At 59.4% G+C, this 114,231-nt stretch carries 106 protein-coding genes, 3 pseudogenes and 1 other annotated feature (2 of these 110 only partly in view); of the genes and pseudogenes, 57 read left to right on the top strand and 52 right to left on the bottom strand.

The annotated features are described in order from the left end of the window. A protein-coding gene (locus GQR96_RS10520; protein ID WP_069734198.1) for a LysR family transcriptional regulator crosses the window boundary here: on the top strand, positions 1–735 show its 3' portion. The gene continues 189 nt to the left of window position 1, outside the view; only the last 735 of its 924 coding nucleotides appear in the window; its start codon lies off the left edge, out of view; the stop codon is at positions 733–735. Between the two features lie 21 nt (positions 736–756). Here GQR96_RS10520 and GQR96_RS10515 read toward each other — a convergent pair whose 3' ends face one another. Then, the gene (locus tag GQR96_RS10515; protein ID WP_065904052.1) at positions 757–1,662 is read right to left on the bottom strand and encodes a LysR family transcriptional regulator; all 906 of its coding nucleotides are present in this window, start codon (positions 1,660–1,662) and stop codon (positions 757–759) included. Positions 1,663–1,800: 138 nt separating this feature from the next. Here GQR96_RS10515 and GQR96_RS10510 point away from each other — a divergent pair, with 138 nt between their 5' ends. Both GQR96_RS10510 and GQR96_RS10505 read left to right on the top strand, forming a co-directional pair. Beyond that, positions 1,801–2,730: an aromatic alcohol reductase gene (locus tag GQR96_RS10510; RefSeq protein ID WP_017898764.1), complete on the top strand. Its 930-nt coding sequence runs from the start codon at positions 1,801–1,803 to the stop codon at positions 2,728–2,730. 25 nt (positions 2,731–2,755) lie between these two features. Further along, positions 2,756–2,962 carry a YdgH/BhsA/McbA family protein gene (locus GQR96_RS10505; RefSeq protein ID WP_017898765.1) on the top strand — a complete coding sequence of 69 codons (207 nt, stop codon included), beginning with the start codon at positions 2,756–2,758 and terminating at the stop codon, positions 2,960–2,962. 50 nt (positions 2,963–3,012) lie between these two features. Here GQR96_RS10505 and GQR96_RS10500 read toward each other — a convergent pair whose 3' ends face one another. Further along, positions 3,013–3,891, bottom strand: coding sequence for an AraC family transcriptional regulator (locus GQR96_RS10500; RefSeq protein ID WP_065904048.1), 879 nt, complete (start codon positions 3,889–3,891; stop codon positions 3,013–3,015). Between the two features lie 158 nt (positions 3,892–4,049). Here GQR96_RS10500 and GQR96_RS10495 point away from each other — a divergent pair, with 158 nt between their 5' ends. Then, positions 4,050–4,805, top strand: a complete 756-nt coding sequence (locus tag GQR96_RS10495) for an SDR family NAD(P)-dependent oxidoreductase (protein WP_065904045.1) — start codon at positions 4,050–4,052, stop codon at positions 4,803–4,805. Positions 4,806–4,809: 4 nt separating this feature from the next. Here GQR96_RS10495 and GQR96_RS10490 read toward each other — a convergent pair whose 3' ends face one another. Continuing rightward, positions 4,810–5,403, bottom strand: coding sequence for a TetR/AcrR family transcriptional regulator (locus tag GQR96_RS10490; RefSeq protein ID WP_049002878.1), 594 nt, complete (start codon positions 5,401–5,403; stop codon positions 4,810–4,812). 73 nt (positions 5,404–5,476) lie between these two features. On the opposite strand from GQR96_RS10490, the gene bdcA reads away from it, so the two are divergent. Then, positions 5,477–6,190 (top strand): SDR family oxidoreductase, encoded by a 714-nt coding sequence (gene bdcA, locus GQR96_RS10485; protein ID WP_004203956.1) that lies wholly within the window; start codon positions 5,477–5,479, stop codon positions 6,188–6,190. 491 nt (positions 6,191–6,681) lie between these two features. Beyond that, positions 6,682–7,248, top strand: coding sequence for a DJ-1/PfpI family protein (locus GQR96_RS10480; RefSeq protein WP_065904041.1), 567 nt, complete (start codon positions 6,682–6,684; stop codon positions 7,246–7,248). Between the two features lie 141 nt (positions 7,249–7,389). Here GQR96_RS10480 and GQR96_RS10475 read toward each other — a convergent pair whose 3' ends face one another. Continuing rightward, positions 7,390–8,151 (bottom strand): SDR family NAD(P)-dependent oxidoreductase, encoded by a 762-nt coding sequence (locus tag GQR96_RS10475; RefSeq protein ID WP_069135673.1) that lies wholly within the window; start codon positions 8,149–8,151, stop codon positions 7,390–7,392. Between the two features lie 109 nt (positions 8,152–8,260). Between GQR96_RS10475 and GQR96_RS10470 the strand changes: the two genes are divergently transcribed. Then, the gene (locus tag GQR96_RS10470; protein ID WP_069135674.1) at positions 8,261–9,175 is read left to right on the top strand and encodes a LysR family transcriptional regulator; all 915 of its coding nucleotides are present in this window, start codon (positions 8,261–8,263) and stop codon (positions 9,173–9,175) included. A 302-nt stretch (positions 9,176–9,477) separates the two neighbouring features. Further along, positions 9,478–9,666, top strand: a complete 189-nt coding sequence (locus GQR96_RS10465) for a cold shock small protein YmcF (protein ID WP_004183775.1) — start codon at positions 9,478–9,480, stop codon at positions 9,664–9,666. A 71-nt stretch (positions 9,667–9,737) separates the two neighbouring features. Here the strand turns inward: GQR96_RS10465 and GQR96_RS10460 are convergent, their stop codons facing one another. Genes GQR96_RS10460 through opgC form a run of 5 tightly spaced genes read right to left on the bottom strand, consistent with a single transcriptional unit; the run spans position 9,738 to position 13,879 of the window. Beyond that, positions 9,738–10,181, bottom strand: a complete 444-nt coding sequence (locus tag GQR96_RS10460) for an ATP-binding protein (protein ID WP_071845755.1) — start codon at positions 10,179–10,181, stop codon at positions 9,738–9,740. A gap of 19 nt (positions 10,182–10,200) precedes the next feature. Continuing rightward, entirely contained in the window at positions 10,201–10,539 is a 339-nt protein-coding gene (locus GQR96_RS10455; protein ID WP_004183770.1) for an STAS domain-containing protein, read from the bottom strand. After that, entirely contained in the window at positions 10,529–11,743 is a 1,215-nt protein-coding gene (locus tag GQR96_RS10450; RefSeq protein WP_069135675.1) for a PP2C family protein-serine/threonine phosphatase, read from the bottom strand. The genes GQR96_RS10455 and GQR96_RS10450 overlap by 11 nt, the downstream gene beginning before the upstream one ends. Positions 11,744–11,751: 8 nt before the next feature. After that, positions 11,752–12,651: a hypothetical protein gene (locus tag GQR96_RS10445; protein ID WP_004203934.1), complete on the bottom strand. Its 900-nt coding sequence runs from the start codon at positions 12,649–12,651 to the stop codon at positions 11,752–11,754. A gap of 10 nt (positions 12,652–12,661) precedes the next feature. Further along, on the bottom strand, positions 12,662–13,879 hold the full coding sequence (gene opgC / locus GQR96_RS10440; protein WP_065904036.1) for an OpgC domain-containing protein: 1,218 nt from the start codon (positions 13,877–13,879) through the stop codon (positions 12,662–12,664). Positions 13,880–14,155: 276 nt separating this feature from the next. Here opgC and GQR96_RS10435 point away from each other — a divergent pair, with 276 nt between their 5' ends. Genes GQR96_RS10435 through GQR96_RS10405 form a run of 7 tightly spaced genes read left to right on the top strand, consistent with a single transcriptional unit; the run spans position 14,156 to position 25,539 of the window. Then, complete coding sequence (locus GQR96_RS10435) at positions 14,156–15,973, top strand: glycosyltransferase family 2 protein (protein WP_023318062.1); 1,818 nt, start codon at positions 14,156–14,158, stop codon at positions 15,971–15,973. After that, positions 15,970–17,301 carry a DUF3131 domain-containing protein gene (locus GQR96_RS10430; protein WP_040146309.1) on the top strand — a complete coding sequence of 444 codons (1,332 nt, stop codon included), beginning with the start codon at positions 15,970–15,972 and terminating at the stop codon, positions 17,299–17,301. Before GQR96_RS10435 ends, GQR96_RS10430 begins: the two co-directional genes overlap by 4 nt. After that, complete coding sequence (locus GQR96_RS10425) at positions 17,298–18,845, top strand: DUF3131 domain-containing protein (RefSeq protein WP_065904031.1); 1,548 nt, start codon at positions 17,298–17,300, stop codon at positions 18,843–18,845. The genes GQR96_RS10430 and GQR96_RS10425 overlap by 4 nt, the downstream gene beginning before the upstream one ends. Beyond that, positions 18,830–20,224, top strand: coding sequence for a DUF3131 domain-containing protein (locus tag GQR96_RS10420; protein WP_049002892.1), 1,395 nt, complete (start codon positions 18,830–18,832; stop codon positions 20,222–20,224). Before GQR96_RS10425 ends, GQR96_RS10420 begins: the two co-directional genes overlap by 16 nt. Further along, positions 20,221–20,655, top strand: a complete 435-nt coding sequence (locus GQR96_RS10415; protein ID WP_004179506.1) for a globin — start codon at positions 20,221–20,223, stop codon at positions 20,653–20,655. Before GQR96_RS10420 ends, GQR96_RS10415 begins: the two co-directional genes overlap by 4 nt. Before the next feature lie 2 nt (positions 20,656–20,657). After that, the gene (locus GQR96_RS10410) at positions 20,658–23,351 is read left to right on the top strand and encodes a hybrid sensor histidine kinase/response regulator (RefSeq protein WP_065904024.1); all 2,694 of its coding nucleotides are present in this window, start codon (positions 20,658–20,660) and stop codon (positions 23,349–23,351) included. Then, positions 23,341–25,539 (top strand): glycoside hydrolase family 2 protein, encoded by a 2,199-nt coding sequence (locus tag GQR96_RS10405; RefSeq protein WP_065904021.1) that lies wholly within the window; start codon positions 23,341–23,343, stop codon positions 25,537–25,539. Before GQR96_RS10410 ends, GQR96_RS10405 begins: the two co-directional genes overlap by 11 nt. A 24-nt stretch (positions 25,540–25,563) precedes the next feature. Here GQR96_RS10405 and GQR96_RS10400 read toward each other — a convergent pair whose 3' ends face one another. The 3 genes from GQR96_RS10400 to GQR96_RS10390 all read right to left on the bottom strand — a co-directional run bounded on the left by GQR96_RS10400 (position 25,564) and on the right by GQR96_RS10390 (position 28,916). After that, positions 25,564–26,433 carry an aldo/keto reductase gene (locus tag GQR96_RS10400; RefSeq protein WP_017898781.1) on the bottom strand — a complete coding sequence of 290 codons (870 nt, stop codon included), beginning with the start codon at positions 26,431–26,433 and terminating at the stop codon, positions 25,564–25,566. 78 nt (positions 26,434–26,511) lie between these two features. After that, positions 26,512–27,714 carry an MFS transporter gene (locus GQR96_RS10395; protein WP_065904018.1) on the bottom strand — a complete coding sequence of 401 codons (1,203 nt, stop codon included), beginning with the start codon at positions 27,712–27,714 and terminating at the stop codon, positions 26,512–26,514. Between the two features lie 68 nt (positions 27,715–27,782). Continuing rightward, positions 27,783–28,916, bottom strand: coding sequence for an alpha/beta hydrolase (locus tag GQR96_RS10390; protein ID WP_043521183.1), 1,134 nt, complete (start codon positions 28,914–28,916; stop codon positions 27,783–27,785). A 169-nt stretch (positions 28,917–29,085) separates the two neighbouring features. On the opposite strand from GQR96_RS10390, the gene GQR96_RS10385 reads away from it, so the two are divergent. Continuing rightward, positions 29,086–29,970, top strand: a complete 885-nt coding sequence (locus tag GQR96_RS10385) for a LysR family transcriptional regulator (RefSeq protein ID WP_004203922.1) — start codon at positions 29,086–29,088, stop codon at positions 29,968–29,970. 303 nt (positions 29,971–30,273) lie between these two features. Here GQR96_RS10385 and GQR96_RS10380 read toward each other — a convergent pair whose 3' ends face one another. Together GQR96_RS10380 and GQR96_RS10375 are read right to left on the bottom strand one after the other, a co-directional pair. Beyond that, a complete protein-coding gene (locus tag GQR96_RS10380) occupies positions 30,274–31,890 on the bottom strand; it encodes a peptide ABC transporter substrate-binding protein (RefSeq protein ID WP_065904153.1) in 1,617 nt (538 codons plus the stop codon). Positions 31,891–31,911: 21 nt separating this feature from the next. Then, a pseudogene (locus tag GQR96_RS10375) lies at positions 31,912–32,004 on the bottom strand (hypothetical protein); the annotation flags it as partial. A 72-nt stretch (positions 32,005–32,076) separates the two neighbouring features. On the opposite strand from GQR96_RS10375, the gene mpaA reads away from it, so the two are divergent. Then, a complete protein-coding gene (mpaA, locus tag GQR96_RS10370; RefSeq protein WP_023318054.1) occupies positions 32,077–32,784 on the top strand; it encodes a murein tripeptide amidase MpaA in 708 nt (235 codons plus the stop codon). A gap of 2 nt (positions 32,785–32,786) precedes the next feature. On the opposite strand, the gene ycjG is transcribed toward mpaA, so the two are convergent. Continuing rightward, complete coding sequence (ycjG, locus tag GQR96_RS10365) at positions 32,787–33,752, bottom strand: L-Ala-D/L-Glu epimerase (protein WP_043521190.1); 966 nt, start codon at positions 33,750–33,752, stop codon at positions 32,787–32,789. Positions 33,753–33,854: 102 nt separating this feature from the next. On the opposite strand from ycjG, the gene tpx reads away from it, so the two are divergent. Beyond that, positions 33,855–34,361, top strand: a complete 507-nt coding sequence (gene tpx / locus GQR96_RS10360; RefSeq protein WP_004203917.1) for a thiol peroxidase — start codon at positions 33,855–33,857, stop codon at positions 34,359–34,361. A gap of 70 nt (positions 34,362–34,431) precedes the next feature. Here the strand turns inward: tpx and GQR96_RS10355 are convergent, their stop codons facing one another. The 8 genes from GQR96_RS10355 to pspA form a co-directional block, all read right to left on the bottom strand. After that, positions 34,432–35,484 (bottom strand): AbrB family transcriptional regulator, encoded by a 1,053-nt coding sequence (locus GQR96_RS10355; protein WP_004203916.1) that lies wholly within the window; start codon positions 35,482–35,484, stop codon positions 34,432–34,434. Between the two features lie 100 nt (positions 35,485–35,584). Then, entirely contained in the window at positions 35,585–37,126 is a 1,542-nt protein-coding gene (tyrR, locus tag GQR96_RS10350; RefSeq protein WP_004203915.1) for a transcriptional regulator TyrR, read from the bottom strand. Positions 37,127–37,354: 228 nt separating this feature from the next. Next, positions 37,355–38,416, bottom strand: a complete 1,062-nt coding sequence (locus GQR96_RS10345) for a YcjF family protein (protein WP_065904016.1) — start codon at positions 38,414–38,416, stop codon at positions 37,355–37,357. Beyond that, positions 38,413–39,810, bottom strand: a complete 1,398-nt coding sequence (locus tag GQR96_RS10340) for a YcjX family GTP-binding protein (RefSeq protein ID WP_017900791.1) — start codon at positions 39,808–39,810, stop codon at positions 38,413–38,415. The genes GQR96_RS10345 and GQR96_RS10340 overlap by 4 nt, the downstream gene beginning before the upstream one ends. 102 nt (positions 39,811–39,912) lie before the next feature. Then, positions 39,913–40,125 carry a phage shock protein PspD gene (gene pspD / locus GQR96_RS10335; RefSeq protein WP_069734200.1) on the bottom strand — a complete coding sequence of 71 codons (213 nt, stop codon included), beginning with the start codon at positions 40,123–40,125 and terminating at the stop codon, positions 39,913–39,915. A 28-nt stretch (positions 40,126–40,153) separates the two neighbouring features. Beyond that, positions 40,154–40,513 carry an envelope stress response membrane protein PspC gene (gene pspC, locus GQR96_RS10330; RefSeq protein WP_004203911.1) on the bottom strand — a complete coding sequence of 120 codons (360 nt, stop codon included), beginning with the start codon at positions 40,511–40,513 and terminating at the stop codon, positions 40,154–40,156. Then, complete coding sequence (pspB, locus tag GQR96_RS10325) at positions 40,513–40,737, bottom strand: envelope stress response membrane protein PspB (RefSeq protein ID WP_002901911.1); 225 nt, start codon at positions 40,735–40,737, stop codon at positions 40,513–40,515. The genes pspC and pspB overlap by 1 nt, the downstream gene beginning before the upstream one ends. A gap of 55 nt (positions 40,738–40,792) precedes the next feature. Further along, a complete protein-coding gene (gene pspA / locus GQR96_RS10320; protein WP_004203910.1) occupies positions 40,793–41,461 on the bottom strand; it encodes a phage shock protein PspA in 669 nt (222 codons plus the stop codon). Between the two features lie 152 nt (positions 41,462–41,613). Between pspA and pspF the strand changes: the two genes are divergently transcribed. After that, complete coding sequence (gene pspF / locus GQR96_RS10315; RefSeq protein ID WP_074195238.1) at positions 41,614–42,603, top strand: phage shock protein operon transcriptional activator; 990 nt, start codon at positions 41,614–41,616, stop codon at positions 42,601–42,603. On the opposite strand, the gene GQR96_RS10310 is transcribed toward pspF, so the two are convergent. Next, positions 42,594–43,985 carry an MFS transporter gene (locus GQR96_RS10310; protein ID WP_064177923.1) on the bottom strand — a complete coding sequence of 464 codons (1,392 nt, stop codon included), beginning with the start codon at positions 43,983–43,985 and terminating at the stop codon, positions 42,594–42,596. The two genes, pspF and GQR96_RS10310, sit on opposite strands and share 10 nt — an antisense overlap. A gap of 25 nt (positions 43,986–44,010) precedes the next feature. Next, positions 44,011–45,180, bottom strand: coding sequence for a M20 aminoacylase family protein (locus GQR96_RS10305; RefSeq protein WP_060656242.1), 1,170 nt, complete (start codon positions 45,178–45,180; stop codon positions 44,011–44,013). 171 nt (positions 45,181–45,351) lie between these two features. On the opposite strand from GQR96_RS10305, the gene GQR96_RS10300 reads away from it, so the two are divergent. Beyond that, a complete protein-coding gene (locus GQR96_RS10300; protein WP_065904013.1) occupies positions 45,352–47,673 on the top strand; it encodes a helix-turn-helix domain-containing protein in 2,322 nt (773 codons plus the stop codon). On the opposite strand, the gene GQR96_RS10295 is transcribed toward GQR96_RS10300, so the two are convergent. Continuing rightward, the gene (locus GQR96_RS10295; RefSeq protein ID WP_064187333.1) at positions 47,640–48,482 is read right to left on the bottom strand and encodes a helix-turn-helix transcriptional regulator; all 843 of its coding nucleotides are present in this window, start codon (positions 48,480–48,482) and stop codon (positions 47,640–47,642) included. The genes GQR96_RS10300 and GQR96_RS10295 overlap by 34 nt on opposite strands. Positions 48,483–48,589: 107 nt before the next feature. Here GQR96_RS10295 and GQR96_RS10290 point away from each other — a divergent pair, with 107 nt between their 5' ends. The 6 genes from GQR96_RS10290 to sapF all read left to right on the top strand — a co-directional run bounded on the left by GQR96_RS10290 (position 48,590) and on the right by sapF (position 55,118). Further along, positions 48,590–49,498: an SDR family oxidoreductase gene (locus tag GQR96_RS10290; RefSeq protein ID WP_074384446.1), complete on the top strand. Its 909-nt coding sequence runs from the start codon at positions 48,590–48,592 to the stop codon at positions 49,496–49,498. A gap of 334 nt (positions 49,499–49,832) precedes the next feature. Continuing rightward, positions 49,833–51,476: an ABC transporter substrate-binding protein SapA gene (gene sapA / locus GQR96_RS10285; protein WP_032455881.1), complete on the top strand. Its 1,644-nt coding sequence runs from the start codon at positions 49,833–49,835 to the stop codon at positions 51,474–51,476. Beyond that, positions 51,473–52,438: a putrescine export ABC transporter permease SapB gene (gene sapB / locus GQR96_RS10280; protein ID WP_069734201.1), complete on the top strand. Its 966-nt coding sequence runs from the start codon at positions 51,473–51,475 to the stop codon at positions 52,436–52,438. The genes sapA and sapB overlap by 4 nt, the downstream gene beginning before the upstream one ends. Then, positions 52,425–53,315 carry a putrescine export ABC transporter permease SapC gene (sapC, locus tag GQR96_RS10275; protein WP_004151901.1) on the top strand — a complete coding sequence of 297 codons (891 nt, stop codon included), beginning with the start codon at positions 52,425–52,427 and terminating at the stop codon, positions 53,313–53,315. Before sapB ends, sapC begins: the two co-directional genes overlap by 14 nt. Then, positions 53,315–54,307, top strand: a complete 993-nt coding sequence (sapD, locus tag GQR96_RS10270; protein WP_004203899.1) for a putrescine export ABC transporter ATP-binding protein SapD — start codon at positions 53,315–53,317, stop codon at positions 54,305–54,307. The genes sapC and sapD overlap by 1 nt, the downstream gene beginning before the upstream one ends. A 1-nt stretch (position 54,308) precedes the next feature. Further along, the gene (sapF, locus tag GQR96_RS10265; RefSeq protein WP_004203898.1) at positions 54,309–55,118 is read left to right on the top strand and encodes a putrescine export ABC transporter ATP-binding protein SapF; all 810 of its coding nucleotides are present in this window, start codon (positions 54,309–54,311) and stop codon (positions 55,116–55,118) included. 29 nt (positions 55,119–55,147) lie between these two features. Here sapF and hutH read toward each other — a convergent pair whose 3' ends face one another. The 5 genes from hutH to GQR96_RS10240 are packed head-to-tail and all read right to left on the bottom strand — an operon-like array spanning position 55,148 to position 59,757. Beyond that, complete coding sequence (gene hutH / locus GQR96_RS10260) at positions 55,148–56,647, bottom strand: HAL/PAL/TAL family ammonia-lyase (RefSeq protein WP_023318042.1); 1,500 nt, start codon at positions 56,645–56,647, stop codon at positions 55,148–55,150. Further along, a complete protein-coding gene (locus tag GQR96_RS10255) occupies positions 56,644–57,438 on the bottom strand; it encodes an ABC transporter ATP-binding protein (RefSeq protein WP_017900863.1) in 795 nt (264 codons plus the stop codon). The genes hutH and GQR96_RS10255 overlap by 4 nt, the downstream gene beginning before the upstream one ends. A gap of 1 nt (position 57,439) precedes the next feature. Beyond that, entirely contained in the window at positions 57,440–58,171 is a 732-nt protein-coding gene (locus GQR96_RS10250; protein ID WP_004203893.1) for an ABC transporter permease, read from the bottom strand. A gap of 9 nt (positions 58,172–58,180) precedes the next feature. Then, complete coding sequence (locus tag GQR96_RS10245; RefSeq protein WP_004203892.1) at positions 58,181–58,900, bottom strand: ABC transporter permease; 720 nt, start codon at positions 58,898–58,900, stop codon at positions 58,181–58,183. Between the two features lie 11 nt (positions 58,901–58,911). Continuing rightward, positions 58,912–59,757, bottom strand: coding sequence for a transporter substrate-binding domain-containing protein (locus GQR96_RS10240; RefSeq protein ID WP_004203890.1), 846 nt, complete (start codon positions 59,755–59,757; stop codon positions 58,912–58,914). 209 nt (positions 59,758–59,966) lie between these two features. Between GQR96_RS10240 and GQR96_RS10235 the strand changes: the two genes are divergently transcribed. The 7 genes from GQR96_RS10235 (at position 59,967) to osmB (ending at position 66,513) form a co-directional block, all read left to right on the top strand. After that, complete coding sequence (locus GQR96_RS10235) at positions 59,967–60,509, top strand: HutD/Ves family protein (RefSeq protein WP_060657070.1); 543 nt, start codon at positions 59,967–59,969, stop codon at positions 60,507–60,509. 198 nt (positions 60,510–60,707) lie between these two features. Then, the gene (fabI, locus tag GQR96_RS10230; RefSeq protein ID WP_004203888.1) at positions 60,708–61,496 is read left to right on the top strand and encodes an enoyl-ACP reductase FabI; all 789 of its coding nucleotides are present in this window, start codon (positions 60,708–60,710) and stop codon (positions 61,494–61,496) included. Between the two features lie 188 nt (positions 61,497–61,684). Then, a complete protein-coding gene (locus GQR96_RS10225) occupies positions 61,685–62,842 on the top strand; it encodes a CMD domain-containing protein (RefSeq protein WP_004203887.1) in 1,158 nt (385 codons plus the stop codon). An 81-nt stretch (positions 62,843–62,923) separates the two neighbouring features. After that, positions 62,924–64,858, top strand: coding sequence for an exoribonuclease II (locus tag GQR96_RS10220; protein WP_069135679.1), 1,935 nt, complete (start codon positions 62,924–62,926; stop codon positions 64,856–64,858). A gap of 158 nt (positions 64,859–65,016) precedes the next feature. After that, positions 65,017–65,196 (top strand): protein YciZ/DeoL, encoded by a 180-nt coding sequence (locus GQR96_RS10215; protein WP_004203883.1) that lies wholly within the window; start codon positions 65,017–65,019, stop codon positions 65,194–65,196. A gap of 73 nt (positions 65,197–65,269) precedes the next feature. Next, positions 65,270–66,019: a DNA-binding transcriptional regulator YciT gene (locus tag GQR96_RS10210; RefSeq protein ID WP_004203882.1), complete on the top strand. Its 750-nt coding sequence runs from the start codon at positions 65,270–65,272 to the stop codon at positions 66,017–66,019. A 275-nt stretch (positions 66,020–66,294) separates the two neighbouring features. After that, entirely contained in the window at positions 66,295–66,513 is a 219-nt protein-coding gene (osmB, locus tag GQR96_RS10205; RefSeq protein ID WP_002901783.1) for an osmotically-inducible lipoprotein OsmB, read from the top strand. Positions 66,514–66,642: 129 nt separating this feature from the next. Here the strand turns inward: osmB and yciH are convergent, their stop codons facing one another. The 5 genes from yciH to pgpB form a co-directional block, all read right to left on the bottom strand. Beyond that, the gene (yciH, locus tag GQR96_RS10200) at positions 66,643–66,969 is read right to left on the bottom strand and encodes a stress response translation initiation inhibitor YciH (protein WP_004203881.1); all 327 of its coding nucleotides are present in this window, start codon (positions 66,967–66,969) and stop codon (positions 66,643–66,645) included. After that, the gene (gene pyrF, locus GQR96_RS10195) at positions 66,969–67,706 is read right to left on the bottom strand and encodes an orotidine-5'-phosphate decarboxylase (RefSeq protein WP_069135680.1); all 738 of its coding nucleotides are present in this window, start codon (positions 67,704–67,706) and stop codon (positions 66,969–66,971) included. The genes yciH and pyrF overlap by 1 nt, the downstream gene beginning before the upstream one ends. A 190-nt stretch (positions 67,707–67,896) precedes the next feature. Continuing rightward, positions 67,897–69,066 (bottom strand): lipopolysaccharide assembly protein LapB, encoded by a 1,170-nt coding sequence (lapB, locus tag GQR96_RS10190; protein ID WP_048323909.1) that lies wholly within the window; start codon positions 69,064–69,066, stop codon positions 67,897–67,899. A 6-nt stretch (positions 69,067–69,072) separates the two neighbouring features. After that, positions 69,073–69,381: a LapA family protein gene (locus GQR96_RS10185; protein WP_002901780.1), complete on the bottom strand. Its 309-nt coding sequence runs from the start codon at positions 69,379–69,381 to the stop codon at positions 69,073–69,075. A 135-nt stretch (positions 69,382–69,516) separates the two neighbouring features. Then, a complete protein-coding gene (gene pgpB / locus GQR96_RS10180) occupies positions 69,517–70,284 on the bottom strand; it encodes a phosphatidylglycerophosphatase B (RefSeq protein ID WP_004203878.1) in 768 nt (255 codons plus the stop codon). 163 nt (positions 70,285–70,447) lie between these two features. On the opposite strand from pgpB, the gene ribA reads away from it, so the two are divergent. Beyond that, positions 70,448–71,050 (top strand): GTP cyclohydrolase II, encoded by a 603-nt coding sequence (gene ribA / locus GQR96_RS10175; RefSeq protein WP_004203877.1) that lies wholly within the window; start codon positions 70,448–70,450, stop codon positions 71,048–71,050. Between the two features lie 47 nt (positions 71,051–71,097). Here the strand turns inward: ribA and acnA are convergent, their stop codons facing one another. The 4 genes from acnA to topA form a co-directional block, all read right to left on the bottom strand. After that, positions 71,098–73,770: an aconitate hydratase AcnA gene (gene acnA, locus GQR96_RS10170; RefSeq protein ID WP_069135681.1), complete on the bottom strand. Its 2,673-nt coding sequence runs from the start codon at positions 73,768–73,770 to the stop codon at positions 71,098–71,100. Between the two features lie 389 nt (positions 73,771–74,159). Then, positions 74,160–74,327, bottom strand: a complete 168-nt coding sequence (locus GQR96_RS10165; RefSeq protein WP_017898677.1) for a YmiA family putative membrane protein — start codon at positions 74,325–74,327, stop codon at positions 74,160–74,162. Between the two features lie 245 nt (positions 74,328–74,572). Next, positions 74,573–75,547 (bottom strand): HTH-type transcriptional regulator CysB, encoded by a 975-nt coding sequence (gene cysB, locus GQR96_RS10160; protein ID WP_004203875.1) that lies wholly within the window; start codon positions 75,545–75,547, stop codon positions 74,573–74,575. Positions 75,548–75,890: 343 nt separating this feature from the next. Then, a complete protein-coding gene (topA, locus tag GQR96_RS10155; RefSeq protein ID WP_004203874.1) occupies positions 75,891–78,488 on the bottom strand; it encodes a type I DNA topoisomerase in 2,598 nt (865 codons plus the stop codon). 406 nt (positions 78,489–78,894) lie between these two features. On the opposite strand from topA, the gene GQR96_RS10150 reads away from it, so the two are divergent. After that, positions 78,895–79,146: a YciN family protein gene (locus tag GQR96_RS10150; RefSeq protein ID WP_002901761.1), complete on the top strand. Its 252-nt coding sequence runs from the start codon at positions 78,895–78,897 to the stop codon at positions 79,144–79,146. A 62-nt stretch (positions 79,147–79,208) separates the two neighbouring features. Here GQR96_RS10150 and sohB read toward each other — a convergent pair whose 3' ends face one another. Further along, positions 79,209–80,255 (bottom strand): protease SohB, encoded by a 1,047-nt coding sequence (gene sohB, locus GQR96_RS10145; RefSeq protein ID WP_004203873.1) that lies wholly within the window; start codon positions 80,253–80,255, stop codon positions 79,209–79,211. Between the two features lie 254 nt (positions 80,256–80,509). Here sohB and GQR96_RS10140 point away from each other — a divergent pair, with 254 nt between their 5' ends. Next, positions 80,510–81,271 carry a YciK family oxidoreductase gene (locus tag GQR96_RS10140; protein ID WP_004203872.1) on the top strand — a complete coding sequence of 254 codons (762 nt, stop codon included), beginning with the start codon at positions 80,510–80,512 and terminating at the stop codon, positions 81,269–81,271. Then, positions 81,268–81,858, top strand: a complete 591-nt coding sequence (gene cobO, locus GQR96_RS10135) for a cob(I)yrinic acid a,c-diamide adenosyltransferase (RefSeq protein WP_004203871.1) — start codon at positions 81,268–81,270, stop codon at positions 81,856–81,858. Before GQR96_RS10140 ends, cobO begins: the two co-directional genes overlap by 4 nt. Positions 81,859–81,918: 60 nt before the next feature. Here the strand turns inward: cobO and rluB are convergent, their stop codons facing one another. Together rluB and gcvA are read right to left on the bottom strand one after the other, a co-directional pair. Then, on the bottom strand, positions 81,919–82,821 hold the full coding sequence (rluB, locus tag GQR96_RS10130; protein ID WP_004203870.1) for a 23S rRNA pseudouridine(2605) synthase RluB: 903 nt from the start codon (positions 82,819–82,821) through the stop codon (positions 81,919–81,921). A 287-nt stretch (positions 82,822–83,108) separates the two neighbouring features. Next, the gene (gcvA, locus tag GQR96_RS10125) at positions 83,109–84,005 is read right to left on the bottom strand and encodes a transcriptional regulator GcvA (protein ID WP_069135682.1); all 897 of its coding nucleotides are present in this window, start codon (positions 84,003–84,005) and stop codon (positions 83,109–83,111) included. Positions 84,006–84,116: 111 nt separating this feature from the next. Here gcvA and GQR96_RS10120 point away from each other — a divergent pair, with 111 nt between their 5' ends. Continuing rightward, positions 84,117–85,025, top strand: coding sequence for a DMT family transporter (locus tag GQR96_RS10120; RefSeq protein WP_053810527.1), 909 nt, complete (start codon positions 84,117–84,119; stop codon positions 85,023–85,025). A gap of 21 nt (positions 85,026–85,046) precedes the next feature. Here GQR96_RS10120 and GQR96_RS10115 read toward each other — a convergent pair whose 3' ends face one another. Both GQR96_RS10115 and rnm read right to left on the bottom strand, forming a co-directional pair. Then, positions 85,047–85,667 carry an L-threonylcarbamoyladenylate synthase gene (locus tag GQR96_RS10115; protein WP_002901738.1) on the bottom strand — a complete coding sequence of 207 codons (621 nt, stop codon included), beginning with the start codon at positions 85,665–85,667 and terminating at the stop codon, positions 85,047–85,049. 16 nt (positions 85,668–85,683) lie between these two features. Continuing rightward, entirely contained in the window at positions 85,684–86,547 is an 864-nt protein-coding gene (rnm, locus tag GQR96_RS10110; RefSeq protein WP_004203866.1) for an RNase RNM, read from the bottom strand. A gap of 159 nt (positions 86,548–86,706) precedes the next feature. Further along, positions 86,707–86,802: a sequence feature (Trp leader region), on the top strand. 33 nt (positions 86,803–86,835) lie between these two features. Here rnm and GQR96_RS10105 point away from each other — a divergent pair. The 5 genes from GQR96_RS10105 to trpA are packed head-to-tail and all read left to right on the top strand — an operon-like array spanning position 86,836 to position 93,367. Beyond that, the gene (locus GQR96_RS10105) at positions 86,836–88,398 is read left to right on the top strand and encodes an anthranilate synthase component 1 (protein WP_023289326.1); all 1,563 of its coding nucleotides are present in this window, start codon (positions 86,836–86,838) and stop codon (positions 88,396–88,398) included. Then, entirely contained in the window at positions 88,398–89,993 is a 1,596-nt protein-coding gene (gene trpD, locus GQR96_RS10100; RefSeq protein WP_004203863.1) for a bifunctional anthranilate synthase glutamate amidotransferase component TrpG/anthranilate phosphoribosyltransferase TrpD, read from the top strand. Before GQR96_RS10105 ends, trpD begins: the two co-directional genes overlap by 1 nt. 3 nt (positions 89,994–89,996) lie before the next feature. Then, entirely contained in the window at positions 89,997–91,355 is a 1,359-nt protein-coding gene (gene trpCF, locus GQR96_RS10095; RefSeq protein WP_004203862.1) for a bifunctional indole-3-glycerol-phosphate synthase TrpC/phosphoribosylanthranilate isomerase TrpF, read from the top strand. Positions 91,356–91,364: 9 nt separating this feature from the next. After that, positions 91,365–92,558, top strand: coding sequence for a tryptophan synthase subunit beta (trpB, locus tag GQR96_RS10090; RefSeq protein ID WP_069135683.1), 1,194 nt, complete (start codon positions 91,365–91,367; stop codon positions 92,556–92,558). Beyond that, entirely contained in the window at positions 92,558–93,367 is an 810-nt protein-coding gene (gene trpA, locus GQR96_RS10085) for a tryptophan synthase subunit alpha (protein WP_004203859.1), read from the top strand. The genes trpB and trpA overlap by 1 nt, the downstream gene beginning before the upstream one ends. Before the next feature lie 216 nt (positions 93,368–93,583). On the opposite strand, the gene GQR96_RS10080 is transcribed toward trpA, so the two are convergent. From GQR96_RS10080 to GQR96_RS10070, 3 genes are read right to left on the bottom strand one after another with little or no spacing between them, the layout of a single operon-like run. Next, positions 93,584–94,843, bottom strand: a complete 1,260-nt coding sequence (locus GQR96_RS10080) for a glycerate kinase type-2 family protein (RefSeq protein ID WP_032455868.1) — start codon at positions 94,841–94,843, stop codon at positions 93,584–93,586. Between the two features lie 2 nt (positions 94,844–94,845). Continuing rightward, complete coding sequence (locus GQR96_RS10075; RefSeq protein ID WP_069135684.1) at positions 94,846–95,934, bottom strand: tartrate dehydrogenase; 1,089 nt, start codon at positions 95,932–95,934, stop codon at positions 94,846–94,848. Positions 95,935–95,948: 14 nt separating this feature from the next. Next, the gene (locus GQR96_RS10070) at positions 95,949–97,259 is read right to left on the bottom strand and encodes an MFS transporter (RefSeq protein ID WP_004203856.1); all 1,311 of its coding nucleotides are present in this window, start codon (positions 97,257–97,259) and stop codon (positions 95,949–95,951) included. A 127-nt stretch (positions 97,260–97,386) separates the two neighbouring features. Between GQR96_RS10070 and GQR96_RS10065 the strand changes: the two genes are divergently transcribed. Next, positions 97,387–98,295, top strand: a complete 909-nt coding sequence (locus tag GQR96_RS10065) for a LysR family transcriptional regulator (protein ID WP_004203855.1) — start codon at positions 97,387–97,389, stop codon at positions 98,293–98,295. 47 nt (positions 98,296–98,342) lie between these two features. On the opposite strand, the pseudogene GQR96_RS10060 reads toward GQR96_RS10065, so the two are convergent. Continuing rightward, positions 98,343–98,606 (bottom strand): annotated as a pseudogene (locus GQR96_RS10060) (helix-turn-helix domain-containing protein); the annotation flags it as partial. A gap of 178 nt (positions 98,607–98,784) precedes the next feature. Here GQR96_RS10060 and GQR96_RS10055 point away from each other — a divergent pair. The 3 genes and pseudogenes from GQR96_RS10055 to ybiX form a co-directional block, all read left to right on the top strand. Next, positions 98,785–99,107: pseudogene (locus GQR96_RS10055) on the top strand (short-chain dehydrogenase); the annotation flags it as partial. Positions 99,108–99,430: 323 nt separating this feature from the next. Beyond that, a complete protein-coding gene (locus GQR96_RS10050; RefSeq protein ID WP_069135685.1) occupies positions 99,431–101,716 on the top strand; it encodes a catecholate siderophore receptor Fiu in 2,286 nt (761 codons plus the stop codon). A 48-nt stretch (positions 101,717–101,764) separates the two neighbouring features. Then, positions 101,765–102,442 (top strand): PKHD-type hydroxylase YbiX, encoded by a 678-nt coding sequence (ybiX, locus tag GQR96_RS10045; RefSeq protein WP_069135686.1) that lies wholly within the window; start codon positions 101,765–101,767, stop codon positions 102,440–102,442. Between the two features lie 78 nt (positions 102,443–102,520). Here ybiX and ompW read toward each other — a convergent pair whose 3' ends face one another. Beyond that, positions 102,521–103,159: an outer membrane protein OmpW gene (ompW, locus tag GQR96_RS10040; RefSeq protein ID WP_004203849.1), complete on the bottom strand. Its 639-nt coding sequence runs from the start codon at positions 103,157–103,159 to the stop codon at positions 102,521–102,523. A 270-nt stretch (positions 103,160–103,429) separates the two neighbouring features. Between ompW and GQR96_RS10035 the strand changes: the two genes are divergently transcribed. From GQR96_RS10035 to yciA, 5 genes are all read left to right on the top strand, one after another. After that, positions 103,430–103,843, top strand: a complete 414-nt coding sequence (locus tag GQR96_RS10035; RefSeq protein ID WP_004203847.1) for a YkgJ family cysteine cluster protein — start codon at positions 103,430–103,432, stop codon at positions 103,841–103,843. Between the two features lie 25 nt (positions 103,844–103,868). Then, the gene (locus GQR96_RS10030; RefSeq protein WP_004203845.1) at positions 103,869–104,612 is read left to right on the top strand and encodes a YciC family protein; all 744 of its coding nucleotides are present in this window, start codon (positions 103,869–103,871) and stop codon (positions 104,610–104,612) included. A gap of 54 nt (positions 104,613–104,666) precedes the next feature. After that, complete coding sequence (locus tag GQR96_RS10025) at positions 104,667–105,206, top strand: septation protein A (RefSeq protein WP_004203842.1); 540 nt, start codon at positions 104,667–104,669, stop codon at positions 105,204–105,206. 267 nt (positions 105,207–105,473) lie between these two features. After that, positions 105,474–107,657: a TonB-dependent siderophore receptor gene (locus tag GQR96_RS10020; RefSeq protein ID WP_064183128.1), complete on the top strand. Its 2,184-nt coding sequence runs from the start codon at positions 105,474–105,476 to the stop codon at positions 107,655–107,657. 98 nt (positions 107,658–107,755) lie between these two features. Continuing rightward, a complete protein-coding gene (gene yciA / locus GQR96_RS10015; RefSeq protein ID WP_002901629.1) occupies positions 107,756–108,154 on the top strand; it encodes an acyl-CoA thioester hydrolase YciA in 399 nt (132 codons plus the stop codon). 29 nt (positions 108,155–108,183) lie between these two features. Here yciA and GQR96_RS10010 read toward each other — a convergent pair whose 3' ends face one another. Continuing rightward, complete coding sequence (locus GQR96_RS10010) at positions 108,184–108,720, bottom strand: YniB family protein (protein WP_004203839.1); 537 nt, start codon at positions 108,718–108,720, stop codon at positions 108,184–108,186. A 188-nt stretch (positions 108,721–108,908) separates the two neighbouring features. On the opposite strand from GQR96_RS10010, the gene hxpB reads away from it, so the two are divergent. The 4 genes from hxpB (at position 108,909) to GQR96_RS09990 (ending at position 112,697) form a co-directional block, all read left to right on the top strand. Next, positions 108,909–109,577, top strand: coding sequence for a hexitol phosphatase HxpB (gene hxpB, locus GQR96_RS10005; protein WP_017898668.1), 669 nt, complete (start codon positions 108,909–108,911; stop codon positions 109,575–109,577). A 149-nt stretch (positions 109,578–109,726) separates the two neighbouring features. Beyond that, positions 109,727–110,488, top strand: coding sequence for a 2-dehydro-3-deoxy-D-gluconate 5-dehydrogenase KduD (kduD, locus tag GQR96_RS10000; protein WP_032455866.1), 762 nt, complete (start codon positions 109,727–109,729; stop codon positions 110,486–110,488). Between the two features lie 91 nt (positions 110,489–110,579). Next, positions 110,580–111,170 carry a metal-dependent hydrolase gene (locus GQR96_RS09995; protein WP_032455865.1) on the top strand — a complete coding sequence of 197 codons (591 nt, stop codon included), beginning with the start codon at positions 110,580–110,582 and terminating at the stop codon, positions 111,168–111,170. A 135-nt stretch (positions 111,171–111,305) separates the two neighbouring features. Next, positions 111,306–112,697 (top strand): L-cystine transporter, encoded by a 1,392-nt coding sequence (locus tag GQR96_RS09990; RefSeq protein ID WP_017898666.1) that lies wholly within the window; start codon positions 111,306–111,308, stop codon positions 112,695–112,697. Positions 112,698–112,754: 57 nt separating this feature from the next. Here GQR96_RS09990 and cedA read toward each other — a convergent pair whose 3' ends face one another. After that, a complete protein-coding gene (cedA, locus tag GQR96_RS09985; RefSeq protein ID WP_008807754.1) occupies positions 112,755–113,009 on the bottom strand; it encodes a cell division activator CedA in 255 nt (84 codons plus the stop codon). A gap of 190 nt (positions 113,010–113,199) precedes the next feature. Between cedA and katE the strand changes: the two genes are divergently transcribed. Beyond that, positions 113,200–114,231: the 5' end (the start) of a catalase HPII gene (gene katE / locus GQR96_RS09980; RefSeq protein ID WP_049002938.1), read on the top strand. 1,227 nt of this gene lie beyond the right edge of the window; only the first 1,032 of its 2,259 coding nucleotides appear in the window; it begins with the start codon at positions 113,200–113,202; its stop codon lies beyond the right edge, outside the window.

Genomic DNA, 114,231 nt, shown 5'->3' with positions numbered 1-114,231 from the left:
AGAGGCATGCTGCCGACGCCGCGGGCGCAAGCGCTGATGACCGAGCTGCAGCCGCTGATGGAACACCTGCATTCGGCAATGTTTGGCGCCGGGGAGTTTTCCCCCGCCAGCGCCCAGCAGCTTTTCCGCGTCGGCCTCAGCGACTGGAGCGAACACTGGCTGATGCCCCAGCTGTTACCCGGACTGATGCAGGAGGCGCCCGGGGTGTCGCTCCAGACACTAGCCGCCGACCCCTTCCAGGTACGCCAGCTGTTGGAGGAGGATCGCATTGATGTCGCGCTATCCCTCAACAAACAGAGCCGCGGGGAGATCGTCAGTGAACCGGTGATGAGCATGGGGGTGACCACTCTCTGGTCGCCACAGCAGATCCCCTGCCGCGGGCCGTTGTCGGTGAGCGACTTTGTCGCCTGGGAACATGTGATGGTGGCCTATCGCGAAACCGGCCACGGGGAAATAGACCGCCAGCTCGCCAGTCAGGGACTCGCGCGGCGCGTGCGCTTTGCTACGCAGAATTTCTCCACCTTTCCCATGCTGCTGACCACCCTGCCGCTCTTCGCCACCGTCCCCCAGGGGCTGGCGCAGCGCTGGCAGGAGCAGTATGCCCTGCGCGGGGACGCCCCGCCGGTGGCCTACCCGGAATTTACCCTGTGTATACTGCGTCACAAACGCCGGGCGCAGGATCCGGCGCTGAACTGGCTGATAGCGAGGATAAAACAGGCCATGCGCGGACCATAGCGGGAGCGAATGCCACCGACATCAGGCCTCGCTGAGCGGGGGTTGCAGAACGCGTCTGCCCCAGTCATAAAACGCGCGTACCGCCGGCGGCAGATAGCGGTTTTGCGGATAGACCAGCGACAGGGGAAGATCAGAAGCGGCCTGCTCCAGACAGGCGACCAGCGCGCCGCTCTGCAGATAAGGTTGCGCCAGATAGCTGGCGATGCGGATCAGGCCCAGCCCCTGAACGCCGGCCTGGATATAGGCATCGGTATCGTCGACCACCAGCGTCTCCTGCATGCGGATCGCGCAATCGCGGTCATCGAGGGAGAAAAGCCAGTCGATGGTCCGCCCGGTACGGTGGTTCAGGTAGCCCACCGCCCGGTGCTGGTGCAGTTCGTCGATGCTCTGCGGCCGGCCGTGGGCCGCGAGCCAGGCCGGCGAGGCGAGGACCATCCAGCGGTAGCGGGCCAGAGGACGCGCCACCAGGGTGGTGGAATCTTCGATTTGTCCGCTACGGATCACGCAGTCGAATCCCTCCTGGATAATATCTTCCACGTTGTCGCTTGAGCAGAGGATCAACTCCAGGTCAGGATACTGCTGCAGAAACTCGCCGATCCTTGGCAATACGCAGTGCCGGGCAAGAGATTGCGGCATCCCCACCTTGAACCGCCCGGCGGGCTGGGCCGAGCGGCCGGGAAAGGAGGCTTCCATCGCCGCCATCTCGGCCAGCAGCCGTTTACACTCCGCGTAATACCGGCGTCCCTCGGCCGTCACGCTGAGCTTGCGGGTGGTGCGCTGAAGAAGCTGCGCCCCCAGCCAGGCTTCCAGCTCCTTCACTACCCGCGACACCGTTGAGCGCGGCTGCCCCAGCACCTCCGCCGCCCGGGCGAAGCTGTGGGCATCCACAACCGCAACATACAACTGCATGGCATCCAGTCTGTCCATTTCGTTCTCCACTGGCGGTTATTATCCCATTAAGACGAACAGTCTAACCCGAAATCCTGTTCTTATCGAATGATGCCCACCCCCCTACACTGAGCCTGTAGCCAGTCAATACAAGGCTTAACTGAGTAAGGAGTTAAAATGAAATCTGATAATCTTAACCACGAGGAAAAGGCATTGGTGCTGGGAGCGGGACAACTGGGCGCCGCCGTACTGGATGCGCTGGTACCTGCGGTGATCCAGCGCCATGGCGCGGTCTCGGTTATCGTCTCGCCGGCGGCCTGGGATGAAGCCGGCCAGCTGCGGTCGGCAAACCACCGGGCGCTGGCCGACGCCGGGGCCACCTTTCTCGCCGTCGACATTGCCGGTAGCGACATGGAGACGCTGGCTGGTCAGTTTAGCGGATTCACCACCGTGATTAACTGCATGGGGTTTGTCGCCGGTCCGGGGACGCAGCTAAAAATTACCCGCGCGGTGCTGGCCGCCGGAGTGCCCCGCTATTTTCCCTGGCAGTTTGGCGTCAATTACGATGTGGTCGGCAAAGGCAGCGGCCAGCCGGTGTGGGACGAGCAGTATGATGTCCGGACCCTGCTGCGCGCGCAGCAGGCCACGGAGTGGGTCATTGTCTCCACCGGCATGTTTACCAGCTTTCTCTTCGAGCCAGACTTCGATGTGGTGAATTTATCCACCCGAACCCTTCACGCCCTTGGCGGCTGGGACACCCAGGTGACCGTCACCTCGCCGGCGGATATCGGCCGCCTGACCACCGCGATTTATCTGCATCAGCCGCGGATCGTCAACGAGGTGGTGTTTGTTGCCGGCGAAACGACCTCTTACCGCCAGCTGGCGGAAACTGTGGAACGCGTGACGCAGCAGACGTTCAGCAAAGCCGTTCACACCCTGCCCACCCTGCTGGACCAGCTGCGGACGGACCCGGATAACGCCATGCTGCGCTATCGCGCTGCCTTCGCCCGGGGGGATGGCGTGTGGTGGCCGATGGGCGACACCTGGAATGCCCGCCACGCGCTACCGACCCAGGACATTGCCGGCTGGCTGCAGGCCGCGCGCTGATTTTCTCTCACAGGACAGAATGACGATGAACAAGTTGCTTCCACTGATCGTATTGAGTTGTCTGCTGCCGCTGGCGGTCAACGCCAGAACCATCACCGCCACCGGCGATACCCTGGACAACGCGGAGAGCAAAATTCGCCAGCAGGCCGCCCGCGAGGGCGCAACCGCCTATCGGATCATTGAGGCGCGAATGGGCAACAAAGTGCATATTACGGCGACACTCGACAACTGAACCACCGCTACCCGGCTCAGGGAGGAGCCGCCGCCATCCCGCGCGCCAGGTCAGGCGCTCATTTTTTCCCGTCGGCGATCGCGGCCCGGCGGCGCACCGTACAGGCGAGCATATTCCCGGGTGAACTGGGACACGCTGATATAGCCCACCTCGCCGGCCGCCTGGGCAATGCTCATCCCTTCCGCCAGCATCAGGCGGCGGGCGTGGATCAGGCGCAACTGCTTCTGAAACTGCAGGGGCGACAAGGTGGTCATGGCGCGGAAATGACGGTGAAAGACAGAGACGCTCATCCCGGCGGCGTCGGCCAGCGCGTCGACGCTGACTGGCTGCATAAAATCCCGGCGCAGCATCGCCACCGCCCGGCGGATCCGCGCCGAATGGCTGTCTACAGCGCCCAGCGCCCGGATGGCTGGCCCGTGAACACTCTGCAACAGCCAGTAATGCAGCTCCCGCCGCAGCCCTTCGCCTAACACCGCCAGCGCCCCCGGTTGATCAAACAGCCTTGCCAGCCGATAAGCGGCGTCCGTCACGTCAGCATTCATCGGTTCGATACCGACGCGGGGCGCCTCATCCGGACCAGATGGGCCGGCGTCCTGCAGCTCGCGCAGGATAGCCAGGTCCAGCTCCAGCACCAGCGCGTAATAGGGAAAGCGCTGACTGGCCTCGGTGATCTGGCTGGTGGTGGGAACATCGGCGGCGATCACCATCGCCTCCCCCGGACCGTAGTCAAAGCTTGCCAGGCCGGTGGTCACGCTTTTGCGCCCCTGCAGCAGCATGGCCACCAGTGGCCTGGCGATGGCCGCCTGCAGATCGCCGGGGTGCAGGGCCCGCACCAGGGTGATGCCGGGAACCGGGGTGACCGCCACCCCGCTGCTATCGACATGAGCATCGGCATACCGGCGGCAGAGAGCGAAGAGTTCGTCGCGCATAAGATCCTTTCAGGCAAGTTTTAAAGCCTGAGTATGCGCTATTTCCCGCCAGAGGGGAGTGTATGGAGAGGAATGGGCAAAAAATAACAAGGATTGGGCAACCCGGTCTGGTAGGCCCCCCCTATTGTAAGGACTCCACATACCAGAGAGGATCGAACATGACTAAGATTGCACTTATCACCGGCGCCAACCGCGGCCTTGGCCGTCAGACCGCACTGGATATCGCCCGCCAGGGCGGGGACGTCATCGTCACCTACCGCGGCAATATTGAACAGGCGGAAGCGGTGGTGGCCGACATTCACGCTCTCGGCCGCAAGGCCATCGCCCTGCCGCTGGATATGGCGCAGACCACCCGCTTTCCGACTTTCGCCGACAGCCTGAGCGCTGCGCTGGCCAGCGTCTGGGGACGGGACACCTTCGATCATCTGATCAATAACGCGGGACACGGCGAATTTGCCCCGCTGGCCGAAACGCGCGAGGCCCAGTTCGACGGGCTGTTTAACGTCCATGTCAAGGGGGTGTTTTTCCTCGTTCAAACCCTGCTACCGCTGCTGGCTGACGGTGGACGGATCGTTAACTTCTCTTCCGGACTGACTCGCGTCTCATATCCTGGCTTCTCCGCCTACGCTGCGGCCAAAGCGGCCGTGGAGATGCTGAGCGTGTACATGGCCCGCGAGCTGGGCGGGCGCGGCATCACCGTCAATACCATCGCCCCCGGGGCTATCGCCACTGATTTTGGCGGCGGGCTGGTGCGGGACGACGCGAGTGTTAACGCGCAGTTTGCCGCGATGACGGCGCTGGGACGGGTGGGCGTTCCCGAGGATATTGGGCCGATGATCGCCAGCCTGCTGCGTGACGATAACCGCTGGGTAACCGCCCAGCGGATCGAAGTCTCGGGAGGACAGACTATCTGACCACTCAGGCCGGCAGGATACGCTCCAGCGCCACGCCTGCCAGCCGCACGGTCTCCAGAAGACGCGGGAGGCTATCCCCCTCCCGCGCTTTCGCCGACAGACCAAGCATCAGCGTATCCATATAGTCAGTCACCCGCAGCGCATCCTGCGGGTGATGGCGGGCGATATACTGATGGATTTTGGCCCTCGCCGCAGCATGCCATTCGCCTGCCGCCACCCGAGCGTCGGCATCCTGACAATGTCCCCCCTCCAGCACCAGGCAGCCGGCGGCGGCCGGATCGGCTACATAGCGGCGAGCCGCCTCCTGCAGCACGGCGATGAGCGACGCCGCCACCGGCTGGTCGTCCTGCAACAGCGTCTCTATGGGGATGGCCCCGGTCTGGCTGTAGCGCTGCAGGACGCGGGTATACAGGCCGAGCTTGCTGCCGAAAGCGGCATAAAAGCTTGGGGGGTTGATGCCGAAAGCCTGGGTCAGATCGGCCACGCTCACCGCGTCGTAGCCTCGCGCGTGAAAGAGGCGCTGAGCCGTTTCAATAGCCTGTTCCGCATTGAACTGACGGGGGCGCCCCGGGGTACGCCCTTGTTTTGTAGTGGTCACTATATTAATCCTTGACTGCCTGTTTTGCCGCAGCATATTGTAATCATCACTACAATATCATGAGGTGCGGGATATGACAGCGTTTCACAACAAATCAGTGCTGGTTTTAGGTGGAAGTCGGGGAATTGGCGCGGCGATCGTCAGGCGCTTTGTCGCCGACGGCGCGTCGGTCAGGTTCAGCTATTCCGGTTCGCCGGAGGCGGCCGAGCGGCTGGCGGCGGAGACCGGCAGCACGGCGGTGCAGGCGGACAGCGCCGATCGCGATGCGGTGATAAGCCTGGTCCGAGACAGCGGCCCGCTGGACGTGTTAGTGGTCAATGCCGGGATCGCCATTTTTGGCGATGCCCTGGAGCAGGACAGCGATGCCATCGATCGCCTGTTCCGCATCAATATTCATGCCCCCTACCATGCCTCCGTGGAAGCAGCGCGCCGGATGCCGGAAGGCGGGCGCATTATTGTCATCGGTTCGGTCAATGGCGATCGCATGCCGGTGCCGGGAATGGCGGCCTATGCGCTCAGCAAGTCAGCCCTGCAGGGGCTGGCGCGCGGTCTGGCACGGGATTTTGGCCCGCGCGGCATCACGGTCAACGTCGTCCAGCCCGGCCCAATTGATACCGATGCCAACCCGGAGAACGGCCCGATGAAAGAGCTGATGCACAGCTTTATGGCCATTAAGCGCCATGGCCGACCGGAAGAGGTGGCGGGCATGGTAGCCTGGCTGGCCGGTCCGGAGGCGTCGTTTGTCACAGGCGCCATGCACACCATCGACGGAGCGTTTGGCGCCTGATGATCCTCGGCGGCGGCGCGCGCTTTGCCACGCCGCTGTCCTGACGTCATGGCCACTGGATTCATCAGGCCAGGCTGTCGATCGCCATAAAAATACGATCTTCGGTGAGGATCAGTCTCGCCTCAGGGGACTGGTGCGCTTTGCGGATCCGTCCCCGGCGCCAGACTTAGATAACAAACCTCTCGCGCCACCGCGCCGCCGGGTGCCTCAAGGCTCAGAATTAAAACCCCTTTTCCATGCCATCCCACAGCTGCTGCGGCACGATATTGCCGCTGCGCTCGCCGTTTTTACTGCAGCGCGGTGTGCCCCTGAACAGGACGCTTTTCTGTGGTAACAGACATTAGCATTGGCGAAAAAGTTGCCGTTACCAAAAAAACATGAACCCGGTTACAAGATGCGCATGCCACCGTCTTCAGCATCCTGAGGAGGTCGCATTCTGCGGATCGCCAGGCTATATCTATGACACCTTTCTCCCACAACGAGTAAAAATAATGAGCAAGAAGATCCTGATGCTGGTCGGCGATTACGCCGAAGATTACGAAACGATGGTCCCTTTTCAGGCTCTGCAGATGATTGGCCACCAGGTCGATGCGGTCTGCCCGGATAAAGCCACCGGCGACTATGTGATGACGGCGATCCATGATTTTGACGGAGCCCAAACCTACAGCGAAAAGCCGGGGCACCGCTTCACCCTGAACGCCGATTTTGCCGCGGTGAAGGCCGAGGATTACGACGCGCTAGTGATCCCCGGCGGCCGGGCGCCGGAGTATCTGCGTCTGAACGAGCAAGTGATTAAACTGGTACAGGCGTTCGACGCCGCGCGTAAACCTATCGCCGCCGTCTGCCACGGGCCACAGCTGCTGGCCGCCGCCGGTATTCTGCAGGGGCGGATCTGCAGCGCCTATCCGGCCTGCGCCCCGGAGGTGCGTCTGAGCGGCGGGCATTATGCCGATATCGGTATCGATCAGGCGCATGTTGACGGCAATCTGGTCACTGCTCCCGCCTGGCCGGCCCACCCGCAGTGGCTGGCGAAATTCGCCGCCCTGCTGGCGGAGTAACGCATTTTCTCTGACCAGACAAATGGACTATCGCCGCGCTGGTGCTCTCTTGCTTACCGGCCGGCGGTTTTCGAGCTGCCGTTTCCGCTACAGTCAAACCTGACCAGCTCAGCGATACGCTGGCCGGGTTATCTCCTCGACTCAGATGCGCATTCCCCCGGAAACTTCAATGCGCTGAGCATTAACCCAGCGATGATCATCGGATAACAGCGAGGCGATCATCGGCCCGATATCTTCTGGCACCCCCGGTCGGCCAAGCGCCGTCATGTTCGCCACCGCCTGAGCGACCTGCGGGTTATCCCGCACCACCCCGCCGCTGAAATCCGTGGCGATGGCGCCCGGCGCTACGCAGTTTACCGTGATCCCGCGGCCGCCCAGCTCAAACGCCATATAACGGGTCAGGGTTTCCACCGCAGATTTCATGATCGCATAGGGCGCCCGGTTCGCCATCACGATACGGGTCAGTCCGGACGAGATATTCACAATTCGCCCGCCATCCGCCAGCAGCGGCAATAATTTTTGGCTGAGGAAAAAAACCCCCTTCACATGGATGCGATAAAGCGCATCGAACTCCGCTTCGGTAGCGTTCAGAAACCCCATGCCGCTGGCATTGCCGGCATTATTAACCAGGTAATGAAACCGATCGGCCCCCAGCTCCGTCAGCGCCTCCTGAAAGGCGCTGACAAACCCGTCAAAGGTGTCGGTTTCGCCGGCGCTGAAGGGCAGCGCGATCGCCCGCGAGCCCTGAGCTTTAACCCGCGCGACCACATCGTTCGCCTCGGCAAAATGCGCGTTGTAGGTCAATACCACGTTCACGCCGCGCTGAGCCAGCGCTTCAACGGTTGCGCGCCCCAGGCCGCGGCTGCCGCCTGTCACCAGGGCGATTTTTGCGCTATTGTTCATGTTTCCCCCCTTTTATCTCTGCTGAAAACATGAGCGATTATAGGCCTCTGAATGCCGACGATAAGACCGCATGGCGCGACAGGATTGTTTTGCCAGCTGGAACAATGCCATGGATAAACTGGATACCCTGACCCTGTTCGTGCGCATCGTCGAACGGGGTTCGTTCAGCGCCGCCGCCGCGGATCTGGGTTTTTCCCGGCCGGTGGCGACTGCAGCCATTAAGGCGCTGGAGGCTAGCCTTGGGGCGCGCCTGCTGCAGCGCACCACCCGGCACGTGCAGCCGACGGCGGAGGGCTCGCTGTATTATCAGCGCTGCGTGTCCATCCTGGCGGCCCTGGAGGAGGCCAACCGCAGCGCCGGGGGGAGCGTCTCCGGCACCATCCGGGTGGACGTGGCGGGCAATCTGGCGCGAACCCTGCTGCTGCCCGCGCTGCCGCAGTTTCTCGCCCGCTATCCGGCCATTACGTTACAGATAGGCGAAAGCGAGCGCGACGTCGATCTGGTCCGCGAAGGGGTGGATTGCGTCATTCGCGGCGGCCATCTTCCCGATAGCGAGATGATTTGCCGGCCGCTCGCCATGCTGCAGGAGATCACCTGCGCCAGCCCGGCCTACCTCGCCCGGTACGGCACCCCGCATACGATTGACGGGCTGGCGGGACACGTGGCGATCGGTTTTGTTTCAGCGCGCACGCAGCGTACCTTGCCGCTGACTTTTACCCTGGATGGTCGCCAGACCGAGGTCAGTTTGCCCTGTCGGCTGCTGACCTCCGATGCCGACGTCGGCGCCGAAGCGGCAAGGCTTGGCTTTGGCCTGTATCAGGCACCCTTATCCCGCCTTGAGGCCGATCTGGCATCCGGTGTATTAACGGAGGTGCTGGCTGATTTTCGCCCTGCGCCGCTGCCGCTCTCCCTGCTCTACCCCAGCAGCCGGCAGCTCTCTGCCCGGGTACAGGTATTTATCGACTGGGTGACGGCGCTGATGAAGGCGCTCCTGGCGCAGCAGGCATCCGGAAGGCTAAAATAATGTTTGCTATTATTTGCGGCTCGTGCGTTAATCGTTAAGTTGATTTACCAGACGAAAAGTTATTATCTAAGTACGTGTTCTCATCTCCAGGCGTTATCCCTGATACCACCTTCCTTTGAGCAGTCCCGTTAGTATTTTGCTTTTTCTGTAAACAGGCCCTGTCAGCCCCCTGTTGGCTCGTTAAACAAGCCCTCCGACTGACCCAATACCCGGCTTACTCCTAACAAAAATCAGCCGCGTTAATTTCCCTGAAAACGACCATTGTCTTTTCAACAGAACATTACCCATACAAGGTTTACATTATGATTGAACATATCCATTTTAGATGCCCATGCTGCCATGGCTCCCAGTACAGAACGTCCCAGTTTGACGTGACGGAAAAAAATCCCTTTGGTGCGAAATGCATTTTCTGCAAATCGGCCATGATGACGTTAGATACTCTTCGCCCTTATCACCTGGGCGCGCTGTCCACCGCTCAGGCCCAGCCATAAGACGGATGAAGCCGGTGAACGCGGGCGGGAAAATTCCCCCGGGGATTCACCTGGGGGCAAGCTCTGTTCCTTCACCTGACGCGATCGTCGGTGGAATGGCGAAGAACGGCATCCGGCAACGCTTTTATCAGGGTCGTCACATTCTCCCCGGCGCGGGTTTCCACATTAAAATAGTCCACCGTGCGCAGAATAAGCCGCAAACCTCTGCCGCTTTCCGCTAACGGATCGACATCGAAGCGCTCATCGCCACGCGCCAGCGCCAGGCGCTCGGCCGGAAAGACCTCTCCCGCATCAATAAAGCGCAGCGTCACCCGGTCTTCCGTTGCGATAAATTCGACACGAAAAACACGTTGCCGATCCTCATGCAACGCATAGCGAATGATATTGGTGGCCGTCTCACAGACGGCAAGATCGAGCGCGAAGCGCCACTCCTCCCCGACGGACAGCGGCGCCATTTGTTGAGCCAGCCACGCCGCCAGCGGTGATAGCGAGCTGAGTTGGGCAGGAAAATTCATGACGTTATTCACGGGCGCGTCACGGATTGAACTGCGCAAGGGCTGAAGTGCGATCCTCGCAAATACGAAAAATACGATCCATCCTGGTCAGGGTAAACATATTGCGGATGCCGGGGTTCAGCGCGCACAGTGTCATTTCTCCTTTACCGTTCATCATTTTCATCAGGGAAACCAGCGTTCCCAAACCGCTGCTGTCGATAAAATCGATTTTACTGAAATCAACAATCAGATCGGTGCTATCTTCGCCTATCTCCTGGGCGATTGCCGCCTTAAAGGCTACCGCGACGGAAGCATCCAGCCGACGCACCGCCGGCGTCAGGATCGTCACCGAGGCCTGCCGTTCAGTTTCAATTTTCATCACTGTCCCCTGTACGTTCAATAATCAAGAGTGAAACATCATCGGCCATCGCCTGGGTCTCCTGCGCGTCGCCACTGCGCCAGCGGATCAGGTGCCGGGCAAAACGCGGCAGCAGCGCGGGCAGCGGCTGCGTCACGCTGTCCTGCAGCCACGCTTGCAAGCGCGCCTCGCCAAACTGTTCACCGCTCCGGTTTTCACATTCGGTGATACCGTCGCTGAACAGGCACAGCCGCTCTCCCGGCGCCAGCGAAAAACTGACATCTGCCCACGAGAGATGGTCTATCAACCCCACCGGCGCCCCGCCGCTGCCGACCGGGCGGACGGTAGCGTCCGGGCTAACGATAAAAGGCGTGGGATGCCCGGCCTGACAGAGTTTGCCCGCACCGGTCTTCAGGTCGATGACGCCATAGATCAACGTGAAATAGCTGACGATCTCTGTTTCGTCACTGCAAAAACGACCATTGAGGATCGTCACCACCTCGGCAGGCGACGCCGGCTGGTTGTCTGCCGTAAAAAGAAAGCGCTCAACGGCCCTGCCATGCAAAAACTGGCGGGCGACGGCGAGCGACATCATCGCCGCCCCCACGCCGTGTCCGGAGACATCCACGCAGTAAAATCCGAGACGATCGCCCAGCGGGAAGACGTTAAAAATATCCCCCGACACCCAGGCCGAGGGCAGGAAAATCCAGTCGGAGAAAAATCCCTGATGGCGCAGCTGATGAGCCGGGAGAACCGACTGTTGAATGCGCGCCGCCAGCTCCAGATCCTGTTCAATCTGTCGCAGCGCTTCGCTCAGCCGCGCATTGCGCGCGGCGAGGTCAGCCTCGAGGGAGAGGATCCGCGCCCCGGCGTGCAGCCGCGCCCGCAGCTCGCTCTGCTCTACCGGTTTGCTGAGAAAATCATCGGCCCCGGCCTCAAACCCCTGCGTTAGATCGCCAGGATCTTCGCGGGCGGTGAGCAATATCAGATAAACGTAGTGACCAAACTGGCGACGGCGAATTTCCCGGCACAGCGTCAGGCCATTCATCTCCGGCATTTCCCAGTCGCTTATCACCAGGCTGACAGGCTGGTTTTCGAGGATCGCCAGCGCGTCGACGCCGTTTTCCGCCTCACTGACGATATAGCCCCACTGCGTCAACATCCGACTTAGCAGCCGACGATAAACCAGCGAATCTTCAACAATCAGGACGTGCTGTGCCGACATCGCGCCTCCTAAATCGGCAAGAACCAGATAAGGCTGATCGTGCCTTCACGAAACTTGCCGCTGCCGCTGTCATGCCCCGGGTAGCGGGTACCGGCATAGTTGGCATACTGCACAGAGAACGATCCCGGCGTATAGCCCGCGTAGCCAAAACTGTAACTATAATCGCCATTCCACGGCTGCTGCTGACTACTGTCCGGATACCAGAAGGCGGTGGCGCGCACAAAAAAATGTTGTTTAAAGGTATATCCACACCCCCCAAGCAGCACATTTTTGTTTTTGCGGATATCGTTACTCTCCAGATCGTAATAACGCGGCACCCAGCTGTAGCCTGCCTGGCAGATAATGGCGTCGCCTTTGTTAATCAACAGCGCATGCTCCATGGGCTTCGGCAGCGAAAACTTATACGCCAGGGTAATCGCCCCCTGCTCAAAATAGGTGTGACGCTTGCTGCCCGAGGTCCAGAAGTGGTTATCGCCATAGTTACTGTAAACCAGGCTGAAGGTGTTGGCATGCCAGTCGTCGTAGCCAAAACTATAGCGAAAATCGGCGGTATAGCGGCTGGTGTCAGTCACCGGTAAACGGGATGTCACGTTGGCGAACCAGAAGCTGTAGGGCGAGTATTGCAGGCTGAGGTTCAGCGTCTGATTATATTTTTTCTTCTGTTCTGCGCTGTCTGAGCTGTTGGGGACGGTCATCCACTGCTCTTTTAAACCCGAACTAAAGCTCAGCGCTCCCGAGAATACCTTGTCATTCCCGGAAAAAAGCCGTCCCCAGCGGCTGGTAAACACGCCGGCCTGCACCGGTTCACCATTTTTATCACGCAGCGGTTGTGCGTCGTTCTTCTCTGCGCCTTCCGCACCTGCGATGGCGCACCATAGCGCGCAGGCCAGCATATATTTCTCCCGCATTTGCCCTTCCTTAGTTAGGTATCCAGCGTGCGGCGACGCGGTATTTGGCCATCAGCCACAGAACGCCCAGCGCAGCGGCATGGATCAAGGTGTTCACTATCCACGCCTGGCGCCACAGATCGAAGGTGACCAGCTGGCTTACGGCGAGCACGATGTAAACATGCAAAATAAAGGTGTAGAGCGAACGCTGCCCGAGCGGGATCAGGAACCAGCCTGCCAGCCGGTTAAGGGGGCGCCAGCACCAGGTCAATAGCAGATAAATGGTGACCATCAGACTGATATCATTGAGGATCCGTACCGGACCGAGGCCGTTTTTCGCCGCCCAGGTATGGTAAAAGGCGTTAAAATCCGCCGGCGGGATTACGTGCATCAGCAGCGCGGGCGGCATAAAAGGATTGGTATGATTCTGGGCGACAAACGCAAGGATAAGCGCGATGAACACCAGCGCCGCCAAGGCGACTTTGCCGGGCGGCGTGCGGGCGAAAGAGATCAGTTCCGCTTTGTACCAGCCGCAGCACATGCCCAGCACAAAGATAAATTGCCAGGCCAGCAAGGGAAAGGCGAATTCAAATTCGCAGGGCGTGACCCGTATCGGCCAGCGTTGCCAGCAGCCGTATATCAGCAGCGAGGCGCCCAGTAAGGGGTAGACGTGACCCTTTTGCAGCATTCCCAGAAACAGCGGGCTGAGCAATAACAAAAAAATATAGAGTCCGAGGATCTGCGTCTGATGCGGGCCAATCTGCAGATAGAGGATAATGTTAAACCACGTCTCTTTTATTTGCGGGGTGAGCGGATAGAGCGACCAACTGGTCCCGGAAAAGCGGTCGGTAAAATGAGTGACTTCATAGACATTAATATAAGGCAAATATCTCAGCAAAAGAAAAGAGACAATAATAATAATATTAACCTGATATATTTTCCATGCGCGAAGATAAAGCCCCCAGCTCACCGTCAGTAATACTGCCTTTTGTAATCTGACACGATTTAGCATCCCTAACATGAAGCCGGACAGGATCACAAAGCCCTCGGCACCGGTGGTCAAACCAAATCGTTCCCAGCTGAAAATATTAAATATTGACATCACTTCGGTATGCGCCACCACCATCATCACAAGAGCAATACCGCGCATAAAGTCGATACGCAGGTCGCGATCCCCGGTCAGAGAGTAACGCCAGGGCATTGATTTATGAGTTTCTTTTTGCGAAATCGCTGAAGCAACCTGGCTCATTAGGGATCCTGCTGTCTACCCTGCAACATTTATTACAAATTATTTAGATAGTGTAGAATGGGCTATCTTGCAATGTTCGTTTTATAAATTCCGCCGGCGTGCATCACACTATGTTAAGTCATCCCGGTGACTATCAGTTCGCGCTGTTGAAATTTTTGCGCCACCATCTACACTCACTTTACTGTTATTTATAAGCCCCTGTGCGTTCTGCAGAACGCCCCCAATCGATAACAGACCTGTCATTCAAACCCAGCGCGGAATCAGGATATCCTTGCTATGGATTTTTATTTTTCCCGTTTTGAACATCGCCGACCGCCTGAACCGCTCAGCACCCCGCGCTGGGTGAGAATGATTTGGCAGGTATTAGCTGTGGCCGCCCTGGTGCTTGGCGCTAATTATATTTACTGGCGCTGGACCGCCTCCTTAAACACTGACGCACTGTGGTATGCGATCCCTCTGGTGCTGGCGGAAACCCTGGCGTGGATTGGCACAGTTCTGTTCACCATTAATTTATGGCAGGAAAAAGATCCTCCGCCAGGGGTCCCCCCGACGGAGATCAACGACTGTCTGCGCGCGGATGAAGCGGTGGAGTCGAGGCCGATTAAAGTCGATCTGTTTATCGCCACCTACTCCGAAGACGTGGAGCTGGTCAGGCTATCGATTCGTGACGCCATGCGGATGACCTATCCTGGTCCGCTCGATTATAAGGTGCATGTCCTTGACGACGGGCGTCGCCCGGAGATGAAGGCGGTCTGCGAGCAGGAGGGGGCGAACTATATCACCCGTCAGAGCAATATCGGCTATAAGGCCGGTAACCTGCGCAACGGGCTGGAACATACCGATGGCGACTTTCTGATCATCTGTGATGCCGATACCCGCGTTTTCCCGACCCTGCTGAGCCACACGCTCGGCTATTTTCGCGATCCGGACGTCGCCTGGGTGCAGACCCCACAATGGTTTTTCGATCTCCCGGAGGGGGAGGATCTGGCGCGCTGGCTGCGGCGTAAAGCAGGCGGCGCAGGCTATGGCGTGGGCTGGCTGGCGCAGAAAATCGTCGGTCCGGTGACCATTGGTCGCGATCCTTTTTTCAACGATCCGCGCATGTTTTACGACGTGATTTTACGGCGCCGCAACTGGGCTAACGCCGCGTTCTGCTGTGGCGCCGCCTCCGTTCACCGACGGGAAGCGGTGATGCAGGCGGCGCTGCGCAGCTACGTCTGGAGCGTTGACGCCGAAATCGCGCGTCATACGCGGGATATTCGCGACCCGGCAACGCGGGAAGCGTTGCAGGACGCCATGCGCCCCCACGTTGCCTTCGATACTGAACTGACGCCCTATAAGTTCCACGTCTCGGAAGATATTTATACCTCCATCCTGCTGCACGGCGACGCTGCCCGCCGCTGGCGCTCGGTAATGCACCCGCGGATCGAGTCGAAAATGCTCTCTCCGCAGGATATGCTGACGTGGATGATCCAGCGCTTTAAGTACGCCGCCGGATCGCTGGATATCCTGTTCCATGACAACATCTTCAACCGACGCCGCTTTAAACTCTCGCTGCCGCAAACGCTGATGTACGCGACCACCTTCTGGTCGTATCTGGCCTGCGTGTGGAACACCGTGTTCTTGATCTCGCCTGTTATCTATCTCTTCACCGGCATTCCGCCGGTGTCGGCGTGGTCTACCCCTTTCTATCTGCACTTTTTACCCTTTTTTATTGTCTCCGAACTGGCCTTTATGTTCGGCACCTGGGGCATTTCTGCCTGGGACGGCCGGGCCTCTTACCTCTCCTTTTTCTCGATGAATCTGCGGGCGCTGGACACCGTTTTGCGCGGGGAGCAGATCAAATTTCACGTTACGCCGAAAGAGCGACAGACGGGCCGTTTTCTCTATCTCGTCAAGCCGCAAATTGCCATCGTTTTGCTCACCCTGACGGGGCTGATATGGGGCGGTATTCAGGTGGCGCGCGGTCAGGTTGACGACCCCTCCGGGTACGTCATCAACATTTTCTGGGGCGCGGTGAATATTGCCGCCATGCTGCCACTGATCTTCGCCGCCATGTGGACGCCCCCCGAAGAGCAGGAGGCGAGCCGATGAGGATCCGCGACGCCCTGCTATCCGCGCGCAGCTATCTCACTATCCTCATTGGCTTCCTGCTGGGTTTTGCGATTGTCGTGTGGGTGGAAAAACAAATGCCCGCGCGCGTCGAGAGCAGCGGCGGGATGACGTTGAGCCAGGATTTTCCGCCGCTCCCTCCCCCGCGCGAGCTGACCTTTGACGAGGCGATCTGGGCGCGGGTGGCCTGGCAGTATTATGTCAACAATACCCAGCCAAACGGCCTGGCCAACGCGCACGATGGCGAACCCTGGCTCAGCCTGTGGAGCGTCGGCAGCTATCTTTTCGCCGTGGTCGCCGCAGAGCAGCTGCATATTGTGACCGCCGCCGAAGGTGATGAGCGCATTGCCGCCGCCCTGTTTACCCTCGGTCAACTGCCCCTCAACGCCCAGGGATTGCCCGCCGCTCAGTACCATGCCGACACGCTGCAGATCCTCGGCAACCCGGACTCCTCCGCCATCGGTATGGGACGCCTGCTCACCGCCCTGCAAACCCTGCTCTGGCGCTATCCTCAGCACGCCGCCGCGGTGCGGGATCTGTTTAATCAGTGGCGGGTCGGCGCGCTCATCAGCAACAGCCCCGCCAGCCAGGCCGCGGCGCCGCTGCACCACTGGGCGCTGGCGGCGGATGAACCGCGGGACAGCTTTGGCTACCGGCTGTACGCCAGCCATACGCTGCGGTTGATCGACAGCGCGGCGGGGCTGGCGGTGACCAACCCGCCGCAGGGGCAGCAGATGATCGATATCGACGGCATCATGGTGCCCGATGAGGGGCTGCGCACGCCCTGGGGTCGGCAGCCTTCGCTGATCAGCCTGCCGTACCTGCTCACCGGACTTGAGCTGGGCTTTGACGCGCAGAGTGCGGAGATCGCCTGGCGCATCATGCAAATCCAGCAGCGCCGTCATAGCCTGAGGGTCAGCAAGCCGCCGATCAGCACTGACTACGCCGAGCCCGCGCCGGATTATGCCAGCGCGCTGGCGGACCGGCAGCCGCAGAGCGCCTTCGCCCCACGCAGCGCCGCCCCGGAGCAAACGGCGATCACCTCCACCCGCACCGCCTTTGCCTGGTACGCCCTGTTCCGTAATAGCTGGAGCGAGGCGCTGCGCCAGCAGGTGCAGACGCTGCAGGTCCCGGGCAAGGGCTGGCAGCGAGGGTTAAATCTCAACCGCAGCGTCAACGACGTTATTGACGGCGATACCAACGCGATCGTGCTGGAAAGCCTGGCCTACATTTCCCGGGGGCAGATGCTGTGTCTGGCCTGCCTGAGCCCTGCCCCTCTACCCTCTTCCTCAGCAGGAGCAACGCCATGAAGCTGACCTATTTTTCCCGTTTTCCCCTGCTGGCCGGACTCATGGCGCTGTGGCTCTCGCTCTCCGGCGCGCAGGCCGCGACCGGTCTGCCGGCTGCGGAATACGCCCCGCGCAGCGGGGAGCTGACGCCGAGGGAGATGACTATCGCCAGAAACGCCTGGCAATACTTCGTCGCCAACTTTCAGCCCACCACCGGGCTGGTGAATGCGGTAAACAAATACCCCTCCACCACCATGTGGGACAGCGCCTCCTATCTGGCCGCGATGACCGCAGCCCGTGAGTTGGGGATTATTGATAAGGCGGAGTTTGACCGTCGGATGCTGAAGTTTCTCGCCACGTTGAATAAGCTCGATTTATTCCGTAACGAACTACCCAACAAAGCCTATAACACGATAAGCGGACAAAAGGTTAACTACCAGAACAAGCCGGGTGAAATCGGCTTTTCGGCGCTGGATATCGGCAGAATGCTGATCTGGCTGAAGGTGATCAAGGAGCGCTATCCGGAATACAGCAACAGCATCGATAATGTGGTGCTGGGGTGGGATTTTAGCCATGTGGTCGATCCCTGCGGCACGCTGTACGGGGCGTATCTGGAAAACGGCCAGCCCAAATACGTTCAGGAAGGCCGTCTGGGATACGAGGAGTACGGCGCGGCGGGCTTTCAGCTGTGGGGATTTAACACCTGTCAGGCCAGCCGGCCGCAGCCCTACGAGCTGGCGGAGATTTACTGCGTGCTGGTCCCCTATGATTCGCGCGACCCACGGCAAACCAGCCAGCATAACTATGTGGTCAGTGAATCCTACGTGCTGTATGGCATGGAGTTTGGCTTTAATAACCCTGGTGACCGGAACAACAGCCCGCGCGAGTACTCCCATCCCTGGATGAAAAACTTCGCTGACCGGGTCTACCAGGCCCAGGAGAATCGCTACGCCATCACCGGGATCCTCACCGCCCGCTCCGAGCATCAGCTCGATAAATCCCCGTACTTTGTCTATGACACCGTGTTCAGCGACGGGTTTAACTGGAACACCATAACCGACAAAGGCCAGTTCGTACCGAATAGCGCCGCCGTGTCGCTCAAAGCGGCGATGGGGATGTGGGTGCTGTGGAACTCGCCCTATACCGATCGTCTGCTGGACGCCATTGAAAACGCGAACGAAGCGGGAAAAGGCTATTACGAGGGGTTGTATGAGAACGGCGACGGGCCAATCAATGAGTTTACCGCCAACAACAACGGCATCATGCTGGAAGCACTGCTATTTAAAAAGGAGGGAAAACTGCTGCAGTTTTCCAGCGACAATCCGAAAAACCGCGATTTCGCCCCGTCGCTGTGGGACAAGAAGCTGGTGGATCTCTTTGAACCCAATAACGGCCCGCGCAATCGCCCGTTCCTGAGCAACACCCCCGCCGTCAAAACATGGTGCGAGCAGACCGGGACCACCCAGCGCACCAAACCCGCCTGCCAGGCCTGCCAGTGTGCCGCCTGCAAGGCTGACGAGCCCGTTAAACTTCCGCCGGTGACCGCGCAATGCTTAAAACCATAGCCCGCTGGCTGGCCATCGCCGTCGTCCTTTTTCTTATCGCCCTGGCGCTGTTTGGTCGCGAAGGCGCGGGGTGGCGCTGGCTGACCAAAGGCGGCTGGCACACCACTGCCCGTATCAGCAGCCTGACGCCGCAGGAGCGAACGTGGGCGCAGATCGCCTGGCGGTACGTCGAGAACAATACCCAGCCGCAAACCGGCCTGGTCAACGGCAGCGACAAACAGCCCCGCGCAACGCTATGGCAGATGGGCGACACCCTTATCGCCCTGCTCGCCGCCAGAGAGCTGGGGTTGGTAAAGGAAGCGGAATTCGACGCCCGCCTGACGCCCCTGCTCGGCACCCTCAATCGCCTGACGCTGACCGGCGGCGGTTCGCCGGGCAGGCTATACTCCACTCAGACCGCGACCCCTGTCGACTTCAGCGGCAAACCGGCGGCCAGCGGCTGGTCAGCAAAAGATATGGCCCGACTGATGCTCGCCCTGCGGCTCACCGCCGAACGCGCACCGCAGTATGGTGAATACATTGATAAAATTGTCCTGCGCTGGAACTTCTGTCCGGTTATCGATAAAGACGGGGAGCTGTGGTCCGCCTCACTGCAGAACGGTCAGCGGACGATCCGCGAGGAGCTCCGGCTGGGAGACAGTGAATACGCCGCCAGCGCGTTTCGCCTGTGGGGATTTCCGGCCGGCAAGGCCCTCTCCCCCCCGACGCGCCATGTGATTATTTATCAGCGCCGCCTCGCCGTTGACGACCGCGACCCGCGAACCACCTGGCAACCCGTGGTGCTCTCTACACTGCCCGCCATGCTGCCTGGACTGGAGTTCGGCTGGCAGCCGCCCGGCGTGCCGGAGATGGCGCAAAAAGCCATGCGCGAGCGGGCGGAAGGGATATGGCTCAGCCAGAAAACGCGCTGGACGCAGGATAAGGTGCTTACCGCCCGGGCCGATTTTTCGCTTACCCAGGCGCCCTGGCACGTGGAAGACACCGTCTGGGGGAATGGCTACGCCTGGAATACGCTCGGGGACGACGGGAAGTACTACCCCCGGCTGGCGCAGGTGACCACCAAAGCGGTCTTTGTCCTGTGGACGCTGTGGGAAACCGAGTATACCGATGCGCTGATGGCGGTCACTACCCATCTTAACGACCCGCAGCGCGGCTGGTTTGAAGGACGGGTCGAGGCCACCGGCGACGTCAACGCCACCCTCACCCTCTCCACCAACGCCATGGTGCTGGAGGCGCTGTTTTACAAACACAACGCCGGGCCGTTGTTCAAAAACGGCCTCGCGGATGACAACAGCTACTTTGCCCACCGCGCGACGGACGAATTTAACCCGCCCCGCCGCTGCCTGCCGGGCGAACGGGTCATGAGGAGCGCACCATGAAGTTTTATCGCGATCTCTTTGAAGCCAGCCTGAATCGCGTCGTACCAGAGCACGACAAACAGCGCTTCTTCCAGGCCTTCTACAGCACCTTTATCCATATGTCACCGGAAACCGAGCAGCACTTCTCCCAACGCTCCGGTGAGGAAGGCCAGCAGATGATCTTTAAGAGCTTTTTCGCCATGCTGGCGGTCAACGGCGACCTCTTTGTACCCGATTTTCTGGAACGGCTGGCGCGAGCGCAGAGCGAGGAAGGCCTGCGTCTACCGCCGCGGTTTTTTGCCCTCTGGCGGGAAGCGATGCTCAAAACCGTCCGCGCCTGCGATCCGCTGTGCGATGAGGAGATCCTCACCGCATGGGCAATGGCCATCGCCCCTGGGCTCGAGTATCTGCGCCGCCAGGCGGAGCTCCACTATCAAACTGTTGGCCAGTAATCATGCATGCCGCTAACCGTAACGACCTTAACCTCCTGCCCTCGGCGGTGATGATCTACGATGAGCGCGAACGACTGCAGGCCTGGAATGATAAGGTGGCGCTGTTTTATCCAACGATCGCGCCCTGGCTCGCCGTCGGCGCCTCTCTTGAGAGCCTGGCGGAGAAGTTTATCGATGCCGGATATAACATCGACCCAGGCCGGCAACAGACGCTGCGCGAGGCGATTATCCGCAACTGCCGCCAGACGAACCACTGCGAGGTCCGCCAGTCGGGCAACCGCCGGATTTACGTTCAGCATCAGCGGCTGGCGGATGGCGGGATTGTCAGCCTGCATACCGACATCACCGAGCTTGACGAGGCCCGGCGTTCGCGTCATCAACTGCATGATGACTTTTTATTCACCGCGGAGTCGATCCAGATCGGCATCTGGGACTGGCAGGTCTCCGGCGACAGCCTGCAGGTGAATGACACCCTGCTGGCGATGGTCGGCCAGTCGCGGGCGCAGTGGCGCTTTCCGCTGCGCTTTATGCTCAACCTGGTCCACGAGGACGATCGCGCCACTCTGCAGCAGGCGATGATCGCCTCGCAAAACGAGCACATGCCGGTTTTTGAATGTGAGCTTCGCGTCCAGCACCCGACGCAGGGCTGGCGCTGGATGCTGCTCTCGGGGCAGATCGTCACCCTCAACATGCAGCAGCAGGCAGAGCGGGTGATCGGCACCTTGCAGGATATTACCCGGCGCAAAGCCGCAGAGCTGCTGGCCATTGAGGCGGCGAAGGAGGCCCGTGAGGCGAACGAAGCGAAAAGCGCTTTCCTCGCCAATATGAGCCACGAAATCCGCACCCCGATGAACGGCATTCTCGGCATGACGCAGCTCTGCCTCGACACGCCGCTGACCGCGGAGCAGCGGGAGTACCTTTCGCTGGTGATGAGCTCAGCCCAGTCGCTGCTGCACATTATCAATGACATTCTTGATTTTTCACGCATTGAGTCGGGCAAGATGCAGGTGGACGTAGAGCCGCTGGAGATCCGCCCTTTTGTTCAGTCGCTGATCCGCCCGCATATGCCTGCCGCCAGCGAAAAGGGCATTGAGCTGCTGGTGGATATCTCCCCTGCGGTGCCTGAGGTGCTGATCGTCGATGGCCCCCGGCTGCGGCAAATCCTGACCAACCTGCTGGGTAATGCCCTGAAGTTCACTCATCAGGGGGAGGTCCTGCTGGCGATAGCGCCGGCCGAGGACGAAAACCGCTGGTGCTTTCGCATTCGCGATACCGGCATCGGCATTGCCCCGGAGAAGCAAAAGGCGATCTTCGAGGCCTTCAGCCAGGCCGATAGCTCTACCACCCGTCGCTACGGCGGCACCGGACTGGGGTTAACCATTTCGGCCCGCCTGGTCAGCCTGATGGGCGGTGAGCTGACGGTGGAGAGCCAGCCTGGGGCAGGCAGCGAATTTGCCTTCACCCTGCCGCTGGAAGGCCTGAACGCCGCGGCCTCCGGTAGCGCCCCGCTGAGCCGCTTCAATCACCAGCGGGTGCTGGTGGTTGACGACAACAGCACCAACCTGCGCCTGCTTGACGCCATGCTTCGCCAGATGGGACTGATGCCAACCTGCGTGAACAACGCTGGCGAGGCGCTACGCCGGGCCGCCGAAGGCCCGCCATGGCCGCTGATCCTGCTGGACGCGCAGATGCCGGATATGGACGGCGTATCCCTGGCGCTGGAGCTCTCCGCTTTGCCTGAAGCCAGGCAAAGCCAGATTATTATGCTCAGCTCCATGAGCCGTCATTTTGACGCCAATATGCTTAAGCGCATCGGCATTGCCCACTATCTGCATAAACCGGTGGCACAGCGCGAACTGCATCAGGTTATCGCCGGCATTCTGGTGCCCACGCCGGTGGTGACGACAACGCCTGCCCCCGTTGCGCAACCGGTCAGGGACCAGACCGGGCTAAATATCCTGCTCGCCGAGGACAACCTGGTAAACCAGAAGGTCGCCAGACGGCTGCTGGAGCAGTTGGGTCACCGCTGCGAGGTAGTGAACAACGGTCGGGAAGCGCTGGAGCGCTGGCGCGCAGCCTGCTGGGATCTTCTGCTGATCGATCTGCAAATGCCGGAGATGGACGGTGAAACCGCCATCCGCCTGCTGCGGGAAGAGACCCAGGCGCTGGGCAGGCAACATCAGCCCGCGATTGCCATGACCGCCCACGCTATGCAGGGCGATAGAGAACGCTGTCTGGCGATGGGTTTTGACGGCTATATCGCCAAGCCGGTGAGCCAGGAGGCGCTACGGGAAGCCATCGCCCGCGTCGGCGCGGCGGAAGATAGCGCGCCGGAGGAAGAGGAAGGCCTGCCGGACGAAGCCCGCCTGCTGAAACAGTGCGCCGACGATCCTGAGCTTGTCGAGGAGTTGCTGGGACTCTTCGCTGCAGGACTTAATGCTGCGGCCGCCGCCCTCAACCACGCCATTGACGCCAATGACCGGGAGACATGGCGCCGCGCCGCCCACAAGCTGCGCGGCGAGGCGGCCACCCTAGGTTTTCAACGCCTTGCCAGTGTGCTCCAGCGGCTGGAGAGCCAGGCGGCCTCGCCAGACCAAAGCGTGCCGGGCGACCTGCGCGACGCGCTGACCGAGGCGATCGCGGGCTGCCACCTGTGGCTGCGCCGCAGAACGCAGGAGGTTCCCCGTGATCGCTAGACGTCTTCTGCTGCTGGTCATTTGCCTGCCGCTGGCGCACGCCGGTTCTGCGCCGGTGACCTGGTCACTGGCCGGACAATGGCGGGTGCATGACGCCAACGACAGCGCCTTCGCCGGCGCGCAGGCTTCGGACGGCGACTGGCGCACGCTGCGGGTACCGGCAAACTGGTACAGCGCCGGATACGATCATCAGGGCGCCCTGTGGTATCGCCATCAATTTACCCTGCATGGCCTGACGCCGGACGCCATGGCTACGCTGGTGTTTGACGGCGTCGATTACTTTGCCGAGGTAGCGCTCAACGGCAAGACGCTGACCCGGCACGAAGGCTATTTTCAGCGCTTCCCGGTGGACATCACCGGGGCCGTTCGCCGCCATAATCAGCTCGCCGTGCGGGTCGACAGCCCCTATGAAGACCCGCAAAAAATCTGGCCGCTGCACAAGACGCTGATGAAAGGGATCCTCAATCAGCACGATACCCGTCCGGGCGGCGCCTGGTCGGTTCAGGGGCAGGATGCCAACTCCGGGGGGATCTGGGCGCCGGTGAAGCTCCATCTGAGCCGCGGCGTCACTATCGACGAGGTGATCCTGCGCCCGGACTGGCGACAGGGGCTGGAGAAGCCCATGCTGCGTGCCGAAATCCGCTATCGGGCCGTGACGCCCGGCCCCGTCACGCTGCGCCTGACGGCCACCCCGGACAATTTTTCTGGCCCGCCTTTTCAGCAGGCCTTTGCGGTCACCCTGGAGAATACCGCAGGCATTCTGCGCGTCTCGCTGCCCATGCCCTCGGCAAAGCTCTGGTGGCCGGTGGGCACAGGTAAACCGAACCTGTACCGCGTGCGCGCCACCCTCGTGGATAAGCGGGGGATCATGGATACCGCCGTCACCCGCACCGGATTACGTAAGGTGGAAGCGCTGGCGGATAATCAGGGCTGGCGCATCAATGACAGACGGCTGTTCATCAAGGGCAGCAACTATATTGGCTCGCCGTGGCTGAGCACCATGACGCGGAAAAAGTATCTCCGGGATTTCAGACTGGTCACGGCGATGAACGCCAACGCCATCCGCGTTCATGGCCACGTGGCGGGCCGCGCGCTGTATGAGGTGGCCGATGAGATGGGACTCATAATTTGGCAGGATGTCCCGCTGCAGTGGGGTTATGATGACAGCGCCGCCTTCGCCGATAACGCCGTGCGCCAGACCCGGGCGATGATGGACCAGTTCGGCAATTCGCCGGCGATTATTGTCTGGGGCGGTCACAACGAGCCGCCGTGGAACTCGCCGTGGATGGAGAAACGCTTCCCCGACTGGCGTAAAACCTTAAACCAGACCCTGACGCAGCGGGTGGGCGATGCGCTGGCGGAAGACACCTCCCGCATCGTGCATCGCTTTTCCGCTGTCGAAGAGCACTACTGGGCAGGGTGGTATTTCGGCACCCTGCGCGACCTGCTCGCCCCGGCGAAAACCGGGATTATTACCGAGTTTGGCGCCCAGGCGCTGCCCCGCCTCTCCACCCTGAAGACCATTATCCCGGCCCGTCTGCTGTGGCCGAAAACCACCGCCGCCGACGATCCCGGCTGGGTGCGATGGAAGTACCATAATTTTCAGCCTTTCCAGACCTTTAAATTCGCCGGGATTCCGCGAGGCAACAATATTCAGGAGATGATTGAAAACACCCAGGCGTATCAGGCCAGGCTGGTGGCCCTGGCGGCGGAGAGCTATCGTCGCCAGCGTTATCAGCCGGTGACCGCCTTGTTCCAGTTTATGTTTGTCGAGACATGGCCCTCCATCAACTGGGGGGTGGTGGATTATCTGCGCCAGCCAAAGGCGGGTTACTATGCCCTGCAGCGCGCCTATCAGCCGATCCTGCCGTCCATCGAGCCGGTGACCGCCAGCTGGCGTCAGGGTAGCCCGGCGACGGTGCGCCTGTGGGCGATTAACGATACCTGGACAGCCTGCGAGGATTGTCGCCTGACCTGGCAGGTCAGGCAAAATGGTCGGATACTGACTCAGGGGGAAACCACGCGGACCCTGCCGCCCGACGCCGGCCAGATGGTCAGGGAGCTGACCGTCACCCCCGCCGGCCAGCAGCCCGTGACGATCGTCTACCGCATCGACAACCGTCGCGGCAAACGCGTGGGGGCTAACCAGCATAGCGAACCCGTCGCCGCGGCCCAGGCAGCGAAATGAAGGAGGCTTCCCGCTGAGCCGCGATCAGTCGTGGATTTTCACCCCCAGACAACCGCGAACGAATTGAGGGTTAAAGTGTTTTACCGCTTCGCCGACATAGCCTAAATCCAGAGCGCTGATTTGCGCCATTTCGCGCGCGGTGAGCGAGAAATCCCAGATGGCAAAGTTCTCTTCAATACGCTCCTGGCGGGTGGATTTTGGAATTACCGTGACGCCACGCTGCACGTTCCAGCGCAGGATAACCTGCGCAATGGTTTTATGATGGGCATCGGCAATCTCCTGCAGCGTTGCCTCTTCATACGGGTTATGTCTGCCGCCGCCTAACGGCGCCCAGGCTTCCGGCTGAACGTGATAGTGCTTCATGGTTTCCAGCGCCGCGGGCTGGGCGAAATAAGGATGCAGTTCGACCTGGTTCACCATCGGCTTAATTCTGACGGTTTCGCAGAAGTTCGCTAACACATGGGCGTAGAAATTGGACACGCCAATCGCTTTCAGGATACCGGCCTCATAAGCCTCCTCCAGCGCGCGCCAGGCGCTGAAATAATCGCCCATCGCCTGATGCAACAGATAAAGATCGAAGTATTCCAGCCCGGATTTTTTTAAGGACGCGGCGATACCGGCTTTCGCCATCCCGGCGTTGGCCATGTCCTGAACCCACAGTTTGGAGGTGATAAATAGCGCCTCGCGGGTACACAGACCTTCGGCGATGGCTTCGCGAACGGCCTCCCCCACCGCATCTTCATTATCGTAGACGGCAGCGGTATCGATAAGGCGATAGCCGGTACGAATAGCGTTCAGCACCGCCCGCTTACACTCTGCTTTATCGGTCACCTTAAAAACGCCAAAACCCAGCATCGGCATTTTACGGTTGTTACTTAATACACAATATTCCACGGTGCAGTCTCAGTTTGTTAAAAATTTCATGATAGACCAGAAACATCGCCGCGATTACCCCGTCATTTGTGATTTGACTTATGCATCCAGCTCATTAATCGCAGTGCGCTGATATCTCCTGTGTTTGACAGAAAGCAGGAAGCTCCCCCCTGCCGCGCCCAAAAGTAACAGACCGCTCAGAGCAAAAGTGCTGCGCCATCCCAGACTATCAAACACCAGGCCTCCTGCCGTTGACCCGAGGGCAATCGATAGTTGGATCACGGCGACCATCAGACCACCGCCCGCCTCCGCATCCTCGGGCAGCGTCCGCGCAATCCATGTCCACCAGCCGGTGGGCGCTGCCGTCGCCAGCAGGCCCCACAGGCTTAACAGTACGGCGACTGAACCTGTGTGGTGCCCGGCCAGCAGAAGCGTTCCGGCAATCGCGGCCATTAACAAAGGGATAGCCACCAGTGTCGGATAAAACCGGGCGTTCAGAACGGTCGTAATAAGCAGCGTGCCGACAAAACCGGCGGCGCCAATCGCCAGTAATATCAGGGAGAGGCCAGAAGGCTTGACTCGAGTCACTATCTCCAGAAACGGTCGCACATAGGTAAATAAGGTAAACTGCCCAATAAAGAACAGCCCGCAGGCCAACAATCCAAGGGATACCGTCGAGCGACGGAACAGACGCAGCACGGTTCCCTGCCGCTCTGGTGCGCGCTGACTTTTCATCGATGGCAGGCTAACGCATTGCCAGATGAAGGCTACCATCGCCAGCGGGACGAGACATAAAAAGGCGCCGCGCCAGCCGACGGTGGCCCCCAGGTAGCTGCCCAGCGGGGCCGCGACGACCGTGGCCAATGCGTTACCACCGTTAAAAATGGCCAGCGCGCGGGGAACCTGGCGTTGCGGCACCAGCCGAATGGCCGTTGCTGCCGACAATGACCAGAATCCGCCAATGACGATCCCGATGAGCGCCCTGCCCAGCATATAAACCGGAAAACTGGACGCCTGGGCAATCATCAATCCTGAGGCCGCCATCAGCGCCGTGAGCCCCAGCAGCAGCCATTTACGGTCCAGCGACCCGGTAAGACGGGAAATCGTCAGGCTGGTCAGTACCGCCAGCGCGCCAGAAAGCGCGATCCCCTGGCCTGCTAATCCCTCGGTAATGTGTAAATCACCCGCGATGGGTGTCAACAGACTGACCGGCATAAACTCTGAGGCAATGAGCACAAATACGCAGAGCGTCATCGCCAGGACGCCGCTCCAGTATGCGCGGGTGTTATGTAATCCAGACATTATTTATCTCCGACAAAACAAAGCCGCCAGCAGGCGGCTTTGGGGATGTCTCCGGCACAGGAGAGCGATTACAGGTTGGTTTCGAAAAACTGCGCGAACGTAGCAAAGGGAATTTTGCCCGCGGCGTTGTCATAGAGGTCGACATGGTTTGCCCCAGGGACAATCACCAGCGCTTTCTCTTTGCTGCCGATCGCCTTGAAAGCATCTTCGGCAAAATAGCGTGAATGGGCTTGTTCGCCGGTCACAATAAGCGTCGGAATAGTCACTTCGCTGGCGTAACTCAGCAGCGGCATATTCATAAACGACAGCGGCATCGTCGCATTCCATGCCCCGGTTGAATTAACCGAACGCGCATGGAAACCTCGCGGCATACGGTAATAATCGAAGAACTCTTTCAGCACCGGGTTGGGGTTGGCGGGCAAGGTTTCCGGCAAAATACGAGCGGCAGCGCTGACGTTGCCTTTATCATCAACATATATGTCATGCCCACCTGGGGCGAAAGTGCCGTTTGCCGCATCCTTCCAGCGCTGCGCGTTCAAGTACTGCAGTACCGCTCGGCGGTCGGCTGTCGTGTAGCGGTCTTTGCCATCGCCTACCCCATGACCCATCGCGCGGCTCATGTCATACATGACGCTGGTCGCCACCGCTTTGACGCGTGTATCCATCGCCGCGTCGTTTAGGGCCATACCACCCCAGCCGCAAATGCCGAGCAAACCGATACGGTTGCGATCCACCTCTTTTTGCAGGCCCAGAAAGTCCACCGCGGCACTGAAATCCTCGGTATTGATATCCGGTGAGGCCACGTTGCGTGGGTAGCCACCGCTTTCGCCCGTATAGGATGGGTCAAACGCCAGGGTGACAAACCCCTGTTCGGCCAGCGTCTGGGCATACAGGCCGCTGGACTGCTCTTTTACCGCGCCGAAGGGACCGCTCACAGCAATAGCTGCCAGTTTGCGTTCACCGCGATCCTTCGGCAGGTAGAGATCTCCAACTAAGGTAATCCCGTAGCGGTTCTGAAAGGTCACCTTACGGTGATCCACTTTTGCGCTCTCCGGGAATGTTTTATCCCATTGTTCAATCAATGAAACAGGTGCGTTCGGGTTAGTTGTATCAGCATAACTCATCGTTGTGGCTCCACTTAATAAGGCGCAAAGCAGCATGGCGGGTATCGTGGCTGTCATTTTTTTGCTGAAAACCGTCATTAAATCCCCCTAAATAAACGTGTGAAAACCAGTCTCCAGAGGACAACGCTGCTGGGCTTTGTTGTCATGCGCTTATTGTAGCTAGCAATAAAAATGCTTATTAGAGGCTAAAAAATGCTAAGATTAATACCATTTAGTTCTAAATAGCGCGATTGTTACGAGGCGGAAGATGGCGAAACGGGAAAACTATAATGACCTCTACCTGTTTATGCAGGTGGTGCGGGAAGGCAGTTTTACCGCCGCAGCGCAACGACTGGGTCTGGCGCAGTCCGGGATCAGCCGTGCGGTTCGCGAACTCGAAGAGCGGCTGGGCGTTCAGCTTCTGGTGCGCACCACCCGCCGGTTGTCGCTCACTCAGGCGGGTGAGCAGCTCTATCACAATGTCGAATCCGGTTTCGACGCCTTAGATATGGGACTCGCCACGCTGGCCCATTATCGGCAAACACCGTCCGGTACGGTTCGCATCAATGCCAGCCAGCACGCTATTGATAAAGTTCTGCTGCCTAAGCTGGCGATATTTAAACAACGCTATCCCGATATCCGCCTGGAACTGATCACCGAAAGCCGGTTCGTCGATATTATTGCGGAGCGTTTCGATGCGGGCGTGCGTCTGGGCCCGGAAGTGGGGAGTGGCATGATTGCGGTACGTATTTCGCCCGATATGGAGATGGCGGTTGTCGGAACCCCGGAGCATTTTCGTCGCTACGGCTTTCCGCAAACCCCTGCCGATTTAACCGGTCATCCCTGCATCGCCTATCAGTTCGGCGACGGCAGCCTGTACGCCTGGGAACTTAACGTGGAAGGCAAAAAAATTACCCACCCGCCTCAGGGACAGTGGGCTTTCGCCGACAGCTATATGGAGGCCAAAGCGGCGCGGCTGGGGCTGGGACTGGCTTATGTCCCGGAGGAGCTGGTCACAGATGATCTGCAACGCGGTACGCTTATCCGGGTGCTCCAGCGCTATAGCCAGCGTCTGGAAGGTTCATTTCTCTATTACCCGCACCGAAATGTGTCGCCCGCGCTGAGAGCGGTCATTGATACATTGCGAATGTAGTAGAGGTCGCCTTCAGGCTTACAGAAAACTGGTATTTTCACTTAAGTCGATCTTCGGTGCGACCAGTTACTGAATATATAATATGAAAAGGACAGCCTTTTTATATATTTCGAACATAAAATGTTATTTAGTTATGGTTCATCATTATAGGAATGACGATATTAATTTTTAAGATCTGGCAAAGCTTAAAGCACCAAATTCTCAATTGGCTGATTTACTTATTAATAAATAACTGGCGCCGCAATCCGCGCCAGCTCTGGGTTCAGCAATGGCTACCTGCCCTGAGCAGGAGGCCAGTACGCATCAGTGTTTAACGATATACATGGTACGGCTGTAGGCCACATCTTCCGGGTTGGTGATCGGGTAGCCTTTCAGCCACGGCTTAATCAGCCGACCGTTGGTGTACTGGTAGATCGGCGCAATTGGCGCTTTGGCCATAATGATCTTCTCCGCCGCGTTGTAATCGTCGTTACGCGCTTTGGCCGAATTCTCCACCGCCGCCTGGGCGAGGATTTTGTCGTACGCCGGATCGTTAAAACGGGAAATATTTCCGCTGTGGGTGGAAGTCAGTAGCGACAGGAAAGTGGACGGCTCGTTGTAATCCCCTACCCAGGAGGCGCGGATCACATCGAAATTGCCGGTGTTGCGGCTGTCGATATAGGTTTTCCACTCCTGATTCTGCAGTTTCACATCCACGCCGAGGTTCTTCTTCCACATCGACGCCACCGCGATGGCAATCTTCTGATGGTTCTCAGAGGTATTATACAGCAGCGTCAGCTTCAGCGGGCGATTCGGGCCATAGCCGGCGGCGGCCAACAGGGCTTTCGCCTGGGCGTTAAGCTCGGCCTGACTCATACTCTCAAACTGCGAGGGCTGCGGCGTGAAGCCCGCCGTTACGTCCGGTGTGAAACGCCAGGCCGGTTTTTCGCCGGTCCCTAGCACTTTCTCCGCCATCACCCGGCGATCGATGGTCATACTCAGCGCCAGTCGCACCCGCTCGTCCGCTGTCGGCCCTTTTTGGGTATTAAAGGCGTAATAGTAGGTGCCCAGCTGCGGCGGGGTATACACCTGTCCAGGAATATCCTTCACCAGCTTCTGGTACATATTTTTCGGGAAAGATTCGGTGATATCGATATCGCCGGCCAGATAGCGCTTGGTGGCGGCGGACTCCTGGTTGATCGGCACAAAGGTGACCTGCTGGATCACCGTTTTGGCGTTATCCCAGTAGTGGTTGTTCGGCACCAGCACCAGCTTTTCATTCACGACGCGATCTTTGAGAACATAGGCGCCGTTGCCCACCAGGCTGCCGGGCCGCGTCCAGTTCGCGCCGCTGTCGACATTGGCTTTTTGCACCGGATAGAAGGCAAAGCTGGCGGTCAGGTTGCTGAACCATGGCAGCGGCTTATCCAGCTGCACCCGCAGGGTGTGGGCGTCGACGGCGGTGACCCCCAGGGTCTCCGGCGCGGCTTTGCCGTCGATGATGTTCTGCGCGTTGGCGATCCCCGCCAGCGCCGCGAACCAGGCGAACGGCGAAGTGGTTTTCGGATCCACCAGACGCTGCCAGCTATAGACGAAATCCTCGGCGGTGACCGGCGTACCGTCGGACCAGCGGGCGTTATCGCGCAGGGTAAAGGTCCAGACGCGGTTATCATTGCTCTGCCAGCGGGTCGCCACCCCCGGCACCAGGTTGCCTTTCGCATCCTGATTGACTAAACCTTCAAACAGATCGCGGATCACCTGGATTTCCGGCAGGCCCACCGCTTTGGCGGGATCTAACGAGGCGGGTTCATCTTTGATATGGCGCACCAACTGCTGTTTTTCCGCCAGTACCGTGCCCGGCGGTACGTCCGCCGCCCAGGCCAGAGAAGATACGCTGGCTAACCACAGCGCGCCGCATGTCAAAGCGACAGGATACTTCATAAGATCCCCTTTAAAATGAGAAAAAACACCGCCAACAGAGCGATAATTATTTGTTTCATCACCTGAAATTGCAAACAACATATGATAGAAAATTGATGTGCCGTCGGATTTCACGCCTCCGGGAATGGGTTTGATTCCAACACGCTTTTCGCCAACACTGAATAATAACGACACACAGGAAGCCCTATGTCTATTTCACGTCCTCGCCCGCAGCGCGGCGACTTTCCGCCGGGAACCCGGCAGTACGGCAGCTCGGAACTGGGCGCGCCGCTGCTGTGGTTTCCTGCGCCGATGGCCGACAGCCGCAGCGGCCTGATTATTGCCGGCACCCACGGCGATGAGAATTCGTCGATTGTGACCCTCTCCTGCGCCCTGCGCACCCTGAAGCCGGAGCTGCGCCGCCACCACGTGGTCCTGACGGTCAATCCTGACGGCTGTCAGCTCGGGCTACGCGCTAACGCCCGCGGCGTGGACCTCAACCGTAACTTTCCGGCCGCTAACTGGAGACAAGGGGAAACGGTGTACCGCTGGAACAGCGCGGCGGCGGAACGAGACGTGGTGCTGTTGACCGGCGAGCAGCCTGGTTCGGAGCGGGAGACCCAGGCCCTGTGTCAGTTGATCCATCAGATCCATCCGGCGTGGGTGGTCTCCTTTCACGATCCGCTGGCCTGCATCGAAGACCCGGGACACAGCCCGCTGGGACACTGGCTGGCGGACGCCTTCTCACTGCCGCTGGTGGGCAGCGTGGGCTACGACACCCCAGGTTCCTTTGGCAGCTGGTGCGCCGATATCGGGCTCCCCTGCATCACCGCCGAGTTTCCGCCGGTCTCCGCCGACGAGGCAACGGAGCGTTACCTGCCGGCGATGACCGACCTGCTGCGCTGGCAGGCTTAAACTTAAAGATGAAGCACGCCGGTGCTGAACCGCAGCGCCGGCTCAACGTCCACCGCCAGCCATGTCGGGCCGTCGAGGTCGGCGAAGCGCGCCAGCGGCGCCAGGGGGAGCGCGGCGGCGATCCCGCGCGAGGTGCAGAGCATACAGCCCAGCATCCGTTCAAAGCCCTGCCGTTCCGCCTCCCCGGCCAGGGCCAGCGCTTCGGTCAGGCCGCCGGTTTTGTCCAGTTTGATATTGATCATCTCATAGCGCCCGCGCAGCCTCGGCAGGCTCTCCCGGGTATGGCAGCTCTCGTCGGCGCAAATCGGTAACGGATGAACGAAGTTTTCCAGCGCCGCATCGGCGTCGGCGGGGAGCGGCTGCTCAAGCATCGCCACGCCGAGGTCCGCCAGCAGCTGGCAGCGCGCCGCCAGCCCCTCGCTGTGCCAGGATTCATTGGCATCGACAATCAACGTGGCCTGCGGCGCCGCCTGGCGAATAGCGATTAACCGCTCGCTGATAAGCCGGTCGTCGAGCTTCACCTTCAACAGTTGAGCACCCTTCTGCCACAGCGCCGCGGCGCTGGCCGCCATCTGATCCGCCGTGCCAATGACCACCGTCTGGGCGGTGATCACCCGCTCGGGCAACGTCACTCCCAGCAGCTGGGGCAAGGTTTTGCCTTCGCGCCGCGCCTGCAGATCCCACAGGGCGCAGTCAATGGCATTGCGCGCGGCGCCTGCGGGCAGCAGCCGCTGCAGCTGTTCGCGGGTAAGTCCCGCCTCCAGCTGCTCGCCGATAGCCATCACCTGGGCCATGACCGACGCGATGCTTTCGCCATAGCGTGGATAAGGCGTGCATTCGCCCACGCCTTTCACACCGTCCTCTTCCAGTTCCACCACCACCACTTTTGCTTCGCTGCGGCTGCCGCGGGCGATCACAAAGGGGGTGTGGAGCGGCCAGGCTTCCTCATACACTCGCACATTACGCATTCCCTTGTCCTCTCTGGTCAATGTTAAATAGGGTTTGCCGTGTAGCTGGCGGATGTCATACACTACTCGCGACGTTAACTATATGTAAACAGGAAGATAACCATGTCACAAACCGTGCATTTCCAGGGCAACCCCGTTTCTGTTCAGGGCACCATTCCGCAGGCAGGCGCTAAAGCGCAGCCGTTTACGCTGGTCGCCAAAGATCTCTCTGACGTCGCGCTGAGCCAGTACGCCGGCAAACGTAAAGTACTGAATATTTTCCCGAGCATTGATACCGGCGTGTGCGCCGCATCAGTGCGTAAATTCAACCAGCTGGCCGCTGAACTGGACAACACCGTGGTGCTGTGCATTTCCGCTGACCTGCCGTTCGCCCAGTCTCGCTTCTGCGGCGCCGAAGGCCTGAGCAACGTGGTGACCCTTTCCACGCTGCGCGGCGCATCGTTCCTCGCTGACTACGGCGTCGCTATCTCTGCCGGTCCGCTGGCTGGCCTGGCCGCTCGCGCCGTGGTCGTTATCGATGAAAACGATCAGGTCGTCTACAGCCAGCTGGTGAACGAAATCACCGAAGAGCCAGACTACGACGCCGCGCTGGCCGCCCTGAAAGCCTGATAACAGACTGCCCTGGCGCATCGCGCCTGCGGACATTCGCTTTGCTCAGCCCCCGCTCTGCGGGGGCTTTTTATTGCCGCGGCGCATAGCGGGAAATCGTCCGCGCCATCGCCGGACCGGTCAGCAAAATGGTAAACAGCCGCAGCGTCTGCAGCGCCATGATGAACGACATATCCGCCCGGGTACCAGCGGCGATAATCGCCACGGTGTCCAGCCCGCCGGGGCTGGTGGCCAGATAGGCGGTCATAAAGTCCATCGGCAAAATATGAGTCAGGGCAAGGGCCATCAGGGCGCACATCAGGATCAGCCCGAGGATGGAGGCGATAATCTGCGGCAGCGTCTTCAGGGCCAGTAGAAAAACCGCTTTGTTAAACTGCAGGCCCACCGTCCAGCCCAGCACCGCGTAGGCCATCGCCAGCAACCACTCCGGCAGCTCCAGCATCACCCAGCCGCCGCCCTGGACCAGCGCGCCGAACAGCATCGGCAGCAGCATGGCTCCGGAAGGGATACGCAGCCGGACGCCCAGCCAACAGGCCGCCGCCGTCAGCAACAGCGTGATAGGAAAATTGAGGGTCAACGGCGCAAACCAGACGATGGCCTGGCTCATTGCCTGCGCCTCGTTGCCCAGGGCATAGCGCACCACCAGCGCCGCCGCGCCGACGACAAACAGCACCCGTAGATACTGCATCAGCGCCACCAGCCGCACATCTGCCCCGTACTCCTGGGCCATCACTACCATTGCCGACGCCCCGCCGGGAGAGCTTCCCCAGGCGCCGGTGGCGCCCGGCAGCGCGCTATAGCGAACCAACAGCCAGCCGGTGAGGCCGCTGATCGCCAGGGTGGTCAACAGGATCGCCAGCACCAGCGCCCAGTTAGCGAACAGTACGCCAAAAACAGAGGGATTAATCGCCCTGGCGATCATGCAGCCAACAATGGCCTGCGCCGCCAGATAACAGGGGCGAGGGATGCTCAGCTTCACCCCGCGCAGGCTCAAAATGAGACCGGCGATCAGCGGCCCCAGCAGCAGCGCTGCCGGCAAATGAAGGCGTAACAGCAGCGAGGAAAAGAGAACGGAGAGCAGCAGCAATATCAGCCACTGCCCGATCGCGCGACGCGACGCCAAGATGCACCACCCCGGAAAAAGAATTAAAAAACCAGTATATACAGGTTTGGCCCGCTTTGCAGGCCGAATGCCGGCGACATAGGTCGCCGGCCTGGCGGGATTATTCGTCGCCCTTTTTCTGACTCAGGCCATATTCACGCAGCTTATTAGCGATGGCGGTATGCGACACCCCCAGCCGCTTCGCCAGCTTACGGGTGCTGGGGTAGCTGCGATAGAGCTGGGTTAGCACCGAGCGCTCAAAACGGCGGGTAATGTCGTCCAGCGACCCTTCCATGGCCTCCTCGCCCACCGGCAGCGAGGCGACGTCGTGGTCCGGCAGCAGAATGTCCTGCGGACGCAGTTCGAATCCTTCCAGCTGGGTTAGCGCACGATAGACAGCATTCTTCAGCTGACGAACGTTGCCGGGCCAGCTGTATCGGGTAAGCACCGTACTCAGGTCGGCGGAGAGCTTCGGCCGCGGGATCCCCTGCTCATCAGCAAAGCGGGCAACAAACAGCTCCGTCAGCGGCATAATGTCCTGCGGGCAGTCGCGCAGCGGCGGCAGATACAGGGTCAGGACGTTGAGGCGATAGTAGAGATCTTCGCGGAACAGCCCTTTCTGCACCAGCTCGACCAGGTTTTTCTGCGTCGCGCAGATCACCCGCACATCGACGTGTACTTCATGATCCTCGCCGACGCGGCGGAAGGTGCCGTCGTTGAGAAAGCGCAGCAGCTTGGTCTGCATTCGCGGCGACATCTCGCCAATTTCATCCAGCAGCACCGAACCGCCATTGGCCTGCTCGAAGAAGCCTTTTTTGCCCTGCAGGGCGTCGCCGAACAGTTCGCTCTCGACCGCGTCCTCGGGAATGGAGCCACAGTTAAGCGCCAGATAGGGTTTGCCCGCCCGCGGGCTGGCCAGATGGCAGGCATGCGCCAGCAGATCTTTGCCGGTGCCCGTATCGCCGACAATCAACAGCGGCGCGCTGAGCATCGCCAGCTTGCGCGCTTGCTCCACCACGTGGCGCATTTTCGGCCCCACCGCGAGGATCTGACTGAAGGCGCTGGTGTCCTGGCTGGTCATGGTCTGCAGCTGCCGTCCCATGCGCACGGTTGAGCGCAGCATCGCCACGGCGCCGGTCAGCACTCGCTCGTTATGCTCCCCTTCCAGATAGACCGGGGTCACTTCCAGCAGGTAGTTCTGCCCGTTCACCACCACATGCTCCGCATGCGTCTCCTGCGGGCTACTTTCCAGCCAGCGCTGGACGTTGAAATCGGCGATCAGCTGGGCCACCGGATGGTTGCGCAGCTTCGCCTGGCTTTGGCCAAACAGCAGGCAGCTGGCGGGGTTGGCCAGTTCGACCCTGCCTTTGGTATCCAGCGACAGCACCGGCTCCGGCATCGCCACCAGCAGCGCGCTGAGCGCAAGATGTTCACGCTCAGATGGCATCCACGGCACGGTGCGCACGTCTGTCACGCCGGCGATACGGCGGATCTCCGCCATCAGGCTGCTGAAGGTGGCAAACTCCAGTTCGGCAAAATTGAGGTAGATACGGCCAATAGGGTCAATATCGATACCACGCAGATCAATGCCGCGCAGCACCAGCAAATCGAGCAATTCACGAGTCAGACCGAGGCGGTCTTCACAAAAGACTTCAAGACGCATGGGAGTGTTCACCCTAAAAGTGCCAATGACCGGAGAATAATAGGCCAGGAATGGACTTTCGGGAAGCTAACTGTCAACAATTATTGACAGCATGGCGGAAAAATGGGCGTTGCGCCGTAAAGTCAGGCGGTCAGTGGTGAAATTGACGCCAGGGCGAGCCGGGATTCTACATAACCTCGCAGGCCGGGCAAGGCGAAACCGCCGCCCGGCGATGTCTCTGAGCGGAGGTTACTTCTCCGGACTGGTTTTGCTTTTCTGCAGGGTCTCTTTCAGCTGGCCAATCAGCTCGCGACGAAAATCGCCGAGCCGCGGTTTATCATCGGCGAGCCACGGCAGTGGGCGGCACAGCTCCATCGCCTTGATCCCGAGGCGGGCGGTGAGCAGGCCGGCGCCGATGCCCTGCGCGGCGCGCGCCGACAACCGGGCCGCCAGATCCTGCGACATCCAGTCCATGCCCACCTCGCGCACCAGTTCGCTGGCGCCGGCGAAAGCGATATTCAGCAGCACCAGGCGAAACAGGCGCAGGCGGCTGTAATACCCGAGCTCAATGCCGTACAGGGTGGCAATCCGGTTGATCAACCGCAGATTGCGCCAGGCGATAAACGCCATATCCACCAGCGCCAGCGGGCTGACGGCGATCATCAGCGTCGACTCCGCCGCCGAACGGCTGATTTCCCGCCGCGCCTGAGCATCAAGCACCGGCTGCACCAGTTGGGCATAGAGGCTGACCACTTCCCGGTCGCTTTGCGTTTCGTGGATGGCGGCATACCAGCGCTGCAGCGCCGGATGCGACTGATCCAGCCCGGCCTGCTGCGCCAGCTTCTCACAAAAGGCTTTCCCTTTACCGACCGCGTGACTGTGCAGCATATCGCGGGCTTCATCGCGTTCGTGGGCGCGTTGGCGCAGTCGCCACAGGCGGCGCCACTCGGTGGCCACCGATCCGACGCCGGCGCCGACGATCAGCGCCCCGGCGACGCAGCCGCCCAGCGCAATCCAGTCCTGGGTCTGCCAGGCGTTGGCGGTCCAATGCACCCCTTGCGCCACGACGCTGACGCCGAAGATCGCCAGGCCAGCGCTGACCATCCGCCGCCACAGACTGCGTTTCGGCCGCAGCACTGACTCCACCACCGCCTCTGCCGCCCCCTCTTCCTCTTCGCCGGTCACCAGACGCGCCGGCGCGAAGTTATCGGCTTCCAGTCGGTCGAAGGCGCGAGCGCTTTTCAGCGGCGGCGTTTTTTCCGCCTGCAGCGGGCCATCAAAATCAATCCGCGGTTTTAACGGTTCGCTCATCGCAGTTTATCTCCAATCAAAAATTCCAGCGCCGCGTCGAGGCGAATGTGCGGCAAGGGCCGATCGACATCCATGACCTGCGGACGAAAGTTTTCAAACTGAAAGCCCTGCTGCTGCCAGAAGGCCTGGCCCGGCAGGCGCGCCGGCACCTCGCCGGGATAGATGGTCAACGGCTGGCCGTCGCTCAGCCGATTGCCGCGCAGGGCGGGAATTTTCTCGCCGTTCAGCTCAATCAGCCCACTCTGGGTCGCCTGAATGGACGCCAGCCCCAGGCAATCCATACTGATCCCCTCGAAGGCGGCATTCTGCCATGCATCCTGGATCAACTGCTGCAGGAGCGACACCATATTGCTGTGCTGATCCACCGTGACGTGGTCGGCTTTGGTGGCGGCGAACAGCAGCTTGTCGATGACCGGCGAAAACAGCCGGCGAAATAAGGTGCGCTGCCCGTAATGGAAACTTTGCATCAGCTGGGTCAGCGCCAGGCGCATATCGTTAAACGCCTGCGGCCCGCTGTTGAGCGGCTGCAGGCAGTCCACCAGCACAATCTGCCGGTCGAAGCGCAGGAAGTGCTCTTTGTAGAACCCCTTCACTACCTTTTCGCAGTAGTACTTATAGCGTTCGCGCAGCATGCCGGCGTTGCTGTGTTTATCAGCTTGCGCCAGCTTGGCTTCGCCGACGGCGTCGACGTCTGGCCATGGGAAGAACTGTAGCGCCGGCGCGCCGGCCATTTCGCCGGGCAGGACAAAGCGCCCGGGCTGGATAAAGTGCAGCCCTTCACGCTTACAGGCGTGCAGATAGTCCGTCCAGGCGGCGGCGATGTCGGCCAGACGGGCCTCGTCGGCAGGAGCCAGCGGATCCAGCCCGGCGCAGAGCTGCCGCCAGCGGGCCGACCACTCTGCACGCTGTCCCTGCAGGAGTCCGGTCATCTGCCGCGACCAGCTCAGATAATCCTGCGCCAGCATCGGCAAATCGAGCAGCCACTCCCCCGGATAGTCGACAATCTCCAGATACAGCGTGGAGGTGTCTTTAAAGTGGCGCAGCAGGGAGTCATTGGAACGGTAGCGCAGCGCGAGACGGATCTCGCTCACGCCGCGCGTCGGGGTTGGCCACATGGGCGGCTGGCCGTACAGCTGGGCCAGCCCTTCATCGTAAGTGAATCGCGGAATGCCGAAGTCCCGCTGCGGCACGCGCTTGACCCCAAGCAGTCGCTCTTCGCGCGCGGCGCTCAGCAGCGGCAGGCGGGCGCCGGTGTGAATATTTAACAGTTGGTTGACCAGCGCGGTGATAAACGCCGTTTTGCCGCTGCGGCTCAGGCCGGTCACCGCCAGGCGTAAATGCCGGTCAACCCCGCGGTTGACCAGCGCATTCAGTTCAGTTTTCAGTCGCTTCATCGCCAGTCCGTTATGCCCTGAAGGTGTGTCTCGTCATCATAAGCTATCCGCCGGGAATAAGCAGGACAACGTTAATCCTTTTGCGCCTTCCCCACGGCGGCGTTATTTCATCCCGCGCGTGACGCGGTTGGCCAGCCGGCTGAGCAGCGGCGCCACCGCCAGCAGCATTTTCAGCGGCCGCCGCGCGACCGATTTGACCGCCCAGCCGGCAACGCCCGCCGGGCCATAACGCAGCGCGGTCAGCAGCGCCAGCTTACCGACGATTTTCAGACCGGGCTTCACCTGCTGCCCGGCGCGTTGCCATTTGCTATTCATGCGTTGCCTCACTCGTTAACAACAGGGTTTACAGCTGACGAAAGCGGCTGCGCAGCGTAAAGGTGTCGGAGGTGACGTACCGTTCCATCTCACGCAGACGCTGTTCGCCGGAGGCCAGTTCGGCATCCACGGCGGCCAACAGATCGCCATTGCTCGGCGCTTTATGGCCGTACAGCTCACTGTCCGGCATCGGGTCCAGGGCGAAGGTCAGAATGATGTAGGCCACCAGGACGAAGAAAAAGAGGCCAAAAATCATCGCCAGCACGGTAATCAGGCGCACCAGCTTCACCGGGACGTCAAGATGCTGAGCAATGCCCGCGCAGACGCCCTTCACCATTCCGCGCTGCGGAATACGCCACAGTTTTTTATTCAGATCCAGTCCAGCCATTATTTGTCTCTCCAGTTCGGATGTTCGGCATCCAGGATCGCTTCCAGCGCCTGAATGCGCTCGCGCATCCGCTTCGCGTCATCGGTCAACTGCAGCAGCCGTTGCTGCTCATTTTGCGTCAGACTGCCGTTGGCGCCGCGATTGTTGTAGTGCAGCCATAGCCAGACCGGCAGAACAAACAGCACAAACAGCGTCAGCGGAATGGCGAGAAAAAGCATGCTCATGTGTACTCCTTACAGGGGGTGAGCCGCGGCGCAACGCCGCGCCGCGCAATCATACTTACTGGTTGGACTGATTCATTTTGGCTTTCAACGCCGCCAACTGCTCGCTGATTTCATCGTCCGCTTTCAGTTCGGCAAACTGCTGATCCAGCGTCTGCTGCTTGCCAAAGCGGTGGCTCTCCGCTTCCGCTTCCATCTGATCGATGCGACGCTCAAAGGATTCAAAGCGCGCCATCGCCTCATCCAGTTTACCGCTGTCCAGCTGGCGACGCACATCGCGCGACGAACTCGCCGCCTGATGACGCAGCGCCAGCGCCTGCTGACGAGCGCGGGTTTCGCTGAGTTTGTTCTCCAGCTCGCCAATCTCTTTCTTCATCCGCGCCAGCGTTTCATCCACCAGCTGCACTTCGTGGTCCAGCTGAGCAATAAGGTCGGTCAGCTTCTGTTTTTCGATCAGCGCCGCCCGGGCCAGATCCTCTTTCTCTTTGCGCAGGGCCAGCTCGGCCTTTTCCTGCCATTCCGCCTGCTGGGCGACCGCCTGCTCAATACGACGGGTCAGCTGTTTCTTTTCGGCCAACGCGCGGGCCGACGTGGAACGTACCTCAACCAGCGTGTCTTCCATCTCCTGGATCATCAGACGCACCAGCTTTTGCGGGTCCTCCGCTTTCTCCAGCAGGGAGTTGATGTTGGCGTTCACGATGTCGGCAAAACGAGAAAAAATACCCATAATTTCAGTCCTCATAGTTCTGGTTGCAGGCATTCACCTGTGGGTTAGCTAATACAAATGGCGTGCCAACTTTTTATCTTATTGATTTTAAACAGAGTGGTTGCGAATTGCGCAGGGCATTGCTACAGTCACCTGGTTAATCCCACTATTTAATGGCGAAATTCATCATGGCGCAGTACAAGGATAATCTGCTGGGCGAGGCCAACAGCTTTCTCGAGGTGCTGGAACAGGTTTCCCGACTGGCTCCGCTGGATAAGCCGGTGCTGGTCATCGGCGAGCGCGGTACCGGGAAAGAGCTTATCGCCAACCGTCTGCACTACCTCTCCGCCCGCTGGCAGGGGCCGTTTATCTCGCTGAACTGCGCGGCGCTGAACGACAATCTGCTCGATTCGGAACTATTCGGCCACGAAGCCGGGGCCTTCACCGGCGCCAGCAAGCGCCATCCCGGGCGCTTCGAGCGCGCCGACGGCGGGACGCTGTTTCTCGATGAGCTGGCGACAGCCCCAATGCTGGTGCAGGAGAAGCTGTTAAGAGTGATTGAATATGGCGAGCTGGAGCGCGTGGGCGGCAGCCAGCCGCTGCAGGTTAACGTCCGGCTGGTGTGCGCCACCAACGCTGACCTGCCGCGCATGGTGGAGGAAGGCCACTTTCGCGCCGACCTGCTCGACCGTCTGGCCTTCGACGTGGTGCAGCTCCCGCCGCTGCGCGAACGGCAGAGCGATATCATGCTGCTCGCCAACCAGTTTGCCATTCAGATGTGCCGTGAGCTCGGCCTGCCGCTGTTTCCCGGATTCAGCGAACGTGCCACCGCCACGCTGCTCGGCTACCGCTGGCCGGGGAATATTCGTGAACTGAAGAACGTCGTCGAGCGCTCGGTCTATCGCCACGGAGACAGCGAGCACGAGCTGGACGCCATTATCCTCAACCCTTTCCGTCAGACCGCCGCCTCCGAGCCGGAGACCGTGTCCGGGGACGAGCTGCCCGCCCTGCCGCTGGATCTGCGCGATTTTCAGCTACAGCAGGAAAAACGCCTGCTGCAGCGGAGTCTGCAGCAGGCGAAGTATCATCAGAAGCAGGCGGCGGAGCTGCTGGGGTTAACCTATCACCAGCTCCGCGCGCTGCTGAAAAAGCATCAGCTGTGAGAAGTGCGCGGCAGCAGCAGCGCGCTCACCGCCATCGCCCCCAGGCATAAGGCGGCGTTGAACCACAGGGCATACTGGGCGGCATGGGCCATGCCCAGCGGCAAAAACAGCGCGAAAAGTGACGCCGTCACGGCAATGCCCATCGCCCCGCCCAGCGAGCTGCCCATCTTGTAGATCCCCGAGGCGACGCCAATTTTGTTCTCCGGCGCGTTGGCCACCGCCGTATCCGTTGACGGCGTGGCGTAGCAGCCCAGGCCGAGGCCGAACAGCACGTTGCTGGCGAATACCACGCCGATATACAGCGCCTTATCGAGGAAGGTGCAGGATATCAGGCCGATGGCGATGGCGGTCAGCACCGGGCCGGCCATCATCGGCAGCCGGGCGCCATAGCGCTGCAGCAGCTTCTCGCCGACCCGAATCATCGCCAGGACGGTGACCAGATAGCCGAGGGTCATCATTCCGCTCTCCAGCGGCGTCAGGTGGTGCCCTTGCTGTAGCCAGATGCTGGCGATCATCATGGTGCCAATCGCCCCGTTGAGCAGAAAGTTCGACAGCACCGCCGCACCGTAGGCCCGGTTGCGAAACAGCGCAAAATCGATCAGCGCCGCCTCGCCTTTGCGCAGCCCGCTGCGAATAAACACCGCGCCAGCGATCAGCGCCCCCGCCAGCATGCTCAACGACAGCGGACTGGCCCAACCCCAGCCGTGGCCTTTGCTGATAAACAGGTTCACCAGCACCAGCCCGACGATCAGGCTCAGCAGGCCACCAACGTCCAGCTTATGCTGGCTGGCGCTGGCGCTGCGGCTCTCCGGCGTGCCGCGCAGCAAAAACAGCGCCAGCAGAGCGACGGCAATGGAGAAGACGAAGATCCAGCGCCAGCCCAGGCCGGTGGCGATAGCTCCGCCAACGAAAGAGCACAGGCCGCTGCCGCCCCACGAGCCGATGACCCAGAAGCTGACCGCCCGCTGACGCGCGCGTCCCTGGTACCAGGTTTTAATCAGCGCCAGCGTCGCCGGCATAATGCACGCCGCCGACAGTCCCTGCAGCACCCGGCCGGCGAGGAACAGCCCCGGCCCCTGGGCCAGTACCAGCATGGCGCTGCCGATGATGCTCAGCCCCAGTCCGAGGGTGGTCATCCGCATGCGGCCAAACTTGTCCGCCAGACCGCCGCTGGCCACCACGAAACAGCCGCTGAACAGCGCGCTGAGGCTGACAGCCAGGGTTAGGGTCTCAAGGGAAATATCAAGACTGCTTTTCATCGCCGGCACGACGTTAATCACCGACTGGGCAAACAGCCAGAAGGTTAAAACGCTCAGCACAATCCCTACCAGCAGACGATCGCTGCCGACAAAGGGGGTGTCGCTTACGGTGACAGTGCTCATTGCATGGCCCTCCCGTTTCCGGTGATTAACGCAGATAGTGTTCCGTCAGGCCGCACCACAGCGCCGCGCCGGTCAGCAACAGCGCGTCGTTGAAGTCATAGCCCGGGTTATGCACCATGCAGCGATCCGGCTCGTCGCCAGCGCCGATAGTGAAATAACTGCCGTGGGGGTGCTGCTCCAGCATGAAAGCGAAATCTTCACTGCCCATAAACGGCTTCACCTCGCCCACCTGCTCTGCGCCAAACAGCGCTGTCGCCACCTCCCGCACCATAGCGTTTGCCGCCGGATCGTTACGCAATACCGGGCTGCCGTTGACGTGGGTCAGCGTGGCCGTGGCGTTGAAGCTCTCCGCCTGGGCCACGGCAATGTCATGGATCCGCTGCAGCACGGTTTCACGTACCTGCTCATTGAGGGTGCGCACCGTGAGCTTCATCAGCACGTGATCGTTAATGATATTGGGCGCATGTCCGGCCTGGATGCTGCCGACGGTCACCACCGCCGGCTCAAACGGGGTGATATTGCGCGAGACGATGGACTGCAGCGCGAGGGTAATATGGCAGGCCACCAGCGTGGCATCCACCGTATGCTCCGGCACCGCGCCGTGGCCGCCAACGCCCTTCACTTCAATATGCAGCGTATCGGAGGAGGCCATCATCGCCCCGTCGCGCAGGCCGATTTTACCCAGCGGCTGACCCGGCATATTGTGCAGGCCGAAGATGGCGTCGCAGGGAAACTGGTCAAACAGACCGTCCTCGACCATTACCCGCCCACCGTACAGTAACTCTTCCGCAGGCTGGAAAATCAGCTGCAGCGTCCCGTTAAACTGGCGTGTGCGCGCCAGATATTCAGCCGCGTAGAGCAGCGTAGTGGTGTGCCCGTCATGGCCGCAGCCGTGAAAGCGCCCTTCGACCTGGCTTGCCCACGGCTTCCCGCTCCGCTCCTGCATCGGCAGCGCATCCATATCGGCCCGCAGGCCGAGGCGTTTTTTTCCGTGGCCGACGCGCAGCGTGCCCACCACTCCGGTGCCCGCCAGGCCGCGGTGAACCTCGTATCCCCACTCGCCAAGCAGTCGGGCGACCTCGCTGCTGGTCTGATGCTCTTCAAAGCCGATCTCCGGCTGCTGGTGGAACCGGCGACGTAAGGCAATAAATTGCGCCTCGTTGACCTGCAAGGCTTCAAGCAACGGATGTGTCATTTTTTTTATTCCTGTGTTGTGTTTGCACGACACTTTCGAGTTTATGCGGGTGAAACAGCTTTCAGGCGCGGTTTTTTGTTTTATATTGACGAGAAATCAATGAGTGTTTTTCATACATATCGGTTATGACAAAAAACAACCGGTTGCTTTTTGTCGACAGAGGAGAGCCATGTGGAGCAGCATTCAGGCGACTTTAGCGTCACCGTGCGCGATGTGCGTCAGCTGAGCCACCCGGAAAGCGATCTGCTGACGCTGCTGTGGGTGCTGGAAGGGAGCGTAAATCTAACGGAGGCGGAAGGTGCGCCGCAGCAGCTTGCCGTCGACGAGCTGGCGATCGTTAACCGCAACCGTCGCTGGAGCCTGCGCAGCGCCGGGGGCAACGCGGTGATGATCCTGACCCTCGCCGCCAGCTGGCTGGCCCGCCTCGACACCACTTTTTTTGCCGTCGACTACCAGATATCGCCGCGCACCCGGGATGCCGATGACGGCCTGCGCCGCCTGATGCGCCAGCTGCTGGTGAGCGGTCTGGTCAATCATCCCGGCCATTACCGGCTGGAGGCCAACCGCTGGTTGAGCGAGATAGCGCTGCTGCTGGCCACGCGCTTCAGCCAGCCCATCGTCTCCACGCCGCGGCGCGATTCAGAAAAATGGAGCCGGAGGATAGCCAGCGTGGTGGCGCGGATCGACGCCAACTATCAGCGCCGTCTCTCTTTACAGGAGGTGGCGGCCGCAGAGTTTGTCTCCGAGGCCTGGCTGTCACGCCTGTTTCACAAGGAGGTTGGGGTCAGTTTTGTTCAGTACCTCACCGCGCTGCGCCTGCGCCACGCCGCCGACCAGCTGTTAACCACCCGCAAACCCGTTCAGCAAATTGCCCGCGAACAGGGGTTCGCCAGCACGCGAATGATGAGCGATCTGTTTAAGCGCCACCATGGCGTGACGCCGCGCCAGTATCGCGAGCAGTCCCCCCGGGAGCCTGGCCGACCACGCCCGCCGCAGGGAGATCGCTGGCAGCCGGTGGCCGTGGACCGGCTCTACGCCCGCCTTAATGAGCCCGAACCACCCGACAGGGAGAGCCAGGCGCTGCTGATCAATCCGCCGCAAACCCGGGAGATCAACCTGCACCAGCGACCGGCACGCGCCGCAGTGCTGCGCCATACCCGGATGGTGGTGACCGTGCGCGAGCTGGACGATCTGCTGCGGGAGGACGTGCGCCGCGAGCTGGAGCAGTTGCACCGCGTCCTGCCTGTGTATGCCATCGATATCAACGACGCCTTTCTCAGCAGCCGCCTGTTCGGCACCGGCTGGGACGATCCGCAGATGGCTGGCTACGCCTGCTGGTACAACCTGCAGCAGATCTTCAGCTGGCTGGCGGTGATGGGCTGGCAGGTGATCCTGCATACCGGGGTCACCACTCGCAGCGACCTGCTGCAGCGCTTCCTGCAACTCGCTGCCAACCATTTTCCGCCGGCGACGCTCAGCAGCTGGCGCTTTGTCTGGCACTGGTCGCCGCAGGCGAGCGAAGCGGCCCGCCAGGCCGCCTGGCGGCAGCAGCGCGAGGTTCTTCACCGTCTTCTGCCGCAGCCGCAGCTGGGGATCTGGCACCGCTTTGCCGCCAGCGCGCCGGGGGACGATTCCCTGTTCCACTCGCCGCTGCTGGCGGAAGCCGATTTTCTCGCCAGCCAGGCGGATGCCAACGAACAGCTCGATCTGGCCCAGGCGGACAGCAGCAGTCTGGCCTCCAGCGAGCACTATCCGGCGCATAAGCTGCGGCAGATCCACAGCGCCCTGCGTCAACGGCAGCTCAACCTGCCGCTATGGCTGCTCTCGTGGAATACGCTGACCGGCGATACGCGGGACACTAACGGGCGCTTTTTTCGCGGCGCGCTGTTGATGGATAATCTGCTGGGGGTCGCTGACCAGGTCTGGCTGGCGGGCTTCTGGTTAAATTCCGGCCTTCAGGGCGAAGCCCGCGCCAACGGCAAGCTGGATACCTCAAGCCTGGCGCTGCACTATCTGCACGGGCTGCCGCGCCCGGTTTACTGGGTGCTGTGGCTCTGGCGACGGCTGCGCGGCGAGATCCTGTTCCACGACAAAAACCTGCTGCTGCTCCATCATCAGGGGCACTACCAGCTACTGCTGCGCAATACGGTGGTCTACAACCCATGGCTCTCCAGCGAAGCGGCTTTTATTCAACGCTTCAGCCAGCCGTACAGTGTGCGGCTGCAGGGGCTCAAGGGCCGCTGGCGCGTCAAACAGCACCTGTTCGATCAGCACCACGGCGCGCTGTTCCCGCTGGTGGACGCCTTTCGCAGCCGCAGCGGCCCCGACGCCGAAGATTATCAGTGGCTGATGCATCAGGCTCGTCCGGCGCTCAGCGTGGAGGAGGCCCGGCTCAATGGCCACTGGCTGCGGGTCGACTCGCTGGAGAGTAACGCCCTGGCGCTGTACGAATTTACCCCTCAGCTCTCCCCCGGCGAGGATCCTGACGCCTGAAGCAAACCGTGAATTTTGCGCTGGCTCTCCGTCGTCGCCGGGTTGAAAACCAGCAGCGACAGATCGGGGCGGCCTTCCACGGCAAAAGAGGTGAACTCCAGATCGAGCGGGCCCATCTGCGGGTGGTTAATGCGCTTATAGCCTTCGCCGTGGCCGGCGACGTCATGGCTTTGCCAGAAACGGGCGAACTCGACGCTTTGCTGGCTGAGCTCCGCGATCAACTGGTCAGTTTCTTTCGTGGCGCCCATTCGCGTGACGTCGGCGCGAAAGGCGTTAACGATAAGCTGCCCAACCGTCTGCCAGTCCTCCAGGGTGCAGCGGGCCTCAGGCCGGGTAAACAGGCGGCGCAGCACGTTGCGCTCCGCCAGCGGCAGCTGGCCGTAGTCGGTCAGCACCCTGGCCGCCGCCGTGTTCCAGGCGATCACGTCCCAGCTGGCGGTACGGATAATCGCCGGAATGGTGAAGGCGTCAAGCACCCGCTGCAGCCGCGGCGTCATATCATCCGTGACCGTCAAACGGGTCTGCGGCGGATGGCCGAAGGCGAGAATAAACAGATGTTCGCGCTCCGGGGTGGTCAGCCGCAGACCGCGGGCGATCCGCTCCAGCACCTCGCGGGAAGGCGCCCCGCCGCGGCCCTGTTCAAGCCAGGTATACCAGGTCGGGCTGATGCTGGCCAGCTGGGCGACCTCTTCACGACGCAGGCCCGGCGTGCGCCGGCGTCCCGCCGGGAAGCCAAACGTCGCCGGGTCGAGACGCTGACGCCTGGCGCGGAGAAAATCACCTAAAGCATGATTGTCAAAAGTGTTCATCATCTGCCTGTGAGTCTTCCTGTTAGAATTTATACCCCGATAATGTCTCTACTTTTATAGTATGACATCGTGGGTAGGATACGCCTGAAAACCCGTTCAGGAGGTTCATGATGCGTATATTTCTTACCGGCGCGAGCGGATTTATCGGCTCGCGTATTCTTCCGGCGCTGCAGGCGTCGGGTCATCAGGTTATCGGCCTCGCGCGCAGCGACGCTACGGCGCAGGCCCTGGAAGCGGCAGGCGTCGAGGTGCATCGCGGCACGCTGGATGCCCCCGATTCGCTGCTGGCGGGCGTCGAGCGCGCCGACGCGGTGATCCATACCGCTTTCGACCACGACTTCAGCCGCTTTGCCGCCAACTGCGAGAAAGACCGCCAGGCGATCCTGACCATGGGCCAGGCGCTGCGCGGCAGCGAGCGGCCGCTGGTCATCACCTCCGGCACGCTGATGGGCGACGACGGGAGCGGCGCCCCGGCCCGCGAGTCGTGCTTTAACGCAGCGCACCCCAGCCCGCGCACCGCTTCAGAGCTCGCCGGCCAGCAGCTGCTGGAGGCGGGAGTGGACGTCCGGGTGGTTCGCCTGCCGCAGGTGCATGACACCGTGCGCCAGGGGCTGCTGACCTGCTATATCGAGCGCGCGGTCACCAGCGGCGCGGTGGCCTTGCGCGGCGAGGGGAACAACCGCTGGTCCGCCGCCCATGTCGATGACGTCGCGCGCCTGTACGTCAGCGCCCTGCTGCAGGGCGCTGCGGGCGAACGCTACCATGCGGTGGCTGAAGAGGGGATCGCGTTACGAGAGATCGCCGCAGTCATCGCCCGGGGTTTAAATCTGCCGCTGACCCAGTTGGATGAGACGCAGGCCGACGCCTGGTTCGGCTGGTTTGCCCCCTTTACCGCCCTTGAGCTGCGCGCCAGCTCGGCATGGACCCGCGAGCGATTGCAGTGGCAGCCGGTCGGCCCCGGGCTGCTGGAGGACTTACGGAATATGGATTACCAAAAAGTGACGTTGTCACAATAAGCAAAGACGTTCCGCCCCTTTATTACACCCGACGGGTAGGGTTAGCCGCCCGTCGGACCATCTGCTTTCTCCCCGCTATACTGAATTTATCCTCGGCGTTAGCGTCGCTTCCACCGTCCGGTCAATCGCGGCCAAACAGAGCTGACTGGCGATATCGGCGATAAAAAGTTACCATGTTTCATTATACAGACTCGGTTCCGCGACTATTTTAATCAATTGACTGAATACTATACGCCCCCGGTAACCGCATTATCCCTCAGGCTTGTTGAAGGCGGTGGTGAATGTCTATGAATCTTAATAAGATAGAGTTCAACTCTATAATCAAACAGAAAATATGCGCCTGAAATTGTCATCTCTCCTGGCAGCGGTTTCCCTGCTGTGTGGGCAGGCTTTTGCCGCCCCTGCGCTCCCCGACCGCGCCGATATTCGCGACAGCGGTTTCGTCTATTGCGTCAGCGGCCAGGTGAATACCTTTAATCCGCAGAAAGTGAGCAGCGGACTGATCGTCGATACGCTGGCTGCGCAGATCTACGATCGCCTGCTTGACGTCGACCCTTATACCTATCGGCTGGTCCCCGAGCTGGCTGAGAGCTGGGAAGTCCTTGATAACGGCGCCACCTACCGTTTTCACCTGCGCCGCCACGTCCCGTTTCAACGCACGGCATGGTTCTCCCCGACGCGGGATTTCAACGCCGATGACGTGATCTTTACCTTTGGCCGCATCTTTAACCGCGATCACCCTTGGCACAACGTCAACGGCAGCAGCTTCCCCTACTTCGACAGCCTGCAGTTTGCCGACAGCGTGGAAAGCGTCCGCAAGCTCGATAATCAGACCGTGGAATTTCGCCTCAAGCGGCCGGATGCCTCATTCCTCTGGCATCTTGCCACCCACTATGCGTCGATTACCTCCGCCGAATATGCCGCCCGCTTAACGCAGGACGATCGTCAGGAACAGCTCGATCGCCAGCCGGTGGGCACCGGCCCGTTCCAGTTGTCAGAGTACCGCTCCGGACAGTATGTTCGCCTTCAGCGCCACCCCGGGTACTGGCGCGGCAAACCGTTGATGCCGCAGGTGGTGGTCGACCTCGGCTCCGGCGGTACCGGCCGCCTGTCAAAACTGCTGACCGGCGAATGCGACGTGCTGGCCTGGCCGGCCGCCAGCCAGTTGACGATCCTGCGTGACGACCCGCGCCTGCGCCTGACGCTGCGTCCGGGGATGAACATTGCCTGGCTGGCCTTCAACACCGCCAAGCCGCCGCTGGACAACCCGGAGGTACGCCACGCGTTGGCGCTAGCTATCAACAACCAGCGCCTGATGCAGTCCATCTACTACGGCACCGCGGAGACGGCGGCGTCGATGCTGCCGCGCGCCTCCTGGGCCTACGATAACGACGCTAAGATTACCGAATATAATCCCCAGGAGGCTCGTGCTCGTCTGAAGGCGCTGGGGCTGGAAAATCTCACCCTCAAGCTGTGGGTTCCCACCAGCTCGCAGGCGTGGAACCCCAGCCCGTTGAAAACAGCCGAGCTGATCCAGGCGGATATGGCGCAGATTGGCGTCAAAGTAATCATCATGCCGGTGGAGGGGCGCTTCCAGGAGGCGCGGCTGATGGACATGAACCATGACCTGACCCTCTCCGGCTGGGCGACGGACAGTAACGATCCGGACAGTTTTTTCCGGCCGCTGCTGAGCTGCGCGGCGATCGCCTCGCAAACCAACTTTGCCCACTGGTGTAACCGGGAATTTGATGACGTGCTGCAAAAAGCGCTGCTCTCGCAACAGCTCTCCTCGCGGATGGACGCTTACAAAGAGGCCCAGCGCATCCTCGCCCGTGAACTGCCGGTCCTGCCGCTGGCCTCGTCGCTGCGGTTGCAGGCCTATCGCTATGATATGAAAGGTCTGGTGCTTAGCCCCTTCGGTAACGCTTCCTTCGCTGGCGTATCGCGGGAGAAAACCGAAGAGGTGAAAAAACCATGATTATTTTTACCCTGCGCCGTCTGCTGCTGCTGTTGGTCACCCTCTTTTTTCTGACCTTTGTCGGCTTCAGCCTGAGCTACTTCACCCCCCATGCCCCGCTGCAGGGCGCGACCCTGTGGAATGCGTGGCTGTTCTGGTTTGAAGGGGTACTACACTGGGATTTTGGCGTCTCCAGCATCAACGGCCAGCTGATTTCCGATCAGTTGCGCGAGGTGTTCCCGGCGACCATGGAGCTGTGCATCCTCGCCTTCGGCTTTGCCCTACTGATTGGCATTCCGGTGGGGATGATCGCCGGCGTGATGCGCAACAAATGGCCCGATACCCTGATCAGCGCCGTTGCGCTGGTCGGTTTTTCGATCCCGGTCTTCTGGCTCGCGCTGCTCCTGACCCTCTTCTTCTCCCTGACCCTCGGCTGGCTTCCGGTCTCCGGCCGCTTCGACCTGCTGTATGAGGTGAAAAACGTCACCGGTTTCGCGCTGATCGACGCCTGGCTTTCGGACTCACCGTGGCGCCATGAGATGATCGTCAGCGCCGCCCGGCATATGGTGCTGCCGGTGCTGACCCTGGCGGTAGCCCCTACTACCGAAGTGATCCGCCTGATGCGCATTAGCACCAGCGAGGTCTATGACACCAACTACGTCAAGGCGGCCGCCACCCGCGGCGTGTCGCGACGCAAAATTCTACTGCGCCACGTGCTGCACAACGCCCTGCCGCCGGTGATCCCGCGCCTCGGCCTGCAGTTTTCCACCATGCTCACCCTGGCGATGATCACCGAGATGGTGTTCAGCTGGCCCGGACTGGGCCGCTGGCTGATCAACGCCATTCGTCAGCAGGACTACGCGGCGATCTCCGCCGGAGTAATGGTGATTGGCGCGCTGGTGATTATTGTCAACGTGATTTCCGATATTCTCGGTGCCATGGCTAACCCACTGAAACATAAGGAATGTTATGCCCTACGATAGCGTTTATCTGGAAAAGCGTCCGCCCGGCGCGCTGCGCACCGTATGGCGTAAATTCTATGGCGACACCACGGCGATGATCGGCCTGTACGGCTGCGCGGGGCTGCTGCTGCTCTGCGTCTTCGGCGGCTGGTTCGCCCCCTACGGCATCGACCAGCAGTTCCTCGGCTACCAGCTACTGCCGCCATCGTGGTCGCGCTATGGCGAAGTCTCTTTCTTCCTCGGGACCGATGACCTGGGGCGCGATGTGCTCAGCCGGCTGCTGAGCGGCGCGGCGCCGACCGTCGGCGGCGCTTTTGTCGTCACCCTCGGCGCCACGCTGTTTGGCCTGGTGCTGGGCGTCATTGCCGGGTCGACCCACGGCCTGCGCTCGGCGGTGATGAACCATATCCTCGATACCCTACTCTCCATCCCCTCGCTACTGCTGGCCATCATCGTCGTCGCCTTTGCCGGGCCGCACCTCAGCCATGCGATGTTTGCCGTCTGGCTGGCGCTGCTGCCGCGGATGGTGCGTTCCGTCTACAGCATGGTCCACGATGAGCTGGAGAAAGAGTACATCATCGCCGCCCGCCTCGACGGGGCGTCGACGCTGAATATTCTGTTGTTCGCCATTCTGCCCAATATCGCCTCAGGCCTGGTGACCGAGATCACCCGCGCCCTGTCGATGGCTATTCTGGATATCGCCGCGCTGGGCTTTCTTGACCTCGGCGCTCAGCTGCCTTCGCCGGAATGGGGAGCGATGCTGGGCGATGCGCTGGAGCTTATCTATGTTGCGCCGTGGACCGTGATGCTGCCCGGGGCCGCGATTATGCTCAGCGTACTGCTGGTCAACCTGCTGGGCGACGGTATTCGCCGGGCGATCATTGCCGGGGTAGAATAATGCCGTTACTCGATATTCGTCACTTAACCATCGAATTTAAAACCAACGAAGGCTGGGTGAAAGCCGTCGATCGTGTCAGCCTGACCCTGACCGAAGGCGAAATCCGTGGCCTGGTCGGGGAATCCGGCTCCGGGAAGAGCCTGATCGCCAAAGCTATCTGCGGCGTGACAAAGGACAACTGGCGGGTCACGGCCGACCGCATGCGCTTCGACGACATCGACCTGCTGCGGCTGTCGAACCGCGAGCGCCGAAAACTGATCGGCCACAACGTGTCGATGATATTCCAGGAGCCGCAGTCGTGCCTCGATCCCTCTGAGCGCATCGGCCAGCAGCTGATCCAGAGTATTCCCGGCTGGACTTACAAAGGGCGCTGGTGGCAGCGACTTGGCTGGCGCAAGCGGCGGGCCATCGAGCTGTTGCACCGCGTCGGGATTAAAGATCACAAAGACGCCATGCGCAGCTTCCCCTATCAGCTGACCGAAGGCGAGTGCCAGAAGGTGATGATTGCCATCGCCCTGGCCAACCAGCCACGCCTGCTGATCGCCGATGAGCCGACCAACGCCATGGAGCCAACGACTCAGGCGCAGATTATCCGCCTGCTGACGCGGCTCAACCAGAACAACAACACCACCATTTTGCTGATCAGCCACGACCTGCAGATGCTCAGCAAATGGGCGGATAAAATCAACGTCATGTACTGCGGGCAGACGGTGGAGAGCGGGCCCAGCGAAGAGCTGATCACCCTGCCGCATCACCCCTACACCCAGGCGTTAATCCGCGCTATCCCGGATTTTGGCAGCGCCATGCCGCATAAAAGCCGCCTCAACACCCTGCCGGGGGCGATCCCGCTGCTGGAGCAGCTGCCCATCGGCTGCCGGCTGGGGCCCCGCTGCCCGTACGCCCAGCGCGAGTGTATTGAAACGCCGCGTCTTACCGGGGTGCGCAATCACCTGTACGCCTGTCATTTCCCGCTGAACATGGAGAAAGAGTGAAATGGTCGAAACATTGCTGGAAGTGCGCCAACTCAGTAAGACCTTTCGCTACCGCACCGGCTGGTTTCACCGCCAGACGGTGGAGGCGGTTAAGCCGCTGAGTTTTACCCTGCGCGAACGGCAGACGCTGGCGATTATCGGCGAGAATGGCTCCGGAAAATCCACCCTCGCGAAGATGCTGGCGGGTATGGTGGAGCCCACCAGCGGCGAGGTGCTGATCGACGACCATCCGTTGACCTTCGGGGATTACTCCTACCGCAGCCAGAAAATTCGCATGATCTTTCAGGATCCGTCGACGTCGTTAAACCCGCGCCAGCGCATCTCGCAGATCCTCGATTTTCCGCTGCGGCTGAATACCGATCTCGACGCCGAAGCGCGACAGAAGCAGATCATCGACACCCTGCGCATGGTCGGCCTGCTGCCGGACCACGTCAGCTACTATCCCCATATGCTGGCACCGGGTCAGAAGCAGCGTCTTGGCCTCGCCCGGGCGCTGATCCTGCGCCCGAAGGTCATCGTCTGCGATGAGGCGCTGGCCTCGCTGGATATGTCGATGCGCTCCCAGCTCATCAACCTGATGCTGGAGCTGCAGGAGAAACAGGGCATCTCCTACATCTATGTCACCCAGCACCTGGGCATGATGAAGCACATCAGCGATCAGGTGCTGGTGATGCATAACGGGGAAGTGGTTGAGCGCGGCAGCACCGCCGATGTGCTGGCCTCACCGCTGCACGACCTGACCCGACGTCTGATTGCCGGCCACTTTGGTGAGGCTCTCACCGCCGACGCCTGGCGCAAAGACGGCAAATAGCGTCGTCTCATTCACCTCGCCCGCTGACCTCACGCCGGCGCGTGGCCAGCGGTTCGCTTAAGGATGGCCACCGCGCTGGCAATGTCCGGCGCCAGCCAACGATCGTCCTCCCAGCCAGGCACGCTTTCGCGCAGCAGGTCTCGCGCCCGGCGTGTGCCCGCGGCCAGCTTCTGCGGCTCGTGAAAATCGAGCCCCTGGGCAGCGAGTAAATATTCGATGCCGAGGATCTGATAGAGGTTGCCCAGCAGGCGCTGCAGTTTCAGCGCAGCGCTGGTGCCCAGACTTAAATGATCCTCCTGCAACGCCGAGGTAACAAAATTATCCAGCACCGCTGGCTGCGCCAGCTGCTTGTTTTCCGCGCACAACGACGCGGCGACGTACTGGGCAATCATCATCCCTGAATTCACGCCCGGTCGGGCGACCAGGAACGCCGGCAGCCCGCTCACCAGAGGATTCACCAGCCGGTCAAGGCGTCGTTCAGCGATAGCGCCCAGCTCTGCCATGGCAATGGCCAGCAAATCGCAGGCCATTGCCACTGATTCGCCGTGCGGATGCGCCTGGGAGACCACCCGCCACTGCTCAACGGTCCCCAGGATCAGCGGATTATCGGTACAGGCGTTGAGTTCGATATTTATCTGCGTCTGCGCGTGGCTAAACTGATCGCGGCAAGCGCCATGCACCTGAGGCATCGAGCGAAGGCTTAGCGCATCCTGGGTGCGAAGTCCTTGACTTTCGGCCAGCAGAGGGCTGTCCGCCAGCAGCTCACGCAGCCGCTGGCCGCTGGTCTGGATACCGGGGCTGGCTTTCAGCGCCAGGATCTCGGCATCGAATGCCACAAGCTGGCCGCGCAGCGCTTCAAAGCTCATCGCGCCGGTTACATCGGCCCAGTCCATTAAGCGCTCGGCGTCGTCTAACGCCAGACAGGCCAGACCGGTCATGCACGGCGTACCGTTGACCAGACTCAGCCCCTCTTTCGCTCCCGGCGCGATGGGCTGCAGATTCAGCTGCGACAGGACCTCTGCCGCAGGCCACGTTCGCCCCTGCCACAGCACATCGCCAACCCCCATCAGGGCCAGGCCAATATGCGCCATATGCGTTAAATAGCCAACTGACCCCTGGGAGGGCACCTGAGGGGTGACGCCATGCTGCAAAAACGCCAACAGCTGCTGCACTATCCCGGCGGAGATCCCGGATTTACCGTGGCTGAAATTGGCCACCGCGGCGCACATAATTGCCCGGGTTGGGGCGACCTCCAGCAACGGTCCCACCCCGCAGGCATGGCTGAGCAACGTATTGCGCGACAGCTGGTGCAGCTGTGCTTCCGGCAGCGTAATATTGCACAGCGCCCCCAGCCCGGTATTGATCCCATAGGCTACCTGGCCGGCTTTAACGATATGCTGGACGATCGCCCGTCCTTGCGCGATACGCGCCCAGGCGCTGTCGCTGAGGCTCAAGGTCGCCTCGCCCCGGGCGACGCAAGCCACCTCCTGCCAGCGTATCGGCGCATCGCCCCACTGGATCATTTTCATACGACCTGTCCTGGCTGTTGATGGCTGGAGATAAATTGCTTAAAGCGCGCGGATCCCTGGCTGCCAAACAGCGCCTCAGGCGCGCCGTCGCAGTCAATCGTCCCCTGGTGCATAAAGACCACCCGGTTGGAGACATGGCGGGCGAATCCCAGCTCGTGGGTGACCACCAGCATCGTCCGTCCCTCCTCCGCCAGGCTGCGCATCACCTTTAGCACCTCGCCGACCAGTTCAGGATCCAGCGCTGAGGTGGGTTCATCAAAGAGCATGACGTCCGGCTCCATCGCCAGCGCGCGGGCTATCGCCACGCGCTGCTGCTGGCCGCCGGAGAGCTGCGCCGGATAAAAATCCTTTCGGTTCAACATCCCCACCCGCTCCAGCAGCTGCTCGGCCTGTTCAATGCAGGTCCGTTTATCGCGTTTGAGCACATAATGCGGCCCCTCAATGACATTCTGCAGGACCGTCATATGCGACCACAGGTTAAAACTTTGGAAGACCATCCCCAGCCGCGAGCGCAGGCGCTCTATCTGCCGGGGATTCGCCGCCAGCCGATGCCCGCGAGCGTGGTGTTTCATTTCAATCGTCTCCCCGCCGACGCTGACCACTCCGGCATCGGGCGTTTCCAGCAGGTTAATGCAGCGCAGCAGCGTACTTTTACCGGAGCCGCTGGCGCCAAGGATCGAAATCACATCGCCCTGCTGCGCCTGGATGGTGATCCCCTTCAGGACATCCAGGGAGCCAAAGGACTTATGAATATCGCTGACCGATAAGGTCACCGGACGTGAATCGAGCATCTTACTCTCCTTTGGTTATCGGCTTGAGCGACACGGTCGCCGGATTTGGCCTGGTATGCGGGGTTAAACGCCGTTCAAGCAGGGCGTATAATTGCACAATGATGAAATTGAGCAGCAGGTAGATGGCCGCCGCGCAGAGAAATACCTCCATCGTCCGGTAGGTACGCTGAATAATCTGTTGGGCCACCCCCGTGACGTCCCAGACGGTCACCAGGCTTGCCAGCGCCGTCGACTTGACCAACAAAATGGCCTCCGTGGAGTAGGCTGGTAGCGCATAGCGCAGCATCACCGGGGCAATGATCCGCCGCAGCAGCAGCCAGCGCGACATACCGCAAGCCTGGCCGGCTTCAATCTGGCCCGGCGGTATCGCCAGCAACCCGCCGCGCAGAATTTCCGCGGTATAGGCCGCCGTACAGAGCGCCAGCGCCAGAACGGCGCAGATGAAGGGTTCGCGCAGCAGCGGCCACAGGAAACTGTGGCGGATCACCCCAAACTGACCCAGCCCGTAATAAATGAGAAACAACTGGATCAGCAATGGCGAGCCGCGAAAGATGAGGATATAGCCTTTGGCGAAGCCGCTTGCCAGTGGCCAGCGGCTCATTCGCAGCGCCAGAACGCCAAGGGCCAGCACGCCGCCAAGCATAAAAGAGCAGATAAAGAGCCCCAGCGTCACCGGCAGCGCCGCGCCGAGCTTCAACAACGTCTCACCGAGGAAGGCAAAATCGATAATCATACAGGCTCCTTACGCCTGCGCGGCGCTGCGACGCAGCCAGGCGCGGTTCAGATGGCTCTCCGCCCGGGTAAACGCGCGGTTAGAGAGCAGCGTCAGGATCAAATAGCAACCGCCGCCGATGAGATAGAACAGGAAATAATCGCGGGTAGAGCCAGCGGCAATCTGGCTGGCGCGCATCAATTCAACCATCCCGGTCACTGATACCAGCGCCGAATCTTTGAGGCTCATCTGCCAGACGTTGGACAACCCCGGCAGCGAATAACGGACAATCTGCGGCAGCAGGATGCGCTGCAGGATCCGCCAGCGCGGCATGCCAATGGCGGTAGCTGCCTCCACTTCACCGGGCATCAACGCCAGGCGAGCAGCACGGTAGACTTCCGCCTGATACGAGGAGGAGATCAAACCAATCGCCAGGGCGCCAATCAGAAATGGCGGCACCTCAATAAAGCCGTCTGCGCCAAACAGGCGGCCCAGCCATGAAATCATCCCTGAGCCGCCAAAATAGAACAGATAGATCACCAGTAATTCAGGGATACCGCGGAATACCACCGACCAGGCGGCGCCGAACCAGCGCGCTGGCGCGTGCCGGGACAATTTTGCGGCGGCGATGACGCCGCCCACGCCCGCACCGACGGCCAGCGCTGCAAGCGACAGCAGCAACGTGGTCAGCGTTGCGCTGAGGATCAGCGTCCCCCACCCGTTTTCACCCAAACTCAGAAGATTTAACATGGTTGCCTCGCTCAGGGAGTCACGTCGCTTTTAAACCATTTCTCACTCAGTTTTTTTACCGTCCCATCGGCCAGCGCCGCCTGAATGGCGCTATCCAGTTTCGCTTTGAGATCGGTATCGGTAAGGCGCACACCCATCGCCTCACCGCCTCCCCAGATTGGGCCGCTCATCAGCGGACCGCTCAATGCCAGATTGCTATTCTCCGGACGCGACAGGGTGGTGTTGGCAAAGGTAATATCATCAAACACCGCATCGATGCGCTCAGCCTGCAGGTCGAGGATCGCATCCGCTGAGTTGTTATATTCCCGGACGTCAGCGATATCCTTGAAATACTTATCAATAAACGGGGTGTAGACGGTGCCGGAAGCGATGCCGATGGTTTTCCCTTTCAACGCCGCGCGCAGAGGCGCAATCGCCGCCTGAATCTCTTTCTCATCATCATGAAGTTTGACCGCCGGGGACGGCGGTAGCAGCGACCCTTTTACCGCAATGAAAGAGGCCGGCGTGGCAGCGTATGCCTGGGTAAACGCCACTACCTTCGAACGCTCTGGGGTGACGACGATAGCATCCATGATCACGTCATATTTTCCGGCGTTAAGTCCGGCAATCATGCCATCCCAGTTCTGCACCACCAGTTTGCATTCGATCTGCATTCGCTGGCATAAATTCGCCATTAGCTCGGGCTCGAAGCCGCTGAGTTTCCCTCCGGGAAGCGTCAGATTCCAGGGCTCATAGCCGCCTTCCGTAGCGATGGTGATCGATTTCCACTCTTTAGCGTATGTTGAGCCACCAGACAGCAGTAGCCCCGAAAACAGGGTGACCAGGCAGGCCTGGCGGAAAGTAATACGCTGTTGCATTTTCATTCTCCCGATCGCGTTTTGTCATGATGGCTCTGGTCACGGCGATAAGATAATTCGCAGATGACTGCTCATGTATATACAAGCATTGACAAACACGCACACGCGCTCAATGATGGATTTGTGAGCCCTGTTGTAAATAATTTGTAAGCACATTGAGACAAGCGTGTAACAAATACTATCCACTCCAGATTTCCGCCGAGCAAACTATGATCACGTATTTTGATTACGCTACTTTACCCGTCACGCCGTGGAAGAACGGTGCCGGCGCCACGCGGGAAATTATCGCCGTTCCTTCCGTAGATGCCCCTTTTCTCTGGCGCGCGAGCATTGCCACCCTGCAGGCCGATGGCCCTTTCTCCCCCTTTCCCGGGGTCGACCGGACGATCGTCCTGCTGGCGGGGCAACCGCTACGGCTGCGCGGGGAGGAGATCGACCATCCGCTGGCGCTCTGGCAGCCGTGGGCATTCCCCGGCGAATGGGAGCTGTCCAGCGTCGGGATCGTTGAGCCTGGACTGGACTTCAATGTCATGACCCAGCGGGGTCGAGCCTCAGCGAAGGTTGAAGTGGTGAGCGACCGGCAGCGAGCGGCCACCGAAGGCGTCGCTTATGTGCTGCAGGGGGAGTGGGATCTGGCCGGGCGGCGCTGCGCCGCCGGCAGCGGTCTCTGCTGGCGCGGCAACGCCCCGGGCGAGCTGCGGCCTCTCGGTGCCGATGGGCGCCTCCTGCTGGCAACGATTGCGCTCAAATAATCAGCTGAGAAAAGGGTATACTTGAGCCATCACGATCGGCTTTTGCCCCGCGCGGCGCGGGCCGGCTGAAAAATATCGTGACACAAGGGGTCGTCAGTGGGATATAATTCCTGGCTAAATTTGAGTTATTTTGAAATAACAATGTTAACGTTATGATTGTTAAAGTAAAAATAAGCAATAACGATAAGGATTAAAGCTATGGGTTTTCTTTCCGGTAAGCGCATTTTGATCACTGGCGTCGCCAGCAAACTGTCCATCGCCTACGGTATTGCGCAGGCAATGCACCGCGAAGGCGCGGAACTGGCATTCACCTATCAGAATGAAAAACTGAAAGGTCGCGTTGAAGAGTTTGCTGCCGCGCTGGGTTCTGACATTGTGCTGCCGTGCGACGTTGCTGAAGACGAGAGCATCACCGCGCTGTTCACCGAGCTGGAAAAAGTCTGGCCAAAATTCGATGGTTTCGTCCACTCTATCGGTTATGCCCCGGCTGACCAGTTAGACGGCGACTACGTCAACGCGGTCACCCGCGAAGGTTTCAAAATCGCGCACGACATCAGCGCCTACAGCTTCGTGGCGATGGCCAAAGCCTGCCGCACAATGCTGAACCCGGGCTCTGCTCTGCTGACGCTCTCCTACCTGGGCGCCGAGCGCGCGATCCCGAACTACAACGTCATGGGTCTGGCGAAAGCCTCTCTGGAAGCTAACGTGCGCTATATGGCGAACGCGATGGGTCCGGAAGGCGTTCGCGTCAACGCTATCTCCGCCGGTCCGATCCGTACCCTGGCCGCGTCCGGTATCAAAGATTTCCGTAAAATGCTGGCGCACTGCGAAGCGGTCACCCCGATCCGTCGCACCGTCACCATTGAAGACGTGGGTAACAGCGCAGCCTTCCTGTGCTCCAACCTGTCTGCGGGTATCTCCGGTGAAGTCGTTCACGTTGATGGCGGGTTCAGCATCGCCGCCATGAACGAGCTGGAACTGAAATAAGTTCCTTACCCTCCTCGCCCCGGTGAGGAGGGCTCTCCCTTCCCAGGCCTTGTGCCCCCCCTGTTATTCCAATCGGCTATTTGTTAGCACGTATCAATATTTTCTCCTGCTTCCGGGTTACGCCAGGATAGTTCTGCATAAACGATCCGCGGAACGGCGGTTCGCCACATACCGAACAAGGAAAGCCCATGGAGCCACGCCGCGTGAATGGCAAAAACCACTGGTATCACGAAACCCAGTCAACAATCTGCCCGGTGGATGTCCTGCCGCTCGTCCCTGAAGCCGCCCATGTTGAAGACCGCTTTTTGCTGGACCTGACGCTGCCGGACGCCTGGCTACACGCCCACGCAGGCTGGCTACGCCCCGCGCGCCAGCTGGCCGAGCGGCTGTTTCCCGACCAGGTGGCGGTGAGCCGCCTGCAAACCTTTACCGCCTACGATCGCCTGAGCACTGCGCTCACCGTCGCCCAGGTCTACGGCGTCCAGCGGCTGTGTAACCACTATGCCGCCCGCCTGGCGCCCCTGCCGGGGCCCGACTCTTCGCGCGAGAGCAACCGTCGTCTGGCGCAGATCACCCAATACGCTCGTCAGCTCGCCGGTTCACCCTCCGTCATTAACGCCCTTTCCCGCAGCCAGCTGGACGAAGTGGGCCTGACCAGTCGGGATATTATCCTGATCAACCAGATTATCGGTTTCGTCGGCTTCCAGGCGCGGGCGATTGCCGTGCTGCAGGCGGCCCAGGGCTTCCCGGTGCGCTGGATCCCCGGTATGCCGCAGCAAGAGGAGGCGCCCGCCGACCTGTTCGTCAACCCACCAGGAGAGTGGGTAACCGACATTGAGGATCCCGATCTGCAGTATGCCGATGACGAGCGCCAGCGGCGTATCGCCAGCTGGCAGTCACTGCCCGGCCTGGGCCCGCTGGCTCCGTTGCTGGCCTGCGACCCGCAGCTGATGGCGCCTCTGGAGACGCTGTTACGCCAGCTCAGCGGCAACGGTACCTTTGGCCCGCAGGTCGCCTTACTCACCGCGCGCACCAATGGCAGCGCCACCTGTTTTGACGCCTGGCTCTCCCACTGGCACGGTGAAGAAGCGTTCGGCAGCCATTTGCGCGAGGGCGATCAGGCTCTCCATCGCTGGCTTGGGCAGCATCCGCGGTCGCGCGCGCTCGTTACCGCGGTACAGTTGTTAACCCGCTCCCCGGACCGGTTTAGCGCCGCCCAGTTAACACCCCTCGGCGAATATGGACTCTCAGCGGAACAGGCGATCGATCTGTTAACCTGGAGCGGACTATGCGGCTGGATGAATCGTCTGAAAATCGCCCTCGGCTATGTGCGTCAGCAGACGTAAATTGCTGAAACAGCGCTTGCTGCGACAGGCATAATCGCGTAAAAATGTCAGCCGCTCTTTTAGCCACGAAAATACCTAATTATGTTTCAGGATAACCCGCTGCTAGCGCAGCTTAAACAGCAACTGCATTCCCAGACGCCGCGTGCGGAAGGGGTCGTTAAGGGCACGGAAAAGGGCTTTGGCTTCCTCGAAGTGGACGCTCAGAAGAGCTACTTCATTCCGCCGCCGCAGATGAAAAAAGTGATGCATGGCGACCGTATCGTTGCGGTGATCCATTCTGAAAAAGAACGCGAAAGCGCCGAACCGGAATCGCTGGTTGAGCCCTTCCTGACCCGTTTCGTCGGTAAAGTCCAGAAGAAAGACGATCGCCTCGCTATCGTTCCTGACCATCCGCTGCTGAAAGACGCCATTCCCTGCCGCGCCGCCCGTGGCGTTGAGCATGATTTCAAACAGGGTGACTGGGCCGTCGCAGAAATGCGCCGTCATCCATTAAAAGGCGACCGCGGATTTTACGCGGAGCTGACCCAGTTCATCACCTTCAGCGACGATCACTTCGTCCCGTGGTGGGTGACGCTGGCGCGCCATAATCTTGAGAAAGAGGCACCGGACGGCGTCGCCACCGAGATGCTTGACGAAGGGCTGACTCGCCGCGATTTGACCGCCCTCGACTTCGTCACCATTGACAGCGCCAGTACCGAAGATATGGACGATGCGCTCTATGTCGAATCTGGCGCCGACGGCAAACTGTTGCTGACGGTGGCGATCGCTGACCCGACCGCGTGGATTGCCGAAGGCAGCAAGCTGGATAACGCCGCAAAAGTACGCGCCTTTACCAACTATCTGCCGGGCTTCAACATCCCGATGCTGCCGCGCGAACTGTCAGACGACCTGTGTTCCCTGCGTGCCAATGAAGTGCGCCCGGTGTTGGCCTGCCGGATGACCCTGGCGGCCGATGGCACCATCGAAGACAATATCGAGTTCTTTGCCGCTACCATCGAATCAAAAGCCAAGCTGGCCTATGACGATGTCTCTGACTGGCTGGAAGGCCGCGGCAGCTGGCAGCCGGGCAGCGAGGCGATCGCGCAGCAAATTACGCTGCTGAAGGACGTGTGTCAGCGCCGCAGCGAATGGCGTCAGACCCACGCGCTGGTGTTTAAAGACCGCCCGGATTACCGTTTCGTCCTCGGCGAAAAAGGCGAAGTGCTGGACATCGTCGCGGAGCCGCGTCGTATTGCCAACCGTATTGTCGAAGAGTCGATGATCGCCGCCAACATCTGTGCCGCCCGCGTGCTGCGCGACAAGCTTGGCTTCGGCGTTTATAACGTCCACACCGGCTTCGACCCGGCGAATACCGAACAGCTGGCGGCCCTGCTGAAGACCCACGAGGTACACGTTGATCCGACGGAAGTGCTCACCCTGGAAGGTTTCTGCAAGCTGCGCCGCGAACTGGACGCTCAGCCGACCGGTTTCCTCGACAGCCGCATACGTCGTTTCCAGTCGTTTGCTGAAATCAGCACCGAGCCGGGCCCCCACTTTGGTCTTGGTCTTGAGGCCTACGCCACATGGACCTCGCCGATCCGTAAGTATGGCGACATGATCAACCACCGTCTGCTGAAGGCCATCATCAAAGGCGAAACCATTGCGCGCCCACAGGATGAAGCCACCGTGCAGATGGCGGAGCGCCGTCGTCTCAACCGCATGGCCGAACGCGATGTCGCCGACTGGCTGTATGCCCGTTTCCTCAACGATAAAGCCGGTACCGACACCCGCTTTGCGGCGGAGATCATCGACATCAGCCGCGGTGGAATGCGCGTACGTCTGGTGGACAATGGCGCGGTCGCCTTTATTCCGGCCCCGTTCCTCCACGCCGTGCGCGACGAACTGGTCTGCAGCCAGGAAAACGGCACCGTGCAGATCAAGGGAGAAGTGGTCTACAAGGTGACCGATGTTATCGATGTCACTATCGCTGAAGTCCGCATGGAAACGCGTAGCATCATTGCTCGTCCGGCAGCCTGACGTCTCTTCACAGCGGTTCCTTCGGGAACCGCTCCTTCTTTCCTCCCTGTCCCGTCATTTCCGTCGCAACGATTAAGGTTGTGCGTTTTTTTCGCTTCTCTTTTTCACCCATTTTTAGCATCATTGATTTCATTCGTTTTTGTTACCAGGATAATGCCATGTCAGATGTGAATGCCCACCTGCTCGCCCAACGTATCGATACCGTGCTGGATATTCTGGTTGCCGGTGATTACCACTCTGCGATCCATAATCTGGAAATCCTCAAAGCGGAACTGCTGGCGCTGGCGGCAGACGACGCCGAGCAAAACAAACCACCCAAAGCGCCCTGGGAAATCTGATTATCGCCCACATGCCGCAACCGGCGATGCTGACCGGTTGCTCGCCGTATAGCCCCCTAACAGTGATGTTGCTATGAACGCCCGACAACAAAGTATTTTGCAAGTGGTCATCGATAAAGGCCGCATGAGCGTCGCCGATCTGGCGAAGATGACCGGTGTCTCAGAGGTCACCATCCGTCAGGATCTAAACCTGCTGGAGAAGCAGAGCTATCTGCGCCGCACCCATGGCTACGCCGTCCCATTGGACAGTGAAGATGTCGAAACCCGCATGATGACCCATTTCGCCATTAAGCGTGAACTGGCCAGCCGCGCCGCGGCGCTGGTGAATGCCGGCGAAACGGTATTTATCGAAAACGGCAGCAGCAACGCCCTGCTGGCGCGCACCCTGGCTGAACGCGGCGATATCACCATCATCACCGTCAGCAGCTATATCGCCCATCTGCTGAAAGAGACGCCGGGAGAGGTGATCCTGCTGGGCGGGATTTACCAGAAACGCAGTGAAAGTATGGTTGGCCCACTGACCCGCCAGTTCATTCAACAGGTGCATTTCAGTAAGGCCTTCATCGGGATCGATGGCTGGCAGGCGGAAACCGGCTTTACCGGCCGCGATATGATGCGTGCGGACGTGGTTAACGCCGTTCTGGAGAAGCACTGCGAAGCGATTATCCTCAGCGACAGCTCAAAATTCAGCGCGGTGCACCCCTATCCGCTTGGCCCAGCCGGCCGCTTTAATCGCGTTATCACCGACGATCGTCTGCCGAACGACTGCCGTGAGCAGTTGTTGCGCAGCGGCCTGACCGTCGATATTGTGCCGTACATCTGATATTCCACCCGCCCCGTGCCCTGCCACCGCGCCGAACGGGGCGAAATTACGCTCTGAGAGTATTCCGAGCCGGTAATTAAGATTTTTTACCTGACGATAAATTTAAAAAAAAGTAGAATTATTATTAGCGATATAACAGGAAGTGACTATCACCTGCGTGATTTTCGTGATACCTGCGCACCCTAACTTCATGGAATTGCCCTAAAGCTGCTTTATCAGGCTATGCTTAAAGGAGCGCCGTAATCCATGAATAGATTATTCAGGAGAAAAAAATGATGACTTCAACGAGCAAAAAAATGGCTGCTGTTGTTCTGGCTGTCACTGTAGCAATGTCTCTGAGCGCTTGCTCTAACATGTCTAAACGCGATCGTAACACTGCAATCGGTGCAGGCGCCGGCGCCATCGGCGGTGCGGTGTTAACTGACGGTAGCGCACTCGGTACCCTGGGTGGCGCAGCAGTCGGTGGTATTATTGGTCACCAGGTCGGCAAATAATATAATTACCTGACGAAATAAAAGAATAATTCATACGAATTGACTTACGCACGTTAAATCATTCAAGGCCGCGGCATTCACCGCGGCCTTGTTATTTCACCTGGCCATTAATTAGGGTTGAAAAAAAGATTAGCCGCCAGCTAACTTCACTTTCATCCCTTTCGCCTCTAGCAGCGCCTTAAGTAAATCCCGTTTGTCGCCCTGGATCTCAATCACACCCTCTTTCACCGCGCCGCCGCAGCCGCATTTCTTCTTCAGCTCTGCCGCCAGGGCAGTGAGTGCCGCATCGTCGGCATCAATCCCGCTAATCAGACAGACGCCCTTGCCCTTGCGGCCGCTGGTCTGGCGCTGGATCCGCACTATGCCGTCGCCTTTCGGGCGCACCGGCGCCGGTTTCGCCTCGTCGATACGCCCGGTTTCGGTGGAGTAGACCAGGCGGCTGTTGGAATCGCTCATTATGCCCCCTTGCGCAGAGAATCGTTGATCGCCCGCAGCGTCGCGGCAGGATCGATCGACTGGGTAACCGGGCGGCCAATGACCATATAGTCCACCCCTGACGCCTGAGCCTGCTCAGGCGTCATGATCCGCCGCTGATCGCCAGCGTCGCTGCCCTGCGGACGGATACCCGGGGTGACCAGCTTAAACGCCTGTCCCAGCTCATGCTTAAAGCGTACCGCCTCCTGAGCTGAACACACCACCCCGTCGAGGCCGCAGCGTTGGGTCAGCGCCGCCAGCTTCGCCGCGTAATCAGCCGGAGATAAGGTAATGCCCAGATCCTGCAGATCGCTGGACTCCATGCTGGTAAGGACGGTGACGGCGATGAGCAGCGGCGCGTCTTGACCAAAAGGCAGCAGCGCTTCGCGTGCCGCGGTCATCATCCGCGCGCCGCCGGAGGCATGGACATTCACCATCCATACGCCAAGCTCGGCCGCCGCCGCCACCGCGCGGGCGGTGGTGTTGGGAATATCGTGAAACTTAAGGTCCAGGAACACCTCAAACCCACGCTGATGCAGATCGCTGACAAACTGTGGTCCCAGCAGAGTGAACATCTCTTTGCCCACCTTCAGGCGGCAGTCGCGCGGGTCGATGCGGTCGACAAATGCCAGCGCTTTATCGCGATTATCATAGTCAAGTGCAACCACAACGGGAGAGGAAGTGACAGCGCGGGAAGATGGGATAGCTGTTGACGTCATGACCAGACCTTAGTGTTGATGGGCGCCAGAGGGCGCAAAAAAGGTAAACGGGCAGCATTCTACCTGTGAAGCTAACAAAATAACAGGCTGCTGTTTTGCCCTGCGCGGACGACGGCGATGCCGGGGCTGCAGACGGCGACGGGAAAGAAATGATAAGTATGTTGTAACTAAAGCGTCTGTTTTTTTGACCTTACTGGCCGTCGAGGCCGCGAATAGGTTTGATGGTCGCCCAGGAGCGGCAGGACGGACAATGCCAGTAGAGAGTATGAGCGGTAAAGCCGCATTTCTGGCAACGGTAGCGCGGTTTGCTGCGCACCTGTTCGCCGACCATGTTTCGCAGCACCCCAAGACTTTCTTTCGCCCGTCCTTCTTCCGCTTCATTGAGATGGTAGTCCATCAGCTTATGGAAGACGCGCATGGTGGGATGGCGTTCCAGCTGCCGGGTCACGTAATTTTGCGCCGCTTCGACCCCTTCCCGCTGCTCAAGGATCTGCGCCAGCATCAGTTCGGCGGTCGCCCCGGCGTTCTCCTCCACGCAGCGGCGCAGGAAAATTTCCCATTCATCGGCTTTGCCGAGCTGCTGATAGCAGGTCTGCAGCATCTCCAGCGTCTCACCCACCAGCTCTTTATCCTGATCGATAACCCGCTCGAGGCTTTCCACCGCTTTGGCGTAGTCGCCCTTCTCCATCCACACCCGACCCATCATGATCGACACCCGGGCGCTGTTGCGGTCCGCGGCGGCGCCTTTCTTCAACAGCGCCATCGCCTTATCCAGATCGTTGGCCGCCATCTGCTGCAGGGCCAGTTCGCACCAGAAGTTGGCGATTTCGCCACGATGCTTCTCTTTGCCCAGCTTCACCAGCCGCTCAGCCACCTCGATAGCCGACTGCCAGTCGCTGGTCGCCTGGTAGATCTGCAACAGTTGCTGCAGCGCGCCGAGGCGAAAATCAGTCTCATCCACCAGCTGTTTGAACATGTCTTCCGCACGGTCATACAGCCCGGCGGCCATATAGTCGCGCCCCAGCTGCTGGACGGCCAACAGGCGCTGATCGTAGGTTAACGATGCGCTTTCCATCAGACTCTGGTGGATACGGATCGCGCGGTCGACCTCACCGCGCGAGCGGAACAGGTTGCCGAGCGTCAGGTGGGCCTCAACGGTACCGGTATCCTCTTTCAGCATATCAAGGAACAGATCGACGGCTTTATCCTGCTGGTTGCTAAGCAGGAAGTTCACCCCCGCCACGTAATCCCGTGACAGGCGGCTCGCGTCGTCCTGTTTGGACTGTTGTGCACTTCTGCGCCCCATGTACCAGCCGTAGGCGGCGGCAACGGGTAAAAGCAGAAACAACAACTCCAGCATAAGAGGTTATTCCTTCACCGCAGGCACGCCTGCGTCGACAGCCGCCGGGCTGACAGGGGCAATCTGGTGCTCAAGGCGCTTAATTTTCCGCTCCGCGCGCGCCAGCGAGACGCGCACCCGCAGCCAGAACAGGCCGCAGATCAGCCAGCCGATGGCAAAGCCTGCGGCAAACAGCACCGCCAGTAGCGTCGAAATGCGGAATTCACCCTGAGCGAGCAAATAGTTGAAAGTGACCTGTTGGTCATTCTGCGCCCCCAGCGTCACTGAAATGACGAAGATTGCTAACACCAGTAAGAAAATGAGTAAATATTTCACATGACTTCCCGTTCTGTGGGTTGCGCGAAAAAAGCCCGCTTTCAGCCCTATAAAGTATCATTTTCGCCGCAGCGGTGGAACGAAAAAGCACGGCAACTCTACAGGATATGCGGTCGGATGCCGCTAAAATCAACATTATTCCGCTTCAGGCATCCGTTTTTTAATATCCTGCGCCTCTTCCCCCGGCGGCGAGAGCGGCCCGCAAAGACGCTGCGTCAGCCAGCAGGCCACCGTGACCAGCACCCAGGAAATCAACGTAGCGACAATAAGATCCAGCGGCCAGTGCATGCCGAGCGCCAGGCGACTGCCCATCACTGCCGTCGCCCACGCCAGCAGCACCGCGATCGTGCCCCAGCGCCGACGCGGCCACAACAGCCCGGCAGCGAGCAGCGCCCAGCTGGCGGCGAACATCGTATGGCCTGACGGGAAGGCAAACCCGGTCTCTTTCTGCCAGTGTTTGCGTAAAAACGGCGGGATGTCCTGCGCCTGCGCCAGCTGCTCATGCACCAGTTTAGCGCGTTCTTTGCGCTTTAACGCGTAGAATTGCGTCACCGGCACCTGCCTTGTGTTTTCCAGCCAGATGACAAACGGTCTCGGCTCCTGAACCCGCGCCTTGACCCAGGATTTGGCCCCCTGTCCCACCAGGATGGCGGCGGCAAGAATGAGGAACAGAATCAGCGCCGCGCGCAGGCGAAAGCGCAAGCACCAGAGAAACCAGGCGCACAGCACAACATGGGTGATGATTCCCCACGGCTGGGTCACCGTTTCCGTCACCCACCAGAGGCTTTTCAGCCATGCCACCGGTAGTCCTGGCTGCCACAGCCAACCAGACAGCCAGACCGTGAGGGGCATGACCAGCAGCAGCGCCGCCGCAAGAGCGGTTCGTCGGGCAATCAACAGCATTTTCTCTCCTTCTCCTTGTAGATGAACATCATAGCGGAAAGTAGATCGTTTGTGCGCTTTCCGCGCGGCTAACCGTTCGCGATTAGGAGAACGTCCCGGCGTTGTGGCAAAATAGCGGTAAACAGAAAGCACATTCAGGTGCTGACAGAATCTGGAGAATCACATGCAGCTTAAACGTGTGGCAGAAGCCAAACTGCCAACCCCCTGGGGCGATTTCCTGATGGTGGGTTTTGAAGAACTGGCAACCGGACAGGATCATGTCGCGCTGGTGTACGGCGATATCTCAGGGCAGGCGCCGGTGCTCGCCCGCGTTCATTCAGAGTGTCTGACGGGCGATGCCCTGTTTAGCCTGCGCTGTGATTGCGGCTTTCAGCTGGAGGCGGCCCTGTCGCATATCGCCGAAGAAGGCCGGGGGATCCTGCTCTATCATCGTCAGGAAGGTCGCAACATTGGTTTATTGAATAAGATCCGCGCCTACGCGCTGCAGGATCAGGGGTATGACACTGTCGAAGCGAACCATCAGCTTGGCTTCGCCGCCGATGAACGCGACTTCACCCTGTGCGCCGATATGTTCAAACTGCTCAACGTAGAGCAGGTGCGACTGTTAACCAATAACCCGAAAAAAGTGGAAATCCTCAGCGAAGCCGGGATTAACATTGTGGAGCGCGTGCCGCTGATCGTCGGACGCAACCCGAAAAACGCCCATTATCTCGACACTAAAGCCGCCAAGATGGGCCACCTGCTCAACAGCAAGCCGGCGGAATAATACCGGCGACAGAGTAAAGAGAGGGCCAGCGATGCTGGCCCTTCGTTTTACAGCATATTGCGGATGACGTAGTGCAAGATGCCGTCGTTGCGGTAGTAGGTGAGCTCGGTCGCCGTGTCGATACGGCACCGGCAGGCGATCACCTCCTGCGAGCCGTCAGCGCGGGTGAGGGTCACCGGCACCGTGGCGCCAGGCTGTAGCGACTGCAGATTACTGACATCAATCCGCTCTTCACCGGTCAACTGTAGCGTTTTACGGGTGACGCCCTGCGGGAACTCCAGCGGCAGAATACCCATCCCGATCAGGTTGGAGCGGTGAATACGTTCGAAGGACTCGGCGATCACCACCCGGATCCCCAGCAGGCGCGGCCCCTTCGCCGCCCAGTCGCGGCTGGAACCCGAGCCATACTCCTTACCGGCAATCACCGCCAGCGGTATCCCCTCGGCTTTATACAGCATCGCCGCATCGTATATCGCCACCGGTTCGCGGTCCGGCAGATGGCGGGTCATCCCCCCTTCCACCCCCGGCACCATTTCGTTGCGGATGCGGATATTGGCGAAGGTGCCGCGCATCATCACCTCATGGTTACCGCGACGGGAGCCGTAGGAGTTAAAGTCGCGCCGGGCAACCCCATGCTCCTGCAGATAGCGGCCTGCCGGACTATCGGCTTTGATGCTTCCTGCCGGCGAAATGTGGTCAGTAGTCACTGAATCGCCCAGCATGGCGAGGATCCGCGCGCCGTGAATATCCTCCACCGGCAGCGGCTCGACGCCCATCTCGTCAAAGAACGGCGACAGGCGAATGTAGGTCGAATCTTCCTGCCAGTCGTAGGTATCTGACGCCTCCACCTTGATCGCCCTCCACTCCTCAGTACCGGAAAACACTTCCGCGTACTCTTTGCGGAACATCTCCGTGGAGACCTGTTCCACCGCCCGGGCAATCTCCTCCCCGCTCGGCCAGATATCTTTCAGATAGACCGGCTCACCGTCGCTGCCCTGTCCCAGCGGCTCGCGGGTGAGATCGATGTTCATGTTCCCCGCCAGCGCGTAAGCGACCACCAGCGGCGGCGAGGCCAGCCAGTTGGTTTTCACCAGCGGGTGGATACGCCCTTCGAAGTTACGGTTGCCGGAGAGCACCGCCCCGACGGTGAGGTCGCCTTTTTTGATTGCTTCTTCAATCGGTTCCGGCAGCGGACCGGAGTTACCGATACAGGTGGTACAGCCATACCCCACCAGATTGAAGCCGAGCTGGTCGAGGTAAGGCGTCAGGCCAGCATGGGCCAGATAATCTGACACCACTTTCGAGCCAGGGGCCAGGGAAGCTTTCACCCACGGCTGCGGCTGCAGGCCGCGTTCGACGGCTTTTTTCGCCAGCAGGCCAGCGGCCATCAGTACGCTGGGGTTGGAGGTGTTGGTACAGGAAGTGATCGCCGCAATGGCCACCGCGCCATCCGGCAGCGAATAGTGATGCCCGTTCAGCGTATACGCCACCGGCTGGCGCTGACGCTGAAGGTGGTTAACCTCCAGTTCGCCGCTGGCGGCAAAGGCTTTCGGCACATCGCCGAGCGCCACGCGATCCTGCGGCCGCTTCGGCCCGGCGAGGCTCGCTTCAACGCTGCCCATATCCAGCGCCAGGGTACTGGTAAAGACCGGCTCATCGCCCGGCTGGCGCCACATGCCCTGCGCTTTGGCATAGGCTTCCACCAGCGCTACCTGTTCTTCGCTGCGTCCGCTGAGACGCATATAGCTGAGCGTCACGTCATCGATCGGGAAGAAACCGCAGGTGGCGCCATACTCTGGCGCCATATTGGCGATGGTGGCGCGATCGGCCAGGGGCAAGGTATCCAGACCGTCACCGTAGAACTCGACAAATTTTCCGACCACGCCGTGCTGGCGCAGCATCTGGGTGACCGTCAGCACCAGGTCAGTAGCGGTAATGCCTTCGCGCAATTTGCCGCTGAGATTAAAGCCGACCACATCCGGGATCAGCATCGACACCGGCTGGCCGAGCATGGCGGCTTCCGCTTCAATCCCGCCCACGCCCCAGCCCAGCACGCCGAGCCCGTTAATCATGGTGGTATGGGAGTCGGTGCCCACCAGGGTATCCGGCCACGCCATCCACTTCCCGTTCACCTCTTCGCTCCACACCGCCCGTCCGAGATATTCCAGGTTGACCTGGTGGCAAATCCCGGTGCCCGGCGGCACCACGCTGAATCGGCTGAAGGCCTGCTGCCCCCAACGCAAAAATGCGTAGCGTTCGTGGTTCCGCTCCATTTCCAGGCGGACGTTGTCTTCGAAGGCCTCGTCGTCGCCGAAGCGGTCGACGGTCACCGAGTGGTCGATCACCAGGTCGACCGGCGAAAGCGGGTTCACCTTCGCGGTATCGCCGCCCAGGCGTTTCACCGCCTCGCGCATGGCGGCCAGATCCACTACCGCCGGCACGCCGGTAAAGTCCTGCATCAGGACGCGAGCCGGACGGTAGGCGATCTCCCGGTCGGCATGGGCCTTTTTCAGCCAACCGGCAAGGGCACGAATATCTTCTTCAGTTACCGAGTCACCGTCCTGCCAGCGCAACAGGTTCTCCATCAGCACCTTCAGCGACTTGGGCAGTCGACTGATATCGCCCAGCTGCTTCTCCGCCAGCGGCAGACTGTAGTAATGCCAGGTTTTCTCATTGACCTGCAGCGTGTCCTTACTGGCTTCTCGTAGGGTTGACGACATAGCTCCTCCTTTATCTCAGGGATGGCATACCCCGATTATCCTCAGGGTCTCCATTAAAGATAACACATGCTGGGCATAACACTTTGATAACAACCCAAATTGCTAAATGCGATAGGACGGAGAGGGATAAAAAGACAATTATCAGAGCGCAGAGGAAATAGCACCAAAATAGTGCAGAGGAGTCGTTTAAGCGATATTGTATTAGTACACGAGGACAAAAAAAGAGCTAATCATTGCCTGTTGGCTGATTAGCTCTTGTGATTGATTTCAGGTTGGATGAATCCCACGGCAAAATATATTCTCCCTGTATTGCCGGTCACTGATTTTATATTACAGTTTCCTTTCACTGTCATAAAAATGACATGTATCTACAACGATGACCTACAGCTTTAGCTGACAATCCAGATGTTGCAGATGGTGAGCGCGATGATACTCCAGAACATCGCCAGCCCTACCAACACTACGCCCCATACGCGACTACGCAGAACGGGATCGATTTCGGTTTTGTCATTTTCGTATGACATCGCCAGTTTCATGTAATCGAGATTACTTATCATATTGTCACCACCAATTGCTCAAATCATCAGGTACAGATAAATCTTAATTATGGATAAAAGATTAATCCAGCTAAATTAGGTCTGATGGAATATATTTAACCGGTTATTTGATCGCGGTGGGCATAATGACAAACGTGTTGCGAGAAATTATTAATTTTGTGATTGGTTCGAGGTTTAAGTTGTTAAATAAGGACCATGCTAGTTAATGGCACTCCCCACAGGGAATGCCATTATTTTTTACAGGGTTATTTTTCCGGTAGTTTTATATCTTTGAACATCGCTTCAATATCTTCATTCGACCGCAAGGCCACCGCGGTATCCACCACATCCCGGGTCAAATGGGGTGCAAAACGTTGAATAAAATCATACATGTAGCTTCGTAAGAAAGTGCTACGGCGGAAGCCTATTTTAGTGGTGCTGTGGCTGAAGATACCGTTCGCATCCAGCTTCACCAGGTCCGGATCGGAGACCGGATCCACCGCCATACTGGCAATCACCCCTACCCCGAGTCCCAGGCGAACATAGGTTTTGATGACATCGGCATCGGTGGCGGTAAAGACAATGCGCGGCGTCAGGCCCGCACGGTTAAACGCGGTATCCAGTTCCGAACGGCCGGTGAAGCCAAAGGTATAGGTTACCAGCGGATACTGCGCCAGCTCTTCAATTGACACCGAGCCCCTGGAGGCCAGAGGATGCTCCGGCGTCACCACGATCGACCGGTTCCAGTGATAGCATGGCAGCATCACCAAATCGTCATACAGATGCAGCGCTTCGGTAGCAATAGCGAAGTCGGCGTTGCCTTTCGACACGGCTTCGGCGATCTGGGTTGGCGAACCCTGATGCATATGCAGCGACACCCGCGGATAGCGTTCAATAAAGCCCTTGATCACCCCCGGCAAGGCATAGCGCGCCTGGGTATGGGTGGTCGCCACATACAGCGACCCCTTGTCCGGCCAGGTATGCTCCCCGGCGACAGATTTGATGGCATCGACTTTCGACAACACCTCGCGGGCAATACGGATGATCTCCTGCCCGGCAGGGGTCACCTGAGTCAAATGCTTGCCGCTGCGGGCAAAGATCTGGATGCCGAGCTCATCTTCCAGCATACGCACCTGCTTACTGATGCCTGGCTGGGAGGTATAAAGCCCTTCGGCGGTGGATGAAACATTCAGGTTATGGTTAACCACCTCAACGATGTAGCGAAGCTGTTGTAGTTTCATGCTGATATCCGTTTGCGCGTAAAATGAAGCCGCTTAATACACTTTACGTTCAGGCAACTTGTCGCCTGTGAAGGCCAGGCCTCCCGGCAGTTGGCCATAGTGGCGCCGCAACGCATCCTGAAAGCGATGATGTATAAGACGTTTTAATAATAAAAAAGGCATTAACTATAACCACTATATCATTTATACCAACAGTGTATAGCCGGTAACGAAAAATAATATAGGTGGTTATAAGGGGGCGGAAAGCGCGGAGAGAAAGGAAAACGACACGGCAGAGGCATCCATGGCCCCTGCCGGCCGCCAGAGCAGGAAAAGCGCCCTTTTCCTGCCTGATAATGGTCAGTTACTTTTTAGCTTCCGTCCATTTGCCGTCGATAAAGAAGGCTGACCAGCCGGTCGCTTTGCCCTCTTTTTCGGACGCCACATACTGCTGCTTCGTTTTACGGCTAAAGCGCACCAGCGTTTTATTGCCTTCCGGATCCTGCTGCGGCGCATCGGCGAGATAACGCAGTTTTTCCGGCAGACGGTCGCGGAAGCGGTACAGCTCTTCCACCAGCGGCGCACGCGTTTCCCGTGATTTCGGGAAGGTGTTTGCCGCCAGGAAGACGCCCGCGGCCCCGTCACGCAGCACGAAATAGGCGTCAGACTTCTCGCACGGCAGCTCCGGGAGCGGCACCGGATCTTCCTTCGGCGGCGCCACTTCGCCATTGCGCAGGATCTTACGCGTATTCTTACACTCGTCGTTGGTACAAGCCATGTACTTCCCAAAACGCCCCATCTTCAGGTGCATCTCGGAGCCGCACTTCTCGCACTCCACTACCGGACCGTCATAGCCCTTGATGCGGAACTCGCCCTCTTCAATCTCATAGCCATCGCAGGTCGGGTTGTTACCGCAGACGTGCAGTTTACGCTTGGGATCGATAAGGTAGCTGTCCATCGCCGTACCGCACTTCTGGCAGCGGCGTTTGGCGCGCAGCGCGTTAGTTTCGGCGTCATCGCCTTCCAGCACGTTGAGGACTTCGTTTTCCGGCACCAGGTTAATGGTGGTTTTGCAGCGCTCTTTCGGCGACAGGGCATAGCCCGAACAGCCGAGGAAAACGCCGGTGCTGGCGGTACGGATGCCCATTTTACGGCCGCAGGTCGGACAGTCGATACTGGTGAGCACCATCGGGTTCGGCTGCATGCCGCCCTCTTCCGGATCTTTCTCCGCAGTCTCCAGCTGGGCGGTAAAATCGCCGAAGAAGTGGTTCAGCACCTCTTTCCACTCGGCCTGGTGGTTAGCCACCTGATCGAGACGATCTTCCATCTGCGCGGTGAAGTCGTAGTTCATCAGATCGCGGAAGTTCTCTTCCAGTCGGTCGGTGACGATCTCGCCCATTTTCTCCGCGTAGAAACGACGGTTTTCCACTCGCACGTAACCACGATCCTGAATGGTGGAGATAATCGAGGCATAGGTGGACGGACGACCGATACCGCGTTTTTCCAGCTCTTTAACCAGCGAGGCTTCGCTGAAGCGAGCCGGCGGTTTGGTAAAGTGCTGGGCAGGCGTCAGCTCGACCAGGCTCAGCTGGTCGCCCTGTTTGACCAGCGGCAGAGTCCGGTCCTCATCGCCCTTGCGCAGGGCCGGCATCACTTTGGTCCAGCCGTCAAAGCGTAAGGTACGACCGCGCGCTTTCAGTTTGAAATCACCCGCCGCCACGGTCAGCGTCGTGGAGTCGTACTGCGCCGGCGTCATCTGACAGGCGACAAACTGGCGCCAGATCAGCTGATACAGCTTCTGCGCATCCGCTTCCATATCTTTCAGCGTTTCCGCCAGCACGTTCACATCAGACGGACGAATCGCTTCGTGTGCTTCTTGTGAGTTTTCTTTGCTGGCGTACTGATTGGCGCTTTCCGGCAGATATTTTTTACCAAACTTGTCGCTGATGTAGCCGCGAACCATGTTCAGCGCATCCTGACTCAGGTTGGTGGAGTCGGTACGCATATAGGTGATGTGCCCCGCCTCATAGAGGCGCTGAGCCATCATCATGGTCTTTTTCACGCCGAAGCCGAGACGGGTGCTGGCCGCCTGCTGCAGGGTGGAGGTGATGAACGGCGCGCCCGGCTTGCTGCTGGTCGGCTTGTCTTCCCGCTCCAGTACGCTGTAGCTGGCTTTTTCCAGTAGCGATACCGCCGCCATGGTCTCATCGCGGCTGACCGGACGGAACGGCTTATCGTCCTTATGGGTCACCTGCAGCGGCAGCGCGTCGCCGCCCGGCGTGGTGGTGCTGGCATCAACTTCCCAGTACTCTTCCGGGACGAATGCTTTGATTTCACGCTCACGCTCCACCACCAGGCGGACCGCGACGGACTGTACGCGCCCGGCAGAAAGACCACGGGCGATTTTTTTCCACAGCAGCGGCGAAACCATATAACCCACCACGCGGTCCATAAAGCGACGCGCCTGCTGGGCGTTAACCCGATCGATATTCAGTTCGCCCGGCTTTTCGAAAGCCTGACGAATGGCGTTTTTGGTGATCTCATTGAACACCACGCGGCTGTAACGCTGTTCATCGCCGCCGATAACTTCCCGCAGGTGCCAGGCAATGGCTTCCCCTTCGCGGTCAAGGTCGGTTGCGAGATAGATGTGGTCAGCTTTTTCCGCCAACTGTTTGAGTTCTGAAACTACCTTTTCTTTACCCGGAAGTACTTCATAGTGCGCATTCCAGTCATGCCATGGGTCCACGCCCATGCGGTTAACCAGAGCACCACGTTCGTCCTTTTTAGGCTTTTTAGCCCCTTTGGTGGCGGTAGAGTCGGTGCTCTTTTTGGAAGCTGATCCACTGGTCGGCAAATCGCGGATATGACCGACGCTGGATTTCACCACGTAGTCATTACCCAGATACTTATTGATCGTTTTGGCTTTTGCCGGGGACTCAACGATAACGAGAGCTTTACCCATATTCACCTTTACCTAATTTGATTCATCCAGGAATACATCGCACATTCATACACCCTCCACTGGCGACTGCCTCATATGTTGCGGCACCGTCGGTGAATATCAACCCAGAACACCTGTTTCATCTCCGTAAAACCAGGCGCTTGAGTTTACTGACCTTTTTTCGTCAGGTGACATAGCACGAAGAATTTTTGGCCGAATGTCAAGCAAATCTGTTGCCAGATCGCCGAAAGCGTCACACTGTACCTGATAAAATTCGTTACGCAACTTTATTAGCATGCAAAAGCGAATCACGCCAGTAAACGGCTGTTTCTCCACTGGTTACGATTACCCTTGTTTTGTCCATGGAAAATTTGCCCCGTGCCGCCGCGCGGCGTAAACTACGCGTGGAGAAAAAGAGGAGTCCGTTATGCAAGGTACAACCCAACCAATCGATCGCCAGACGCTGCTCGAAAAAGCCAACAAACTTATTCGCGAACATGAGGATACGTTAGCCGGTATCGAAGCTACCGACGTCGTTCAGCGCAACAATGTCCTGGTGTTTAGCGGTGAGTTTTATCTTGATGAGCAGGGTCTGCCGACGCCGAAGAGTACAGCGGTATTTAATATGTTTAAGTACCTCGCCCATGAGCTGTCGGACAAATATCACCTGGTCGATTAAGACCGGCGGAGATTAAGACCGCCCTAAATGAGAACGCGAGGCAGAGCCTCGCGTTTTATCATCTATATCAGCGGCTTCTGTCCGCGCTGCCACCAGCGCAGCAGCAGTCGATCGGCACTCTCCGCCGCGCTACCGGTGAAGCGGTCGAGCATTTTCTTACGCTGTTGATAACGCACTCCGATCACCTCGTGGCTCTCCATGAGTCCCAGCAGCAGCTCATCACTGGTTTCAACCGCATCCACCAGCCCTTTTTCCAGCGCCTGTACCCCGTACCAGTGCTCGCCAGTGGCCACCTGCTCAATATCAAGGCCCGGGCGCATCCGCTGGACGAAATCCTTGAACAAATGGTGCGTCTCATTAAGGTCTTCGCGAAACTTGCGCCGTCCTTCTTCAGTGTTTTCACCCAGCATCGTGAGCGTTCGTTTGTACTGTCCGGCGGTATGCAGTTCGATATCAATATCTTTGTTCTTCAGGAAACGGTGCAGGTTTGGGATCTGCGCCACCACGCCAATAGAGCCGAGGATCGCAAACGGCGCCGAGACAATTTTGTTCGCCACGCAGGCCATCATATAGCCGCCGCTGGCCGCCACTTTGTCGACCGCCACCGTCAGCGGGATCTGTTTGTCGCGCAAGCGCTGCAGCTGCGATGCTGCAAGCCCGTAGCCGTGCACCACCCCGCCGGGGCTTTCCAGACGAATCACCACCTGATCGCGCGCTTTCGCCGCCGCCAGCACCGCGGTGATCTCTTCCCGCAGGCTGGTGACTTCATGAGCATCCATACTGCCTTTGAAATCCAGCACCCAGGCGCGCGGCTTGCCTTCCGGCTCGGTATTACCCAGCTTCGCCCGCGCTTTCGCCGCCTTCGCCTCTTGTTTTTGCTTTTTCTTCTGCGACTTATGCCACTGCTTCTGCTGCGGGCCGTCCAGCAGGGCCACCGCCAGCGATTCCTTCATCTCTTTATAATGCTCGCTAAGATTCGTTACCCGCAGCTCGCCGCGCTGTTTCTTGCGCTGGGCCAGGTTGACGATAATAGCGGCAATCACCGCGATAGCGACGACAACGGTCGCGATCTTGGCTAAAAATAAGCCATATTGAGCAAGTAATTCCACGTTTTCACCTTGTGTAAAGCACTGACGTTGCTTCACAGTGTACATCAGCCCCTGGCGAGAAGTCTTTGTGCTTTGTGTCCTCTGCGCAGCGGATTCCGTTTTTTTAGGCGAGGCTGAAATCGTTGCAAGATATTAATTTTGTGAATACTTTCCGCTTCGCCGATTGCAATGGCGGGCGCTTTCAGGCATAACAGCGCAAAAGTGAGATACCAAAGATGAAGCGCGATCGAGAGCCGATCGCCAAAGGAGTCGCCGTGCATTATCAACCGCAACGCCACTTGCTGAAAGATCGCATCATTCTGGTCACCGGGGCCAGCGATGGAATTGGTCGTGAAGCGGCCCTGACCTACGCCCGCTACAGCGCCAGCGTTATCCTGCTGGGTCGCAACGACGACAAACTGCGCGCCGTCGCCGAGGAGATTGAGCGTGAGGGCGGTATTCCTCCCCGCTGGTTTACTCTCGACCTGCTCACCTGCACGCCGCAGGCGTGCCAGCAGCTGGCGCAGCAGATCAGCATCCACTATCCCCGCCTTGACGGCGTGCTGCACAATGCTGGCTTGCTCGGCGACATCTGCCCGATGGATGAACAGAAACCGGAGGTCTGGCAGCAGGTGATGCAGGTGAACGTCAATGGCACCTTTATGCTGACCCAGGCGCTTCTTCCTTTATTACTCCGTTCCGAATCTGGTTCGCTGGTCTTTACCTCATCCAGCGTCGGTCGTCAGGGTCGCGCCAACTGGGGCGCCTATGCCGTCTCCAAATTCGCCACCGAAGGGATGATGCAGGTGCTGGCCGACGAGTACCAAAGCCGCCACCTGCGGGTGAACTGTATCAACCCCGGCGGCACCCGCACCGGCATGCGCGCCAGCGCGTTCCCGACGGAAGATCCGCTGAAACTGAAAACCCCCGCTGACATTATGCCCGTCTATCTGTGGCTGATGGGCGACGACAGTCGTCGCAAGACGGGAATGACCTTCGACGCCCAACCGGGGCGTAAACCAGGAATTGCCCAATGAGTGATGAACGCTACCGCGAACGCCAGCAGCGGCTGAAAGATAAAGTGGATGCCCGGGTGGCGGCGGCCCAGGACGAGCGCGGCATTGTGATGGTCTTTACCGGCAACGGCAAAGGAAAAACTACCGCCGCCTTTGGCACCGCGACCCGCGCCGTCGGCCACGGCAAAAAAGTCGGCGTGATCCAGTTTATCAAGGGGACCTGGCCTAACGGCGAGCGTAATCTGCTGGAGCCCCACGGCGTCGAATTTCAGGTGATGGCGACAGGCTTTACCTGGAACACTCAGGACCGCGACAGCGACACCGCCGCCTGTCTGGCGGTTTGGGAACATGCCCGCCGTATGCTTGCCGACGACCAGCTCGATCTGGTGCTGCTGGACGAGCTGACCTATATGGTGGCCTACGATTACCTGCCGCTGGAGGCGGTGCTGAGCGCTCTGCGTGAGCGTCCTGCCCACCAGTCGGTGATCATCACCGGCCGCGGCTGTCATCGCGATATTATTGAAATGGCGGATACCGTCAGCGAGCTGCGCCCGGTGAAACATGCCTTTGATGCCGGCATTAAAGCGCAGATGGGGATTGACTACTGAGGACCGGATACGGCGAAAGGAAGTCCGCGTTCCGGCGCAAAACCACCGGAACGCGCAACATTAACCGTTGGTCTTATTGCGGGTACTGGAACGGCGGTTGCTGTTATTACCCTGGCGCGGGTTAGCGCTGGTCTGGCTGTGACGCTTCACCGCCCGGCGGATCTGATTGGCTTTCAACCGGCGACGATCTTTTTCAACGGCGACCTTGGAGCTGGTTTCCGGAGTAAGTTCCACCAGTTCGCGCAGATAGTTGGTCTGCGCCAGGTCCAGCTCGGTATAGCCGCCGCGCGGCAGGCCTTTCGGCAGCAGAATATCGCCATAGCGTACGCGGATCAGGCGGCTGACCTGCACGCCGACCGCTTCCCACAGACGACGCACTTCGCGGTTACGCCCTTCGGTCAGGGTGACGTTGTACCACTGGTTAATCCCTTCGCCGCCGGTGAATTTGATGGTTTTAAACGCCGCCGGGCCATCTTCTAACTGTACGCCGCGCGACAGCTGGCGCAGCTTATCTTCATCTACCTGGCCGAAAACGCGAACGGCGTACTCACGCTCGACTTCACGGCTCGGGTGCATCAGGCGGTTTGCCAGTTCGCCGTCGGTGGTGAACAGCAACAGGCCACAGGTGTTGACGTCCAGACGACCAACGGCAATCCAGCGCGCGCCGCGCAGTTTAGGCAGACGATCGAACACCGTCGGGCGTCCTTCCGGATCGTTACGGGTGCACAGTTCGCCTTCCGGCTTGTAGTACGCCAGCACGCGGCAGATCTGCTCGGCGGACTCTTTCACCGAGATCAGATGGCCATCGATACGAATTTTTAAACCGGGGACGATTTCCACACGGTCGCCGAGGGTGGCGATTTTGCCGTCGACGCTGACGCGGCCAGCTTCGATTTTCGCTTCAATTTCACGGCGGGAGCCGTGGCCGGCGCGGGCCAGCACTTTTTGCAGTTTCTCGCTCATTGAGCTTCCTTAAGGTGTCGCCTTCCCAGGCGTCTGGTATGCTTTATGAAACAATGAGGCCTGTATCAGCAACTCATTGTTACGTATATACTTTGTACGTAAAGTCTCGCCGGCATGCGCAAAACATTCGCCGCGAGCCCGTATTCGTGGCCGAACATACTACACTAACTTCGCCGGGAAAGCTTCTGTTCGCCACACCGCGCCTTTAGTATGGAACAGATTTTCCTTATTCTCCTGTCTACCCTCACCTGTGTTGGTCTTAGTCGGACAGAGAGCGCCTCCCTGCGCTACGCCTGCTCTTGCGCGACGGCAGAGTGCTGGGCGAGCAGCCAGTCACGAAAACAGCGGTTGGCAGGGGCCAGCAGCGCGGTCTCGTGGTAAACCAGATGATAGGCCAGCGGACAGGCGATGGGCTGCGCCAGAGGATTCACCAGCCGCCCCTGCGTCAGCGCAGGCGCTATGAATGAACGTCGCAGTAAAGCCATCCCCATACCGGCTAATGCCGCCTCCGTTACGCCGTTGCAATCAGTGAACACCGGGCCACGGCGCGCGCGGTGCGCTTCCAGCCCCACGGCCTCGCACCACAGCGCCCAGTCCTCACGATGTTCATCGTGCAGCAGCGGATACTCTAGCAGACCGCTGGCATCGGCGAGGGTCCGGTGCGGAGTAATCAGCTGCGGACTACAGACCGGCATCAGATCGTCATCCAGCAGACGATAAGCCTGCAGTTCCGGCCAGCCCCCGACGCCATGCCGCACGGCAAAATCGATCTCTTCGCTCAGCAAATCCACTCGCCGGTTGGTGGTGCCGATCAGGATCTCTATCTGTGGATAGCGCCGTTCAAAATCAGCCAGCCGCGGCAGCAGCCATTGAATAGCAAAGCCGCTGGTACAACTGACAGTCACTTTTTCCGGCCCCGGGGGCACCTGCAGACGCCGGGTGGCGGCAGCTATCTGATGAAACGCGGGCTGCACGGCCCGGAGGTAGATCTCCCCCACCTCCGTTAACTGTAACCGTCGGGGGGTACGGATAAATAGCGGGACATTCAGCGCCTCCTCCAGGCGGGCAATCTGCTGGCTGACAGCGCTGGGTGTGACGCAAAGTTCACTGGCGGCCAGCTTCAGGCTGAGCAGCCGCGCCGCCGCCTCAAAACAGCGCAACGCATTCAGCGGCGGGAGTTTCATGGCTATGGAACCTCAGTTAAGAAAAACTTAATCATGTAAGCATAACGCGTTTGTCGGCCATTGCACGAGAGCTCTACAGTTAGCTTCCTTACCGTTCACAAGGAGTCAATCATGCGTGTTATCGACTGTGGTCGCCTGCTGCTGCTTGCCGCCCTCTGGGGTGCCAGCTTTCTGTTTATGCGCATCACCACCCCGGCTTTCGGCGCGGTAAACAGCGCCTTTCTGCGCGTGCTGTTCGCCGCCGTCGCTTTAGGGTTGCTGGCCGGCGCGCGCGGAAAATGGGGCGGGTATGAGGGTAAATTCATCGCCACTCTGAAGCTGGGGGTCATCAATTCCGGCCTCCCTTTTCTGATGTACTGCCTTGCCGCGCAATGGCTACCGGCAGGGTACTCCGCCACGCTCAACGCCACGGCGCCGATGATGGGGGTGCTGATTGGCGCACTCTGCTTTGCGGAACCGCTGACCCTGCGCAAAGGCGCTGGCGCGGCGCTGGGCGCTATTGGCGTGGCGGTGATCGCGCGCCCGACTACCGGCCTCGGCGCCGCCCAGCTGCTGCCGGGCGTCGGCGCCTGTCTGACCGCCACCGCCTGCTATGGCCTGGCCGGCTTTCTGACCCGCCGCTGGATCCAACAGCGCGGCGGCCTCGAAGCGGAGCGCGTCGCGTTGGGCAGCCAAATCGGCGCCACGCTGTTTTTATGCCCCTTCTTTCTCTGGTCCTGCGGGCATGGGCTGGCTGTGGACTGGGGTCAGGGCCTGCCGTGGATGGCAATGCTTATGCTGGGTGTCGTCTGCACGGCGGCAGGGTATATCCTCTATTTCCGCCTGATCGCTGATATTGGACCGCTGCGTTCACTGTCCGTGACCTTTTTGATCCCGCCTTTTGCGGTGCTGTGGGGCTATCTTTTTCTTGGAGAGATTGTGGAGAGTGGGTTAATTCTCGGCGCGCTGCTGGTCTGCCTGGCGCTGTGGATGATGGTCGTGCCGTCGGGGAGAAAAGAGAGGGTACCAGGCGGCGCATGAGGCACCGCCCGGCAGGTAGTGTCAGAGAAACGGCCTCACGTCGCCCACGCCTTCGCGCAGCACCACCGGGGTATCTTCCGTCAGGTCGATAACCGTGGTCGGCTGCTGCCCCAGGAAACCGCCGTGGATAATGAGGTCCACGACTTTCTCCAGACGATCTTTGATCTCTTCCGGGTCGGATTCGGTAAAGTCGCTGCCGGGCAGCATCAGCGAGGTAGAGAGCATCGGTTCGCCTAAGGTCTCAAGCAACGCCTGAGCGATGGGGTTGGACGGGACGCGCATACCAATGGTTTTACGCTTCTCCTGCAGCAGCCGGCGCGGTACCTCTTTCGTTCCTTTGAGGATAAAGGTGTAGTTGCCCGGCGTATTGTTTTTCATCAGGCGAAACGCCACGTTGTCCACAAAAGCGTAGGTTGACAGTTCGGACAGGTCGCGGCACATCAGGGTGAAGTTGTGGCCGTCCGGCAGCTGACGGATGCGGCAGATCCGCTCCATCGCGCCCTTGTCTTCAATTTTGCAGCCCAGCGCGTAGCCGGAGTCGGTAGGATATACGATCACCCCGCCCTTACGCACAATCTCCACCGCCTGGTTAATCAACCGCGCCTGCGGGTTATCCGGATGGATATAAAAAAACTGGCTCATACTTCCCTCTCAATTTTTATTCGGTGGCCGCTTCCCAGCTGTGCCAGACGCCTTCCACGCCGGCAGGGAGCCAGAGCTTACGGCCAAGTTCGATCCACGCGCAGGGCTGATGGAAATCGGAACCCTGCGACGCCAGAAGACCAAACTGCACGGCCAGGGCGGCCAGCTGGGCGCGTTCATGGGGCGCCTGCTGGCACTGGGCCACTTCCATGGCATCACCGCCCTGCTCGCTGAAGTGGGCCAACAGCCGCTTAAGCCACTTGGCGGAAAGATCGTAACGCCCGGGATGGGCTATCACCGCCTTACCGCCAGAATGATGAATGACATCAATTGCTTGTTTTATTGTACACCACTGCGGCGGCACGTAACCGGTTTTCCCGCGGGCAAGGTATTTTTTGAAGACCTCCGCCATGTTCTTCGCGTGGCCGGCCTCCACCAGAAAACGGGCAAAATGGCCGCGGGTGACGGCGCCACCGTCCGCCAGCCGCAGCGCCCCTTCCCAGGCGCCGGGGATGCGCGCCTTCTCCAGACGCTCGGCAATCATCTGGCCGCGCTGCTGGCGCCGCGCTTTCTGCTCCTCCAGCAGGGCGGTCATCGCAGGGTGCGCAATATCAATATTGAGACCCACAATATGAATCTCGTGATTTTCCCAGAGGGTGGAAATCTCGACGCCGTTCACCAGGGTCAAGGGTAATCCGGCGCGGGCGATCTCCTCCCGGGCCGCGGGGATCGCCGCCACGCTGTCATGGTCGGTGATCGCCAGCGTGCCTACGCGCATTTCATGGGCGCGATGGACCAGTTCCTGCGGAGTCAGCCGCCCGTCAGAGGCGGTGGTATGGCTGTGCAGATCGTAAATCACTGCGTATTGGCTGTCGCTCAAAAGGACTCCTGCTGGACATCAACGTAAATAAGCGCATTATCATACCGACAGGCAGAGAAAATCTGCAAACAAGGGTTGACTTTATTCCATTGAACTAGTTAACTAGTACGCAAGTTCACATGAAGGGGTATCACGATGAAAATGCACTTTATCACTCTGCACAGCTGGTGGCGCACCTCCTGATAACGGGCGGCGTGATCGCGTTTTGCATTCAGCATACAGATACCCGGCCCGCCAATGAGCGGGCTTTTTATTGGACAAAAATAATACGAACAGGCGAGAACAATAATGCAAACATCCAAACCGGCACTCGAGCTTCTCACCAGCGACGCCATCTACCGGGAGAACCCGACGGCGTTATTCCACCAACTGTGCGGCGCCCGTCCGGCCACGCTGCTGCTGGAATCGGCTGACATCGACAGCAAAGATGACTTAAAAAGCCTGCTGCTGGTGGACAGCGCGCTGCGCATCACCGCTCTTGGTGACACTGTCACCATTCAGGCCCTCTCCGCCAACGGCGCCGCGCTGCTGGAGCTGCTGGACGGCGCGCTGCCCTCCGGGATCGCCAATCAGCGCCAGCCCAACGGCCGGATCCTGACCTTCCCGGCAGTCAGTTCCCTGCTCGATGAAGACGCCCGCCTCTGCTCGCTGTCAGTGTTTGACGCCTTCCGTCTCCTGCAGGAGCTGGTGACCGTCCCGGCCAACGAGCGTGAAGCGATGTTCTTCGGCGGCCTGTTCGCCTATGACCTGGTGGCCGGCTTTGAAGATCTGCCGCCGCTGCAGAGCGACACCGCCTGCCCCGACTACTGCTTCTATCTGGCGGAGACCCTGCTGGTCATCGACCATCAGACCAAGCATACCCGCATCCAGGCGAGCCTGTTCACGCCGCTGGAGAGTGAAAAACAGCGCCTGGAGCAGCGCCTGAGCCAGCTGCGCCAGCAGCTGAACGAGCCACCGCTGCCGCTGCCAGTCACTACCGTGGCCGAAATGCGCTGCGACGTTGACCAGAGCGATGAAGAGTACGGCGCGGTGGTGCGCAAAATGCAGCGCGCGATCCGCGCCGGGGAAATCTTCCAGGTGGTCCCTTCCCGCCGCTTCTCGCTGCCCTGCCCGTCGCCGCTGGCCGCGTATGATGTGCTGAAGAAGAGCAACCCCAGCCCGTATATGTTCTTTATGCAGGACAATGATTTCACCCTGTTCGGCGCCTCGCCGGAAAGCTCGCTGAAGTATGATGCCGTCAGCCGTCAGATTGAGATCTACCCCATCGCCGGCACCCGGCCGCGCGGCCGCCGCGCCGACGGCTCGCTGGATCGCGATCTCGACAGCCGTATCGAACTGGAAATGCGTACCGATCACAAAGAGCTTTCCGAGCACCTGATGCTGGTGGACCTGGCGCGCAACGATCTGGCCCGCATCTGTACCCCGGGCAGCCGCTATGTCGCCGATTTAACCAAGGTTGACCGTTACTCCTTCGTGATGCATCTGGTCTCCCGGGTGGTGGGTGAACTGCGTCAGGATCTCGATGTGCTGCACGCTTACCGCGCCTGCATGAACATGGGCACTCTCAGCGGCGCGCCGAAGGTTCGCGCCATGCAGCTGATTGCCGCCGCCGAAGGTAAACGACGCGGCAGCTACGGCGGCGCGGTGGGCTATTTCACTGCCCACGGCGACCTCGACACCTGCATCGTCATCCGTTCCGCCTACGTGCAGGAGGGTATCGCTACCGTCCAGGCCGGAGCCGGCATTGTGCTCGACTCGGTTCCCCAGTCGGAAGCGGATGAGACCCGAAATAAAGCCCGCGCGGTGCTGCGCGCCATTGCCCAGGCCCATCACGCGAAGGAGATTTTCTGATGGCTGACATTCTGCTGCTCGATAATATCGATTCTTTCACCTATAACCTGGCAGACCAGCTGCGCGCCAACGGCCATAACGTGGTGATTTACCGTAACTCCGTTCCGGCGCAGGCGCTGATTGAGCGTCTGGGCACCATGGACAATCCGGTGCTGATGCTCTCCCCTGGCCCGGGTACGCCAAGCGAAGCCGGCTGCATGCCGGAATTGCTGACCCGCATGCGGGGCAAGCTGCCGATCATCGGCATCTGCCTCGGCCACCAGGCCATTGTCGAAGCCTACGGCGGCTATGTCGGCCAGGCGGGCGAGATCCTTCACGGCAAAGCCTCCAGCATTGAGCACGACGGCCAGGCGATGTTTGCCGGTCTGGCTAACCCGCTGCCGGTGGCGCGCTACCACTCGCTGGTCGGCAGCAATATTCCCGCCGGGCTGACGATTAACGCCAATTTCAACGGCATGGTGATGGCGGTGCGTCACGATGCGGATCGGGTGTGCGGCTTCCAGTTCCACCCGGAATCGATCCTCACCACCCAGGGCGCGCGACTGCTGGAGCAGACCCTGGCCTGGGCGCTGCAGAAGCTGGAGCATACCAACACCCTCCAGCCGATCCTTGAGAAGCTGTACCAGGCGGAAACCCTGAGCCAGCAGGAGAGCCACCAGCTGTTCTCCGCCGTCGTGCGCGGCGAAGTGAAGCCTGAACAGCTGGCCGCCGCGCTGGTCAGTATGAAAGTGCGCGGCGAGCAGCCGCAGGAAATTGCCGGCGCCGCCACCGCGCTGCTGGAAAACGCCGCGCCGTTCCCGCGCCCGGACTACCTGTTTGCCGACATCGTCGGCACCGGTGGCGACGGCAGCAACAGCATTAATATCTCCACCGCCAGCGCGTTTGTCGCCGCTGCCTGTGGATTGAAAGTGGCGAAGCACGGCAACCGCAGCGTTTCCAGTAAATCAGGCTCTTCTGACCTGCTGGCGGCCTTCGGCATTAATCTCGATATGAACGCCGATAAATCCCGCGCGGCGCTCGATGAGCTGGGCGTCTGCTTCCTGTTCGCGCCGAAGTACCACACCGGTTTCCGCCACGCGATGCCGGTCCGTCAGCAGCTGAAGACCCGTACTCTGTTTAACGTGCTGGGCCCGCTGATCAACCCGGCGCATCCGCCGCTGGCGCTGATTGGCGTCTACAGCCCGGAACTGGTGTTGCCGATTGCGGAAACCTTGCGCGTACTCGGTTATCAGCGCGCTGCCGTGGTGCACAGCGGCGGGATGGATGAAGTCTCGCTGCATGCGCCCACGGTGGTCTCCGAGCTGCATAACGGGGAAATTAAAAGCTATCAGCTGACCGCCGACGATTTCGGCCTGACGCCTTACCATCAGGCGCAGCTGGCGGGCGGCACGCCGGAAGAAAACCGTGACATTCTGACGCGCTTGCTACAAGGTAAAGGTGAAGCCGCTCACGAAGCCGCCGTCGCCGCCAACGTCGCCATGTTGATGCGTTTACACGGGCATGAAGATCTGAAAGCTAACGCTCAGCAGGTACTGGATGTGCTGCACAGCGGCGCGGCCTATGACAGAGTGACCGCCTTAGCGGCAAGAGGGTAAAGAATGCAGACCGTTTTAGCAAAAATCGTTGCCGACAAAGCGATTTGGGTGGAAGCCCGCAAACAACAACAACCGTTAGCCAGTTTTCAGAATGAGGTCGTCCCGACGCAGCGCAATTTCTATGACGCGCTGGCCGGCACCCGCACCGCGTTTATTCTCGAGTGCAAAAAGGCTTCGCCGTCGAAGGGGTTGATTCGCGAAGATTTCGATCCGGCGGCGATCGCCAGCATCTACAAACACTACGCCTCGGCGATCTCGGTGCTGTGTGATGAGAAATATTTCCAGGGCAGCTTCGATTTTCTGCCGATCGTCAGCAAGGTCGCGCCGCAGCCGATCCTGTGTAAGGACTTCACCATCGACCCTTACCAGATCTACCTGGCGCGCTACTATCAGGCCGACGCCTGCCTGCTGATGCTGTCGGTGCTCGACGATGAACAGTATCGTCAGCTCTCGGCGGTGGCTCACAGCCTGAATATGGGCGTGCTCACAGAAGTCAGCAATGATGAGGAGCTGGAGCGCGCCATCGCCCTGAAGGCGAAGGTGGTGGGCATCAACAACCGCGACCTGCGCGATATGTCGATTGACCTCAACCGCACCCGTCAGCTGGCGGCGCGTCTCGGCCCGGATGTCACGGTGATCAGCGAATCCGGCATCCATACCTATGCCGAAGTGCGTGAGCTGAGCCACTTCGCCAATGGCTTCCTGATCGGCTCCGCCCTGATGGAGCAGGCGGATCTGGAAGCGGCGGTCAAGCGCGTGCTGCTCGGCGAGAACAAAGTGTGCGGCCTGACGCGCCCGCAGGATGCGCAGGTGGCCTGGGAGTCTGGCGCCATCTACGGTGGGCTGATCTTCGTCCCGACCTCGCCGCGGGCGGTAAATGACGCCCAGGCTAAAGCGGTGATCGCCGCCGCGCCGCTGCAGTACGTCGGCGTCTTCCGCAATGCGCCGCTGGATGAGGTGGTCGCCCGCGCCCAGGCCCTGGAGCTGGCCGCCGTACAGCTGCACGGTGATGAAGACCAGGCCTATATCGACGCGCTGCGCGACGCCCTCGCGGATAGCGTCCGCATCTGGAAAGCGCTGAGCGTTGGCGAAACCTTGCCGTCCCGTACACTCCGCCATGTCGATAAGTATCTGCTCGACAACGGCCAGGGCGGCAGCGGCCAGCGTTTTGACTGGAGCCTGCTGCAGGGCCAGGACCTGCGTAACGTTATGCTGGCTGGCGGCCTCGGCGCCGATAACTGTGTGGAAGCGGCCAAAAGCGGCTGTGCCGGACTCGATTTCAATTCAGGCGTAGAGTCGCAACCCGGGATTAAAGACGCCAGCAAGCTGGCCTCCGTATTCCAGACGCTGCGCGCATATTAAGGAGCAATAATGAGCACTTTACTGAACCCCTACTTCGGCGAATTCGGCGGCATGTATGTGCCGCAGATCCTGATGCCCGCCCTGCGCCAGCTGGAAGAGGCCTTTGTCAGCGCGCAGAAGGACCCGGCCTTTCAGGCGGAATTCACCGACCTGCTGAAAAACTACGCCGGTCGTCCGACGGCCCTGACCAAATGCCGGAACCTGACCGAAGGGACCCGCACTACCCTGTACCTGAAACGCGAAGATCTGCTGCACGGCGGCGCGCACAAAACCAACCAGGTGCTGGGCCAGGCTCTGCTGGCCAAACGGATGGGCAAAACCGAAATTATCGCCGAGACCGGCGCCGGTCAGCACGGCGTCGCCTCAGCGCTGGCCAGCGCCCTGCTCGGTCTGAAATGCCGTATCTACATGGGCGCCAAGGACGTCGAGCGCCAGTCGCCGAACGTCTTCCGTATGCGCCTGATGGGCGCCGAGGTGATCCCGGTGCATAGCGGCTCCGCCACGCTGAAAGATGCCTGTAACGAGGCGCTGCGCGACTGGTCCGGTAGCTACGAGAAGGCGCACTATATGCTGGGCACCGCCGCCGGTCCGCACCCGTTCCCGACCATCGTGCGTGAATTCCAGCGCATGATCGGCGAAGAGACCAAAGCGCAGATCCTCGAAAAAGAGGGCCGTCTGCCGGACGCGGTGATCGCCTGCGTCGGCGGCGGGTCAAACGCCATCGGCATGTTCGCTGATTTTATCGAGGAAACCCGCGTCGGCCTGATCGGCGTGGAGCCTGCCGGGCACGGTATCGAAAGCGGGGAGCACGGCGCGCCGCTGAAGCATGGTCGTGTGGGGATCTACTTCGGGATGAAGTCGCCGATGATGCAAACCGCCGACGGCCAGATCGAGGAATCTTACTCCATTTCCGCCGGGCTGGACTTCCCGTCCGTTGGGCCGCAGCACGCGTTTCTTAACAGCACCGGGCGCGCCGACTATGTGTCGATCACCGATGACGAAGCGCTGGAGGCGTTTAAAGCGCTCTCCCGCCACGAAGGGATCATCCCGGCGCTGGAGTCCTCTCACGCTCTGGCCCATGCGCTGAAAATGATGCGCGTGAACCCGGAAAAAGAGCAGCTGCTGGTGGTTAACCTCTCCGGCCGCGGCGATAAAGACATTTTCACCGTACACGACATCCTGAAAGCGCGAGGGGAAATCTGATGGAACGCTATGAGACGCTGTTTGCCCAACTGAAAAACCGCCAGGAAGGCGCTTTCGTCCCCTTTGTCACCCTTGGCGATCCGGGACCGGAGCAGTCGCTGAAAATTATCGATGCGCTGATCGAAGGCGGCGCCGATGCCCTTGAGCTGGGGATCCCCTTCTCCGACCCGCTGGCGGACGGCCCGACCATCCAGGGCGCGGCCTTGCGCGCCTTCGCTGCGGGGGTAACCCCGGCGCAGTGCTTTGAGATGCTGGCGGCGATCCGCCAGAAGCATCCAACGATCCCAATCGGCCTGCTGATGTACGCCAACCTCGTCTTCAGCCCGGGTATCGATGAGTTCTATGCCCAGTGCGCCCGCGTCGGCGTCGACTCGGTGCTGGTAGCCGACGTGCCGGTGGAAGAGTCCGCCCCGTTCCGCCAGGCGGCGATGCGCCATAACATCGCGCCAATTTTCATTTGCCCGCCCAACGCGGATGACGATTTACTGCGCCAGATCGCCTCTTATGGCCGCGGCTACACCTATCTGCTGTCGCGCGCCGGGGTGACGGGAGCGGAAAATCGCGCTGCGCTGCCGCTGCACCATCTGGTGGAGAAGCTGGCGGAATATCACGCTGCGCCGCCGCTGCAGGGCTTTGGCATCTCCGCGCCGGAGCAGGTGAGCGCCGCCATTGACGCCGGGGCCGCCGGGGCGATCTCCGGTTCCGCCATCGTCAAAATCATCGAACGTCATCTTGATGAGCCGCAAACCATGCTCGACGAGCTGAAAGCCTTCGTCCAGAGCCTGAAGGCGGCGACCAAAACCGCCTGACCGTCAGCCGCCTGGCATCGCGCCAGGCGGCGATTTCCTCGCGTTAGCTCCCCCTCCACGTCATCTTGCACGCCTGCACATCAGACTGAACGATGATCGACACCTTGACGCCAGGCGATGCGCTTTAACGTGGAAATTGATGGCGGGCGGATACCGAAGATTTGCACCATGTTGAAAGTAAAAATATCGCTCTCCCTGGTACAGGAGAGCGATAGGTCAGGCAATCAATATTGCCCGAATATCATTGACGTTGGTTAACGTTGGGCCGGTCATTACCAGGTCATCGAGCGCATGAAAATAGCTATAGCTATCGTGTGCATCAAGATAACTAGCCGCATTTAGACCACCCATTTTGCCGCGTGTTAGCGTGTCCGGGAATACCAGCGCACCTGCTGCATCTTCCGTTCCGTCGATACCATCACTGTCGCCGGCGATTGCCCATATACCGCTTTCTCCCTGCAACGCACAGGCCAGACTGAGCGCAAATTCAGTATTACGACCACCCTTCCCGTGCTGACCCTGACTTACCGTCACGGTGGTTTCGCCACCCGACAACAGCACTGCCGGACCGGAAACCGGATGACCATATTGCTTCACGGATTTAGCAATCCCGGCCATAACAATGGCCACTTCACGACTTTCGCCTTCTAACGCATCGCCGAGAATAAGCGGCGTCAGTCCGTGTCTGCACGCAACCAGCGCGGCAGCCTGCAAAGCCCGCTGCGGCGTGGCAATGAGTTTTACTTCGCTGTTCGCTGTGCTTTCAACCGGGCCTGCCGGCTGGCTTAGCAGTTTATGAACAGGTTCCGGGGTCTGAATACCGTAGCGCTGAAGCACCCGAAGCGCATCAAGCGGCGTACTGTCATCGGCGACAGTAGGACCTGATGCCACATCTGCCGGGTTATCCCCCGGCACATCGCTGATAATCAGTGACACAATACGGGCCGGTTGCGCCATTCTTGCCAGCTTGCCACCTTTCACCGCGGAGAGATGACGACGTACCAGATTCATCTCTTTGATATTGGCACCGCTGTGCAGTAGCGCGCGCGTAATGGCCTGCTTATCTTTCAATGTTAATCCTGGTGCGGGCAGCGCCATCAACGCCGACCCGCCACCGGAAATGAGCGCCAGCACCAGGTCATCAGAGGTCAATCCGCGCAGCGCTTCCACAATCAGCATGGCGGCAACTTCGCTCATCGAATCCGATACCGGATGAGCAGCCTCGATAATCCGGATGCGACCAGCAGGCACCGCGTAACCGTAACGCGTCACCACCACGCCAGACACATCCACATCCGGCCAGGCTGCATCCACAGCCGCTGCCATTGCCGCCGAGGCTTTACCGGCACCGATTACCACGCAGCGGCCACGCGGTTTTTCCGGCAGGTTAGACAGGATCGCAGGCCCGGCTCGGGCGCTGTCGACAGCATGCTGAAAAATATCCTGCAGGATCTCTGCAGGCTGTTCATTTATCATGGTTATACGGTCTCGGCGATATTTGCTCTGGCTTCGATAAATTCCACTACAGCGCGGGTGACGTCCGCGGTACTGGCCGTTCCACCGACATCTGGCGTCAGAATGCCTTTCTCACAAACATATTCGATACTTTTCATAATCATCGCCGCGGCGTTACGCTCTCCCAGATGTTCAAGCATCTGTACCGCAGTCCAGAAGGTTGCTATCGGGTTAGCAATGCCTTTGCCGGTGATATCAAAAGCTGAACCATGGATAGGTTCGAACATGGAAGGGAAGCGGCGTTCCGGATCAATATTGGCGGTCGGCGCTACGCCCAGACTGCCCGCCAGCGCGCCGGCCAGATCGGAAAGGATATCGGCATGCAAATTGGTGGCAACGATGGTATCCAGGGTCTGGGGATGCAGCGTCATGCGGTGCGTCATCGCATCGACCAGCATCTTGTCCCACTGCACATCCGGAAATTCCTGCGCCACCTCAGCGGCAATCTCATCCCACATCACCATTCCGTGGCGCTGGGCGTTGGATTTAGTCACCACGGTCAGCAGTTTACGTGGACGAGACTGCGCCAGTCTGAAGGCATAGCGCATAATGCGAGTAACCCCGACGCGGGTGAAGATGGCCACCTCGGTGCCGACTTCTTCCGGTAAGCCACGGTGTGCACGGCCGCCGTTACCGGAATACTCACCTTCGGAGTTTTCGCGCACAATCACCCAGTCAAGATCGCCGGGCCCGCGGTTGCGCAGCGGTGAGGTGACACCCGGCAGGATTTTGGTTGGACGCACGTTGGCGTACTGGTCAAACCCCTGGCAAATTGGCAGGCGCAGACCCCAGAGTGTGATGTGGTCAGGGACATCCGGTGCGCCCACCGCGCCGAAGTAAATGGCATCAAATTTTTTTAGTGTGTTCAGCCCTTCTTCCGGCATCATCACGCCATGTTTTTTGTAATAGTCCGACCCCCAGTCAAAGGTCTCCACATCAAACTTCAGCTGCGGATCGTGGCGTGTCAGTGCATGCAGCACTTCAACACCTGCCGAGATGACTTCAGGACCAATACCGTCGGCAGGTATGGCGGCAATTTTATAGTTACGCATAGTAAATTCTCCGGTTAATGAGTATGAGGATGAGTGAGTTCTGCCGTTTGCGGTTTACCCGCCCTGGCAGAAAGGATCAGGACAATGAGGGCCGAAATAGCCAGCAGTCCGGCGACAAAGTACAGGCCCCAGGTGTAGCTACCGGTCTGCTCGCGGATCACCCCAATCATCATCGGGCCGACAAAGCCGCCCAGATTGCCGATGGAGTTAATCGTGGCAATACCCGCGGCCGCGGCCGGGCCGCTGAGGAACACGGTAGGCATACTCCAGAGGGGCGGTTTCGAGGCGCTGATGCCTGCGGTGACCAGGGTTAAGGCAACAATCACGGTAAACAGTGTGCTGACGTTACCGGCGTAAATCAGACCGGCTGCTGCCAGCAGGCAGGCACCAATCACATGCCAGCTGCGCTCTCTGGTGCGGTCAGAATGCCGCGCCCACAGGATCATGGCGATGACGCCGATGACCGCCGGGAAGGCGTTGAGGAAGCCAATCTCCAGTGAGGTAGCACCGAAGCTGCGGATGATTTGCGGGGACCAGATGCCAAGTGTGTACAAGCCGGCAGAAGTACCGAAATAGACCAGCGCCAGAGCCAGTACCCGCTTATCCGCCAGTCCTTTCCATGCGCTGCTGTGGTTCTGTTTTGCCGCCCGGGCCAGCTCCTCGGCCTGCATGGTGTTTTCCAGCCATGCACGCTCTTCGTCAGTCAGCCATTTGGCTTTGGCCGGACGATCGGTAAGAAAGAACAGAACCACAACGCCGAGTATCAGCGCTGGCAAGGCTTCCAGCACAAACATCCACTGCCAGCCGGCGTAGCCGAGAAAGCCATGCATCTCCAGCAGGGCGGCAGAAACAGGCGATCCCAATGCTGTAGAGAGCGGGGCTGCGGCCATAAAGATGGCGGTAACCTGCGCGCGTCTGGCTGCCGGGAACCAATAACTGAGATAAAGGATAATTCCTGGGAAGAAACCGGCTTCAGCTACACCGAGTAGAAAACGCAGAATGTAGAAGCTCGTCGTACCCTGCACAAAAGCCATGCAGCCAGAGACCAGGCCCCAGGTGATCATGACGCGGGCAATCCAGATGCGGGCACCTACTTTATGGAGAATTAAGTTTGACGGCACCTCAAACAGAAAGTACCCCAGGAAGAAGATGCCGGCGCCCAGCCCAAAAACGGTAGGTGAAAAACCCAGATCCTGATTCATGGTCAGGGCGGCAAAGCCAATGTTGACACGGTCGAGGAAGGCAATGAAGTACAGCAGCATGATGAAAGGAATAATGCGCAGGGTAACCTTGCGCATCACCTTCTTTTCGAGGTCGTTTTTCATGACGGATGCTCCATAGTGATGTAGGGTTGTTATCGTTTTGTAATAAACCCAGTATGAAGTTTTGAACCGCTTTATCATCGGCATGGCTTTATATAAATAATTTGCATAATCAGGTTTTGGTGAAAAAATGGATATAAATCAGCTACGTTGCTTTGTGGTATTGGGTGATGAGCTTCACTTCGGCCGTGCTGCCCGTAAACTTGAAATGATGCCTGCGTCACTGAGTCGCTTCATCAAACTGCTGGAAGATGATTTGGGGATAAGACTACTGAATCGATCGACCCGCAATGTGTCGCTAACGCCTGAAGGTGCCGCCTTTTTAAATGAGGCCAAAACGGTCATTGCTGATTTCGATGCGCTACGGCAGCGATTCCGTAAAAATAGCCTGCTGCAGAAAAGGACGTTGCGGATCGGAGCTATCGATAGCGCAGCCAAAGGATTACTTCCTGAACTGCTTAATCTTTTCGTCAGGCGTTTTCCGGAGGCAGACATTCATCTTACGGAAGATAAATCTCATAAACTTATCCCCCGACTCATTTCAGGATGGCTGGATGTGGTCTTTGTACGTCCGCCGGAACATATTGATGCCACGCTGACAACACGTTTTATCGCCAATGAAACCTGCGTGCTCGCCGTGCCCGCTAACCACCGCCTGGTCAGTTATGACGAAGTCAGTATCGATGACTTCCGACACGAGCCGGTTATCGTGCCGGAAAGAGGCACCCGGCGTCACAGCCATGACCTGACAATGAATATTTTCAAGGAGGGTGGCAGCATGCCTGTCATCGCGCAGTATGCCGAAGAGAAGCAGACTATCCTGAGTTTTGTTGCCGCTGGACTGGGCATCGCTCTGGTGCCTGCGTCATATAAAGATATGAATGCGGACGGCGTGAAATACCTTAAGCTCGCGCCCAAAAAACATATCGAAGGCCTTCCCCTCAGCGCGATGTGGCATCAGGGAAATAACACTATCTATTTGCGATCCCTACTGGAGATACTTTCCGACAACATCGACGAGCTGACCCGTGATTTGTGACGGAAAAAGATGATTGTTGCGCCGGGGCGGCAACACGCGAGAATTTAGTTCGGTTGCTTACAGGCGAGCCCCTGGGCTTCCAGTTTCTTCACCTGGCGACTGACGGTGGTGTTATCGCGCCCTAAATGATCCGCCAGCTCCCCCCCCACCGGGCCATGGCGCCCTACCGCCACCAGCAGCGGAAACAGCATCTGTTCCAGCTGGACGCCGGCCGCCTGGAGGATCTGCTCATCGCGCACCGGCTGGTTCATCACGCTGATGATATCCAGCAGCGCACGGTCTTTACCCTTGGATAAAAATCGCTTCCGCACAAAAGATGGGGTTGATATCTTAAATGAGAAATATTATCTTTCTCATTACTGAATAGTTGAGTAAATAACTCAGGTATTCAGTACGACATTGCTCACATTGCTTCCAGTATTTTTGCCCGCACTTGTGCGGGCTTTTTTTTTACTCACAACACACCTCACGCACCAGCTGCCGCAGCCGGCGGTCAAGCCGCAGGGGCTGCTGGGTGTGATGTCCTCCGGCCAGGGCAGTCTGACGAACAATCTCGGCGGCCAGCGGGAGCTCTACCGCGTAAGTAAAGCCGCGCTGAATATGTTCATGCGCAGCTTCGCCGCTCGCCCCACCTCGGCCTGCCACCCGCTGGTAGTGATGGCTCCGGGATGGATCCGCACCGAGCTCGGCGGGGCCGACGCCCCCTGACCATCGAAGAGACCATCCCATGCCTGGTGAACGTCCTGCTCGACAAGCAGCGGCGCCCGGGACTGGAGTATCTGAATTACCAGGGCCGCACGGTGCCCTGGTAAGCCCGCCGGGACGCCTGCCTCCGGGCGTCCTCCGGCGCCCGCCCGGCGTCATTGACCCAGGGTCACCACGCTATGTACCGCTTTGTCCCGCCACCTTCGCCGAGCTAATCCGCCTTTTTTGTTCAAAATTTATGAAATTTGTAAACGGTGGTGAAGAAATCAGTTTAAACGTCAACTTTTCTGTGTAAATATTAAGGCGAATGATAACTATTCTTTTTATCATTTATAGAATCACGCCGGGTCAGCGCAAGCCAGACGACGAATAACGTCGCTTTTGCGCGGCGTGATATGTGCGAATAACAAAAAATAAGCCTGCATTTATCATGGAAAAAAACGCTTCTCTGCCGTTTGGCAGTTTGAACTCATTGGCATTGTTTACAGGTCTGTGTCTGGGAGCCGCGCCGGCAACCGGCATGGCAGCCGAAAAATCAGTCAAAAATAATGAAGAGACGCTGGTGGTGGAAGCCGCCCCGCCTTCGCTTTATTCTCCCGGAGCCTCCGCCGATCCCAAGTTCAATAAACCACTGGTGGATACCACTCGCACCATCACCGTGATCCCCGAACAGGTCATTAAAGATCAGGGCGTCACCAACCTGACTGACGCCCTCAAAAACGTCCCCGGCGTCGGGGCGTTTTACGCCGGGGAGAATGGCAGCTCAACCACCGGGGACGCCATCTTTATGCGCGGCGTGGACACCTCCAACAGTATTTATGTCGACGGCATTCGCGATATCGGCAGCGTGACGCGGGATACCTTCAATACCCAGCAGGTGGAAGTCATCAAAGGGCCCGCCGGCACGGACTATGGCCGCAGCGCCCCTTCCGGCTCGATCAATATGATCAGCAAGCAGCCGCGCCTTGACTCCGGGATCGACGGATCCGCCAGGATCGGCAGCGCCTGGTCGCGTCGGGGTACCCTTGACCTTAACCAGGCCTTCGGCGACAACGCCGCGTTTCGCCTCAACCTGATGGGCGAAAAAACCCACGACGCCGGCCGGGATAAGATTGAGAACGAGCGCTACGGCATTGCCCCGTCCCTGGCCTTCGGCCTCGATACGCCCACCCGTCTGTATCTGAATTATCTCCACGTCCGGCAGAATAACACCCCGGATGGCGGGATCCCCACCGTCGGCCTGCCGGGCTATTCGGCGCCTTCGCCGAAGTATGCCGCCCTCAATTCCGCCGGTAAGGTCGATACCAGCAATTTCTATGGCACCGACTCCGATTACGATAAATCCACCACCGACAGCGGCACCCTGCGCTTTGAACACGATCTGACGGACAATACCACCGTGCGCAATACCACCCGCTGGTCGCGTGTGAAGCAGGAGTATCTCCTGACCGCGGTGATGGGCGGCGCGAGCAATATCACCGCCCCCGACATCAATGACGTCAATACCTGGAGCTGGTCACGTCTGGTTAATACCAAAGATGTCAGCAACCGCATTCTGACCAACCAGACCAATATCACTTCGACCTTCAATACCGGTTCGATAGGCCATGACGTCAGTGCCGGCGTGGAGTTTACCCGGGAAAACCAGACTAACTATGGCGTCAACGCCCTGACCGCTCCGGCGGTGAATCTCTATCATCCGGTGAGCAGCCTGTCGATTGGCGGGCTGGACAGAAACGGGGCGAACGCCAACGGCCAGACCGATACCTTCGGTATCTATGCCTTTGATACGCTGGCGCTGACCGATCGGGTTGAGGTCAACGGTGGGCTGCGTCTCGACAGTTACCATACCAAATATGACAGCGCCACCGCCTGCGGCGGCAGCGGACGCGGGGCTGTCGCCTGCCCGCCAGGACAGTCGACCGGCAGCCCGGTCACCACTGTCGATACCGCTAAATCCGGTAACCTGGTTAACTGGAAGGCCGGGGCGCTGTATCGCTTAACCGAGCAGGGCAATATCTACGTCAACTATGCCATCTCGCAGCAACCGCCGGGGGGCAGCAGCTTCGCGCTGGCTGCCAGCGGTAGCGGCAACAGCGCCAACCGGACCGACTTTAAACCGCAGAAAGCGAAATCCAGCGAACTGGGCACCAAGTGGCAGATCCTCGACAAGCGCCTGCTGCTCAGCGCGGCGTTATTCCGCACCGATATTGAAAACGAAGTGGCCGCCAACGATGACGGAACCTGGTCGCAGTACGGCAAAAAGCGCGTGGAAGGCTATGAGCTCTCCGCAACCGGGAACCTGACCCCGGACTGGACAATCATCGCCGGCTACACCCAGCAACATGCCACAGTGACAGAGGGTCAGAATGTGGCGCAGGATGGCTCTTCCGCGCTGGCCTACACCCCGAAACATGCCTTTACGCTGTGGACGCAGTATCAGGCCACCAGCGATCTGTCCGTCGGCGGCGGTGTGCGCTATGTCGGAAGCCTGCGCCGGGGCAGCGATGGCGCGGTGGGTACCCCGGATCACACCGAGGGCTATTGGGTCGCCGACGCCAAACTGGGCTATCGGGTCAACAGCAATCTCGATCTGCAGCTCAATATGTACAACCTGTTTGATACCGATTACGTGGCTTCCATCAACAAGAGTGGCTATCGCTATCATCCGGGCGAACCCCGTACCTTTATGTTGACGGCGAATGTCCATTTCTGAGTCTGTACGTGGGGCCATCGCGCCCCACCTTTTTGAGAGAACACCGCAATGATGTATCACATTCCTGACGTGCTGACGGCGGACCAGGTGGCTGAATATGGCCGCCTGCTGGCGCAGGCCGAATGGGTTGACGGGCGGGTTACCGTCGGCAGCCAGGGGGCGACCGTCAAACAAAACCAGCAGATCGATACCCGCACGCCGCTGTATGCCCGTCTGCAGGCAGCCGTACTCGACGCGCTGCGCGGCCATCCGCAGTTTTTTTCCGCCGCGCTGCCGCGGACAATTTCCGCGCCGTTGTTTAATCGCTACGGGCCGGGAGAGACCTACGGTTTTCATGTCGATGGCGCGGTGCGCCAGAACGGCGAGGCGGGCTGGATGCGGACCGACCTCTCGGCGACGCTGTTCCTCTGCGAGCCGGAAAGCTATGAAGGGGGCGAACTGGTGATTGAAGATACCTATGGCCAGCACCGGGTGAAGCTCCCGGCCGGACATCTGGTGCTCTATCCCGCCAGTAGCCTGCACTGCGTCACCCCGGTCACCGGCGGGGTTCGCCAGGCCTCTTTCCTGTGGATCCAGTCGATGGTCCGCGACGATAAGCAGCGCGCGATGCTCTACGACCTGGACCGCACGATCCAGTCTCTCAAAACCCGCTTTGGCGACCGGGAAGAGGTCCTCTCTCTGCTCAATATGTATCACAACCTGCTGCGCCAGTGGACTGAAGTGTGATCCGCAGGCGAAGGTTTATCGCAGGGAGGGGTGAGGAGGCAACAGACTGGCCGTCCGCTGGCCAGTTTGCAGCAGGCGTTAGAACCGATAGCCTGCGGAGAACATAAACACCCACGGATCCAGGCGGGTGCTGACTTTCTGGTCCACGCCGCCGGCTTTGAATTTCACATCGGTATCGATATCCATGTACCACACTGACATATTCAGCAGCCAGTCACGGTTAATCAGGTAATCGAGGCCGACCTGCCCTGCCGCGCCCCAGGAGTCCTTCAGGCTCAGATCGGAAAGCCCGGCCGCCTTGCCGGTATCGTTAAAGTCTTCATTAAAGAAGGTGGTGTAGTTAATCCCCGCCCCCACGTACGGACGCACCTTGCTTTGCGCATCGCCAAAGTACCACTGCGCCATCAGGGTGGGTGGCAACTGATGCACGGTAGCGATGGTGCCGGTTGGCCCGGTACCAACCTTATGGCGGAACGGCGTAGCCGCCAGCAGTTCCACGCCGATGTTATCGGTCGCCATATAGGTAAAGGTTAAACCCAGCTGAGTATTGTTACTGACGTTGAAACTGCCCAGACTGCCCAGCACATTGTCAGAGCCTTCCGTCGGTCGGACGGTGGCGGTCCCGGCACGAATGAAAAATTCACCCGCTTCATGCGCCCAGACGCTGCCGGTAGTAAGAGTGCTTAGAATCAATGCCGCCGCTGCTAACTTCTTCATATCCACTTCCTCATTATGGTTTTTCAGCGCGGCCAAATATACCTATAACGAGTTACGTTTGATCTGTTTTAGATCACACTAAAACCTTAGATTTAACATTTATTGATCCAGATTAATTTTTGATACCGATCGCAATACGCTAAATCCTTCGCACATCAATTTTCACTTTTCGCAAAAAAAAATTATTTCTGCCCCTCTTGCCGCCGCTGAGGCGGCTGGATAAGTTAACTGCCGACAATCTGTGTTGATGCGTTTTTTTCAGGTGTAATTATGAGTGAAATCAACCCGTGCATGACGTGCGGTGCCTGTTGTGCGTATTTTCGAGTCTCTTTCTACTGGGCGGAAGCCGACGACGCGGGCGGCCTGGTGCCCGCCGCGCTGACCGAGCCGCTGACCCCCTTCCTGCGCTGTATGAGCGGCACTAATCAACGTCAGAGCCGCTGTGCGGCGCTATCGGGCGAGATCGGCGACGCCGTCCACTGCACTATCTATGAAAACCGTCCTTCGCCATGTCGCGAATTCGCCATGTCCGGGGAAAACGGCGAGGAAAACGACGCCTGCAACCGGGCGCGAGCGCGCTATGGGCTGCCGCCATTGCGGCCTCTTTACAAAGATATACCTGCCCTGACCGGCGCAGAGAGTGCTACGACGGAAGGATTTGCGGTACAATCGCCGGCTAGTTAACACCTGCGACACTCAAGGAGAATGCATGTCTATCACGGCGAAGTCCGTCTACCGTGACACCGGGAATTTTTTTCGTAATCAGTTCATTACCATTTTGCTGATTGCGCTGTTGTGCGCGTTCATTACGGTAGTACTTGGCCATGCCTTTTCACCCAGCGACGAGCAGCTGTCGATACTCAGCGAAGGCGACAACCTCGCCGGTAGCGCAGGCCTGTTCGAACTGGTGCAGAATATGACGCCGGAGCAGCAGCAGGTTCTGCTGCGCGCCTCGGCGGCATCAACCTTCTCGGGTCTGGTGGGCAATGCGATCCTCGCCGGCGGCGTCCTGCTGCTTATCCAGCTGGTCTCTGCCGGTCATCGTGTCAGCGCCCTGCGCGCCATCGGCGCCTCGGCGCCGGTGCTGCCAAAGCTGCTGCTGCTGATCCTCTTCACCACTTTCCTGGTGCAGATGGGGATGATGTTAGTGCTGGTGCCCGGCGTCCTGTTGGCCATTGTGCTGGCCTTTGCGCCGATCATGCTGGTGCAGGACAAAATGGGCATCCTCGGCGCCATGCGCAGCAGCATGCGCCTGGCGTGGGCCAATCTGCGGCTGGTGGCGCCGGCCATTATCGGTTGGCTGGTGGCGAAAACCCTGCTGCTGCTGTTCGCTTCCAGCTTTGCCGCCCTGACGCCAAACGTCGGCGCGGTGGTGATTAATACCCTCAGCAACCTGATTTCCGCCCTGTTGCTGATCTATTTATTCCGCGTGTATATGCTTATCCGTAGCTAATTTTAACCTGGACCGGGGAATTTCCCGGTCCGTCCTGACAGACGGGATCGATGTATGAAGCAGTTTCTGGATTTTTTACCGCTGGTGGTCTTCTTCGCCTTCTATAAGCTTTACGATATCTACGCCGCCACCACGGCGCTGATTGTGGCGACCGCCATCGTGCTGATCTACAGCTGGGTGCGCTACCGTAAAATCGAAAAAATGGCGCTGATCACCTTCGTGCTGGTGGCCGTCTTCGGTGGATTAACCCTCTTCTTCCACAATGATGAGTTCATTAAATGGAAGGTGACGGTGATCTATGCGCTGTTCGCCGGCGCGCTGCTGTTCAGCCAGTGGGTGATGAAAAAGCCGCTTATCCAGCGCATGCTGGGTAAAGAGCTGACCCTGCCGCAGCAGGTCTGGTCGCGCCTTAACCTGGCCTGGGCGGCGTTTTTTATCCTCTGCGGACTGGCTAATATCTATATCGCCTTCTGGTTGCCGCAGAATATCTGGGTTAACTTTAAGGTCTTCGGTTTAACTGCCCTCACGCTGGTCTTTACCTTGCTGAGCGGGATCTACATCTACCGTCATATGCCGCAGGACGACCACCACTAACGCCTCCACCGGCGCGCCACCCGCGCGCCGCGCTCGCCCCGGGTACCCTTGCTGCGCTGGCCAACCGTCCCTGCCACCACCTCCGCGCGTAACCTGACAGCTTCCCGGCCCCACAGCGCAGGCTCCCTTCACGATTTCAATCGGCAGCGTAAAAAATTGCGCTAATTGTGAGGATTTTATGGAGATTCATTTCGTTACATTGTAATGATAATTGTTATCATTAATATTCTCGATCTCATTTTGAATTGTTTTGAAAAGGATATTTACATGAGATCGCCGCAATATTATGTCCCCACGACCCTGGCGCTGGTCATATCCAGTCTCCTTGCCCCTAACGCCTTTGCAGAAGAGTCAGAACAAGATACCGAAACAATGATTGTGCGCAGTACGGCGGAAGAGGCGCTCAAGCAACAGCCCGGGGTGTCGATTATCACGGCAGATGATATTGCAAAACAGCCACCGGTCAACGATCTCTCAGACATCATCCGTAAAATGCCCGGGGTGAATTTGACCGGCAACAGCGCCAGCGGTAGTCGGGGCAACAACCGCCAGATTGATATCCGCGGCATGGGGCCGGAGAACACCCTGATCCTGATAGATGGGGTACCGGCCACGTCACGTAACTCGGTTCGCTATAGCTGGCGCGGCGAACGCGATACCCGGGGCGACAGCAACTGGGTCCCTGCCGAGATGGTCGAGCGAATTGAAGTCCTCCGCGGCCCGGCAGCCGCGCGTTATGGTTCCGGTGCGGCCGGCGGAGTGGTCAACATTATTACCAAACGCCCGACCAACAACTGGCACGGTTCCCTGTCTTTTTTTACCAATCAGCCGGAAAACAACAAGGAAGGCACGACTAATCGCGCTAACTTCAATCTCAGCGGCCCACTGGCCGGCGAAGCGCTGACAATGCGCCTGTATGGCAATATCAATAAAACGGAACCCGACGCTTGGGATATTAACCATGCGCAAAACGGCTCCTACGCTGCGGGACGCGAAGGGGTACGCAATAAAGATATTAACGCCCTGCTGTCATGGAAAATGACCCCGCAACAAATTCTCGATTTCAGCTACGCCTATAGCCGTCAGGGGAATATCTATGCCGGTGATACCCAGTACAGCAACGGCAATCTTAGCCCGAACGGGCTGGTGGATTCCCTGTACGGCCACGAAACGAATCGCCTCTATCGCCAGTCCTGGGGATTGACCTACAACGGTCTTTGGGATTGGGGCCAGTCCAAAGCGGGGGTTTACTACGAGAAAACCAACAATACCCGCCTGCAGGAAGGCTCCACCGGCCGCGTCGAAGGCATGATCAACAGTGAGGATTATGCCACCAGCCGACTGGAATCCTGGCGTACTACCTCCGAATTCAATGTGCCTTTCTTCTGGCTGGCGGATCAGACGCTGACGCTGGGCATGGAATGGAACCATGATCAGCTCGACGACCCGGCATCGATGCAGGCCACTAACAGCAATGGGGAGACTATCCCTGGGACCTCCGGCGACCCTGCGCAACGTCGTACCAAAAACAGCGCCACCCTCACCGGTATCTATCTGGAGGATAATATCGAAGCCGTGCCCGGCACCAACCTGATCCCCGGCATTCGTTTCGATTATCATAATCAGTTTGGCAGCAACTGGAGCCCAAGCCTCAATTTGTCTCAGGCGCTGGGCGATATGTTCACGCTGAAGGCCGGTATCGCGCGGGTGTTTAAAGCGCCTAACCTCTATCAATCCAGTGAAGGCTATCTGCTCTCCACCCGCGGCAACGGTTGTCCAAACACTATCGCCGAAGGCAGCTGCTATCTGCTGGGCAACCCTGACCTCGACCCGGAAATCAGTATTAACAAAGAGATCGGTATCGAATTTAACCTTAATGGCTACGCTGCCGGGGTCACCTGGTTCCGCAACGATTACAAAAACAAAATCGTCTCCGGAACCGAGGTGCTGGGCTATACCTCCAGCGGCAATAATATCCTGCAATGGCAGAACGGCGGCAAAGCAGTAGTCGAGGGGCTGGAAGGCAATATGCTGATCCCGGTGCTGGCTGATATCCTAAGCTGGCGGACCAATGCCACCTGGATGTTCAAATCTGAAAGTAAAGAGACAGGCAACCCGCTGTCGGTTATCCCGAAATATACCGTTAACACGATGCTCGACTGGCAGGTAAACGACGCCCTGTCTGCGAATGTCAACTGGACGCTTTATGGCCGTCAGAAGCCGCGTCAGTATGCAGAGATCCGCAACGAAACCGGAACCCTTGCTACCACCGAGGTTGGCGCCTATTCCATCGTGGGGATCGGCACCCAGTATCAGCTCAACCGGGATATTCGCCTGAATGCCGGCATAAGTAACCTCTTTGATAAGCAACTGTATCGCGAAAATGCCGGCGCCTCGACCTACAATGAGCCTGGACGCGCGTATTACGCCGGAGTGACCCTCTCTTTCTGAACCACTGCGCCCGCCTCCGCGGGCGCCAGCCCTATTCTCTCTACGCCGTTTTCATAGTAGCATCCCGCTGATCGTCTTTGACCACAACAGAGTAGAGCATGACAACAACAGATCTCGCCCCGAAGGGCGAAATGGTTTTACGCACCCTGGCAATGCCGGCAGATACCAATGCCAACGGGGACATTTTTGGCGGCTGGCTGATGTCGCAGATGGATATCGGCGGCGCCATTATGGCCAAAGAGATCGCCCAGGGTCGCGTGGTGACCGTGCGCGTGGATGGGATGACCTTTTTACGCCCGGTGGCCGTAGGCGACGTGGTGTGCTGCTATGCCCGCTGCGTGAAGCGCGGCAATACCTCAGTGACCATTAACATCGAAGTGTGGGTGAAAAAAGTCTCTTCAGAACCGATTGGCCAGCGCTACAAGGCGACGGAAGCGCTGTTTATCTACGTTGCCGTCGATAATCAGGGTAAACCCCGCCCTCTGCCAGCGGAATAAGATGGCGCCCGGCTAACCGGGCACCTGGCTTAGAGAAAGCCCAGCAGCGAGAAGAAGAAGTAGCCGATAACAATCACCATCACCGGCAGCACGTACAGCGGGAAATACTGCACCAGGATCGTATGTCGCGGCACCACAATGCGTTCGGCGAGCTGCTCGCGAGTTAACCCTTCCGCGCCTTTCGCCTGCTCGAGGATCAGCTGATCCTCAATCCCCTCGCGGAGAAATTTCGCCTGCCGCGCCATCCGCGCGCCGGAGGCCTGCAGCGCCATGCCGACGAACACCAGAATGAAGATAATCCAGAAGCCGATGTTCAGGCTATGGTGAAAATCCGGCAGCGGTGAGTTGTACCAGAAAAAGTTCAGGAACGGCGTGTTAAAGCGCATCATCTCAATCATGACGTGCGCAAAATCCATCATTACCGCGTCAATGCCGGGTTTCTTTTCACTGTGCTCATACATAAATTTGAGGACAGAAATCAGCGTCGACAGCACGGCGGGAATAAAGATGACCCATCCCAAAATACGTTTGATGACCGCAATGCGTCCAGCTTGTTGGTACGTCATGAGTTCCCCTTGTTAAAGACGCGTTAGTGGTTCGCCTGCCGCCCGTTGCGTGGCGCAGGCGCCCCTCGCTTACCCGAATGTGTCGGGTATAAGTCTATCTTCCACGGCGAATTTCGCCCAATAACGCGCGGTATGATATACCATGAATGCCGATTCGTTTATCTGATTACGCAACAGGAGAAGGACATATGTCAGCGAAGCGCCGCATTGAGGCTGCGATTTTTGATATGGACGGGTTGCTGATTGACTCTGAGCCGCTTTGGGATCAGGCGGAGGTCGAGGTCATGGAGAGCCTGGGGGTGGATACCCGCCGCCGCGATGAACTGCCCGACCTGCTGGGTCTGCGAATCGACCTGGTGGTGGATCTGTGGTACGCGCAGCAGCCGTGGCGCGGCGTTGACCGCGCAGAAGCCACCGCGCGCATTATCCGTCGCGCCATCGAACTGGTGGAAGCCTCACGTCCGCTGCTGCCGGGGGTGCGCGAGGCGGTGGCCCTGTGCAAAGCCCAGGGGTTGAAGGTAGGGCTGGCCTCAGCCTCGCCGCTGGTGATGCTGGAGAAAGTGCTCAATATGTTCGAGCTGCGCGACCAGTTTGATGCCCTCGCCTCGGCTGAGCATCTGCCCTGGAGCAAACCGCACCCGCAGGTGTATCTCAACTGCGCCGCCGCCCTCGGGGTCGACCCACAGCGCTGTGTCGCGCTGGAGGACTCGGTCAACGGCATGATCGCCAGCAAAGCTGCGCGCATGCGCGCTATCGTCGTGCCGGAAGCAGAGAACAGCCGCGACCCGCGCTTCGTGCTGGCGGACGTCAAGCTGCCGTCACTGCAGGCCCTGACCGTCGAGGCGCTGCTCGGGTAAGACCGCTGGCGGGTGACGCGATCGCCGCCACCCGCCAGCAAAGAAAATCAAAACATCGTTTCATTTTAATTGTAATTTTATTTTCTTGCCTCTATGCTGGGTACAGGTGGCGTTATCTTACGCCTGAAGATCAGCACACAGAGGTGAATATGGTACTGAACGCCTTCGACCTGACGGGTAAGGTCGCCATCGTGACCGGTTGCGATACCGGCCTGGGACAGGGAATGACGCTGGGCCTGGCGCAGGCCGGATGCGATATCGTCGGCATCAACCGCAAAATTCCCCACGACACGGCCGCGCAGGTTCAGGCGCTGGGCCGCCGCTTTCATGCCATTCAGGCGGATCTCAGCCAACAGGATGATATGACCGTTTTGGTCGACCAGGCGGTGGCGGCGATGGGCCGGGTCGATATTCTGGTCAACAACGCCGGGATTATCCGCCGCCATGATGCCCTGACCTTCACGGAAAGTGACTGGGATGCGGTGATCGATCTGAATCTGAAAGCAGTTTTTTTCCTCTGCCAGGCGGTCGCCAGGCAGTTCATTCGCCAGGGTGAAGGCGGGAAAATCGTTAACATCGCCTCGATGCTCTCGTTTCAGGGCGGGATCCGCGTCCCCTCCTATACCGCCTCGAAAAGCGGCGTGCTGGGGCTGACCCGCCTGCTGGCTAACGAATGGGCTGGTCAGGGTATCAACGTCAACGCCATTGCGCCCGGGTATATGGCCACCAATAACACCCAGGCGCTGCGCGAAGATGAGGAGCGCAACCAGGCAATCCTTGAGCGTATCCCCGCCGGTCGCTGGGGTGTGCCAGATGACCTGCAGGGGCCGGTGGTGTTTCTCGCCTCGTCCGCCGCCGACTATATTCACGGCTATACCCTGGCCGTCGACGGCGGATGGCTGGCGCGCTGAGAATTTGTGACAAAGAGTTACACCGTCACCTCTTCCGTACACTGTATAAAAACCCTATACTGTATGAATCGACAGTTTAGGGTGTGTTATCATGACGGCGGAAGGCCATCTCTTCTTTTCAATCGCCTGCGCAGTATTTGCCAAAAACGCAGAGTTAACGCCGGTGCTGGCGCAGGGCGACTGGTGGCATATTGTGCCCTCCGCGGTCTTGACCTGCCTGCTGCCGGACATCGATCACCCAAAGTCGTTTCTTGGCCAGCGGCTGAGCTGGATCTCAAAGCCCGTGGCGCGGGCCTTTGGCCACCGCGGCTTCACCCACAGCCTGCTGGCGGTGTTTGGTGCGCTGACGCTATTCTACCTCAAGGTGCCTGACAGCTGGATTGTCCCGGCGGACGCCCTCCAGGGCCTGGTGCTGGGCTATCTCAGCCACATCCTTGCCGATATGCTCACCCCAGCCGGGGTGCCGCTGCTGTGGCCCTGCCGCTGGCGCTTTCGGCTACCGATCCTTGCGCCGCGCAAAGGCAACCAGCTGGAGCGCGCCTTATGCATGGCGCTGTTCGTCTATGCCGTCTGGATGCCGCAGACGCTGGCGGACAACACCGCGATACGCTGGTCTTCCGGGGTGATTAATTCCCTGCAGATCACCTTCAATCGCTTCATAAGTCACCAGAGTGGGCGATAAACCGGCAGAAAACACCTTTTGGTTATAACCCATTCCATTTGAATATAAGTCCTTGATAACGCCTTCTGCTAACCTTGCGGTCATAAGAGCTGGTTATCCACCAGCCCAGGTTATAAAAATATCAGGAGAACGGGGATGAACTTTCCATTAATAGCGAACGTAGTCGTGTTCGCCGTATTGTTGTTTGCGCTGGGGCAAACGCGCCATAAACAGTGGAGCCTGGCCAGGAAGGTCCTGGTCGGCCTGGCGATTGGCGTGATCTTCGGTCTGGCGCTACAGCTGATCTACGGGTCTGACAGCCAGGTGCTGAAGGATTCCATCCAGTGGTTTAATATCGTCGGCAACGGTTATGTCCAGCTGCTGCAAATGATCGTTATGCCGCTGGTCTTCGCGTCAATCCTTAGCGCGGTCGCCCGCCTGCACAATGCCTCGCAGCTGGGGAAAATCAGCTTCCTGAGCATCGGGACTCTGTTGTTCACCACCCTGATCGCCGCTCTGGTTGGCGTGCTGGTGACTAACATGTTCGGCCTCACCGCCGAGGGACTGGTCCAGGGCAGCGCGGAGACCGCCCGTCTGAACGCCATTCAGAGCAACTATGTGGGTAAAGTGGCCGATCTCAGCGTCCCGCAGCTGATCCTCTCCTTCGTGCCGAAGAACCCGTTTGCTGACCTGACCGGGGCTAACCCGACCTCGATCATCAGCATCGTCATTTTCTCGGCGTTCCTCGGCGTCGCAGCCCTGAAGCTGCTGAAAGAGGATGTGGAAAAAGGCCAGCGCGTCCTGACCGCCATTGATACCCTGCAGGGCTGGGTGATGAAGCTGGTTCGTCTGGTGATGCAGCTGACCCCTTACGGCGTTCTGGCGCTGATGACCAAAGTGGTTGCCGGGTCGAATCTGCAGGATATCATCAAGCTTGGCGGCTTCGTGGTGGCCTCGTACATCGCGCTGGGCATCATGTTTATCGTCCACGGCCTGCTGCTGGCGATTAACGGCGTCAGCCCGCTGAAGTATTTCCGTAAAGTCTGGCCGGTGATCACCTTCGCCTTCACCAGCCGCTCCAGCGCCGCCTCCATTCCGCTGAACGTGGAAGCGCAGACCCGTCGTCTCGGCGTACCGGAGTCGATTGCCAGCTTCTCCGCCTCCTTTGGCGCCACCATTGGTCAGAACGGCTGCGCCGGTATCTACCCGGCCATGCTGGCGGTGATGGTCGCACCGACCGTAGGCATCAACCCGCTGGATCCGATGTGGATTGCCACCCTCGTGGGCATCGTCACCGTCAGCTCGGCGGGCGTCGCCGGAGTGGGCGGCGGGGCCACCTTCGCCGCGCTGATCGTCCTGCCGGCGATGGGCCTGCCGGTGACCCTCGTGGCGCTGCTGATCTCCGTCGAGCCGCTGATCGATATGGGACGTACCGCGCTGAACGTTAACGGCTCCATGACCGCCGGGACGCTGACCAGCCAGTGGCTGCGCCAGACCGACAAGTCGATTTTCGATAGCGAAGAAGAAGCCGAACTGGCGCATCGCTAAACGGTAAGCACAAAAAAACCGCTGATAATCAGCGGTTTTTTTATTTCTGCAGCAGACTCAGGCTTCAATCTCTCCTTCCTGACGCACCTGGTTAGCCCAGCGCTGCGCCGACTCCGGCACGCTGAACGCCGGTGAACGGCGAAAATGCTCTCCCATCAGCAGAAAGGCGACATACTTCCCGCGCAAAATCCAGACATCGCGAAAATGGTCCATTTTCACGGCATGTTCCGGGGGCGCAGGCTCCACGCGCGGCACGTAGCTAATGACAGGGCGATTTTGTTGGCGCAATGGTTTCATAACAAATGGATTCACTAAGCAAAGCGGGAAACAGAAACCTCTATCATAGCCGATCGTGGCCCCGTTCGTCGCCCCCCTGCCGCCGATGCGCATTTTAGGATAACTCCCTGCCCCCTTGCCGGGCGCAGGCAGCGTAATGTTCTATAGTTAGAAGGGTTTTGGTTTATCAACGACCACTTTTAGCAATGAAAGCAGGAGACGAGCAATGTCTGATAAGCACCCAAACCCTCACCACCAGCAGGCACCGGTCCACGGCAGCGAGGAAGCGCAGCCGGGTCTCGACTCGCTGGCGCCGGATGACCGGGAGTGGCGCCCCACGCCGAAACCCACCGCCCCTGGCGCTGAACCGACCGCCCCTGGCAGCCTGAAAACGCCTGATACCCACAGCAAAAAACTCGATGCCCTGGAGCCACAGCGCAAAGGCGGAGAAGACTATCCGCTGACCACTAACCAGGGCGTGCGCATTGCCGACGATCAGAACTCGCTGCGCGCCGGTACCCGCGGCCCAACGCTGCTGGAAGATTTCATTCTGCGGGAGAAGATCACCCACTTCGACCACGAGCGAATTCCGGAGCGTATCGTTCATGCCCGCGGCTCAGCAGCCCACGGCTACTTCCAGCCCTACAAAAGCCTGACAGCCTTGACCAAAGCCGATTTTCTCTCGGCAGCCGATAAAATCACCCCGGTCTTTGTGCGCTTCTCCACCGTGCAGGGCGGCGCGGGGTCGGCGGACACCGTTCGCGATATTCGCGGCTTCGCCACCAAGTTTTACACCGACGAGGGGATTTTTGACCTCGTCGGCAACAACACCCCGGTTTTCTTTATCCAGGACGCGCTGAAGTTTCCCGACTTTGTCCACGCCGTGAAGCCTGAGCCCCACTGGGCCATCCCCCAGGGACAAAGCGCTCACGATACGTTCTGGGACTATGTTTCCCTGCAGCCGGAAACGCTGCACAACGTGATGTGGGCGATGTCCGATCGCGGCATCCCGCGCAGCTATCGCACCATGGAAGGCTTTGGCATCCACACCTTCCGCCTGATCAATGCCGAGGGCAAAGCCACCTTTGTTCGCTTCCACTGGAAACCGGTCGCCGGCAAGGCGTCGCTGGTATGGGATGAAGCGCAGAAGCTGACCGGCCGCGACCCCGATTTTCATCGCCGCGACCTGTGGGAGGCCATTGAAGCCGGGGACTACCCGGAATTTGAGCTCGGCCTGCAGTTGATCCCCGAAGAGAAT

Origin of the sequence: Klebsiella sp. PCX, assembly GCF_021869705.1 — a bacterium.
Lineage (GTDB): Bacteria > Pseudomonadota > Gammaproteobacteria > Enterobacterales > Enterobacteriaceae > Klebsiella > Klebsiella quasipneumoniae.
This window is presented reverse-complemented; position numbering and strand designations above follow the sequence as displayed.

Excerpts from the sequence above, each read along its gene's own strand:
- GQR96_RS10500 (WP_065904048.1), bottom strand. The coding sequence starts at position 3,891 with ATGCGCGACGAACTCTTCGCTCTCTGCCGCCGGTATGCCGATGCTCAT.
- GQR96_RS10425 (WP_065904031.1), top strand. The coding sequence starts at position 17,298 with ATGAAGCTGACCTATTTTTCCCGTTTTCCCCTGCTGGCCGGACTCATG.
- cysB (WP_004203875.1), bottom strand. The coding sequence starts at position 75,547 with ATGAAACTACAACAGCTTCGCTACATCGTTGAGGTGGTTAACCATAAC.
- yciA (WP_002901629.1), top strand. The coding sequence starts at position 107,756 with ATGACAACAACAGATCTCGCCCCGAAGGGCGAAATGGTTTTACGCACC.
- GQR96_RS10245 (WP_004203892.1), bottom strand. The coding sequence starts at position 58,900 with ATGTTAAATCTTCTGAGTTTGGGTGAAAACGGGTGGGGGACGCTGATC.
- ompW (WP_004203849.1), bottom strand. The coding sequence starts at position 103,159 with ATGAAGAAGTTAGCAGCGGCGGCATTGATTCTAAGCACTCTTACTACC.
- rluB (WP_004203870.1), bottom strand. The coding sequence starts at position 82,821 with ATGAGCGAGAAACTGCAAAAAGTGCTGGCCCGCGCCGGCCACGGCTCC.
- GQR96_RS09995 (WP_032455865.1), top strand. The coding sequence starts at position 110,580 with ATGACGGCGGAAGGCCATCTCTTCTTTTCAATCGCCTGCGCAGTATTT.
- GQR96_RS10480 (WP_065904041.1), top strand. The coding sequence starts at position 6,682 with ATGAGCAAGAAGATCCTGATGCTGGTCGGCGATTACGCCGAAGATTAC.
- osmB (WP_002901783.1), top strand. The coding sequence starts at position 66,295 with ATGACTTCAACGAGCAAAAAAATGGCTGCTGTTGTTCTGGCTGTCACT.
- GQR96_RS10150 (WP_002901761.1), top strand. The coding sequence starts at position 78,895 with ATGCAAGGTACAACCCAACCAATCGATCGCCAGACGCTGCTCGAAAAA.
- GQR96_RS10080 (WP_032455868.1), bottom strand. The coding sequence starts at position 94,843 with ATGATAAATGAACAGCCTGCAGAGATCCTGCAGGATATTTTTCAGCAT.
- GQR96_RS10305 (WP_060656242.1), bottom strand. The coding sequence starts at position 45,180 with ATGACACATCCGTTGCTTGAAGCCTTGCAGGTCAACGAGGCGCAATTT.
- pspC (WP_004203911.1), bottom strand. The coding sequence starts at position 40,513 with ATGGCTGGACTGGATCTGAATAAAAAACTGTGGCGTATTCCGCAGCGC.
- GQR96_RS10255 (WP_017900863.1), bottom strand. The coding sequence starts at position 57,438 with ATGCTCGATTCACGTCCGGTGACCTTATCGGTCAGCGATATTCATAAG.
- GQR96_RS10340 (WP_017900791.1), bottom strand. The coding sequence starts at position 39,810 with ATGAAGCGACTGAAAACTGAACTGAATGCGCTGGTCAACCGCGGGGTT.
- GQR96_RS10070 (WP_004203856.1), bottom strand. The coding sequence starts at position 97,259 with ATGAAAAACGACCTCGAAAAGAAGGTGATGCGCAAGGTTACCCTGCGC.
- pspD (WP_069734200.1), bottom strand. The coding sequence starts at position 40,125 with ATGAATAGCAAATGGCAACGCGCCGGGCAGCAGGTGAAGCCCGGTCTG.
- tyrR (WP_004203915.1), bottom strand. The coding sequence starts at position 37,126 with ATGCGTCTTGAAGTCTTTTGTGAAGACCGCCTCGGTCTGACTCGTGAA.
- trpCF (WP_004203862.1), top strand. The coding sequence starts at position 89,997 with ATGCAGACCGTTTTAGCAAAAATCGTTGCCGACAAAGCGATTTGGGTG.
- GQR96_RS10460 (WP_071845755.1), bottom strand. The coding sequence starts at position 10,181 with ATGAATTTTCCTGCCCAACTCAGCTCGCTATCACCGCTGGCGGCGTGG.
- yciH (WP_004203881.1), bottom strand. The coding sequence starts at position 66,969 with ATGAGCGATTCCAACAGCCGCCTGGTCTACTCCACCGAAACCGGGCGT.
- GQR96_RS10475 (WP_069135673.1), bottom strand. The coding sequence starts at position 8,151 with ATGAACAATAGCGCAAAAATCGCCCTGGTGACAGGCGGCAGCCGCGGC.
- sapF (WP_004203898.1), top strand. The coding sequence starts at position 54,309 with ATGGTCGAAACATTGCTGGAAGTGCGCCAACTCAGTAAGACCTTTCGC.
- sapD (WP_004203899.1), top strand. The coding sequence starts at position 53,315 with ATGCCGTTACTCGATATTCGTCACTTAACCATCGAATTTAAAACCAAC.
- GQR96_RS10495 (WP_065904045.1), top strand. The coding sequence starts at position 4,050 with ATGACTAAGATTGCACTTATCACCGGCGCCAACCGCGGCCTTGGCCGT.
- pgpB (WP_004203878.1), bottom strand. The coding sequence starts at position 70,284 with ATGCTGTTGATTGCCCGACGAACCGCTCTTGCGGCGGCGCTGCTGCTG.
- GQR96_RS10420 (WP_049002892.1), top strand. The coding sequence starts at position 18,830 with ATGCTTAAAACCATAGCCCGCTGGCTGGCCATCGCCGTCGTCCTTTTT.
- gcvA (WP_069135682.1), bottom strand. The coding sequence starts at position 84,005 with ATGAAACTCCCGCCGCTGAATGCGTTGCGCTGTTTTGAGGCGGCGGCG.
- GQR96_RS10165 (WP_017898677.1), bottom strand. The coding sequence starts at position 74,327 with ATGATAAGTAATCTCGATTACATGAAACTGGCGATGTCATACGAAAAT.
- GQR96_RS10295 (WP_064187333.1), bottom strand. The coding sequence starts at position 48,482 with ATGAACACTTTTGACAATCATGCTTTAGGTGATTTTCTCCGCGCCAGG.
- GQR96_RS10010 (WP_004203839.1), bottom strand. The coding sequence starts at position 108,720 with ATGACGTACCAACAAGCTGGACGCATTGCGGTCATCAAACGTATTTTG.
- GQR96_RS10410 (WP_065904024.1), top strand. The coding sequence starts at position 20,658 with ATGCATGCCGCTAACCGTAACGACCTTAACCTCCTGCCCTCGGCGGTG.
- kduD (WP_032455866.1), top strand. The coding sequence starts at position 109,727 with ATGGTACTGAACGCCTTCGACCTGACGGGTAAGGTCGCCATCGTGACC.
- opgC (WP_065904036.1), bottom strand. The coding sequence starts at position 13,879 with ATGAGCCAGGTTGCTTCAGCGATTTCGCAAAAAGAAACTCATAAATCA.
- GQR96_RS10505 (WP_017898765.1), top strand. The coding sequence starts at position 2,756 with ATGAACAAGTTGCTTCCACTGATCGTATTGAGTTGTCTGCTGCCGCTG.
- GQR96_RS10250 (WP_004203893.1), bottom strand. The coding sequence starts at position 58,171 with ATGATTATCGATTTTGCCTTCCTCGGTGAGACGTTGTTGAAGCTCGGC.
- pspA (WP_004203910.1), bottom strand. The coding sequence starts at position 41,461 with ATGGGTATTTTTTCTCGTTTTGCCGACATCGTGAACGCCAACATCAAC.
- sapA (WP_032455881.1), top strand. The coding sequence starts at position 49,833 with ATGCGCCTGAAATTGTCATCTCTCCTGGCAGCGGTTTCCCTGCTGTGT.
- GQR96_RS10385 (WP_004203922.1), top strand. The coding sequence starts at position 29,086 with ATGGCGAAACGGGAAAACTATAATGACCTCTACCTGTTTATGCAGGTG.
- GQR96_RS10235 (WP_060657070.1), top strand. The coding sequence starts at position 59,967 with ATGATCACGTATTTTGATTACGCTACTTTACCCGTCACGCCGTGGAAG.
- GQR96_RS10210 (WP_004203882.1), top strand. The coding sequence starts at position 65,270 with ATGAACGCCCGACAACAAAGTATTTTGCAAGTGGTCATCGATAAAGGC.
- trpB (WP_069135683.1), top strand. The coding sequence starts at position 91,365 with ATGAGCACTTTACTGAACCCCTACTTCGGCGAATTCGGCGGCATGTAT.
- GQR96_RS10380 (WP_065904153.1), bottom strand. The coding sequence starts at position 31,890 with ATGAAGTATCCTGTCGCTTTGACATGCGGCGCGCTGTGGTTAGCCAGC.
- GQR96_RS10225 (WP_004203887.1), top strand. The coding sequence starts at position 61,685 with ATGGAGCCACGCCGCGTGAATGGCAAAAACCACTGGTATCACGAAACC.
- GQR96_RS10115 (WP_002901738.1), bottom strand. The coding sequence starts at position 85,667 with ATGAGCCAGTTTTTTTATATCCATCCGGATAACCCGCAGGCGCGGTTG.
- GQR96_RS10120 (WP_053810527.1), top strand. The coding sequence starts at position 84,117 with ATGCGTGTTATCGACTGTGGTCGCCTGCTGCTGCTTGCCGCCCTCTGG.
- ribA (WP_004203877.1), top strand. The coding sequence starts at position 70,448 with ATGCAGCTTAAACGTGTGGCAGAAGCCAAACTGCCAACCCCCTGGGGC.
- ycjG (WP_043521190.1), bottom strand. The coding sequence starts at position 33,752 with ATGCGTAATGTGCGAGTGTATGAGGAAGCCTGGCCGCTCCACACCCCC.
- GQR96_RS10510 (WP_017898764.1), top strand. The coding sequence starts at position 1,801 with ATGAAATCTGATAATCTTAACCACGAGGAAAAGGCATTGGTGCTGGGA.
- GQR96_RS10390 (WP_043521183.1), bottom strand. The coding sequence starts at position 28,916 with ATGACGGTTTTCAGCAAAAAAATGACAGCCACGATACCCGCCATGCTG.
- acnA (WP_069135681.1), bottom strand. The coding sequence starts at position 73,770 with ATGTCGTCAACCCTACGAGAAGCCAGTAAGGACACGCTGCAGGTCAAT.
- GQR96_RS10025 (WP_004203842.1), top strand. The coding sequence starts at position 104,667 with ATGAAGCAGTTTCTGGATTTTTTACCGCTGGTGGTCTTCTTCGCCTTC.
- GQR96_RS09990 (WP_017898666.1), top strand. The coding sequence starts at position 111,306 with ATGAACTTTCCATTAATAGCGAACGTAGTCGTGTTCGCCGTATTGTTG.
- GQR96_RS10105 (WP_023289326.1), top strand. The coding sequence starts at position 86,836 with ATGCAAACATCCAAACCGGCACTCGAGCTTCTCACCAGCGACGCCATC.
- topA (WP_004203874.1), bottom strand. The coding sequence starts at position 78,488 with ATGGGTAAAGCTCTCGTTATCGTTGAGTCCCCGGCAAAAGCCAAAACG.
- GQR96_RS10345 (WP_065904016.1), bottom strand. The coding sequence starts at position 38,416 with ATGAGCGAACCGTTAAAACCGCGGATTGATTTTGATGGCCCGCTGCAG.
- cobO (WP_004203871.1), top strand. The coding sequence starts at position 81,268 with ATGAGTGATGAACGCTACCGCGAACGCCAGCAGCGGCTGAAAGATAAA.
- pspB (WP_002901911.1), bottom strand. The coding sequence starts at position 40,737 with ATGAGCATGCTTTTTCTCGCCATTCCGCTGACGCTGTTTGTGCTGTTT.
- GQR96_RS10240 (WP_004203890.1), bottom strand. The coding sequence starts at position 59,757 with ATGCAACAGCGTATTACTTTCCGCCAGGCCTGCCTGGTCACCCTGTTT.
- hutH (WP_023318042.1), bottom strand. The coding sequence starts at position 56,647 with ATGAAAATGATCCAGTGGGGCGATGCGCCGATACGCTGGCAGGAGGTG.
- GQR96_RS10075 (WP_069135684.1), bottom strand. The coding sequence starts at position 95,934 with ATGCGTAACTATAAAATTGCCGCCATACCTGCCGACGGTATTGGTCCT.
- GQR96_RS10415 (WP_004179506.1), top strand. The coding sequence starts at position 20,221 with ATGAAGTTTTATCGCGATCTCTTTGAAGCCAGCCTGAATCGCGTCGTA.
- GQR96_RS10435 (WP_023318062.1), top strand. The coding sequence starts at position 14,156 with ATGGATTTTTATTTTTCCCGTTTTGAACATCGCCGACCGCCTGAACCG.
- mpaA (WP_023318054.1), top strand. The coding sequence starts at position 32,077 with ATGTCTATTTCACGTCCTCGCCCGCAGCGCGGCGACTTTCCGCCGGGA.
- GQR96_RS10515 (WP_065904052.1), bottom strand. The coding sequence starts at position 1,662 with ATGGACAGACTGGATGCCATGCAGTTGTATGTTGCGGTTGTGGATGCC.
- ybiX (WP_069135686.1), top strand. The coding sequence starts at position 101,765 with ATGATGTATCACATTCCTGACGTGCTGACGGCGGACCAGGTGGCTGAA.
- GQR96_RS10220 (WP_069135679.1), top strand. The coding sequence starts at position 62,924 with ATGTTTCAGGATAACCCGCTGCTAGCGCAGCTTAAACAGCAACTGCAT.
- sapB (WP_069734201.1), top strand. The coding sequence starts at position 51,473 with ATGATTATTTTTACCCTGCGCCGTCTGCTGCTGCTGTTGGTCACCCTC.
- GQR96_RS10445 (WP_004203934.1), bottom strand. The coding sequence starts at position 12,651 with ATGCGGGAGAAATATATGCTGGCCTGCGCGCTATGGTGCGCCATCGCA.
- GQR96_RS10470 (WP_069135674.1), top strand. The coding sequence starts at position 8,261 with ATGGATAAACTGGATACCCTGACCCTGTTCGTGCGCATCGTCGAACGG.
- GQR96_RS10065 (WP_004203855.1), top strand. The coding sequence starts at position 97,387 with ATGGATATAAATCAGCTACGTTGCTTTGTGGTATTGGGTGATGAGCTT.
- GQR96_RS10290 (WP_074384446.1), top strand. The coding sequence starts at position 48,590 with ATGATGCGTATATTTCTTACCGGCGCGAGCGGATTTATCGGCTCGCGT.
- GQR96_RS10035 (WP_004203847.1), top strand. The coding sequence starts at position 103,430 with ATGAGTGAAATCAACCCGTGCATGACGTGCGGTGCCTGTTGTGCGTAT.
- trpD (WP_004203863.1), top strand. The coding sequence starts at position 88,398 with ATGGCTGACATTCTGCTGCTCGATAATATCGATTCTTTCACCTATAAC.
- pyrF (WP_069135680.1), bottom strand. The coding sequence starts at position 67,706 with ATGACGTCAACAGCTATCCCATCTTCCCGCGCTGTCACTTCCTCTCCC.
- GQR96_RS10020 (WP_064183128.1), top strand. The coding sequence starts at position 105,474 with ATGAGATCGCCGCAATATTATGTCCCCACGACCCTGGCGCTGGTCATA.
- GQR96_RS10310 (WP_064177923.1), bottom strand. The coding sequence starts at position 43,985 with ATGAGCACTGTCACCGTAAGCGACACCCCCTTTGTCGGCAGCGATCGT.
- hxpB (WP_017898668.1), top strand. The coding sequence starts at position 108,909 with ATGTCAGCGAAGCGCCGCATTGAGGCTGCGATTTTTGATATGGACGGG.
- lapB (WP_048323909.1), bottom strand. The coding sequence starts at position 69,066 with ATGCTGGAGTTGTTGTTTCTGCTTTTACCCGTTGCCGCCGCCTACGGC.
- tpx (WP_004203917.1), top strand. The coding sequence starts at position 33,855 with ATGTCACAAACCGTGCATTTCCAGGGCAACCCCGTTTCTGTTCAGGGC.
- fabI (WP_004203888.1), top strand. The coding sequence starts at position 60,708 with ATGGGTTTTCTTTCCGGTAAGCGCATTTTGATCACTGGCGTCGCCAGC.
- GQR96_RS10465 (WP_004183775.1), top strand. The coding sequence starts at position 9,478 with ATGATTGAACATATCCATTTTAGATGCCCATGCTGCCATGGCTCCCAG.
- sapC (WP_004151901.1), top strand. The coding sequence starts at position 52,425 with ATGCCCTACGATAGCGTTTATCTGGAAAAGCGTCCGCCCGGCGCGCTG.
- GQR96_RS10450 (WP_069135675.1), bottom strand. The coding sequence starts at position 11,743 with ATGTCGGCACAGCACGTCCTGATTGTTGAAGATTCGCTGGTTTATCGT.
- GQR96_RS10215 (WP_004203883.1), top strand. The coding sequence starts at position 65,017 with ATGTCAGATGTGAATGCCCACCTGCTCGCCCAACGTATCGATACCGTG.
- GQR96_RS10030 (WP_004203845.1), top strand. The coding sequence starts at position 103,869 with ATGTCTATCACGGCGAAGTCCGTCTACCGTGACACCGGGAATTTTTTT.
- pspF (WP_074195238.1), top strand. The coding sequence starts at position 41,614 with ATGGCGAAATTCATCATGGCGCAGTACAAGGATAATCTGCTGGGCGAG.
- trpA (WP_004203859.1), top strand. The coding sequence starts at position 92,558 with ATGGAACGCTATGAGACGCTGTTTGCCCAACTGAAAAACCGCCAGGAA.
- GQR96_RS10455 (WP_004183770.1), bottom strand. The coding sequence starts at position 10,539 with ATGAAAATTGAAACTGAACGGCAGGCCTCGGTGACGATCCTGACGCCG.
- GQR96_RS10430 (WP_040146309.1), top strand. The coding sequence starts at position 15,970 with ATGAGGATCCGCGACGCCCTGCTATCCGCGCGCAGCTATCTCACTATC.
- GQR96_RS10395 (WP_065904018.1), bottom strand. The coding sequence starts at position 27,714 with ATGTCTGGATTACATAACACCCGCGCATACTGGAGCGGCGTCCTGGCG.
- bdcA (WP_004203956.1), top strand. The coding sequence starts at position 5,477 with ATGACAGCGTTTCACAACAAATCAGTGCTGGTTTTAGGTGGAAGTCGG.
- GQR96_RS10050 (WP_069135685.1), top strand. The coding sequence starts at position 99,431 with ATGGAAAAAAACGCTTCTCTGCCGTTTGGCAGTTTGAACTCATTGGCA.